The sequence below is a fragment of the Sphingopyxis panaciterrae genome (genome assembly GCF_011762125.1).
Classification (GTDB): Bacteria; Pseudomonadota; Alphaproteobacteria; order Sphingomonadales; family Sphingomonadaceae; genus Sphingopyxis; species Sphingopyxis panaciterrae.
Genome location: NZ_JAASQN010000005.1, coordinates 1 through 112,318 on the forward strand (window position 1 = coordinate 1; position 112,318 = coordinate 112,318).

A 112,318-nucleotide genomic window follows, 5' to 3' on the forward strand; every position below is an offset into this window, starting at 1 on the left:
GCGCAGCGAGCAAGAGGAAGAGCGCCGCCTTCGGCGGCTACCCACCCCCAGCCCCTCCCTAAAAGGGAGGGGAGAAGAACGTCCGCAATCGGCCGAAACCCGCCATTCGCATCGCCGCCTTGCGGAATCCGGCGCCATCCGGCTATCTCGGCACGTCCGCGGCATATTCGGTGAACTCGCAAGCTCAGAAACCGGATATGCCCGCAAGGCGCCGCGGCCGCCTTCCCACCGATTTGACGGGCCGGGCAGAGAAGCGCATTGTGGCGGCGAGAGGATCGATGACAGAGACCGCCCACCAGCACGCCGACCAGGTGTTCGACACGGTGCGCTCGCCGCGGCGCGCGGCGGTGTCGCCGGTGGCCGCGTCATGGTGCCGGTCGGCGCTGCACCACCGGCTCGACCCCGCGTCCGAAGGCAAGCGCGAACTGCTCGACGCGCGCGCGATCGCCGACAAGCGCGAAGCACATGAACCGCTGCTCGCGGTCGCCATTCCCGTCCTCGACCAGATGTTCCGCGCCGTCGGCCGTTCGGGCTGCGGCGTCATATTGAGCGACGCCAGCGGCGCGATCCTCGACCACCGGGTCGGCGACGGCGATCGCGACGCCTTTGCCGAGGCGGGGCTGGTGACCGGCGGCCGGTGGAGCGAGGCCGAGGAAGGCACCAACGGCATCGGGACCTGTCTGTTCGAGGACAAGCCGGTGATCATCCACCGCGACCAGCATTTCGCCAGCCGCAACATCGACATCAGCTGCATGGACGCGCCGGTGCACGACCCGCACGGCCGGCTGATCGCCGCGCTCGACGTATCGAGCTGCCGCGACGATCATGGCCCCGCGATGGCGGAGGCGGTCGCGGCGCTGGTCCGCGACGCGGCACGGCGGATCGAGCGCGATTATTTCTGCCGCCATTTCGAGGGCGCGCGCATCATTTTTCTCGGCGACGCGCCCGCGGGCTGGGAACTGCTCGCCGCCGACCGCGACGACCTGGTGATCGGCGCCAGCCGCGCGGCGCGCCAGCGGCTCGGCGTCACCGACGCGATGCTCGAACGGCCGCGCCCCGTCGCACAGCTGATGGGCGGTGATGCTGCCCCGTCGTTCGAGCAGGCCGACCGCACGATCCTGCGCCAGGCGCTCGCGCAGGCGGGGGGCAATGCAAGCGAGGCGGCCCGCCTGCTCGGCATCGGCCGCGCGACCCTCTATCGCCGCATGGCGCGCGCGGGACTGCGCGGCTGACGCGTGATTCCGCCTTGCACAAATAAGCGGTGTGCTCCCGCGAAGGCGGGAGCCCATCACTGGTCGGCGCAAACTTGAACCGTCCGGTGATGGGTCCCCGCCTTCGCGGAGACACATGCCTCTTTTGCGGTAGGCCATCCATTGACGTGGCTTCGATCCCCCGACCTGTACCATAAGCGAGACAGGTCGCTCTCACCCGTCGTCGTCGCCGCTTTCCCCCACGCCCGCCGGATGAAATGCTCGCCCGCGACAACGCCGGCCGGATTCGGCGCTGCATTTCGGGAAGAGGAACAGAATATGGACGCCATCGTTCAGGACCGCGCCGCCGCGCTGCAGGCGCCATTTAAAGAGCGCTACGACAATTTCATCGACGGCAAATGGGCTCCGCCGCGGTCGGGCCGCTATTTCGACAATGTCTCGCCGATCAACGGCAAGGTGGTGGGCCAGATCGCGCGCTCGGACGCCGCCGATATCGAGGCGGCGCTCGATGCGGCGCACGCGGCAAAGGACGCCTGGGGCCGCACCTCGGTCGCCGAACGCGCGCTGATCCTCAGCCGCATCGCCGACCGGATGGAAAGCAATCTGGAAAAGCTCGCGACCGCCGAGACGTGGGACAATGGCAAGCCGATCCGCGAGACGATGGCCGCCGACCTGCCGCTGGCGATCGATCACTTCCGCTATTTCGCCGGCGCGATCCGCGCCCAGGAAGGCTCGCTGGGCGAGATCGACGACGATACCGTCGCCTATCATTTCCACGAGCCGCTGGGCGTCGTCGGCCAGATCATCCCGTGGAATTTCCCGCTGCTGATGGCGTGCTGGAAGCTCGCCCCGGCGCTCGCGGCGGGCAATTGCGTCGTGCTGAAGCCCGCCGAACAGACCCCGGCATCGATCCTCGTCTGGGCCGAACTGGTCGCCGACCTGTTGCCGCCGGGCGTGCTCAACATCGTCAACGGCTTCGGGCTGGAGGCGGGCAAGCCGCTCGCCTCGTCGAACCGCATCGCCAAGATCGCCTTCACCGGCGAAACGACGACGGGGCGGCTGATCATGCAATATGCCAGCGAAAATCTGATTCCCGTGACGCTCGAACTCGGCGGCAAATCGCCCAACATCTTCTTCGAGGATGTCCTGCGCGAGGATGATGATTATTTCGACAAGGCGATCGAGGGTTTCGTGATGTTCGCGCTCAACCAGGGCGAGGTCTGCACCTGCCCCAGCCGCGCGCTGATCCACGAGAAGATCTACGACCGCTTCATGGAGCGCGCGCTGAAGCGCGTCGCGGCGATCGTCCAGGGCAACCCGCTCGATCCCGCGACGATGATCGGGGCGCAGGCGTCGTCCGAACAGCGCGAGAAGATCCTTTCCTATTTCGACATCGGCCGCCAGGAAGGCGCCGAAGTGCTGATCGGCGGCGGCGCGGCCGACCTTGGGGGCGAATTTGCGGGCGGCTATTATATCCAGCCGACCGTGCTCAAGGGCCACAACAAGATGCGCATCTTCCAGGAAGAGATTTTCGGACCCGTCGTTTCGGTCACCACCTTCAAGGATGATGCCGAGGCGCTCGAACTCGCCAACGACACGCTGTACGGCCTCGGCGCCGGGGTATGGAGCCGCGACGCCAACACCTGCTACCGCTTCGGCCGCGCGATCAAGGCGGGGCGCGTGTGGACCAACTGCTATCACGCCTATCCCGCGCATGCGGCGTTCGGCGGCTACAAGCAGTCGGGCATCGGGCGCGAAAATCACAAGATGATGCTCGACCATTATCAGCAGACGAAGAATATGTTGGTGAGCTACAGCCCGAAAAAGCTCGGCTTTTTCTGATTTCCCCGGCCCGCGCGTCATCGGCGCGCGGGCCGCTTGCCGGAGGCGCCGCATGACCGCCCGCGTTATCGCCACCGAACCCGCCCTCGCCCTGATCGCCGAGCTGCAGGCCGAATATGGCGCGATCCTGTTCCACCAGTCGGGCGGCTGCTGCGACGGATCGTCGCCGATGTGCTATCCGGCGGGCGATTTCCGCATCGGCGCGGGCGATATCCACCTCGGCGATGTCGGCGGCGCGCCCGTCTATATCGGCCGCGCGCAGGGCGATGCCTGGGCCCACACCCAACTGATCCTCGACGTCGTCCCCGGCCGCGGCGGGATGTTCAGTCTCGATAACGGCCGCGAGCAAAGGTTTCTGACCCGCGGGCGCGTGTTCGACGAGAGCGAACGGCGGAAATTGGGGTTGGGATGATAATGGTCGGAAGCTGCCGTTCCCATTCATCGTCACCCCGGACTTGATCCGGGGTCCCGCTTGACCCCAGGAGTTGCCGGCGCCCCCAAAAAAGCGGGATCCCGGGTCAAGCCCGGGATGACGAGGTGGGCGGCGCAAGTCCGCTTCACAACCCATAGCCGCTATTCGTTCCGGGCTGCTACAACCCCGGCAGCGTCTGGCTCGCAAAGCCCCAACCCTTGAGCTCGGCGCTGCCCGCGCGTTCGAGTAGCGCCTCGGCGTCGCCGATCGTCCACGCCCCGGCGCTTCCGATATCGGCGAGCGCGTCCCAGCCGACCGGTGCCGCGACCGGCGCCTTTTCGCGCGCTCGCGCCGAATAGGGCATGATCGCGGTGCTGCCGCGCTGGTTGCGCAGGTAATCGATGAAGATCTTGCCCTTGCGTTTTGCCTTGCTCATCGTCGCGACATAGCGGTCGGGCTCGGCGAGGCTCAGCGCTTCGGCGAAGCGTTTCGAGAAATCCTTGTGCGCGTCCCAGCTGTGCCCCGGATCGAGCGGCACGACGACATGCACCCCCTTGCCGCCCGACAGCATCGCGAAGCTGACCAGCCCGATGTCGGCGAGCTGGCGGCGGATGTCCACCGCAGCCTTCTTCACCGCAGCGAAATCGAGCCCCTTGTCGGGGTCGAGGTCGAAAACCATGCGGTCGGGCTTTTCGAGCGTGTCGACAAGGCTGCCCCAGCCATGGAACTCGATCGTCCCCATCTGGACGCAGGCAAGCAGGCCATCGGCGTCGTCGACATAAAGATAATCCTCATGCCCGCCGTCCTTCTCGCGGATCGGGATATGGTGGACATGCTCCCCGAACGACCCCGAATCATGTTTCTGGAAGAAGCATTTCTTCGCGCGGCCTTGCGGGCAGCGGACAAGGCTGATCGGGCGGCGCGCGGCGTGCGCAAGCATCAGGGGGGCGATCGCGGCATAATAATCGGCAAGGTCGCCCTTGGTCGCCTTTGCCTCGGGAAAGATGACGCGGTCGCGGCTGCTGATCGTCACATCGCTCGCCGGTTCGGGCGCCGGCTGTTTCTTTTCGGGAGTCACCTCTTTCGCCTCCTTGTCGCTGCGCAGGCCGAGGAAGCTTGCGTGGCGGACCGCGCCGCCGCCCGTAAATTCGGCAAAGGCGATTTCGGCGACGAGATCGGGCCGCAGCCAGCGCACCTTGCGCGCGGCCGCCTGGTCGACTTCGAGCGGCGCGGTCTGACGCGCGCGCGCGGCAAATTTCTTCGCAAGGCCGGCCATGGCGCCGGTGTCGAAGCCGGTACCGACATTGCCTTTATAGACGAGCCTGCCGCCCTCATGCTGCGCGAGGAGCAGCGACGAGAAAGGACGCGCTTTCGTTGATGAAGGCTTCCAGCCGACGATCACGAACTCCTGCCGCCGGGTGCATTTGACCTTCACCCAGTTTTTCGAGCGGCGGCCTGCATAGGGGGCATCGGCGCGCTTCGAAATGATACCCTCCTGCCCCGCCTCGCACATCGCCCCATAGAGCGCTTCCCCCGCGCCGATGACATGGTCGGCGACCGCAACCGGCGGCTTGGCATCGCGAAGCAAGGCTTCGAGCCGTTCCTTGCGTTCAAGATTGCCGAGTTTCGTCAGCGAATGGCCGTCGGCTTCGAGCAAATCGAAGGCAAAGAAGCGCAGCTCGGTTTTCTCGTCCTGCGCGCCATGGCCGCGCTTGAGCACCGCTTGAAGCGAGGAGAAATCGGGGTTGCCGTCGCTGCCATAGGCAATGATTTCGCCATCGATCACGCACGGCGGCAGGTCGAGTGCCGCGATATGACGGACCAGTGGCGCAAACTTGGCGGTCCAGTCGAGTCCGTTCCGCGTATAAACCCGAACCTTGGATCCCGCCGCCGCGATTTCGGCGCGGTAGCCGTCATATTTGATCTCGTGCAACCAGCCGTTACCGCCGGGCACTGCATCGACGAGCGTCGCGAGCTGGAGCGGCCGGAATTTCGGCGGCTTACCGCCCGCTTTGGGCTTGGCCATTTTTTTGTTATGCGCTGCGGCGGCCGCCATCTTCTTCGCAAAGGCGGGGCCTTTCGCGCCCTCGAGCGATTGCTCGCCGCCCTCGTCGCCCGCGATTTCGGCCATCGACCGCCCGGTGAGGACGCTGGTGAGTTGCCGCCCGACCAGGTCGTCGCCGCCGCCTGCATAAGCGTCGTTCACTTTGCGCAACAGCCAGTTCTCGCGCTTTTCGCCCGGGCGCGGCGTCATGCGGACAAGCAGCCATTCGCCCTTCATCCGCTCGCCTTCCAGTGTGAAATGGAGATGGCCCTTATCGATATCCTGCGCGCTTTTCCCTTCGATCGGCGCCCAGGTGCCGCGGTCCCACAGCATCACGGTGCCGCCGCCATATTCGCCCTTCGGAATCGCCCCTTCGAAATCGGCATAGCTCATCGGATGGTCTTCGGTACGCACCGCGAGGCGCTTGTCGGCGGGGTCGGCGCTTGGCCCCCTGGTGACCGCCCAGCTTTTGAGCACGCCGTCGACTTCGAGCCGGAAATCATAGTGAAGCCGCGTCGCGTCGTGCTTCTGGACGATGAACCGGTTGCCCTTTCCTTTGGCAACCTTCCCCGCCGGTTCGGGTGTCAGCCTGAAATCGCGCTTGGCATTATATTGCGCGAGGGGATCGGACCGGGCCATCAGGCACGCTTCCGCGCCGGCACCTTCTTGGCCGGCGCCCTCTTGGCAGGTGCCTTCTTATCCTCCCCGGCGGGCGCTTTCTTCTTGCCTTCGACCGAGGCTTTGAGCGCCGCCATCAGATCGATGACATTCGAACCGCGGCCGACGTCGGCGGGCTCCTCGACATCCTCGAGGATTTTCTTGCCCTTCGCTTTCGCCTTTTTCGCGATCACGCGCTTCAGCGCGTCGACATAATGATTGTGATAGTCCGACGCGTCGAACTTGCCCGACTTCTTGCCGATCAACGTCTCGGCGAGATCGAGCAGGTCGGCGTCGGGCTTGCCGCCCCCGACGTCGCGGAAATAATTCGCGGCCTTGTTCACCTCGTCGGCGTAACGCAGCACTTCGAGCACCAGCCCGCGCCCGCACGGGCGCAGTGCGACAAGCTGTTCCTGCCCGCGCAGCGACAACTGGCCGAGCCCGACCTTCTTCGTCCGCTTCAGCGCCTCGCGCAGCACGATATAGGCCTCTTCGGCGAGTTCGTCGGCGGGGACGACATAATAGGGCTTGGTGTAATAGAGGACGTCGATCTCGTCGGTGCCGACGAACTGGACGAGTTCGAGCGTGCGCTTGCTCTCGAGCTTCACCGCCTCGATCTCATCCTCTTCGAGCAGGACATAATTGCCCTTCGACATCTCATAGCCCTTGACGATGTCGTCGGTGTCGATCGCGCCGATGCCAGGGACCATCTTTTCATATTTGACCGGCTTGCCGCTCGGTTCGTGGATCTGGCGAAAGCTCACCGCGGCGCCCGATTTGGTCGCCGGATAGATTTCGACCGGGATCGACACCAGCGCCAGCCGGATCTGTCCCTTCCAATAGGCGCGTGTTGCCATGGTTCACCTCGCATATGCGGCCGATGTTTCCGCGAGAGTCCCAATGCGCGACGGGGCGTCGCGTTCCATATTGACAAAACAGGTCAACCCGTCTGTATTGTAACGACTTCGCCGCCCTGTGTGCCCGGCAAAAGCCGGGTCCAGAGGGGCGGCGGAATCTCGCATCGGTCCCGGCTTTCGCCGGGGAACACAGGTTTGGGAATGTCGAAGATGATCAGGACATGGGTCGGGGCGATATGGATGGCCTGTTCGGCGGTCACCATGGGATCGGCAAAAGCGGCCGATACGGCTGACGCACAGATCGTCGAGTTTCGCCAGTACAAGCTGGTCGAAGGACAGCGCGATGCCTTCGTCGCGCTGTTCGATGCGCAATTCGTCGACAGTCAGGAGGCGCTGGGGATGCGGTTGGTCGGCCAGTTTCGCGATCGGGACCACACCGATCGCTTCACCTGGATACGCGCCTTTCGCGACATGCCTGCGCGCGAGCGCGGGCTGAAGGATTTCTATTACGGCCCGGTGTGGCAGGCGCACCGCAATGCCGCCAACCCGATGCTGGTCGACAACGACAATGTACTGCTGCTGCGCCCGGCGGCACCCGGCCTCGCCTTCGGCGCGGCGCCTTCCCGCGCTCCGGCGGCGGCGGCGGGCGGCGCGGTGCAGGCGGTGATCGAATATCTGTGGAAGCTGCCCGACGAGGGCTTTGCGGCCTTCTTCGCAGGCCGGATGCAGCCCGTGCTCGCAGCCGCCGGAGTCGAGGTCACGGGCGCCTATGTGCCGCTCGGCGAGCCGAATAATTTCCCGGCCCTGCCTATCCGTGACGATCGCAAATTGCTGATCTGGTTCGTTCGCGGCGCGAGCCATGACGCCATCGACGCGGCACTCGCCCGCGCTCGCGGCTCCGCGCGGTGGCAAAGCGAGGTCGCGGCGACGCTGCAAGACGCCGAGGAGCGCGCGCCGCAGATACTGCGCCTCGACCCGACGCCGCGGTCGGCACTGCGCTGAAAGACCGAACCGATAGAGAGCAGATTGCGGGCGGCCTCGCCGCTTGCTATGGGCGCGAACGATGAGCAACGCAGCCCCCGCCCCCGAAACGATCCGTACGCCCAAGACCCGCGTCGCCTGCGACGGCACGGGCGACGGGCTGGCCAACGCCGCGCTCGGCCATCCCCGCGTGTGGCTCGAGATCGACACCGACGAAGGCTTCGCCGACTGCGGCTATTGCGACCGGCGCTTCATTCTCGTCGGCGGCATCGCCGACAAGGGCTAAGCTTCGGCGGCATCGCCGCCAGGGTTTAACTGCGGCGGCTGAGCCTTCCATGTAGGGTAAACCCGTTTTTGGTATGCGCCGGCCGAACTCACGCGACCTCGCCCGGCTTCCCTCATAAACATCTCGTGGCTTGGCGATGCCAAGACCGGCGAGAATGCGGGCCGCGCCATAACGTGATGTCTCGCCCCGGGGCCTGCGGACGCATCGCGATTCACTGATCAAATCGGCCAAACCCCGCCCCCCATTTTTTTTGGTGGGGATGCCTGCCCGCGTCGGTGTCTTAGGGCCGCAAGGAGAAAAGCCTTTCTCCGCATCTGATCTTATGGAGAAAAATCGTGGCATTCCGAAATCGTCCTTTGGTGTTGGCCGTCGGAGCACTGGCCTATGTGGCGGCGCTGGTACCGGTGAGCGCCCCCGCCGCCGCCCAAAGCTGGGAGAGCGTCCGCACCTGCCGCGGCCTCGAAGGACGAAGCCGCACCAATTGCGAGCGGGACCGCGAGCGGGACAGGGATCGCGACCGCGATCGCGATCGTGGCCGGTGGGAAAAGGAGCAGCATGGCCGTAACGATCGCGATCGCCGCGAATGGGAACGCAAGAAGCGGAAGGATGCCAAGAAGGACGGGGTCGTGGCCGGCGCCGTCGGTGCGGTGGTGGTCGGCGGCATCGTCGCGGCCATCGCAACCAGCGGAAACAAAAAGAAAAAAGAGCGCGAGCGCCGCGAATATTGCGAGGATCGCTATGGCACCTATGACGTGAAAACCGATCGTTATCTGGCTTCAAATGGCCGTTGGTATCCGTGCGAGTGACGAAAGCGGCGCATTTCAGGTAAACGCGCCCTTTACCAAGCTCCTGCATCATCGCTGAAGCCCTGTCTGGCATAGCCTGTGCCAGACAGGAGCAGAATCGTGGGGATTCAAGGGACCAGAAACTGTCGGGGCGCGCTCTGCGCCCTGACCATCGGCATGGCGACGGCGAGCACCTCATGGTGTGGGCCCGCGCGGGCGGCCGACACCAATGTCACCGCCAATGCCGCGATCGTCCGGCCGAACACGCTGATCAAGACCGATGACCTCGATTTCGGAACGCTGGTAAGCGGCACGGCCGCCGGCAGCGTGACGGTCAATCCGGTGACGGGCGCGCGCTCGACGAGCGGCGGCGTGACGTCGGTCGGCAACGATGCGCAGCGCGCCACCTTCCAGGGCAGCGGCGGCATCCTGCTGATCACCGTGTCGGGCAGCAATTCGGTGACGCTGTCGCGCGCCGGCGGCGGCGCCCCGACGATGACCGCGAGCCTCGTCCGCGCCGCCAGCACCGGCGGCGGCGGCATCGCGCTGCTCGGCACGACGTTGCTGCCCAGCGGGGTCCAGACCTATTATATCGGCGGCACGCTGACGGTGCCCGCCAACCAGCCCGCGGGCGATTACAGCGGGACCTTCACGCTCACCGTAAACTATCTCTGACCGGACGTTTGCGGACGGGCGTCCGCCCCCCTATATCTACAGCATGACAAGCCCCACCGACCCCCGCCGCTTTCTCTATCGTGCCGACGCGCTCGACCCCGATCTCGCGCAAAAGCTGGCGCGCGAAGCGCTGGCAAAGGCCGACGACGGCGAGCTGTATCTGCAATATCGCGCCAGCGAGAGCTTCGGATTCGACGACGGGCGGCTGAAGACCGCCGATTATTCGACCGACGCGGGTTTCGGCCTGCGCGCCGTATCGGGCGAGATGACGGGTTTCGCGCATGCGAGCGACGTCAGCGCCGGGGCGATCCGCCGCGCCGCCGAAACGCTCGCGCTGCTCGACCCCGCGAACCAGCCGCACGCCGCGCCGCCCCCGCGCACCAACCGCCATCTATATGACGAGGCGAACCCGCTCGACCTCATCCCCTTCGCGAAGAAGGTCGAACTGTGCCAGCAGGTCGACGCCGCCGCGCGCGCGCGCGATCCGCGCGTCGTGCAGGTGTCGGTCGCGCTCGCGGGCAGCTGGTCGGTGGTCGAGATCGTCCGCGCCGACGGCTTCCTCGCGACCGACATCCGCCCGCTCGTCCGCCTGAACGTCTCGATCGTCGTCGAGGAGAATGGGCGGCGCGAGAGCGGCTATTTCGGCCTCGGCGGCCGGTACATGTACGATCATCTGTTCGAGGAAGCGCAGTGGAACCGCGCGATCGACGAGGCGCTGAACCAGGCGCTCGTCAACCTGCGCGCCGTCGACGCGCCGGCCGGCGAATTCACCGTGCTGCTCGGCCCCGGCTGGCCGGGCGTGCTGCTGCACGAAGCCGTCGGCCACGGGCTCGAGGGCGATTTCAACCGCAAGGGCACCAGCGCCTTTTCGGGAAGAATTGGAGAACGCGTCGCGGCACCCGGCGTCACGGTGGTCGACGACGGCGCGATGGACAGCCCGGTCGGCGGCGGCCGCCGCGGCTCGCTGAGCATCGACGACGAAGGCACCCCGACCGGCGAGACGGTGCTGATCGAGGACGGCATCCTCAAGGGCTATATGCAGGACCGGCTCAACGCGCGGCTGATGGGGACAGAGCCGACCGGCAACGGGCGCCGCGAAAGCTTCGCGCACGCCCCGATGCCGCGGATGACCAACACCTTCATGAAGGGCGGGAGCGACGACCCCGCCGAATTGCTGAGCCGGGTCAAGAACGGCATCTTCGCCAAAAGCTTCGGCGGCGGGCAGGTCGACATCGTGTCGGGCAAGTTCGTCTTCAGCTGCACCGAGGCGTATAAGATCGAGAATGGCAAGATCGGCACACCGATCAAGGGCGCGACGCTGATCGGCGACGGGCCGAGCGTGCTGACCAAGGTCGAGGGCATCGGGAACGACATGGCGATCGACGAAGGCATCGGCATCTGCGGCAAGGGCGGCCAGAGCGTCCCCGCGGGCGTCGGCCAGCCGACGCTGCTGGTCAGCGGGCTGACGGTGGGCGGAACGGCATAAAGCTCCTTCCCCCTCGATGGGGAGGGATATGGAGCCTTATCGCGTAGCGATTAGGCGAAGTTGGATAGGGTGATGGCGCGTCATCCCGCCATGGCATCTCCACGGATTACTCTCTCCCCTTTAGGGGAGAGATACGCAGGCTTGCCAGCTTGCTGGCTAGCCGGAGTTGAGAGGGGTTTGGCCACGTCCCCCTCTCCCAACCCTCTCCCCTAAAGGGGAGAGGGCTATATGTCTGCTCTGCACCCCAAAACCGCCGTTCCGACAAATTACGAATTTGGCCACGCGACCCAGTCAACAAGCTGGCAAGTCTAGCCGCCTCCCCCATCAAGGGGGAGGTTGAGCGCCCTGTGATCCGCCTCACTTGGCGTCCGTCCCTTGCGCGCCTATAGTCATGCAAACAGGATAAGAATCGGGTCGCATCATCCGCGGGGCCATGCCCTGCAACAGGGGGATCATCATGCGTTCGAATCTGCGTTTCATTTCCGTGGCCGCCGTCGCCGCGATGCTTGCCGCCGTTCCCGGCTTGGCCCAAAAATCGGCGCAAAAATCGACCGGGCCCAAGGAACGATATGAAATGGACGTCGCGACGACGTCGGGCCTCGCCGCGATGGGCGGCGGAAAGGGCGGCATCGGCGGCGCGATGGGGATGATGTTCGGCGGCGACCCGTCGAGCAAGGTCGCCTATATGCTCGACCTCCGCCTCGGTTCGAACGACGCGGCCACCGCGCCGCCGCCGAAGGGCGACCATTTCTTTCTGCCGCAGGCGAAGGTCGGCAAATCGCTGCCGCTGATCGCGCCCGAACGCGGGACGCCCGATACGCCCGGCACATTCGAGCGGCCGAAGGGCCGCTTGCTCCTCTATTGGGGCTGCGGTGCCAAGGCGGGCCCGGGCCAGCCGGTGATCATCGATTTCGCCAAGGTCGCCGCCGGACAGATGCCGCCAGGCCTGATGTCGAGCGCGGTGCCGGTCATCCGCGAGGTGTCGGCCGCGAACAGCCGCTCCTATACGCATTGGCCGAACGGCAAGGGCGGCAAGCCGCCTTCGTCGGGGTCCTCGCTGCTCGGCGCGCACCGGATCGCGAGCAACTATGGCTCCGACATCAATTTCACCCTCGCGCAGGATTATATGCCGGGCCTGCAGGCGTCGACGACGGTCCAGCCCGACGGGTCAGTGATGGTCCGCTGGGGCGCGCTCCAGCCCGCCACAGGTTATGCGGCGTGGGCCTTCGGCGGCATGGACCGCGCGGGCGCTGGGCAATCTGGGGCAGGCGACGTCGTGTGGTGGACAAGCAGCGCGACGAAGGAATTCGGCGGCGGCCTGTGGGACTGGCTGCCGCCCTCGACCGTCGCGGGCCTGATCACCAGGAAGATCGTGATGCCGCCGTCGCAGACGAGCTGTCAGATCCCCGCCGAGGTCAAGAAGGCGTCGGGCGAGATGATGGTCGGCAATCTCAACGCCTTCGGGCCCGAGGCCAATTTCTCCTACCCGCCCAAGCCCGCGGGCAATGCGGTGTGGAATATCGACTGGACCGCAAAAGTGCGTTTCCGCTCGCACACGATGCTGCTGATCGGCGCCGATTTCGGCGGGATGGGCGGGATGAGCGGCGGCAGTGACGACGCCGCGCCGGCCGAAAAGCCGAAGAAGAAGAAATGCAAGGGCCCGCTCGGCATCCCGCTTCCCGATGGGGCGTGCTGATCCTGCCGGGGAGGCGGTGACAGGTTGCGGCTGTTAGCGGACCTTTAAGAACATCGTCACCCCGGACTTGATCCGGGGTCCCGCTTGATCATGAAAACAGCGGATGGCCCAAAGAAAGCGGGATCCCGGGTCAAGCCCGGGATGACGAAAAAAGGCCAGGAAGCAGCCGGTAGCTACCGTTCCTTCGTGGACCCCGGCGAAAGCCGGGGTCCATGGCGGCATCACGCAACGCAAGCTTTGGGGCGCTCTGGGCCCCGGCTTTCGGCGGGGTACACAGCCGACAGGCCCAACGCCAGCTCCCCACCCCAACGTCGTCGTTCATTTTATCGTCGCCAGCGCCAGTCAGCCGCCGTTAACGCGGCGGAGCGTAAGAAAATCGCGGGGAGCTGCGTTACGAAGCACAGGAGTCGAAGCATGCGTCCGCTGATTTTCACTATCCTTGCCGCCGCCGCCGTGGCGGCCGCGCCCGGCGTTGCCGCCGCGAAGGACAAGCTCGCGCCCGAGGCGCGGCTCGAGAAATTGCTCGACGGCCGCGTCGCGGGGGCGCCGCAGGACTGCATTCCGCTCGCCTCGGCGAGCAGCAGCCAGATCATCGACAAGACCGCGATCGTCTATCGCGTCGGCAGCACCCTGTGGGTCAACCGGCCCAAGGGCGGTGCCGAATCGCTCGATGACGACGATATCCTCGTCACCAAACTGACCGGCAGCCAGCTGTGCAGCATCGACACCATCGAACTGCGCGACCGCACCAGCCATATGTACAGCGGCTTCGTGTCGCTCGGCGAATTCGTGCCGTACCGCCGCGCCAAGGCGAATTAGGCTCTTTCGTCATTGCGAGGGCCAAAGGCCCGTGGCAATCCAGAGCGGTGCTGAGCCGCTCTGGATTGCTTCGCTACGCTCGCAATGACGGATAAATTGAAATGACTCCTCCCCCTCCCCCCGCCGACTGGGCACAGCAGTTGCTCGCCTTCTGGTTCGATGCGCACGGCTTCGACGACTGGTACGGGGGCGGGCCGGATTTCGATGCCGAGGTGCGCGCGCTCGCGGCCGGCTGGCACGACGCGCTGCGCTCAGAGCCCGCGAGCAGTTTCCTCACCGATCGCGACACCGCGCTCGCCGCGGCAATCCTGTTCGACCAGGTGCCGCGCAACATCTATCGCGACCACGCCGATGCGTTCGCGACCGACGATCTGGCGCGCGCCGTCGCCCGCGCGATGGTCGAGCGCGGCTGGGACCGCGATGTCGCAGAGGACCGGCGCCAATTCGTCTATCTGCCCTTCGAACATAGCGAGGATATCGCCGACCAGCGCGAATCGCTGCGCCTGATGGCTCAACTCGCCGATCCGCGCTCGCTCGAATATGCGCAAAAGCATTTCGACATCATCGACCGCTTCGGTCGCTTCCCGCATCGCAACGCCGCGCTCGGCCGCGCCAGCCGCCCCGACGAGGAAGCCGCGATAGAAGAGGGCAAAAATTGGTGATAGGAGCAGGATGCAACCCTGCGGAGCCCCGACCATGGCCGAATTCACCGATGCGCTGACCGACAAGCATATCGCCTTCATCGAGAAGCAGCCGATCTTCTTTACCGCGACCGCTGCCGCCGACGGCCGCATCAACCTGTCGCCAAAGGGCTATGCCGACACGTTTCGCGTGCTGTCGCGCGGCGAGGTCGCCTATCTCGACTTCGGCGGATCGGGGAACGAGACGCATGCGCACCTCGCCGCTGGCCAGAAAGACCAGGGCCGGATTACGCTGATGTTCTGCGCCTTCGATCGCAGCGCCTTGATCCTGCGCATCTATGGCCGCGGGCGCGCGGTGCTGCCGCAGGATGCCGGGTGGGACGCGGCGGCGGCGCACTTCACCCTGCTGCCCGGCACGCGCCAGATTTTCATGATCGATGTCGAAAGCGTGCAGACGAGCTGCGGCTGGGGGGTGCCGATGATGGAACTCAGCCATGAACGCGACACGCTGCAAAAATATCACCGCCAGGCCGACCCGGTGCTGTGGGTCGAAAAATTCCGGGAACGCACGACAAGCATCGACGGCCTGCCGACGCGCCCAACCGACCGTTTCGTCACCGGCGACCCCGTCTGATGGCGCTCGTCGAGCTGATCCGCCTGCCGAGCGGCGCCGAGGCCGAGCTACTGCGCGGGCGGCTCGAAAGCGCCGGGGTGCATGCGGTCTGCTTCGACGCGGGGATGAATATCGCCGAAAGCGTCGGGCTGCTCATTCCCGTGCGCGTGATGGTGCTGGACGAGGATCTGGGCGAGGCAAAGGCCTTGCTGGCCGAATTCGGGGCGGACTAGCGGCGCAACCGAATCCGCTCCTCATTCGTCCTGATCAGGACAAACCCAAGGAAAGCCGCTCTCTCCCGCCCATGATCAAGGTCGCCAGTTACAATATGCGCAAGGGCATCGGGCTCGATCGCCGCCGCGACCCGGGGCGGGTGCTGTCGGTGCTCGGCGAGCTCGACGCCGATATCGTCGCGCTGCAGGAGGCCGACCGCCGGTTCGGCACCCGCGCCAGCGCGATCCCGCCGCACATGCTCGAAGACCATAGCGATTATGTGCCCGTTGCCCTCACCGACCGCCCGCACAGCATCGGCTGGCACGGCAATGCCCTGCTCGTCCGCAAGGGCGCCGAGGTCGAGGAAAGCCACGCGCTCCATTTGCCGACGCTCGAGCCCCGCGGCGCCGTCGCCGCGACGATCCGCATCGGCGACACGCGGTTGCGGGTGGTCGGCATGCACCTCGACATTTCGGGGCTGCGCCGCCGCCAGCAGGCGCGCGCGATCCTCCATCACATCGCCGATGGCGAGGAATTGCCGACGATCCTGATGGGCGACTGCAACGAATGGCGCGCGTCGGGCGGTTGCCTGGCCGATTTCGGCCAGCAGCATCGCCTTGTCGATACCGGCCACAGCTTTCATAGCCGCCGCCCGGTGGCGAAGCTCGACCGCATCTTCGCCTCGCCCGACCTCGAGGCCGTCGAGGCGGGGGTCCACCGCAGCGCCCTGGCGGCGCGCGCGTCGGACCATCTGCCGATCTGGGCGCGGTTCATGAAGGCGGACGGGTAGCCGCGCGGGGTCGACCGTAGAACATGCCTATAGCGGCATTGGGGTGGAGAGGGGCCATAGGCACTACCCACTTTCGTCATCCCGGGCTTGACCCGGGATCCCACTTTTTTGAAGCCATCTGTTGTTTTCGAGAGCAAGCGGGACCCCGGATCAAGTCCGGGGTGACGGTGAATGGGGTGGCTGCAACTGGCCGCAAGCCGCCATCACCCGCCTCGCCGCACAGCCACCACCTGCACAAAAAATAGGCATAGCGCTGCTCAGCCTGCCCATTCGACGACCGTTTCGAATGCGGCTACGCCCGAAAACTTCCGAAAATGTCAATAATTGCCGTGCCCGCGCAATTTGGCACGCCTGTTGCACCGCAACATTTGCAGCACAGCAAAAGGGGGCATCATGAAGCTGATCCTGGCTATCATCAAACCGTTCAAGCTCGACGAGGTGCGCGAAGCGCTCACCGGGCTCGGCATCGCCGGCATGACCGTGACCGAGGTCAAGGGGTTCGGGCGGCAAAAGGGGCAAACCGAAATCTACCGCGGCGCCGAATATGCCACCAACATGGTCCCGAAGGTGAAGATCGAGCTCGTCTGCGACGACGCGCTCGCGCCGCGGGTCGTCGAAACGCTCCAGCAAAGCGCCGGCACCGGCTCGATCGGCGACGGCAAGATTTTCGTCCTCGACGTGGGTCAGGCGGTGCGCATCCGCACCGGCGAGACCGGCGAGGCCGCGCTCTAATGACGAAGGGGGATAATATGACGTTCGCAAACAAATTTGCGGCGGGTGCCGGGGCCGCGGGCCTCGCGCTGTTCGCTGCGCTGCCCGCCTGGGCGCAGGATGCCGCCGCGGCGGCGCCCGCACCGGTCGTCGATAAGGGCGACACCGCGTGGATGATGGTGTCGACCGTGTTGGTGCTGGCGATGATCCTGCCCGGCCTCGCGCTGTTCTACGGCGGTCTTACCCGCGCCAAGAACATGTTGTCGACGATGACGCAGGTCGGCGCGCTGGCCTGCCTCGCGATGATCATCTGGGTCGTCTACGGCTATGGCCTCGCCTTCGGGCCCGAGGGCAATGCCTTCATCTCCTGGGGCAAGTTCTTCCTGGCGGGCGTGACCCCCGACAGCCTCGCCGACACCTTCAGCGACGACTTCAAGCTGCCCGAATATGTGTTCATCAGCTTCCAGATGACCTTTGCCGCAATCACCCTCGCGCTGGTCATCGGCGCGACGGTCGAGCGGATGAAATTCTCGGCCGCGCTGATCTTCGGCGCCATCTGGCTGACGATCGTCTATTTCCCGATCGCGCACATGGTGTGGGCGGCCGGCGGCTTCCTGTTCGAGGGCGGCATGTTCGGCACGTCGTTGCCGGCGGCACTCGACTTCGCGGGCGGCACCGTCGTGCACATCAATGCGGGTGTCTCGGCGCTTGTCGCGTCGCTGATGCTCGGCAAGCGCCTCGGCTATCAGAAGGAAATCATGGCACCGCATTCGCTGACCCTGACGATGGTCGGCACCGGCCTGCTCTGGGTGGGCTGGTTCGGCTTCAACGCCGGCTCGGCGCTCGAGGCCAATGGTTCGGCGGCGCTCGCGATGATCAACACCTTCGTCGCCACCGCGTCGGCCGCGCTCGCCTGGATGCTGGCCGAGAAGGTCGCGGGCCACAAGCCGTCGGCGCTCGGCTTCTGCTCGGGTATCATCGCCGGCCTGGTCGCGGTGACCCCCGCGGCGGGCAATTCGGGGCCGTTCGGCGCCATCGTGCTCGGCGCCGTCGCCTCGGTGATCTGCTTCTATGCGGTGACCGTGCTCAAGCCCAAGCTTGGTTATGACGACGCGCTCGACGCCTTCGGCATCCACGGCATCGGCGGCATCGTCGGCGCGATCGGCACCGGCATCGTCTATGCGCCCGGCCTCGGCGGCCCCGGCGACGGCAGCGTCGGCATCGGCGCCCAGGTCGCAACGCAGGTCGTCGCGGTCCTCGTCGCCATCGTCTGGGCCACCATCGGCACCGTCATCGCGGTCACCATCGCCAAGGCGCTCACCGGCCTTCGGGTTTCGGAAGAGGTCGAACGCGAAGGGCTCGACCTCGGCGAGCATGGCGAGCGCGCCTATAATTATTGATCAACGAGACAGGATACCCGCCGCCGCTCTCTCCTCTTTCAACAGGGCGGCGGGATCCTACCGGGGTTCCTCCTGCGAACCACTGGCCGGGGCTTGTCCCCGGCCTCTTTTTGATTGTGGCCGGGACGGCCACGGGCCCGGGGCTTGTCCCCGGCCTCTTTTTGATTGTGGCCGGGACGGCCACGGGCCCGGAGCTTGTCCCCGGCCTCTTTTCGATTGTGGCCGGACCCATTCTCGCTCCCCTTTTTCCCCCGAATTTTGTGCAGATTTTTGTGCGCAAAAAATTGGCGGGGCGCAGGCGTTTTAGGCCTTTCCAACATGACATTAATGTGGCATTCATTGCGTCAACAGTTTCAGGAGGGGAGAGCCTGAAAGGCTGGGCCGGGACGCAAGTCCCGGCCCTCTTTTTTTGTCCGCGGCGCACGCAGGTTCATAATTCCCCGGAAATCCGCCACTCCTGCCGAAGGGGTAGCGACGCGGCGGACGTCACCCGGCCACGTCGAATCGCGCGCGGCGGGGCCGAATGCCGCAGCTAAAGCCGGGACCCGTGCGGGCCGCGCCGGCCGCGCCGGGCCCTGGCTCTCGCCGGGAAAAATTCACGCCAAGGCCGCCTTGACGAAGTCGGCCGCGCGCTCGCCGATCATGATGCTGGGCGCGTTGGTGTTGCCCGAAACGAGGCGCGGCATGATGCTGGCGTCGGCGACCCACAGCCCCTCGATTCCTTGCAGCTTCAGCGCCGGATCGACCACCGCATCGGCGTCGCTGCCCATGCGGCACGTGCCCACCGGATGATAGACGGTGTCGGCGCGGCGGCGGATCAGCGCGTCGAGCGCGGCATCGTCGTCGAGGTTCACCGGATGCCGGTCGGTCCCGGCATAATCGGACAGCGGCGGCGCCGCAGCGATGCGGTGCATCATCCGTACCCCGGCCCGCAGCGTCGCCAAGTCGCGTTCGTCGGTCAGGAAACCCGGATCGATCGCCGGCGCCGCGGCGGCATCCCCCGACACCAAGGTCACCGACCCGCGGCTTTCGGGGCGCAGCACGCAGGCGTGGCACGAAAAGCCGTGGCCCTTCACCTTGGTCCGCCCATGATCCTCGAGCATCGCGGGAACGAAATGATATTGGATGTCGGGGGCGGGCAGGCCGGGACGCGATTTCCAGAAGCCGCCCGCCTCGGCGAAGCAGGTGGTCATGATCCCGCTGCGCTTCGTCCGGTGCTCGAAAATCGCCTTCATCATCCGCCAGGTCGCGCCGGGGCTGTCGCCGAGCGGATCGGTCGAGCGCGTTTCCCAGCTCGACACATAGTCGATATGGTCCTGCAGATTGGCGCCGACGCCGGCGCGGTCGAGCACGACCGCGATGCCCTTGTCGCGAAGATGCGCACCCGGCCCGATCCCCGACAGCATCAGGATTTGGGGGCTGTTGAACGCCCCGGCCGACAGGATCACGCCACCGCGCGCGCCCAGCGTCTCGCGTTTCGACCCGCGCCGGATCACCACGCCCGTCGCGCGCCCGTTCTCAACAATGATCTTCTCGACCAGCGCGCCGGTGCGGACCGCGAAATTGCCATGTTCGCGCAACGGCTCGACATAGGCGCGCGCCGCCGACCAGCGTTCGCCGCCTTTCTGCGTCACCTGATAAAGGCCGAAGCCCTCCTGGCTCGCGCCGTTGAAATCGGCGGTGCGCGGCAGTTGCAGCGCCGCGGCGCTTTCGACGAAGCGGCGGCTCGTCACATTGGGCCAGCGTTGGTCCATGACATTCAATGGCCCGCCCGCGCCGTGAAATTCGTCGGCCCCGCGCTCATTGCCCTCGCTGCGCTTGAAGAAGGGCAGGACGTCGGCATAGCTCCAGCCGGTGGCGCCCAGCGCGGCCCACTGATCATAATCGAACCGGTGGCCGCGGATATAGATCATCGCATTGATCGCGCTCGACCCGCCGAGCCCGCGCCCGCGCGGCTGGTAACCGGTGCGGCCGCCCAGACCCGCCTGCGGCACCGTTTCATATTTATAGTTCGACGCCCCCCGGATGAAGGGCATGAAGCCCGGCGTCTTGATCAGCATATTGTCGTTGCGCCCGCCCGCCTCGATCAGACAGACGGTGCGCGAGCCGGCTTCGGCAAGCCGCCCCGCCGCCGCGCTGCCCGCGCTGCCGCCGCCGATGACGATGATATCGAACTGATCCATGCTTGCCGCTCTCCCTCGCGCCGCCTGCCGGCGGTCGTCCGGATGCTTACATGAATGTCATTAGGGCGGGTGGCAAGCTGCTAGATGCGGCGGCTTTCAAATGCAGTTGCCCGAATAACAGGCGGCCAACAGGAGAAATGAAGGGATCGCGCTGAGGAGCAGAAGCAGGCCGCCCGCGACAATCAGCATGCGATTTCCCGTTTGCCATCCCATCAGCGCTCCCGCGCCGACGAGCGGCACGCAAGACCAGGCGGCCAGCCACGCCACCGAACCCGCGAAGCCGGCGAAGATCATCATGCCGTCACCCCGCGACCCGAAGGCATCGAGGAGAACCGCCAGAATCAACGGTACGGCGCCTGCAGCGAATGCCAGCACATCCCAATATTGCCAGCGCGCCACGTTCACTCCGCCGCTTCTTCCACCGGCCGCGTCGCTGCCCAGCGTTCCTTGATCATCGCGCTCGTCGCGCGGCTGCCGTCGTGGCTCCAGCCGGGCTCGCGCCACATATAATCAAGCTTGTGCCGCCACGGCGCGGCCCGCACATCCTTCGCGATCCCCACCCATTCGTGCACCGCGGCCCAGAGGATATTGAAGCTGCCGAGCTGCTTGACGATGCCGTAGCGCACCGGCTCGTCATCGCGTTCGGGAACGAAGCTGCCGAACATCTTGTCCCAGATGATGAAGACCCCGGCATAATTGGCGTCGAGATAGCGCGGGTTGACGCCATGATGGACGCGGTGGTGCGACGGGGTGTTCATCACCGCCTCGAACCATTTCGGCAGCCGCCCGATCGCCTCGGTATGGATCCAGAATTGATAGATCAGGTTGAGCCCGGCGCAGAAGAACACCATCGCGGGCGGAAAGCCGATCAGGAACAGCGGCAGCCGGAACAGGAAGCCGAGGCTGATGAAACCGGTCCATGTCTGCCGCAGGGCCGTCGACAGATTATAATGCTGCGAACTGTGGTGGATGACATGGCTGGCCCAGAACCAGCGCACGCGGTGGGCGCTGCGGTGGAAGGCATAATAGGCCAGATCGTCGAGGAAGAAGCAGAAGATCCACGCCCACCACCAGCTTTTGAATTCGATGCCGATGTCGAACAGCCGATATTGGTGCAGCCACACCGCCATGCCGATGACGGCCGCACCGACGAGCGCGCTTGCGATCTGGCTGCCCGTTCCCAGCAGCAGCGAGATCAGGGTGTCGCGCGCCTCGTAGCGGCTTTTGTCGACGCGCCGCGCGAAGATCATTTCGGCAATCAGCAGCAGGATGAACGCCGGAATGGCATAGGTGACGGGATCGAGCAGTTCAACCATGGCGGAGGGTCCGCATGCGGCTCGCCCACATCCCCGCTTCCTTGCCCAATTGCAGCGTCACCGCGCCGAAGGTCCGCTCGGGTGTCGTCAGAGTCAGGAAATCCTTGTCGAGCCGGCCGATCACATGGCGGTCGACCGGCCGCGCTGCGAAATGATTGCCGTGCGCGCGGACCAGCATCATCCGTCCTTCGGCATTGCGGACGATCGCGGCAAAGCCCGCGCGGTCGCGGGCGACCTCGACGCCGCCAAATCCGGCTTCAGCCTCTTCGGCCAGCCGGATCGCGTGGCTTGCATCGGCGATGCGCGGGTCAGCCCCGAGCCCCATCCGCCCGACCAGCCAGGCAAGAAAAAAGACCGCGGCGAGCGATGCCCCCGTCTGGATCAGGTCATTTGCCGTCACTTGTCGCCCGCGAGCGCGTCGAGCATCGGCCGGAGGCCGGCAAGGTCGTACCCGGCCTTTGCCGCTGCCGCTACGATGCCGTCGACATCGTCGCCGGCGCGCGCGCGGGTCAGCGCCCAGAGATGCGTCGAACGCGTCCCCGAGCGGCAGTAAGCGAGGATCGGCCCCGTCGCATCGCCGAGCAATTTGTCGAGCGCGTCGATCTGCGCATGGCTGAAACCCGCATGGCCGATCGGGATCGCGGCATAGGCGAGCCCTTCAGCGGCGGCGGCGTGCGCGATGTCGCCGCCCTGCGGCGCCGCCGGCTCTTCGCCGTCGGGACGGTTGTTGACGACCATCGCGAAGCCCGCGGCCTTGGCCTCGGCCACATCCTCGATGCTGATTTGCGGGGCGACGCTATAGTCGGCGGACAGGGTTCGAAAATCGCTCATGCCAGCGATCTACTCCCGCCGCCCGCTTGCTGACAAGTGTGAAGCTGTATGGGGTGCCAGGATGGCGATGCGGCCGATGGCGGCGTATGGAAAAGGGCGGCGGCTTTGGGGGTGGGGAGCGGACGTTCCCAACATTTGTCATTATAAGGGGCTATGGCAGCAATCGGCCGCTTCCTGCCCTTTTTCTGTCATCCGCGGAGGAGACCCGTGGCTCTTCCGCCTTGACCCGGGATCCCGCTTCTTTGGGCATCCGGCCGTTCTTGAGGTCAAGCGGGACCCCGGATCAAGTCCGGGGGGACGAAAAAGGGGGAACGGCAGCTTCCGGCCGCACCATTCGCGACGATCAATATTGCCGGATCACGTTCAGGAACGCATCGCCCCACGCCTCGAGTTTCTTCGCGCCGACGCCGGCGATGCCCGACAGCGCGCCCCGCGTCGCCGGCCGTTCGCTCGCCATCGTGCGCAGCACCGCGTCGTGGAAGATCACATAGGGCGGCACCCCGGCCTCGGCCGCCAGTTCGCGCCGCATCGCGCGCAGCGCGTCGAACAGCGGGTCGCCGACGGGGTTCGGTGCGACATTGCCGCCACCGCGCGCCGCCCTTTGCGTCCGCTTCACCGGCGGTTCGGCCATCAGCACCGCGGTCTCGCCCTTCATCATCGCGCGCGCCGCGGGGCCGAGCATCAGCCCGCCATGTTCGGTGGTGCCGAGTGCCTCGCGCGCCATCAGCGAACGCACCAGTGGCTTGATCAGCCGCGCTTCATCGCTGGCGACGATGCCGAACACCGACAATTTATCATGCCCGCGGCTCGCGATCCGTTCGTCGCTCCTTCCCGTCAGCACCGCTTCGATATGCCCGGCGCCATAGCTTTGCCCGGTGCGATAGACCGCCGAGAGCAGTTTCTGCGCGAGCACCGTCGCGTCGACCTGCTTTCCGGGCTCGAGGCAATTGTCGCAATTGCCGCAGCGTTCGGGCGGGTCTTCGCCGAAGTGGCGGAGGAGCAAAGCGCGGCGGCATTCGACCGTCTCGACCAGCGCCGCGAGCGCGTTCAGCCGCGCCCGCTCGCCCGTCTGCCGTCCCGCGGGCAGTTCGGCGAGCCTCATCCGCGCGCGCGCGAAATCATCGGCGCCCCACAGCATCAGCGCCTCGGCCGGGTCGCCGTCGCGCCCCGCGCGCCCGGTTTCCTGATAATAGCTTTCGATCGATTTCGGCAGGCCGGCGTGGGCGACGAAACGCACATCGGGCTTGTCGATCCCCATGCCGAAGGCGACCGTCGCGGTGACGATGCCGTCCTCCGACGCGACGAAATCATGCTGCACCCGGGCCCGCCGTTCGGCGTCGAGCCCGGCGTGATAGGCAGCGACGCTGCGCCCCGTCGCCGCCGCAAGCTTTTCGGCCATCCGCTCGGTCCCGTCGCGGGTCGGGCAATAGACGATCCCCGGCCCCGGATTGGCGGCGATGAAGTCGATGAGCTGCTTTGCCGGGCTGATCCGCGGGGTCACCCGGTAACGGATGTTCGGCCGGTCGAACCCCGCGAGCACCAGCCCTTCCGCCGGAATGCCGAGCTGGAGCAGGATATCCTCGCGCGTATGCTTGTCGGCGGTGGCGGTCAGCGCGAGCCGCGGCACCGCGGGAAAGGCGTCGAGCAGCGGCCGCAGCAGGCGGTAGTCGGGCCGGAAATCATGCCCCCATTCGGACACGCAATGCGCCTCGTCGATCGCGAACAGCGCCGGGGTGCGCGCCTCCATCAGCGAGCGGAAGCCCTCGCCCGTCGCGCGCTCGGGCGCGATATAGAGCAGGTCGAGCTGGCCGTCGCGATACGCCTGCCGCGTGGCGGCGAAGTCGGCGTCGACGCTGGTCAGGCTGGCGGCGCGAATCCCCGCCGCGCGTGCACCGCGCAGCTGGTCATGCATCAGCGCGATCAGCGGCGAGACGACGACGACGCAACCGTCGAGCGCCACGGCGGGAAGCTGGTAGGTCAGCGATTTGCCGGCGCCGGTGGGCATCACCGCGAGCGTCCGTGCCCCCGCCATCACCCGGTCCACGACCTCGGCCTGACGGCCACGGAAATGGTCGAAACCGAAAGTGGATTTGAGAAGGGGGAGGAGCGCGTCGGCGGACATTGCGGGTGGCGATAGGAAGTTTAAGAGGAAGGGGGAAGCCCCGATTACATCCACCGTCGCCCCCGCGAGGGCGGAGGCGACGGAAGAATCAAGCCAAAGTCAGCATCGCCCGTTCGGCCATCCGCGAGGCGGTCTCGCGCTCGGCCATCACGACATGGTCGGCGCCGCGGCGGACGAGGTCGCTCACTTCCTCGTCCGAATGCGCCCGCGCGACGATCACCAGCTTCGGATTGATCGCCCGCGCGCGCCGCACGATCGCCCCCGCCTCGACGCCTTCGGGGATCGCGATCAGCAAGGTCGATGCCTCGTCGAGCCCCGCCTGGCGCAGGATGCTTTCCTTTGTCGCGTCGCCGACGATCACCGTCGCCCCCGCTTCGCGCGCCGCGGCGGCCATATCCTTCTGATCCTCGATCACCGTCAGCCCCTCGCCGCGTCCGCAGATCAGGCTGCCGATATGGCTGCCGACGCGGCCATAGCCGATCAGCACGACCCCGGCGTTGCACGGCCCCGGCGCATCGTCGCCGTCCGCCACCGCTTCGACATCGGGTTCTTCCGAACGGATGCGTTTGACCGCGAGCGAGAAGAGGATCGGATTGAACAGGATCGACAGCAAAGAGCCGGCGAGGATCAGGTCGCGCCCCGTTTCGGGCAGCACCTTGAGCCCGACGCCCAGTCCGGCGAGGATGAACGAGAATTCGCCGATCTGCGCCAGGCTGACCGACACCGTCAGCGCGGTCTGCGCATTGTGGCCGAAGGCGCGGACGAGCGCATAGGCGGCGACCGACTTGCCGACGACGATGATCGCGACGGTCGCGATCACCGGCCCCGGCTGCTCGATCAGCACCTTGGGGTCGAACAACATGCCGACCGAGACGAAAAACAGCACCGCAAAGGCGTCGCGCAGCGGCAGCGTCTCTTCGGCGGCGCGGCGCGACAGCTGCGTCTCGCCCAGGATCATCCCGGCAAAGAAGGCGCCGAGCGCGAACGACACGTCGAAAATCACCGCCGCGCCGAACGCCACCCCCAGCGCAATCGCCAGCACCGCGAGCCGGAACAGCTCGCGCGATCCCGAATGCGCGACCCAGTGGAGCACCCACGGCAGGATGCGCCGCGCGATCAGGAACATGAAGGCGACGAAGCCGACGACCTTGACCAGCACGATCCCCGCCGACTGGAGCAGCCCGGCGCCGTTCGCGCCAATGCCGGCTTCATCGCCGCGGTCGCCGAACATCGCGGGCAGCAGCACGAGCGCGAGCACCATGACGAGGTCCTCGACGATCAGCCAGCCGACCGCGATCCGGCCCTTTTCGGTCTCGACCATGTCGCGCGCCTGCAGCGCGCGGAGCAGCACGACGGTCGACGCGACCGACAGCGCCAGCCCGAACACCGCGCTGCCCGCGATCGACCAGCCGAGCCACAGGCCGAGCATGATGCCGAGCGCCGACGCGACGCCGATCTGCATGACCGCCCCCGGCACCGCGATCTTGCGCACCGAGAGCAGGTCTTTCAGCGAAAAATGCAGCCCGACCCCGAACATCAGCAGGATCACCCCGATCTCGGCGAGCTGCATCGCCAGCCCGGTGTCGGCGACGAACCCCGGGGTGAACGGCCCGACGAGCACCCCCGCGAGCAGATAGCCCGCGATCGGCGAGATGCGGAGCCGGTGCGCCAGCGCGCCCATCAGGAAAGCAACGCCCAGACCGGCAACGATGGTTCCGATCAGGCTGGTGTCATGCGGCATGAACCCTGCGTAAAGGGCGCGGGCGCGAGGGGTCAACCCAAGGCAAGTAATTTAGTTGCGATTGATGGTGCGCTGCGCGCCGGTGCAACCGTCTGCGCGTCCGCCCGTCGATCGGATGCCCTTGGAAAGGCGGCCGATGCCCCAACCTTTTCTCTTCGCTGGGTGAAGATGCGGAGCCCGCGGGGGAATGACGGCTATGGGGTGGGGAGCGGACGCTGCTTTCTACAGCTTCGTCATCCCGGGCCTGACCCGGGATCCCGCTTTTTGAGGGCATCCGGCGGTGTTCGAGGTCAAGCGGGACCCCGGATCAAGTCCGGGGGGACGAGGAAGGATAACGTCCGCAGGGGACTCTACCCTAAACCGTCCCTTCTTCCTTCTCCGCCTGCTGCCTTGCCCACATGTCGGCATAAAGCCCGCGAATCGCCAGCAGCTGATCGTGCGTCCCCGTTTCCGCCACCATGCCCTTGTCGAGCACGATGATCCGGTCCGCCCCCGTCACCGTCGACAGACGGTGCGCGATCACCAGCGTCGTGCGCCGCGCCGCGATGCGTTCGAGCGTGTCCTGGATCGCCGCCTCGGTGCGGCTGTCGAGCGCGCTGGTCGCTTCGTCGAGGATCAGCACCGGCGGGTTCTTGAGGAGGGTGCGCGCGATCGCGACGCGCTGTTTCTCGCCCCCCGACAGTTTGAGCCCGCGCTCGCCGACCTCGGTGTCATAGCCCTGCGGCAGCAGCGCGATGAAGCCGTCGATCGCCGCGCCCTCGGCCGCCGCGGCGACACCCTCGGCGCTCGCCCCCTCGCGGCCATAGGCGATATTGTAACCGATGCTGTCGTTGAACAGCACCGTATCCTGCGGCACGATGCCGATCTCGGCGCGCAGGCTTTGCTGCGTCACCCTGGCAATATCCTGCTCGTCGATCGTGATCCGGCCGCCCTGGGGATCGTAGAAGCGGAAGAGCAGCCTTGCGATCGTCGACTTGCCCGCGCCCGACGGGCCGACGATCGCCAGCGTCTCGCCGGCGCCGACCGCGAAGCTGACCCCGTTCAGGATCGTGCGGTCGGGTTCGTAACCGAAGACGACATTGTCGAACGCCACCGCGCCGCCGTTCACGACGAGCGGCCATGCGTCCTCGACGTCGCGCACCTCGGGCGGGGTATCGATCAGGCGGAACATCGCCTCCATGTCGATCAGCCCCTGGCGGATGACGCGATAGACCATGCCGAGCATGTCCAGCGGGCGGAACAGCTGGGCGAGCAAGGTGTTCACCAGCACGACGTCGCCGACCTTGTACTCGCCGGTCGACCAGCCCCAGACGGTGTACGCCATCGCCCCCGCCATCGCGGCGTTGGTGATGAAGCTCTGCCCGACGTTGAGCCACGCGAGGCTGTTCTCGCTCTTCACCGCGGCGCGCGCATATTGGTCGGCGACGTCGCGATAGCGCGCCGCCTCGCGTTCCTCGGCGCCGAAATATTTGACCGTCTCGTAATTGAGCAGGCTGTCGACGCTGCGCCCGACGGTCAGCGTGTCGAGGTCGTTCATCCGCACCCTCAGCGCATTTCGCCAGTCGGTCACCCGCCTCGTGAAGATGATGTAGAGGACGACCATCAATGCAGTCGCACTGGCGAGCCCGAAGCTGAACTTGCTCCAGAAGATCACCAGCACCGCAACCAGTTCGATCACCGTCGGCGCGATGTTGAAGAGCAGGAAATAAAGCATCGTGTCGATGCTCTTGGTGCCGCGCTCGATCACCTTGGTGACCTCACCCGTCCGCCGCGCGAGGTGGAAGCGCAGGCTCAGCGCGTGCAGATGGGTGAAGGTCGCGATCGCGAGCTCGCGCGTCGCATCCTGCCCGACCCGCTCGAACACCACATTGCGCAGATTGTCGAACAAGACCCCGGCAAAGCGCGCGCCGGCATAAGCGAGGACAAGCCCGATCGCGAGCGCGACGCCTTCTTCCATCCCCGGCGCCATCCGGTCGATCGCGGCGCCGTATAGGAAGCCCATCGACAGCTGCACGCCCTTTGACGCGAGCACGATGAGCGCGGCGAGGACGATGCGGACCTTATGTTCGGTATGCCCCGCCGGCCACAAATAGGGCAGGAAACGCTTCAGCGTCGCAAGGACGGGCGGTTCGCGGCTGGCGTCGGCGCTGGTGGAGGTATCGGGCGGCATGCGCGCCCCATGTAGGGAGGCGGATAGCTTACGCCAAGGAAGCTTTGTTACGCGAAGGTGGTGCCTGTTTTTGTTTCACGCGAAGACGCGAAGACGCGAAGAAGATTTTTATCGCGGCGAAGCCGCTTTGATTGCTGACGCACCGGTTTCGCAATGCGGTTGGTATAGCGCCTGACGGCGCGGCACTATCTTCGCGTCTTCGCGTCTTCGCGTGAAATATTTCAGCGCCGCCTCCGCAGGATCAGCGCGTATCGCGATACCCCGCGCGGCGCATCAGGCGGTCGATCAGCCGCCGTTCGCCGGGCGTCGGCCCGGGAAGTGCCGGGGTTTCGAAAGGTTCGCGGCGGCTAGACACGGGACGCCGCGGCGGAGCAATGGGCGGAATGCGCATGACCTAAGGCCTTTTTGCGCGGCATCGCCCCCTGGCACCGCGGGTGGTTGGTCCCCGCAGGCAGACTGTAGCGGCCATGCTTTCGGCAAAGCGAAAAAGCCTGGTTACTGCTTTCTTTCCGGTACCGTGAACGTCCCCGTCACGCGGCCGCCGGTGCCGCCCTGTACGGGGTTGCCGTCGGGGCCTCTGGCGGCGCCGCGGCCATCGACCGTCGCGCGCCCCGAATTGAGGTCGATCACCAGCCGTCCGCCGCGCAGGTGATTGCCGCGCTGGTTCAGTTCGACATTGCCGACCATCGTGATCAGCCGCCGGTCGAGATCGTAGATCGCGACATTGCCCGACGCGCGTTCGTCGCCCTTGACCACCGTCACCCCGCCGGTCGCGTCGAGCCGGTTGACGTCGGTGCCGCCCTGCCGTGTGTAAGCGACGGTCATGCGCGGCGCGGTCACCGTCAGCCCGGCCTGCGTCACCCGGACATTGCCCGCGAGCACGACGCGATCGGACCGGTCCTGCACCTCGATGCTGCCCGCCGCGAAATCGACCGGCGCGCTGCTGTTGTGGTTGGCGAGCGCCTGCGCCTGCGCGGCGTCGCCCGATCCCGTCGACACGAGCGCGAGCCCGGTCAGCGCGAACGACGCGCCCGCAAGTGCCATGCTCTTCATGGTCCAGAGGCGGTTCATTTGAGCACTCCCTGATTGATCCTGAGCCGCGCATTGCCCGACAGGCGGACGATCCGCTGGTCGAGATCGGCGGTCAATTGATTGGCCGAAAACGGCCCGATATTCAACGCGCCGTTGACCCCGCCGCGCCCGACGAGGCTGCGGCTCTTGAGGTCGATCGCGACATTGCTCGCATCGATGCGATAGCCGCCGGCGCTGCGCACCTTCACCGTTCCGGGGACGTCGACCTTTTCGGTGTCCATATTATAGGCGCCGTTCGCCGCGGCGATCGTCGCCGGGCCGTCGGCCAGCTTGATCGCACCCGACAGCTCGTTCATCTTGACGATCGGTTCGGCGCTCGACTGCTGCACCGCGCTGCCGGCGAGCAGGGCAAAGGGCTGCCCCTTGGCATCCTGGCCGCGATATTCGGCGCGCGTCACCTTCATCCGCTCCTTCGCCATCTCGACCTTGTCCTTGGCGAGCAGGAAGCTGATTTCGGTGCGCTGGGTGAAGGGCGAGAAGATCAGGATCGCCGCGACGACGCCGATGACCAGCGGCAGGCCATAGCGCAGGATGCGCACGACCTTGTCGTGGCTCGACCCCTTGGCCGCCCACATCCGGCGCATCGTGCGATCAAGGTCGGCGCGTTCGGACATGCATCAGGACCTTTGGCGAATCGCGGTCATCATGTGTGCGCGAAGATATCGACCTCGGGCCAGCCGGCGAGGTCGAGCGCGGCGCGCGTCGGGAGGAAGTCGAAACAGGCCTGCGCGAGTTCGGTGCGGCCTTCGCGCGCCAGCCGGACGTCGAGCACCTCCTTCATCGCGTGGAGGAAGCGCACGTCGCTCGCCGCATAATCGCGCTGCGCCTCGCTGAGTTCGGCCGCGCCCCAGTCGCTCGACTGCTGCTGCTTCGACACGTCCTGGCCGAGCAGTTCGCGCACCAGTTCCTTGAGCCCGTGACGGTCGGTATAGGTGCGGATCAGCTTCGAGGCGATCTTGGTGCAATAGACGGGCGCGGTCACGACGCCGAGCGCCTGTTGCAGCGCCGCGATGTCGAAGCGCGCGAAATGGAACAGCTTCAGCCGATCGGGATCGGTCAATATCGCTTTCAGCACCGGCGCGTCATAAGCGCTGCCGGGGCCGAAGCGCACGAGATGCTCGTCGCCCGACCCGTCGCTGATCTGGACGAGGCAGAGCCGGTCGCGCAGCGGGTTGAGACCCATGGTTTCGGTATCGATCGCGACCGCCCCGGGACCAAGTGCCCCCGCGGGCAAATCTTCTTCGTGGAAATAGACGCTCATTCGCCCGCCTTAGGCCAAGCGGCGGCGGCGCTCAATGGCTGGTTTGGGGTCCGCTGCACCACCCGGGCGCGGGGGACGGCAAAGTGTGGAAAATCCTGCAACAGGGGCTTGAATTTTCTGTTCGCAGCGGCCCCGTAAATAGGTTATATATTGCGTTCTTGGCGGCACGGGGCGAGTCTGTGCCCGTGGTGAACTGCGTCCCCGTCCGGCGCAAGAGCCGTCTGAATGGGTGATGGACGAACCGAAAGCGACTATTAGACTATGAGTTTCAACAAGGATCGCCGCGGCCCGCGGGGGCGCGGCAAGCGCGATGATTTCGGCAATTTCGACAGCTTCGAACCTGCACCCTATGGCGGCGACAGCTACGGCGGCGGCAATCGCGGCGGCGGCTTCGGCGACCGCGGCGGCTTCGGCGGCGGTGACCGGGGCGGTGGCTTCGGCGGCGGCGATCGCGGCGGTTTCGGCGGCGGTGATCGGGGCGGCGGTGGCGGCTTCGGCGGCGGACGCGGCGGCGGCATGCCGGCGCAGGTCGTCGGCGAAGGCAATGGCACGGTGAAATTCTTCAACGCAGCCAAGGGCTTCGGCTTCGTCGCCCGCGACGATGGCGGCGAAGACGTGTTCGTGCACATCAGCGCGGTCGAACAGGCGGGGCTCCAGGGTCTCGCTTCGGGTCAGCCGATGGCGTTCACGCTCGTCGAACGCAACGGCAAGGTATCGGCCATCGATCTGAAGATCGAAGGCGAACCGATGCCGGTCGAGGAATTCGCTCCGCGTCGCGATGATCGCGGCGGCGACCGTCCGGCTCCGGGCGGTGCGCGCGGCCGGCGCCAGCTGACCGGCGAACGCACCTCGGGCACGGTGAAGTTCTTCAACACCACCAAGGGCTTCGGCTTCATTGCGCGCGATGACGGACAGGCCGACGCCTTCGTCCACATCAGCGCGGTCCAGCGCGCCGGCATGGCGGGCCTCGAAGAAGGCGATCGCGTCGCTTTCGACATCGAGGTCGACGACCGCGGCAAGTTCGCCGCGGTGAACATCCAGCCGCATCAGGACTGATCCGGCGCGGAAAAGCAAAACGGAAAGGGCGGCCCGCGGGGCCGCCCTTTTTGTTTGGGCCGGTGGCGGAATGGCGGGTAGCGGCCGGAAGCGGCCCTATAAATCATCGTCACCCCGGACTTGATCCGGGGTCCCGCTGGACGTCGAAAACTGCTGGTGCCTCAAAAAAGCGGGATCCCGGGTCAAGCCCGGGATGACGAAAAAAGGTAGGAAGCGGCCGGTTGCTGCCGTTTGCATTTTCTATCGGTGTCATCCCCGCGAAAGCGGGGACCCAGGGCTGCGCAATACCGCTCTGGGTCCCCGCTTTCGCGGGGATGACAAAGATTGGGTGTGCATGACGAACTTTGAACGTCCGCTCTCCACCCCAATGCCGAAGCATCACACCCACGCGACCTGGGGGCGGACCGCCGCCTCAATATCCCAGCGTCGCCTCGAGGAACCAGATGCGCTGCTGCGTTTCGTCGGCCCAGCCGTCGACCAGCCCGCTCGTCGCGATATCGCCTGCGGCCTCGGCCGCGGCCTTCGCCTCCTTGATCTGCGCGAGCAGCGTCTTGTTGTCGGCGGCGAGCGTGCGCACCATGGCATCGGCCTTGATGCCCGCCGCATCATCGTCCTTGATCGACTGACGGCGCGCAATATCGCCGACCGAGCGCAGCGTCGCGGCGCCGTTCTTGCGCACCCGCTCGGCGATCAGGTCGGTGGTCGCCAATATCTGCGTCGCCTGTTCATCGAACAACAGGTGCAGTTCGCGAAAATGCGGGCCCTGAACGTGCCAGTGATAATTTTTGGTCTTGAGATAGAGCGCAAAGCTGTCGGCAAGCAGCGCGTTCAGCGCATCGGCGACGGCGGGCTGGTTGTTCTGAAGGTCGGACATGGGAGAATCCTTTCTGTTGTCCCGGTGATATAGCTTGCGGGACCGCGGATTACCCATGAGGGCTCTGGATCGCTATTATCGAGAAAATCGATCAGAGCGGAAAATTCAGGCCGCGCCGCCAATCAGGCCGAACGCCCCCATCGCGGTGCGCAGCCCCCAGAAGGCGAGAATAGCAGCGCTGACCCAGCAAATGATCCGCGCCGCGCGCCGTTTGCGCAGCGCCGGACCGAAGGCGAGGAAGGGCAGCATCGCGATCGTCCAGCCGATCAGGCCGCCCGCCGCCGCCCACAGTCCCGCGCCGCTCGTCGCGGCGAGCGCACCGATCAGGAAATGGCTGCGGTCGCCGAATTGCGCGGCCAGCATGCGCCCCGCGAGGATGGCGGGCGGCGCGTGCTCGATGCTTTCGCCGGGCGCGGCCCGGTCGCGCCACAGGAGCGCGACGACCGCCGAGGCCATGGCAAAGGCGACGAACAGCGCCGCGACGCCCTGTCCGATCATCCGGTTGGCGATCGAACCCGCGACCGCCGCGACGAGCGCGTTGGCGATAAACGCGCCGAACGCGATGACGGTTACCGTGCGGCGGTCGGGCCGCACGCTCAGCAGATGCGAAAGAAAAGACCCCGTTCGTCCGTCGGCATTGGCGAGCGCCACCGCGACGAGGGCCAGCATGATGGCGTCCATGGTCTAGGAGCTTCTCACATTCGCAACGTCATGGCGATGTCATTGGCCGTCAATGTCCCAACCGCATCGCGACCGAGGCCAGCCATGCTTCCTGCGCCGCGGCGGGCAGGGGGCCCTGCGGCGCGCTTGCGGCGTCGCTCATCGCATCGAGATAGGTCAGGATCGCGGCGCGATATCCGCCCGCCGCGACGGTCGATTCGAGCCGGCTCGCCAGCGTTTCGACCGCGACGAAGCCGTGATCGCGCGCCAGGCAACGGATATCGTCGATGCCCTGGACGATCTGCGCCAGCGCGCAATGCGGCAGCGCCTCGGCCAAAGCGCCGATCTGGCCGGTGATCCGGCCCTGAATGTCGTGAAAAGGATCGCCGTGCGTTCGCATGCTACACCCCCTATGGTCCAAGGGTGACGATGCGCTTATTTGGTTAACAGGTGGTTTAGGGTCCCGCCGGGCGATGCCGTCCTCTTTGCGAATTCGGGATGGGATTGGCGGGTATCGGCCGTTAGCTGCGTTCCCTCTTTCGTCACCCCGGACTTGATCCGGGGTCCCGCTTGAAGTCAAAGACGGATTATGCGGTCAAAAAGCGGGATCCCGGATCAAGTCCGGGATGACGAAGGTGCGTTAAGCAGCGTCCGCTCCCCACCCCAAAAGCCGACGGTCTGCACCACATTTGCGATCGATAGGATTATCGAATGTCAGGCCCAGCCTAACGGTGGAAGCGCGGCCCGTCCTGCCCCTGCTTGCTACGATACATGTCGCGATCGGCCGCTGCCAATATATCGGCTTCGGCCATGCCGATCTGCAGCATCGCGACCCCGAAGCACGCCGACAGCGCGATTTCATGCGTGTCGTAAAGCGCCGGACCGGCGCTCAGCACCTCGCCGAGTCGCGCGACCTGGGCGCGCGCACCGGCTTCGGTCGACTGGTCGAGGATCAGCCCGAACTCGTCGCCGCCGATCCGCGCCGCGACATCGGTCGACCGAATCGACGTGGCGAGCCGCGTCGCGACCTCCATCAGCGCGAAATCGCCGGCGGCGTGGCCGAAACTGTCGTTGATATATTTGAGCTGGTTGACGTCGACGAAGACCACCGCGGCGCATTCGGCGTGGCGTTCGAAGCGCGCGAGTCGCTGGTGGATCGCGGTCAGGAAATAGCGGCGGTTGAACAGCGGGGTCAGCGTGTCGCGTTCGGATACGCGTTCGAGTTCGGCAACGGCGATCTTCAACACCCGGTTTTCGCGGCGCAGCGCGTCGCGTTCCCGGCGCACTTCGCGCAGTTCGTCCTCGATGGAGACGATCGGAACGACGCCGAACTGGTCGACCGCGATCCGTGCCCCCCCTACGCTATCCATTCCTTGTCCCCGGTGCGAACCCACTGGCGGCCGACCCGATGCCGACGACCTGATGGGGCGGGTGTACTCCCGACATGATACCAATCAGTAAACAGCCGCGCCGCACGCCGTTGCCCGCACGCAATGCAGTCGCTAGGGGGAATGCGGCAGCGGTGAATCGCGCCGAGAGGAGGGTCGGGTAATGGGCGAAAATGCGCCGCGGATAGGGGTCATCATGGGCAGCCAGTCGGACTGGGCCACGATGACGCATGCGGTCCAGATCCTCGAGCTGTTCGATATCGCGCATGACGTGCAGATCGTTTCGGCGCACCGCACCCCCGACCGCCTGATTGCCTATGCGAAGGACGCCGCGGCGCGCGGGCTGAAGGCGATCATCGCGGGCGCCGGCGGCGCGGCGCACCTGCCCGGCATGGTCGCCGCGATGACGCGCGTGCCGGTGCTCGGCGTTCCCGTCCAGTCGGCGGCGCTGAACGGCGTCGACAGCCTTTATTCGATCGTCCAGATGCCCGGCGGCGTCCCGGTCGCGACCTTCGCGATCGGCAAGGCGGGGGCGACCAACGCCGCCCTGTTCGCCGCCGCGCTGCTCGCGAACGACGACCCCGCGCTTGCCGAAACGCTCGACGCGTGGCGCGCCGAACAAAGTGCCGGCATCGCCCCGACCCCGGTTCGCGAGGGCTGACGTTGCTGGCACCGGGTTCGACCATCGGCATATTGGGCGGCGGCCAGCTCGGGCGCATGCTCGCCGTTTCGGCGGCGCAGCTCGGCTATCGCGTCCATATCTATGCCCCCGACGCCGAAAGCGTCGCCGCCCATTGCGCCGCGCATCATGTCCAGGCGGCGTGGGACGACGAACCGCGCCTCGCCGCTTTTGCCGCGCATTGCGACGTCGTCACCTATGAATTCGAAAATGTGCCCGTCGACACGGTGCGTTTCCTGTCGGGGCATGTCGCGGTCCGCCCCGGCGCCCCGGTGCTCGAAATCGCGCAGGACCGGCTGGCCGAGAAGAATTTCGTCGCCGGGCTCGGCGGGCGACCCGCCCCCTTCGCCGCGGTCCCCGACCGCGCCGCGCTCGACACCGCGCTCGAACGCATCGGCGCGCCGGCGATCCTCAAGACCGTCCGCATGGGCTATGACGGCAAGGGCCAGGCGCGGCTTGCCACGGCCGCCAATGCCGATGCCGCATGGGAGGCGATCGGCCGCCACGCCGCGGTGCTCGAAGGCTTTGTCACCTTCGCGCATGAATTTTCGGTGCTGATGGTGCGCGGGATCGATGGCGAGACGCGCTTCTGGGACAGCCCGGTCAATGTTCACGAGCATGGCATCCTGGCGACGTCGAGCCTGCCGCCGCCGGGGCAAATCCTGGACCAGCAGAACGAAGCGCGCGCGCTGCTGGCGAAGATCGCCGAAGAACTCGACTATGTCGGGGTGCTGACCGGCGAGTTTTTCGCCACCGCTGACGGCTCGATCTTCAACGAAATGGCGCCGCGCGTCCACAACAGCGGCCACTGGACGATCGAAGGCGCGGTGACGAGCCAGTTCGAAAATCATATTCGCGCCGTCGCCGGCCTGCCGCTCGGCGACACCGCGACCGTCGCGCTGCCGGTCGTCATGCGCAACCTGATCGGCCACGACATCGACGGGGTGCCGGACCTGCTTGCCGACGGCGCGGCGCATGTGCATCACTATGGCAAGGCCGAGGTGCGCCCCGGCCGCAAGCTCGGCCATGTCAGTTGGGTCGGAGCCGAACCCGCATGAACCACCCCGAAATCACCCTGATTCTCGCGCGCGCGGCGAATGGCGTCATCGGCGCCGGCGGCAAGATGCCCTGGCACCTGCCCGCCGACCTGCGCCGGTTCAAGCAGCTCACCATGGGACGCCCGATGATCATGGGGCGCAAGACGTTCGACAGCCTGCCTGCGGTGCTCGAAGGCCGCCGCCACATCGTGCTGACCCGCGACCCCGGCTGGCAGGACGAGAATGCCGAGGTCGCGCACAGCGTCGACGAGGCGCTGCGCCTTGCCAACGCGCCGCAGGCGATGGTGATCGGCGGCGCCGAAATCTACGCCCTGTTCCTTGACCAGGCCGACCGCATCGAACTCACCGAGGTCGCGATCGAGCCCCGCGGCGACGCCGCGATCCCCTATCCCGACCCCGCCGCCTGGAAAGAGGTCGCGCGGGACAATCACCCCGCCGACGACGCCGGGCGCCCCGCCTACAGCTTCGTCACTTTCGTACGGAACAGATGATGCGCCGCTGGCTGCTTGGCATATTGATCGTCGCGCTGCTCGCCGCGCTCGCTTTCTTCACGCTCGCCCCCGGCATGCTCGAGCGCAGCATGAACAAGGTCGACGGCAAGCCGCTGCCGACGATCAGCGCGCATGCCAAGGCGCTGCACCAGACGCTGACGATCGTCGACCTGCACAGCGACAGCTTGCTGTGGAGCCGCGATTTCCTCGATCGTGCCGGGCGCGGCCATATGGACCTGCCGCGGCTCGAGGACGGCCACGTCGCGCTGCAGGTGCTGGCGAGCACGACCAAGTCGCCCAAGGGGCAGAATTACGACGCCAACGGTGGCGACACCGACAATATCACCGCGCTGGTGATCGCGCAGCTCCAGCCGGTGCGGACATGGAATTCGCTGCTCGAACGCTCGCTGTGGCACGCCGAAAAGCTGCACCGCGCGGTCGCGGCATCGAACGGCCAGCTCCGCGCCGTCGCCGCATCCGCCGATATCGACGCGCTGCTCGCCGCGCGGGCGGGCAAGGCGGTGCCCGTGGGTGCGATGCTGAGCATCGAGGGGCTGCACGGCATCGGGGACGATGTCGGAAAGCTCGACAAGCTCTACGCCGCCGGGTTCCGGATGGCGGGGCTGACCCATTTCTTCGACAACGACCTCGCGGGGTCGATGCACGGGCTGAAGAAAGGCGGGCTCACACCGCTCGGGCGGCAGGTCGTGCAGGCGATGGAAGCGAAGGGGATGATCGTCGACCTCGCGCATTGCAGCAAGGCGTGCGTCGCCGACATTTTGCAGATCGCGCGCCGCCCGGTCGTCTCCAGCCACGGCGGCGTGCAGGCGACGTGCCGGGTCAACCGCAACCTCGACGACGCACAGATTCGCGGGCTGGCGGCGACCGGCGGGCTGATCGGCATCGGCTATTGGGACGCCGCGGTCTGCGATACCTCGCCCGCGAGCATCGCCAGGGCGATGAAGCATGTGAAGGACCTTGTCGGTATCGGCCATGTCGCGCTCGGCAGCGATTATGACGGCGCCACCACCGTCCGTTTCGACACGTCGCAGCTGGTGCAGGTGACGCAGGCGCTGATCGACGCGGGCTTCAGCGACGACGAGATTCGCGCCGCGATGGGCGGCAATGCGATTCGCGTGCTGAAGGCGGGGCTGGTCCCGCAGACGCCGCCGCCGGGCGCGCTGTCGGACCCGGAGGACGTGCCGCATTCGGCGTTATCGGAACCCGGCAAGACGCCATGATCCGCCTCGACGGCCATCAACGCATCGCCGGCCCACTGCGCCACGGGGTGATCGCGCTCGGCAATTTCGACGGCTTCCACGCCGGGCACCAGGCGGTCGTCGGCCGCGCGGTGCGCCATGCGCAGGACGAGGGCCGCCCCGCGATCGTCGCGACCTTTGACCCGCATCCGGTGCGCTTCTTCAAGCCCGACGTCCCGCCATTCCGCCTCACCACGCTCGACCAGCGGCAGGAGCTGTTTGCCGCCGCGGGCGCCGACGCGATGCTCGTGCTGCCGTTCGACGCCGCGCTCGCGGGGACGAGCGCCGAGGATTTCATCACCGCCCTGCTGCTCGATCGCTACGGCGCCGCCGGGGTCGTCACCGGCGCCGACTTCGTCTTTGGCAAGGGCCGCGGCGGCAATGTCGTGACGCTTGCCGACCATGCCCGCCGCCTCGGATTCTTCACCGAAATGGTCGCGCCCGTCGACGACGCCGACGAAGTGATTTCGTCGAGCCGCATCCGCGACGCGCTTCACGCGGGCGACTGCGCCACCGCCGCGCGCCTGCTCACGCGCCCGTTCACCGTGCGCGGGATCGTCCAGCACGGCGACAAGAACGGGCGGCTGCTGGGGTTCCCGACCGCGAACATCGACATGGGCAATTATCTGCGCCCGCGCTACGGCATCTATGCGGTGACCGGCCGTCTCCCCGACGGGCGCATTCTGAAGGGCGCCGCGAATCTGGGTATCCGGCCGAGTTTCGACCCGCCGAAGGAATTGCTCGAACCGCATTTTTTCGACTTTGCCGAAGACCTTTACGGGCAGGAAATCGACGTCGCTTTCCATGCCTTCATCCGGCCCGAGGCGAAGTTCGACGGGATGGAGGCGCTGATGGCGCAGATCGCGGCCGATTGCGACGAGGCGCGCAAATTGTTGGCGGACATATAATTTCCTCGTCATGCCGGACTTGATCCGGCATCCATGGACCCCGGATCGGGTCCGGGGTGACGGAGGGGAATGATGGCCGATAGCGACGACTGGGCCGCAGCGCTCGAAGGCCCGCCCAAAAAGCCGATGCGGCGCGGTACGAAGATCTTCCTCTGGGTCTTCGCCGCCGTCGTCGCCTGGTTCACGCTCAGCAATGCCAGCTGGCTTGCCCCCGACCCCGCAGGCAAGCCGAAGCTGATCGCGCACCGCGGCGTCCATCATCTCTACGACAAGCGCGCCGCCGCCGGCCGCGACACCTGCACCGCGCGCTACATCGCGCCGCCGCGCGACGCGACATTCGAAAATACCCCCGAATCGATGCGCCGCGCGGTCGGGCTCGGCGCGAACATGGTCGAGGTCGACGTCGCGCCGACGAAGGACGGGCGCATGGTGCTGTTTCACGACTGGACCCTCGATTGCCGCACCGACGGCAAGGGCGACACCCGCGACCTGACGCTGGCCGAACTGAAGGCGCTCGACATCGGCTATGGCTATACCGCCGACGGCGGCCGGACCTTTCCCTTGCGCGGCAAGGGCGTCGGGCTGATGCCGACGGTCGAGGACGGGCTCGCGGCGCTGCCCGTCCACCCGATCCTGTTCAACTTCAAGTCGAAGGACCCGGCCGAGGCCGACCGGCTGTTCAGGATCCTGAACGCGGCGGGCCGCGACAGCGCGAAGATCGGCGACGCTTTCTATGGCGCCGAACGGCCGGTGCAGCGGATGCGCGAACTGCTGCCCCGCAACTGGTCGTTCGACCTGCGGCGCGAGGCGCTGGCCTGTTCGAAGGATTATGTGACCTGGGGCTGGACCGGCATCGTCCCCGCCAGCTGCCGGAACGGCGTGCTCGCGATCCCGATCAACTATCAATGGGCTTATTGGGGCTGGCCCGACCGGCTGATCCAGCGGATGGACAGCGTCGGCGCCAGGATCATCGTCTTCGGCCCCTATGAAAGCGGCAAGGCGAACGAGGGGCTGACCACCCCGCAGCAACTCGCCAGGGTCCCCGCCAGCTTCAACGGCTATATCTGGGTCGAGGACATCCGCGAAATCGGTCCGGCGCTGCGCCCGCGGCAGAAATAGGCCGACGGCAGCTCAATAATTTCGTCGTCACCCCGGACTTGATCCGGGGTCCCGCTTCGCGACGTTGCCGAGCGGGACCCCGGATCAAGTCCGGGGTGACGATGTGGTGTAATCCTGCTCCCAATTTCTTTGCGCCCACGCAAAACTGCGCTAAGCGCCCGCACCATGACCGACAGCACGCCCACCGCCGAGCAGCGCGATTACCGCGACACCGTCTTCCTGCCCAAGACCGACTTCCCGATGAAGGCCGGCCTGCCGCAGAAGGAGCCGCTGATTCTGGCGAAATGGCTCGAAGGCAATCTGGAAGGGCAGATTCGCGAGGCACGCAAGGATCGCGAGCAGTTCATCCTCCACGACGGCCCGCCTTACGCGAATGGCGACATGCACATCGGCCACGCGCTCAACCATATATTGAAGGACATGGTCGTCCGCACCCAGACGCTGAAGGGCAAGGATTCGCCCTATGTGCCCGGCTGGGACTGCCACGGCCTGCCGATCGAGTGGAAGGTCGAGGAACAGTATCGCAAGAAAAAGCTCAACAAGGACGAGGTGCCGGTCGAGGAGTTCCGCGCCGAATGCCGCGCCTATGCGCAGCATTGGGTCGACACCCAGCGCGAGCAACTGAAGCGCCTGGGCATCGGCGGCGACTGGGACCATCCGTATCTGACGATGGATTTCGACGCCGAAGCGACGATCGTCCGCGAGCTGATGAAATTCGCCGAATCGAACCAGCTCTATCGCGGCGCCAAGCCGGTGATGTGGTCGCCGGTCGAAAAGACCGCGCTCGCCGAGGCCGAGATCGAATATGAGGATATCGTCTCGACCCAGATCGACGTGGCGTTCGAGATCACCGATTCTCCGATTGAAGAACTTAAGGGTGCTTACGCGGTCATCTGGACGACCACGCCATGGACGATCCCTGTCAACCAAGCTTTAGCCTACGGGCCAGACATCACTTATGGACTCTTCGATTTTTCGCCAGTCATTCGGAGTGTAGTTCGCGAAGATATCCGTCAGAACGAAGCGTGGAAATTTCTGGAGGGCAAGAAATTTCTAGTGGCTGTTGACTCTGGTCTTCTAAGTGGGCTGTCGGCTCGTTTAGATCAGAACTGGAAAGAGCATGGCGCTCATTTCCATCTCGCTCCCAAAAGGGCGTTCAAAGGCTCCGACCTAGCCGGCACCATCGCCCGCCACCCGATGCACGCGCTCGGCGGCTTCTACGCCCGCCCGCGGCCCTTCCTGCCCGGCGATTTCGTCACCACCGACAGCGGCACCGGGCTTGTCCATATGTCGCCCGACCATGGCGAGGACGACTTCGACCTCTGCAAGGCGAACGGCATCGACCCCGTGTTCGCGGTCGAGGGCGACGGCAAGTACCGTGCCGACTGGGCCTGGCTCGGCGGGCAGGGCAGCGTGATCAACCCGAAGTTCAACGCTCCCGACGGTCCGATCTGCGCCGACCTGCGCGAAACCGGTGCGCTGCTCGCCGCCAGCGCCGACTATACGCACAGCTATCCGCATAGCTGGCGCTCGAAGGCGAAGGTTATCTATCGCTGCACCCCGCAATGGTTCGTGCCGATGGACAAGGTCATCGACCGCGATACCCCGCGCTGCGCCGACGAAGCGGAGATCCGCGCCGCGCAAGGCGACGGCGAAACTTTGCGCCAGCTCGCCATGCAGGCGATCGCCGACACGCGCTTCGTCCCCGCCAAGGGCCGCAACCGCATCGGGTCGATGGTCGAGGGCCGCCCCGACTGGGTGCTCAGCCGCCAGCGCGCGTGGGGCGTGCCGATCACCCTGTTCGTCCACCGCAAGAGCGGCCAATATCTGATCGACCCCGCGGTCAATGATCGCATCGTCGCGGCGGTGAAGGAAGCCGGCGTCGATGCGTGGAGCGACGCGCGGGCGCAGGAATATCTCGGCGATCAATATGACGCCGCCGATTACGAACGGATCACCGACATTCTCGACGTCTGGTTCGATTCGGGCTGCACCCACGCCTTCGTGCTCGAAAGCGGCAAATGGCCGGCGCTGATCCGCCGCGACGGATCGACGCACAGCGCCGACCTCTATCTGGAAGGGTCCGACCAGCATCGCGGCTGGTTCCAGTCGTCCTTGCTCGAAAGCTGCGGCACCCGCGGCCGCGCGCCGTACAAGGCGGTGCTGACCCACGGCTTCACGATGGACAGCAAGGGCATGAAAATGTCCAAGTCGCTGGGCAACACGATCAGCCCCATCGACCTGATGCGCGACTATGGCGCCGATATCCTGCGCCTGTGGGCGCTGTCGGTCGATTTCACCGAGGATCATCGCATCGGCAAGGAAATCCTCGCCGGGGTCGCCGACCAGTATCGCAAGCTGCGCAATACGTTCCGCTATCTGCTCGGCGCGCTCGACGGATTCAGCGAGGAGGAGCGCGTCACCGACGTCGCGGCGATGCCCGAGCTGGAGCGCTATATGCTCTCGCTGCTCGCCGACCTCGATGCGAAGCTGGCCCGCGCGGTCGATGACTTCGACTTCAACAGCTACACGCGCCTGCTCGCCGATTTCTGCAACGAGGATCTGTCGGCCTTCTATTTCGACATCCGCAAGGACCGCCTCTACTGCGACGTCAACCTCGCCACCGGATATCAGACCGCCGAGCGCGCCGCCTATCGCACCGTGCTCGACATCTTGTTCCACGCGCTCGTCCGCTACGCCGCGCCGGTGCTGGTGTTCACCAGCGAGGAAGTGTGGGGGACGCGTTATCCCGAAGCGACGTCGGTGCATTTGCTGGAGTGGCCAGCGCTTCCCGAATTTACCCATCTTCGTCATCCCCGCGAAAGCGGGGACCCAGAGCATGCGTCGGCTGACCCCACCCTGGGTTCCCGCGTTCGCGGGAATGACAATGTGGATATGAGCTGGGAAAGTTTTCGCGAGCTACGCCAGCGTGTTACCGAAGCCATCGAGCCACTGCGGCGCGAGAAAATCATCGGCTCCAGTTTGCAGGCCGAAGTCGCCCTGCCCGAAGGCGACTTCAATGAACAGTTGCTTGCGGAGCTCTTCATCGTTTCGGCCGTGCGCCAGGCCGATGAATTGCAAGTGAGTCCCACCGAAAACCACAAATGCGGCCGCTGCTGGCGCCATCTGCCCGAGGTGGCCGAGGACGGCGCCTTGTGCAATCGCTGCGACACGGTATTGGATGCAGCATGAGTAGCACCCGTTCGCCGTATTTGCGCTTCGGCCTGTTGATCGCGGCCTTCGCCTTCATCCTCGATCAGGTCACCAAATGGGTGGTGATCGTGCCGCTGTCGCTCGAGGCGAAGCGCGGCATCGAAATCCTGCCCTTCTTCAACCTGACCTGGGCGGAGAATTGCGGCATTTCGCTGTCGATGTTCTCGAAATGCAACGACACGACGCGCTGGACGCTGGTCGCGGTCACCGCGCTTGTCGCCGGCGCCGTGGCCCTCTGGATGACGCGCGAAAAGGCGAAAGGCGACGTCATCGCGCTCGCGATGATCCTCGGCGGCGCGCTCGGCAATATCGTCGACCGCGTCCGCCACGGCTATGTCGTCGACTTCGCCGACCTGCATTTCGGCGATTTCCGCCCCTTCCTCATCTTCAACGTCGCCGATGCCTGCATCACGCTGGGGGTGCTTTTGCTGGTTGCGCGCGCGCTGCTCTTGCGCGAAAAGGCCCCCGAGGCTGGCTCTTCGCACAACGAAGGCGCCGCCGCCGAATAGAGCGTGATGATATGATATTGCCCCACCGTGATTGCCCCCGGAAGTTCGCCGGCAAGAAGCGTCTCGCAGGCCGGGCTGGTAGCCCGGTCCAGAGACGCGCCGCCGCCCGGCGGGCTTCCGGGGGCAACCCCTACGGGGCGGGCCGATTTTGGCCGATCGCTTCGTTACTCGTCGGGCACGATGTCCCGCATCGCGCCGCTCCTCACGCCTCGCACTCGGCCAAAATCGGCTCCGTCACGGCGGGGCAATATCATATCATCACGCTCGTACGGGGCGTATAGGAGAGATTTTCAAGTGAACCGGACCACCGCCATCCTCGCCGCCGCCCTGGCTGCATCGACCCTTTCGGCCTGCGGATCGAGCAGCCTGTTCAGCCGCGACCGTCCCGACGAATTCGCGGTGTCGCGCCAGGCGCCGCTCGTCGTGCCGCCCGATTTCGCGCTGACCCCGCCCGCGCCCGGCTCGGCCCGCCCCGGCGGCGAATCGACCGCAGAGCAGACGCTGCGCGCGCTGTTCGGCGGCCCCGCCCAGCGCAGCGCGACCGAAGCCGCGGTGATCGGCAGCGCCGACAGCCAGCGCAGCGACCCCGGCATCCGCAGCGAAGTCGGCAGCCCCGACACGCAGGTCGTCGACAAGGGTCTCGTCACCCGCGACATCCTGGCCGCGCCCGAAGGCGACGGCCGCGAGGCGCAGGCGGCGATCCCCGACGCCTCGGCGCCGCCCCCGCCGCCGCCCGCGCAATAACGGCCGGCCCGGCCCCCATCGTCCGGGCCGCTTGCTTTCCGGCTCAGCCGATGACGGCGGGGCCGGTAGCTGCCGCGAGTCCATAGGCGCTTATACTTCCGTGATTTGGTCCGCGATGGACCATTCTGCGGTCCAACATCTTGTCGACATCCAGATCGCGCTATACATGTATAGCGGAAGGAGTCCGGCATGCTCGCCATTCGTCTCGATAAGGAACTTGAAGAACGCCTGGCCGAAGCAGCGAAGCGCGCCGGCCGCACGAAAACGTCCTTCGCGCGAAAAGCGATCGAAGAATATATCGAAGATATCGAGGATATCGCCGCCGCCGAGGAAGCGATGCGTCGACATGACCCAGCCAAAACCATTTCCCTGGCTGAATTAAGGAAAGAACTTGGCTTGGACGATTGACTTCGACGACGGCGCGCGGCGCGCCTTCCGTAAGATTGCTCGTGAACAGGCCGACCGCATTACCCGCTATCTGGGGGAACTTACAGCCCTTGATGATCCCCGCCAACGCGGCAAAGCATTGACGGGAGGTCTAAAAGGGCTGTGGCGATATAGGGTAGGCGACTATCGTATCGTGGTACGCATCTATGATGAGCAATTGCTTGTCTTGGTTCTCACACTCGCTCACCGCTGTGAGGTGTATCGGTGAACGATCCTCCGCCTCAGCTTTTGGAAGCCATTAGAGTCTGTCCTGAAGGGATTGATCGCATGCCCGTTAAGCGTGCAAGCTAAGCCCGCGCGCCCGCTTCCTCGACCCCCGCGCTGTTGTGGCGCAGCGCCTTCAGCACGGTGTCGACGATCTGCGGCGCGTTGAGCCCCGCCGCGTCATATTGCGCGTGCGGTGCGTCCTGATCCTGGAAGACATCGGGCAGCCGCATCGTGCGCAGCTTCAGCCCCGCGTCGATCAGCCCTTCGTCGCTGGCGAGCGTCAGCACATGCGCGCCGAGGCCGCCGATGCTGCCTTCCTCGATCGTCACGCAGACCTCGTGGCTCGCCAGCGTCTTGCGGATCAGCTCCTCGTCGAGCGGTTTCGCGAAGCGCAGGTCGATCACGCTCGTCGACAGCCCGCGTGCTTCCAGCGTGTCGGCCGCCTTCAGCGCCTCGGCGAGCCGCGTGCCCAGCGACAGGATCGCGACCGTCTTGCCGCTGCGCACGACGCGCCCCTTGCCGATCGCCAGCTTCTCCGGAACCGCGGGCAGCGCCACGCCGGTGCCGCCGCCGCGCGGATAGCGAAAGGCGATCGGGCCGTCGTCATATTCGGCGGCGGTATAGGTCATATGGACCAGTTCGGCCTCGTCGGCGGCGGCCATCACGACAAAATTGGGCAAGGTTGCCAGATAAGTGACATCGAACGAGCCGGCATGGGTCGACCCGTCGGCGCCGACGAGCCCGGCGCGGTCGATCGCGAAGCGCACCGGCAGATTCTGGATCGCGACATCGTGCACGACCTGGTCATAGGCGCGCTGGAGGAAGGTCGAATAGATCGCCGCGAACGGCCGCATACCTTGCGCCGCCAAACCGGCGGCAAAGGTCACCGCATGCTGTTCGGCGATCCCGACGTCAAAGGTGCGTCCGGGATGCGACCTGGCGAATTTGTCGACCCCGGTGCCCGACGGCATCGCCGCGGTGATCGCGACGATGCGCTTGTCGGTATCGGCGAGCTTGGCCAGCGTCTCGCCGAACACATTCTGGTATTGCGGCGGTCCCGGGGGCGCCTTCGCCTGCACGCCGGTGATCACGTCGAATTTCTGGACGCCGTGATATTTGTCGGCGGCGGCTTCGGCGGGGGCATAGCCCTTGCCCTTCATCGTCACCGCATGGATCAGCACCGGGCCATGGTCGCTGTCGCGGACATTTTCGAGGATCGGGATCAGATGTTCGAGATTATGCCCGTCGATCGGCCCGACATAATAAAAGCCAAGCTCCTCGAACAGCGTCCCGCCCATCGCCATGCCGCGGGCGAATTCGTCGGTCTTCTTCGCCGCCTTGTGCAGCGGTTCGGGCAATTTGCGCGCGAAACGCCGCGCAATCTCGCGCAGTTCGAGGAAGGGCCGCGACGACACCAGCTTCGCCAGATAGGCCGACAGGCCGCCCACGGGGGGAGCGATCGACATGTCGTTGTCGTTCAGGATGACGATCAGCCGGTTGCCGGCCTGTTTTGCATTGTTCATCGCCTCATAGGCCATGCCCGCCGACATCGACCCGTCGCCGATCACCGCGATCGCGCGCCCGGGCTCTTGCCTAAGCTTGTTGGCGATCGCGAAACCCAAAGCGGCGCTGATCGAGGTCGACGAATGCGCGGCACCGAACGGATCATATTCGCTTTCCTCGCGCTTGGTGAAGCCGCTGAGCCCGCCGCCGGTGCGCAAGGTGCGGATGCGGTCGCGGCGCCCGGTGACGATCTTGTGCGGATAGCATTGGTGGCCGACATCCCACACCAGCTTGTCGCGCGGGGTGTCGAACACATAATGGATCGCGGTCGTCAGTTCGACGACGCCCAGCCCGCTGCCGAGATGCCCGCCCGTCGTGCCGACCGCCGAAATCATCTCGGCGCGCAATTCGTCGGCGAATTGGCGGAGATCTTCGGGCTTCAGCTTGCGGAGGTCGGCGGGGACATCCACCGTGTCGAGCAGCGGCGTATGCGGACGATCGGTCATGCCGCCGTCATAAGGCCAAGCCCCGAAGCTGTCGAACGAAAAGGGGGCGGCTCAGCGCACGGGGCGCGGCGGGTTCCTGATATCCTCGACCAGCCGCCAGCAGCCGCCCGCAGGCTCGAAGATCAACGATCCGCTCGTCCCCGTCCGCTCGATCAGCGTTCCCGGCCCGTCGCCCTCGCCGGGTTCGAAGCGTCCCTCGGTCCAGTCGGCGCGCTGGCGTCCGCCGGGCGCGGCGGCAAAATCGACCTGCACATAAGCGAGCAGCGCCGGATCGCCGCCGCCGGGCGCCTCGAACGCACGGATCGATGGGCCGGTGACATAGCTGTAATCGATCATCGCGATCGGAAAATCGTCGCGGCCCAGATAGGCCTTGGCGGGCACGTCGCGCGTCTTCCCCGCCTCGGTGACGCGGACATTCGCGGCACTATGCCGCTCACGCACCGCACCGCTGTTGGCAAAGGGCCACACAAAGGCGGCGAAATCATGCTCGGCGCACGCGCGCCCGGCTTCCTCCAGGTGAAAGCGGTCGCTTTCGCCCGGCGCCGTGCCGGCGGCCGATGCCGTCGAAGCCAGCAGGACCATCGCCGCGGCGAACGCCCCGACGGCGCGGCGGTCAATCTTGTTCGTCAATCTTCTTCTCCTCGTCGGGCGCCGCGTTTTTCGCTGCCCCGACCTGCGCATAGAGTCCGCGCACCATCAAATCTGTGAACACGAGCATAACCCCGATCATTCCGAGGAACAGCACGACCGCAACGACCGGAAAGGGCCCGATCGCGGTCACCGAATCGCGCCTCATCACCGCCGCGAGCAGCACCGCGGCGACCATCAACGCATAGCCGGCAAAGCGCGGCGCGCGTGTCACGGCCTTGCCTTCGCGCCGTCATAGGGCGTGGAACCAAAGGCGGCGCGGCGGCATATCGGATGGGCGGGGCAGGATCGATGCATGGAAACCACGTTGAAACGAAAAACGCCCAGCCGCAAGACGAAGCCTTTGCATCGACGCGACAATCACTTACACGCATGTCCAGAGGGGCAGGATCACAGGATAATTAAACCCATGCCAACGAGCTTGTCCCGCCTTGCCTGCCGTTTTTATTTTTGGGTCTTGTGCGCCGCCGGTGCCTTCGCCGCCGCCCCGGCGCAGGCGGAAGATGCCGCGCTGCCCTATGACCTGGCCGGCGATGCCGACGCGATGCTTGCTTCCGGCGAAGACAAGCCCGCGCGCTATGCGCAGGACAGCAACGATATCGACGAGAATATCCTGCTTCCCGCGGCGCGGCCGCAGGACGACGATCCCGAACGCAAATGGTCGCGCGATTATATCGCCCTGGGCGTGGGCGTGATCAACAGCCCGAGCTATAATGGTTCGGACGAGCGCCGGTTCCTGCCCGGATTTTACCTCCGCGGCCGCCTCAGCGGCTATTCCTTTTCGACCCGCGGCACCAACTTCCAGGTCGACCTGATCCGCCAGCGGCGCGGGCAAAAGACCGATTTCAAGTTCGGCCCGATCATCAACCTGCGCAGCGACCGCACCGGCAACGTCAAGGACGCGCAGGTCGAAGCGCTCGGCGACCGGAAGCTCGCGGTCGAACTCGGCATCTCGGCGGGGGTCACCCACACCGGGGTGATCACCAGCGATTATGACCAGATCGGCTTCCGCGTCGTCGGGCTCAAGGATATTTCGGGCAAGCATGGCAGCTGGATCGTCTCGCCGACGGTCGACTATGGCGGTCCGGTCTCGAAACGCGCCTATCTGGGCGTGTCGGCGTCGGTGAACGTCTATGGCAAGGGTTTCGGCCATTATTATTACGACATCGACCCGCTCGGCAGCGCGGCGAGCGGGCTTCCCGTCTATACCGGCGCGGGGCAAAAGGCGACCGCGGGCAAATATACCATCGGCGTCGCGGGCGCCTATGCCTTGTCGGGCGACCTTCGCAAGGGCTTCGTGCTCGTCGGCGGCGCGCAATATGGCCGCATCATGGGCCGTTACGCCGATTCGCCGATCGTCAAGGACGTCGGCGACGCCGACCAGTGGCTGTTCGGCGGCGGCATCGCCTACCAGTTCTGACGCCGCGGCGGGTACGCCGGCGGGAAAGTCAGGCTGCGGTCGATTGCAGCCACCCCATTCACCGTCACCCCGGACTTGATCCGGGGTCCCGCTTGACTTCGAAAACTGCTGGCGCCCCCTCCTCAACCCAGCCCCGCCAGCCGCGCCCGCGCCTTCATCGCCGCGACGAACAGCCGCACCGCGGGCAGCGCCGCGCGCGACGGTTCGAACAGCAGATGGACCGGCAGCGGCGGCGGCTGTTCGTCGGGCAACAGCGCGATCAGCCGTCCGGCGTCGAGCGCCTCGGCAAGCTGGTAACTGAGCAGGTTCGCGATCCCCAGCCCCGCCTCGGCCGCCGCGAGCGCGGCGTCGACCGTGTTGAGCACCAGCCGCGGCCGCGGTTCGAGCCGCCAGCGCCCGCTCGCAAATTGCCACTCGTTCACCGTGCGCGGTCCCATCGTCCCGATCAGGTCATGCACCGCGAGGTCGCCGAGCCGCGCGGGGGCGCCGCGGCGCGCAAGATAGGCCGGGCTCGCCGCCAGCATCTGGGTGACCCAACCGATGCGCACCGCTTTCAGGCTCGAATCCGCAAGCGGCCCGATGCGTACCGCGACGTCGATCCCTTCCTCAACGATCCGCACATTGCGGTCGATCAGCATCATCCGCACGCCCAGCTCGCGATGCTGCGCCAGCAGTTCGCGCACCACCGGCAGCACGTGCAGCCGCCCGAACATCACCGGCGCGGTCAGGTAAAGCTGCCCGCGCGGGTCGGCCTGCGCGCCGCGCACCGCGCGCTCGGCGCCCGCCAGATCGGCGAGGATGCGCTGCGCCTCGACCAGGAACGCCGCGCCCGCGTCGGTCAGCGCGACCGCGCGCGTCGAACGATGGAACAGGCCGGTCCCCAGCCTTGCCTCGAGCGCCGCGATCCCGCGCGTCACCGCGGGCGGCGAACTGCCAAGCTTGCGCGCCGCGGCGGCGAACCCGCCCTCGGCGGCGACCGCGACGAACATTTCGAGGGTGAGCAGCCGATCCATGATTATTCCACATGAAGGAATTATGTGGTGTTATTTTCACCGATTATCGCGAACGGCGCAATGCTCCATATCGTCGGCAGCGAACGAAGAACTCCCCTCCTCCTTCTTCGTTCGCCCTTCCTTTTCGAAAGGCCGGTCGCGATGGCGCGCAATTACATCCATACGATCTTCACCGACGCGGTACGCGCGATGCAGGAACGCCAGGGATCGCGCACCGCCTATGCGCGCATGGAGGCCGGCGCCGACGGCACCCCCGACCCGGTCGGGACACGCGAGGCCGCCTTTATCGCGGCGCGCGACAGTTTCTACATGGCCAGCGTCACCGCCGACGGCTGGCCCTATATGCAGCATCGCGGCGGCCCCGCCGGTTTCCTGCGTCCCCTTGGCGGCAATCGCATCGGCTTCGCCGATTATCGCGGCAACCGCCAATATATCAGCGCCGCCAACCTGGGCGGCGACGACCGCGTGGCGCTGTTCCTGATGGATTATCCGAACAAGGAGCGGCTGAAGCTGCTCGGCCATGCGCAGATCGTCGAACTCGCCGACGACCCGGCGCTCGTCACCTCGCTGATGCCCGCGGGCTATCGCGCCACGCCCGAGCGCGCTTTCCTGATCGACGTCGCCGGGTGGGAATGGAATTGCTCGCAGCACATCACCCCGCGCTTCACCGAAGACCAGATTTCGGCCGCGGTGCGCCCGATGGCAGCCGAACTCAACCAGTTGCGCGCCGAGGTCGCGGCGCTGCGTTCGGCGGCGGCGACAGGATGAAGCTATGGGGTGGAAGCAGGTGCCCTGCTCTCTCCCCTTCAGGGGAGAGATACGCAGGCTTGCCAGCTTGCTGGTTAGCCGCAGTTGAGAGGGGGCGGCGCAAACTGCCCCTCTCCAAGCTGCGCTAGCTCGTTCCGAGCAAGCTTCGCTATCCTCTCCCCTGAAGGGGAGAGGGCTTAGGTCGCGCACCCCAAACCACCCTCACCGATGTAACCGCCAACCCAAAAGGAACCATCATGATCCAGCTTTATGGCTCGCCCCTGTCGGGCAACACGCACAAGGTCCGCATGGCGCTCGCCTTCCTCGGCCTGCCGTGGGATGAGCGATTGACCGACGCCGCGGCGCGCCAGTCCGATGCGTTCGCGGCGCTCACCCCGATGCGCCAGATCCCGCTGTTCATCGACGGCGATGTCATCTTGCGCGACAGCCAGGCGATCCTCGCCTGCCTCGCGGCGCGCCATCGCCCGGGCGACTGGGACGGCCACACCCCCGAGGAACGCGGCGCCATCCACGTCTGGCTGTCGCACGCCGCCAACGAGATCGCGAACGGCCCCGCGACGCTGCGCCTCGCGCGCAAGTTCGACGCCGTCATCGTGGAGGATCATGCCCAGGCGGTCACCGCGCGCATCCTGCCCGTCGTCGAGGCCCGCATCGAAGACCACGACTGGCTTGCCGGCGGCCGGATGACGATCGCCGACCTTGCCGCGAGTCCCTATCTTGCGCTTATGGGCGATGCGGGTATCGACGTCGCGGCGTGGCCGGCGATCCACGCCTGGACGCGCCGGATCGCCGCGCTGCCCGGCTTCCCCGCGATGCCGGGCTGGCCGGCAGCGCCGACCACGACCGAAGGAGCCGCCTGATGCCCTATGTGAATATCAAGATCACCCGTGAAGGCGCGAGCGCCGATCAGAAGCGCGAACTGATCGCCGGGGTCACCGGATTGCTGCAACGGGTGCTCGGCAAGAATCCGGCCACCACGGTGGTCACGATCGACGAGGTCGATTTCGAAAATTGGGGGATCGGCGGGCTCCCCGTGCTCGACTATCGTGCCGCGCAAGCCGCCAAGGAGCCGCCCCGATGACCGCGAACAACGCCGCCCCCGCTTTCGCCGCGATCATGCTGCTCACCGGCGTCGGCATCCCGATCCTGGCCGCGCTCAATGGCGGCCTCGGCACCCGGCTCGGCAGCCCGATGGCGGCGTCGATGATCCTCTTCGGCCTCGCCTTCCTCATCGCCACGGCGGGCGCGCTGATGACCAACGCGATCGGCCAGATCCGCTTCACCGCGGAGATCCCCGCCCAATTTTATTTCGGCGGGCTGTTCGTCGCCTTTTACGTCATCGCGGTGACCTTCATCGCGCCGCGTTTCGGGGTCGGCAACGCGATCTTCTTCGTGCTCGTCGGCCAGCTGATCAGCGCCGCGACGATCGATCATTTCGGGCTGTTCGGCGCAATGCGTTCGGCGATCGACGCCAGGCGCATTGCGGGAATCGCACTGATGGTCGCGGGCGTCTGGCTGGCGCGGCGCACAAGTTGACGGCAGCTATCGGCCGGAAGCTGCCATTACCCTTATCGTCACCCCGGACTTGATCCGGGGTCCCGCTTGAAGTCGAAAACTGCTCGTGCCTCAAAAAAAGCGGGATCCCGGGTCAAGCCCGGGATGACGTAGGTGAGTAGAGCTCATGGCAGCTCTCCACCCCAATGCCGCCATTCCGCAAACCGGCCGGTCCGCACCGGCGCACCTCGTCTCACATATGCGCGGTGACGGCCGGCGCATTCCACCAATTGTCACCCGCGCCGTCCATATATTGGACCGGCAGCGCCGCCATGTCGGCGGGCTCGAGGTCGTCGAGGCACGCGATCGACACCGAATAATAGGCGCCGCCGATCGCCTCGACATAGCCGTGGCCGAACGACGACACGCCGCACGTCTTGCAGAAGACATGATGCACGCTGTCCGACCCGAACTGATAGTCCGACAGCGCCGCGGGATCGCTCAGCAGGCGAAACGCCTCGGGCTTGATCTGCGCGCTCCAGCCCCGCTTCTTGGTACAGATCGAACAATTGCATTTGCCGGTCCCCGCCGCGAGGTCGATGTCGGCTTCGAACTTGACCGCGCCGCAGTGGCACGAACCATGATGGGTCTTGGTCATCTGATCTTCCTTCCGTTTGCCGGACGCCTGCGTTCGCGCCCTTCACCCGGAAGCTGTGCGCCACCCCCCCTGACAGATGCTGTCAGGAGGGTGCATCGGCATAGCCGCTCTGCCGCCAGAAATCGGCCATCAGCACCGCGCGGCGACGGCCGAATCCGGTGTCGCCGATCCGTGCCGACGTCACCCGGTCGATGCGGAAACTGCGAAAATCCTGCCGCAGCAGGCACCAGGCGGCGATGACCTGTTTTTCCTCGAAATAGGCGAGCACCGCCGGCCAGATCGCGCGCTCGGTCGTGGCGCCCCCCTCGTCGGCATATTCGATATGCAGCGTCTTTTCGGCGCGCATCGCCTCGCGCACGATGGCCAGCAGGGGGGCGTTGATTTCGCGCCACGGGCTGCTCACCGGCCACAGCCCCGCCTCGTCGATCCGCTGCTTGAGCTCGCCGGGGCTCGCCGCCGCGATCTTGGCGAGCGCCAGCCCGGCGGCGCGCGACAGGCCGCCGTCCTGCCGCCCCTCGACCCAGCGCGCGCCGAGCACCAGCGCTTCCAGCTCGTCGGCGGTGAACATCAAAGGCGGCAGGAAGAAACCGGGGCGCAGCACATAACCGACCCCCGCCTCGCCATCGATCGGCGCGCCGAGCGCGATCAGCGCCTGGATATCGCGATAGAGGGTGCGCACCGACACCCCCTGCTCTTCGGCCAGCGCCTCTGCCGTGACCGGCCGCCGCCGCCGGCGCAGCCCGTCGATGATCGCGAACAATCGCCCCGTCTTGTCCACTCGCAAAATCCTTTAGCGCCGCCGATAGGTCCAGCTATGCGCCTTCGACCCGTCGATCCTTGCAATCGTCGCGGTCAGCGTGTCGCCGGAGCGGGCATAGGCAATGCGCTGCGGATAATCATGCGCGGCATTTTCGAACGTCGCGCGCGCCGCTTCATGCCCGACCAGCGGGAAGGTCACCGGCGCCCCGCCGCCCGGCTGCGCGATATAGGCGGGGGCGCCGTCGACCACCGCGATCCGCAAAAATTCGAATTCGCGCAGCTCCGCGCCGCGTCCCGACCGGCTCGTCCCCAGCATCACCCCGCCGCGCGGGCGGGTCCAGTCTTCCTCGGTCCAGCGTCCGCCCGCGTCGCTCGTCCACTCGCCCGCCAGCCAGGCCAGATCGTCGACACTGGCGACCGGCGGCGCCGCGCCGAGCAGCAGCATCGCGATACCCGCCGCCCACAACCGCCGCGTCATCGCGCCGCTTCTTCGTCGGCCAGCCGCGCCTTATGATAGCGCGTGCGCCGGACGATCACCGCAATCCAGATAATCCAGCCGAGGATCAGCGCGATCCAGCCCCATGTTCCGGTAGGCAGCGGCCCGAGCATCGACGGCCCGCCGCTCTGCGGCCAGACGAACAGCGCAAACGCGATCAGGACAAGGACGAAGCCCGCGAGCCGCGACCAGCGCGCGACGCCGCGCAGTTCGCGACGATAGGCGACATATTGCTGCCGGTCGCTGAGGTCGGGCGGGGCCATGCGGCAGTTTCGCACAAAATCCCGGCGTGTCCAATCCCGCGCGACATGAATGGCACGCTCGGCCGGCTGCGTGCATCTGGCACTTCCCCCGTCATCCCGGCGAAGGCCGCGATGACGGAATAGGAAACGCCCGCTCCCTACCCCAACACGGGCTTTGCCTCCGGTATGGCGTCGACAAAAGGGAGGAGACCGCATGGCCCGCCTCCCTTTTCCATGTCGCCGGTCTCAAAAGCCCACCGTCACCCCGGCGCGCGCGGCGGTCTTGCCGCGGCGGTTGAAGCCCGACGCGACGCCGGCGTTCAGCGCGACGTGCGGGCTCACCAGCACACCCATCTGGATCGACCCCGCATGCGCGCCATCATAAGTGGCGACGTTCGCGGTCAGGTTGAAATTCATGTCGGGCAGGAAGGCATTGCCCGACAGCGCCGAGGCCACCGCGGTCGAACTCGAGATGCGATCGTCGAGGATCGCGATCCGCGAATCGAGCTGGTCGAGCCGGGTCGATACCGCATCGATCCGCTGCGACAGCGCATTGTCGGCCGAAATCCGCTGCGCCATCTCGTTCGCCAGCCCCAGCGTCAGGTCGGCGGTCGCCGTTTCCTGCACCGCCAGCCGCTGCGAAAGCTGCAGGTTGGCCTGCTGGCGCGCTGCCGTCTCGGCGGAAATCGCGGCGCCGAGTTCGACCCCCATCGTCTGGCGGGCCGCGGTCTCGGTATCGAGCTGCCCCTTGTTCACCGCGTCGGTCGCCGCACTGCCCGCGGCGACATTGACGATGCGCCGTTCGGCCCCTGCCGCGCCGACCGAGACGGTGTTGGCCTGCGACGCGACCGAACCGCTGCCGAGCGCGACGCTGTTCGCACCCGTCGCCGACGATCCGCCGCCGATCGCGACATTGCCCGCGCCGGTCGCGGTCGCCGTATCGCCCAGCGCCACCGCCGACGCACCGTTCGCCGTGCTGAGGTTGCCCAGCGCCACCGCCCCGTTGCCAGTCGCGCTATTGTCGGCGCCGATCGCCACCGCGCCGATGCCGGTCGCCACGTTCGGATCGCCGATCGCGACTGCGCCATTGCCCGTCGCCTTGTTGTCGAGCCCGAACGCAATCGCGCCCTCGCCCTCGGCCACGGTCCCCGACCCGCCGGCCATCGCGCCATTGCCGGTCGCCTGTGCCGCCGCGCCGCCATTGTTGTTGCCGACGACATTGCCCGTCTGCCCGATCACCGCATCGACTCGTGCGAGCGCAAGGTTGGCGGTGTCGTTCGCCTGGTTGGCGGTGCTGAGCGCGGTGTTCGCGGTGGACTGAGCGGCATCGGCGGATGCCTGCGCATTGTTCGCAGCGGCTAATGCCATGATTGCATCGCCCTGCGCTGACGAAACCATGTCGAGCGCCGCGGCAGCATCGGCCCGTGCCGCGTTCGCCGTTGCCCCGACGCTATTTAGCTGATCGAGATTGACGGCATCGGTTGCCTGAGTCCCTGCCGCAAGGTTGGTGATCTGGCGGTTGCCGCCGAAGTCATTATTGCCGACCGAAACGCTGTCATCGCGCGTCGCAACCGAACCGAAGCCGAGGGCCACTGAACGGTTGCCATATGCACCGGCGCTACTGCCGAGCGCCAAGGCGCCAGTGGCGCCAGCATTGCTTCCGCCACCGAAGGCGGCTGTGTAGTCAGCACTCGCGGTGCTGCCACCACCGAGAGCAATACCTCCGACACCAGACGCGATGCTCCACGTTCCAAAAGCCATCGCACCATCACCGCTCGCGCTTGCGCCAAAGCCAAGCGCGGTCGCGCCCGCACCGGCCGCGATGCTTGCCGATCCAACAGCAATACCATAGAGGTTGGTAGCTGATGCCCCTTGTCCCAACGCAAGCGAGTTCATTCCGGTCGCCAAACTTCGCGCTCCGAGTGCCGTCGCAGCATCTCCGGTCGCCTCGCTATTGCTCCCGATCGCAGTTTGCCCAGAAGTGCCCGTCGCGACACGGCTTCCCGCATAGGCATCTGCGCCCAGAGCAGTAGTTCCAACCTCGCTCGCCGTGCTGCCAGATCCGATCGCCGTGGCATTGATTTCATCGGCGTAGGCAGCATATCCGATCGCCGTGGTAGCATCCCCGCTCGCATAGGCATTTTCGCCGACTGCGATTGCCCGCACGCCCACGGCCTGCGCAGCCGGTCCATTTCCACCAACGGCAAGATACGGATTGCCCGCACTCGCCAGCGCCGCATCGAGCTGCCCCTTGTTCACCGCATCACCCGCATCGACGCCGTCGCCGAGCCCCGTCACCCGGCTGCCGTTCATTTCGACGCCGTCGCTCACTTCAACCTTCGGCGTGAGCAAGCCGTTCTCGTCGAGCTGGGTGGTGATTTCCGCGACCACTTCATATTGCAGTCCATAGGGTGAGACCAGTCCGCTACCCGCCGCGCCGGTAAAGTCGGGATAAGGCGTGACGACGTTACCGCTGACCAACGTCGCCTGACCCGACAGTTTGCCGAACTGGATCCCCGATATTTCATCGACCAGGCCGAACTTGCCTCCCAGCCCGACCGAATTGCCATTGATGATATTGGCCGGGTCGATTGAGCGAAGCTGATAGGCATATTCGGATTCGGTGATGTCATTCACCGATCCGTCGATAAAACCGCCCTGATCAATGTCGATCGACCGGACCAGATTGTTGAAGTTGCTATATGACGAGAAATAAGCGGGGTCTCCACCGATGGGCGGAGGAAGCGTACCCGTCGGAACGAGTGATATATATTGCGCCGAATAACTCGACCGCAAATCCACGATCGCCCCTTCGGTGTTGAAATAGGCACTCGCATCGCGCGGCCCAAAGCCATCGAACGGAAAACTACCACCGTTTGCAGTGAGCCCTGGCCGGCCGTCGACCTGCAACTGGCCATCAAACTCGACATCGAAGTTCGATGTAATCAGATCGAGCGAAGGATTATATGCTGTCCGTGTCACCGGACCTGCCGTGACCGTGCGCGTGCCGTTCACTGTACACGGCGGCACCGTCTGCGGCGATTGATCGTCAAAATTGCAGTTGGTGTCGCTCAGCGGCGTCTGCCCGACCGGCAATGCGATCGACGTCTGCGCCACTGCCTCCCCCGAAAACCCCGCCACCAATGCAGCAGCGCAAAGCGAGCCGCGAAGCGCGGCGCGAATAGTTAGTTTCATAAGTATAATGCCCCCGAAATAAACGGCGACGAGTCGCCGATTCTTTGGCGTTCCTAAAAGTTCCAGTCACCGTCAACTATAAAATGATCCGGAACCAGAGGCATAGCTGTATTGCTGCTGCGCCCCCGCGCGCCGCTTCCCCGCTCGACAGCACGCCCCCCGCCGCCTATAACGCCGCCATCCCCGGGGAGCCTGCCGCGCGATCGCAGGTTGAGAGCGGAATAAACCGCGACCCGTTGAACCTGATCCGGCTAATACCGGCGGAGGGAGGGTCGGTGTTCCGCGCCAAGTTTCAAACGGCCGGAATCCCCATTCTCGCTCCGACAAAATGGAGCGACTGCACATGGCCGACATCGACGCGAAATTCGAAAACTCCGCCCCCATCGGCGTCACCACCGGCCCGATCCGCGGCAGCCGCAAGATCCATGTCGCGGCACAGACCGGCAGCGGCATTCGCGTCGCGATGCGCGAGATCGACCTCGACCCGCACAGCGGCGAGCCCCCCGTCCGCGTCTATGACACCAGCGGCCCCTACACCGACGCGAACGCCACCATCGACATCAACGCCGGCCTCCCCGAACTGCGCCGCGACTGGATCACCGGCCGCGGCGACGTCGAGCAGGTCGCGCAGCGCGAAGTCCGCCCCGAGGATAACGGCCAGCTCGGCCCCGACCGCTCGGGCGGCGTCCCCGCCTTCCCCAACGTCCGCAAGCAGGTCCTCCGCGCCAAGCCCGGCGCGAACGTCAGCCAGATGCACTATGCCCGCCGCGGCATCATCACCCCCGAGATGGAATATGTCGCCGAGCGCGAAAACCTCGGCCGCGCCCGCCTCGCCGAGTATAAGCGCGACGGCGAAAGCTTCGGCGCCAGCATCCCGGATTACGTCACCCCCGAATTCGTCCGCGACGAGGTGGCCCGCGGCCGCGCGATCATCCCCAGCAACATCAACCACCCCGAAAGCGAGCCGATGGCGATCGGCCGCAACTTCCTCGTCAAGATCAACGCCAATATCGGCAACAGCGCGGTCGCATCCGACGTCGCGAGCGAGGTCGACAAGATGGTCTGGTCGATCCGCTGGGGCGCCGACACCGTCATGGACCTGTCGACCGGCCGCAACATCCACGACACGCGCGAATGGATCATCCGCAATTCGCCCGTCCCGATCGGCACCGTCCCCATCTATCAGGCGCTCGAGAAAGTCGGCGGCATCGCCGAGGACCTGACCTGGGACATCTTTGCCGACACGCTGATCGAACAGGCCGAACAGGGCGTCGACTATTTCACCATCCACGCCGGGGTCCGCCTGCCCTACGTCCCGCTCGCGGCGAAGCGCATGACCGGCATCGTGTCGCGCGGCGGCAGCATCATGGCGAAATGGTGCCTCGCGCATCACAAGGAAAGCTTCCTCTACGAACGCTTCGACGAGATTACCGAGATCATGAAGGCCTATGACGTCGCCTACAGCCTCGGCGACGGCCTCCGCCCCGGCAGCATCTATGACGCGAACGACGAAGCGCAATTCGCCGAACTCTACACGCTCGGCGAGCTCACCAAGCGCGCCTGGGCGCAGGACGTACAGGTGATGATCGAGGGCCCGGGCCACGTCCCGATGCACAAGATCAAGGAGAATATGGACAAGCAGCTCGAAGCGTGCGGCGAGGCGCCCTTCTACACGCTCGGGCCGCTCACCACCGACATCGCGCCGGGCTACGACCATATCACCAGCGGCATCGGCGCCGCGCAGATCGGCTGGTACGGCACCGCGATGCTTTGCTACGTCACGCCCAAGGAGCATCTGGGCCTGCCCGACCGCGACGATGTGAAGGTCGGCGTCGTCACCTACAAGCTCGCCGCGCACGCCGCCGACCTTGCGAAGGGCCACCCCGCCGCGCAGGTCCGCGACGACGCGCTATCGAAAGCGCGCTTCGAATTCCGCTGGCGCGACCAGTTCAACCTGTCGCTCGACCCCGACACCGCCGAGCAGTACCACGACCAGACCCTCCCCGCCGAGGGCGCCAAGTCGGCGCATTTCTGCAGCATGTGCGGGCCGAAATTCTGCTCGATGAAGATCAGCCAGGAAGTCCGCGACTTCGCGAAACTGCAAAATCAGGACAGCGCAGGCTTCATCGCTGCCGAAGAGGCCGAGAAGGGCATGGCGGAGATGAGCGAGGTTTATGAGGAAACCGGGCGCGAGCTGTATATGGGGGCTGGTGGCCGGGAGCATGATTGAGAGATGAGCTGATATCGGAGGGCAGCAGTTCTTCAAGAGGGATTGAATATTGCTCCCCTCGACGGCACAAAGCCAAGATGAGGGGAGCAAGCTGTGGAACTAAAATCGGTAAAGATCGATAAGTTTAAGCGGATCGATAATATCGAGATTCCGTTATCCGACTTGAACATTCTCGTCGGTTCTAATGGTAGTGGAAAATCCTCGATCCTTCAGGCCCTCCATCTAGCGTCTTGCCTATTAAGGCAGGTAAATCGTATTCGATCAAATTCCACGGAAATGGTCCGCATCAGCGACCTCGATTATCTGCCCTCAGACGAATACTGGCGACTTGGCCATGGTGCAGATTGGGGGAATTTGGCGACAAGCCCATCATCTAAGGTCGAATTTTCTTTTCAAGACGCTGATCAAAATGAAGCGCTAGTCGAATGCCGTATGCGAGCGGCTCGCAATGCGGGCATTTCGGTGAGTGGCGAACTCCCCGAGCAGATTAGAGACCAGTTCCGAGGAATAGATACGTTCTTTAGTGGGTTTATTCCCGGCATTTCAGGCATTCCTAACGTCGAACAGAAGAACTCAAAAAGGGTTGTATTGAAGGCGTGCTCGTTCGGCGACTCGAATGTTTACCTTCGAAATGCATTGGACCTCCTTTCTCCAGAAGAAATATCAGATTGAAGATTGGCTAAAACCACTTCTGGGCGACGTAAAAATAAAAGTCTCATTTGATGAGACAACTGACTTCCAGATCAAATCGGATGTTGAAATTAACGGCCGAGACATTCCTCTTGAACTTCTTGGGACAGGATATCTTCAACTAATACAAATTTTTTGTTATATACTTCTTTTTAAACCAAAAATTCTTCTAATAGATGAACCAGACATTCACCTTCATCCGAACGTACAGGAGAAATTGGCAGTAAACCTGCTCCAGATCGCCCAAGCACAAAACCTCAAAATAGTGCTCACCTCCCACTCACCGTTTATCGTTCGAGGCGCGCCGGCAGGAGCAAATGTCATATGGCTGTCAGATGGGCAAAAAATAACTGAGAACCGTGAGGTCGTAGAGTTAGCATTGGGATGGGGAGCGTTTGGGAAAAAAGTAATTGTTGTCAGCGAAGATTCGAAAAATGATCTCTTGAAAAAGCTGATACGGCAATGGCCCGATATCGAAAAATCAGTCACCGTCTTACCCGGAAGAGGATACTCACACCTACTCACGAAAGAAGAAGCAGTTGAGTTAAAAAACTCTCTTGGAAGTAAATTCAAGATTTTGGTCCACCGTGACCGCGACTCTTTGACAGACGATGAAGTAAATACGCTTTCTCAAGCATATAACGAAGATGGAATTCGGCTTTGGTTTACAGAACAATCTGACATTGAAGCCGAATTTTGCGACTCATCGTTTTTGGCAGCCTTGACGGGACACCCGCTCAACGAATGCCAAAATTGGTTAGACGAAACACTGGCGCAAAATCAGGCCCCTATCGAACAGCAATTTGCTTCGCAGCGAGTAGCGCACAATCGAGAGTTGCACGGGGCAGGCGGCAGTCCAACAAATAATGACGTTTGGAACGCCTTCCAAGTGCGGCCGCTACGGGGAGCCAAAGGCAAGTATGTTTTTGGTCAACTTAAGAACAAGGTGCCAGAAAATGCCTTCTCGGAACAGACGGTCGCACAACTGACCACCTTTCCAGAGCGAGCAGCTACGCTAAGGGCAAATCTGGAGGATTTGTTAGCTTGAGGAATTACGGTGGAATTACGGTGACAGGTGCCACAACCCCTAATTGCCCGGGCGCCCCCAAATAGCCTCCGCAAATCCTATTTCGCACACCCCATCCCAAAAAACCCCTTTCCTAAAAAACCCCCGTCTGGTTCATCCTGTCGGATGAAGCACGACAAGACCTTCCCCGACCTCGCCGCCCTTCGCGCCCGCGCGCAGAACGCGAACAAAACGCGCAGCCCCGTTCGCATCACCAAGGCGCGCCGGCCGCCGCCCGACGACGACCGCACGCTCGCCGCGGCGCACGAATTCGTCCCCGCGTCGCCGCGCGAACGCCGCGACGGCTGGACGCCCGAAAAGCAGGTCGACTTCATCGATGCGCTCGGCGAATGCGGCTGCGTGACCGAGGCGTGCGAGCGTGTCGGCCTGTCGCCGTCGACCGCCTATCGCCTGCGCCGCCGCGTCGACGCCTACAGCTTTCGCGCCGCATGGGATGCCGCGCTCGACTATGCGATCCGCCGCCTGTCCGACGCCGCTTTCTCGCGCGCGCTGCACGGCGTCGCGCGCCCGGTGTGGTTCCAGGGCGAACAGGTCGGCGAGCGGCTTTATTATGACGAGCGGCTGACGATGTTCCTGCTGCGCTATCGCGACCCCGACACCTATGGCGCGTGGCGCGACCGCCGCGAACCGCGCCGCCGCCCCGATGCCCAGGCGATCACGCTCGGCCGCTGGACCGGCCATGTCGCCGAGGACGCCCATGATCGCGATAGCGGCACCATCGTCGACCGCGCGCGCGAGGAGGACGGCACCGAGTGGCTGACCGACGAAGAGGCGGCGCTGGCCGACGCCGCGGCGTCGGCGCCGCACTATGCGACGCAGGAGGAAACCGACGCGCGGCTGATCGCCGCCATCGCGGTGGTGCGGCGGCTCAGGACGCTCGGCATCGCGACCGGCGGGCTGACCGAGGCCGAATTCCATCGCCAGATCGGCCTGGAGGAAGCCCGCCGCGCCGCCGCCGGCACCACGCTGGTCTTCGATTTCGACGATGATCAAAAGGAGGATGACGCGGCGGAGGTGCAGGAGCCCCCGAAGGAGGGGGCATGAGAGGGGTATGTGGCGTGACCTTTGTGACCTTCCGGCCCGATGTGACCTTCCGGCCCGCCTCGACTGCCCGCCAGTCCCCACCCCCAGTCGCCCCCTCTCCTACACCATGCTACACTCCCGCCCATGCGCGCCCGCAACCCCCTCTACATCATGGCCAAGCCGCCGCCCGAGGTGCAGGCGGCGATCGCCGCGCTGCCGCGCAACGACCCGTCACGCGGGCCCGAGTTGCTCCACGTCACGCTCATCTCGCTCTACGACCTGCACCATGTGCCGCCCGACTGGCTGCCCGCGACCATCGCCGCGCTGGGCAGCTTCGCCGCACCGCCCTTTCCGCTCCGCTTCGACCGGATCGAGAATCGCAGGGCGGTGACGCTGCGCACCCGCGATCCTCTCTCCGAAGCGCGGGCGTTCCAGAAGGCGCTGGTCCATCATCTGCTCGCCGTGAAGGCGCCGATCATGGACGGCACCACCCCCGAACCGCACATCACGATCAACTATCCCGGCGACCGGCTCAACGCGCAACAGATGCCGCCGATCGGCTGGACGGTGGACGAGATCATCCTGATGGAAAGCATCGTCGGCAAGACCACCCATGTCGAACATGGCCGCTGGCGGCTTGGCGGCGGCGCGGGCTGATTGCCTTCGCCTGTTCGCTCAAGGGCGGGGGGCGGTCATTTCCGCGCCGACTAAACCGTCGCCCCCGCGAAGGCGGGGGGCCGCTGGCAACCTTGCGCTCGGCCGATTGCGGCCAGTTAAGGGTTGGACATGCCCCCGGCATGTCCAAGAATGGTCCGGGGGACCATTCGACCCTTCACTCCTTCGCGGGGGCGACGGTTATTTGGCTAGCGTCCGCAATCGGCCGCTTTCGCCCCGCCCTGCCCACCCGACCCTATTTCGCACGCCCCGCCCCCTATCCCCTTTCCTACATTCCGCCGCTCTGCTTCATCGATGCAACGGAGCCGGGCGACTGACCGGAAACACGGGCCGGAAACACGGAGAGGTGACAAGTTTGACAAGTCAAACGCTCCCCGCCCGCCATTGCCACGCCCGGCCCCGGCGCTTATCCTCGGCGCCGCGGCCGGGCAGCGCGGAGCGGCCGCGTCAAAGGATTGCCGCATGTCGCACCCCTCGAACATCGTCTATTGTTCCGGCCCGCACGACCGCCACGCGTTCGACGGCATTTCGGTCCGCCCGCGCACCGGCGATCTCGACCTTATCTGTCCGGTCTGCGCCGGTCATGGCCAGTGGAACAGCCAGATCGACCTGGTCAGCCAGCGCTCGATCCGCGTCCCCTGCCCCAAATGCGACGGGCGCGGCTGGATCGAGACCGGCGCCGACCTGGTGCCGTCGCACGACATCGCGCTGTCGCCCGACGGCAAGCCGATGTGGGTGGTGCGGCTCGACCCCTCCGACGACATCGAATGATCGCGCCCGATCCTGTTTCGCCCGCCGCCCGGGGCAGCAGGCCATTGACCGCGGCGCGCGAAAGCGGCAAAGGCGGCGGCGCGCGGGTGTAGCTCAATGGTAGAGCAGCAGCTTCCCAAGCTGAATACGGGGGTTCGATTCCCCTCACCCGCTCGGCTTTCGCAGCGATTTAACCACGTTAAATCGCGACCGGCGAAAGCCCGGCCAGCCCGCGGAGCGGGACTGACGGCGCGGCTTTGCCGCGCCGGCCCACCGCTTCCCCCTAGGCTCCTGACCCTAAACCGCCGCCACGCTCACCTTTTGTTCGATCATTTCGATCGCGCCATAGGCGGTGAGGAAGCTGATGTCGGCGGCGTCGCGGCCGACACCGATCACCGCGATATCGGCGGCGCTCGCCATGCCGGTGGCATCGACGAGGTGCCAGCCGCCGCCGGCACCGCCCAGGAAGACCTGGGCGACCGCGTGGAAATCCTGCGGCGCGACGCCGGGGGCATAGGCGCTGACGACGCGCGCCGGGATCGCCGCGGCGCGGGCGAGTGTCACCATCACATGGGCATAGTCGCGGCACACCCCGCGCCGCTCGACGAAGCTGTCCATCGCATTGGTGTCGGCATCGCTCGACCCCGCGACATAGGTGAAATGCGCCTCGATCCAGTCGCGCATCGTGCCGATCTTTGCGCCGCCGTCGCTGGCGCCGAATTCGTCGGCGACGAAGCTCAGGAATTTGTTCGAGGGGCAGTAACGCGATTCGTTGAGATATTGCACGGTTTCGGCGGGCAGCCGGTGCAGCGGCATCGGCGGCAGCGTGCGCCAGTCGACCGCGGGGCGGACGATCTCGACCGTCGCCGAATAATCGACGTCGAGCCGCTCTTCGCAGCTCAGCCAGATACGGTGGCCGACCGCATCCTGCGCGTCGATCCGCGCGAAATTGGCGCACGCGCCGACGTCGAGCGCGGCGCCGGTCACCTGCTGCCCGGGGAGCGCCGCGGCCTCGATCTGCAGCATCAGGTCGACGGGATCGGCGAGGCGATAGGAAAGCGACGCGGAAATTTCGAGTTTCATGTTGCGACAATGCTCCACAATCGGGCCGATGTCGCTAGAGGAACGCCAGAAACCCGAAGCCGGATGCAACCGCTTCGATACAGAGTGAAAAGACAGATGACCCCTGCGCGTACCATCCCCTTCATCGTCGCGACGATCTTCATGGACGCGGTCGGTTTCGGCATCATCATGCCGGTGCTGCCGCAACTGGTGATGGAGGTCGGCCATATCGACCTGCCGCATGCGATCGAGGTCGGCGCGTGGATCGGGCTCGTCATGGCGGTCGCGACCTTCATCGCCTCGCCGGTGCTCGGCAATCTGTCCGACCGTTTCGGGCGGCGGCGCGTGCTGCTGCTCGCGCTCGGCGGGCTCGCGGTCGACTATGCGCTGCTGACGATCGTCCAGACGTTGCCGTGGCTGTTCATCGCCCGCGCGCTGTCGGGCATTTTCGGCGGCAGCTACGCCGCGGCGCAGGCGGCGATCGCCGATATCACGCTGCCCGAGGACCGCGCGCGCAATTTCGGCTTCGTCGGCGCCGCCTTCGGCGTCGGCTTCGTCGCCGGGCCCGCGCTCGGCGGCTTCCTGGGCGAGATCAGCCCGCGCGCGCCGTTCGTCGCGGCGGCGGCGCTGGCCGCCGCCAACATGCTCTACGGCCTCTTCATCTTTCCCGAAACATTGGCGCCCGAACGCCGCCGCGCCTTCGACTGGCGCCGCGCCAACCCGCTCGGCGCCTTCCGGACGATGCGCGCGCTGCCGGGGATGGACGGCGTCGCGGTGGTGCTGGTGTTGTGGCAGATCGCCAGCCTCGTCTATCCGATGACGTGGAGCTTTTATTGCATCGCGCAGCTCGGCTGGACGCCGGGGATGATCGGCGCCAGCCTCGCCGCGGTCGGGGTGATGATCGCGCTCGGGCAGGTCTTCGTCGTCGGCCCCGCGGTCGCGCGCTTCGGCGAACGCGACGCGGCGACGCTCGGCATCCTCGTCGCGATCCTCGTCTATGTCGGCTATGCCTTTACCACCTCGACGATCGGCGCCTTCCTGCTGCTCGTCCCCATCGCGCTGCAGGCGCCGATCCAGCCGGCGCTGATGGCGATGATGTCGCGCCGCGCGACGGCGGAGACCCAGGGCGAGGTGCAGGGGATTTCGGCGATGGCGATGGGGCTGGGACAGCTTGTCGCGCCGCTGCTGCTCACCGGGACGATGGCCTATTTCACCGCCAATCAGGCGCCGGTCCATTTCCCGGGCGCCGCCTTCATCGTCGCGGCGCTCTTTGGCCTGTTCGCGATCCTGATGCTGCGCCGCCTGCCGCGGGCGGCGCCGGCGGGCGATCAGATGCCGCCGTCGGTGACCGCATAGCCCAGCGCCTCAAGCCCGGCGGTCAGCATGGCGACGCACGCTGCGACCGCATCGCCGTCGGTCGAACGGACGACGAAATTGGCGCCGGTGCGTCCGTCGCGGAAAAAGGGATAGCTGCCGATGGCGACGCCGGGATGATCCTTTTCGCCCAGACGCAGCAGGTCGGCGATCTCGCTTTCAGGGGCCCAGGCGCCGATCGTCTGCGCGACGAGCGGCGCGCCGCCTTCGAGCTCGCCGGTCAGCGCGTCGAGCATGCCCGCGGTGATGTGCGGCACCCCCGCCATCACGAACAGATTGCCGATCCGGATGCCGGGCGCCCCCGACATGCGGTTGGGGATCAGTTCGGCACCATCGGGAACCCGTGCCATGCGCAGCCGTGCCTCGGTCAGCTCGCTGCCGCGCGCGCTGTAATAACGCTCGAGAATCGCGCGCGCCGCGGGATGGATGACGACCCCGACGCCGAGCGCCTTGGCCACTGCATCGACGGTGATGTCGTCGTGCGTCGGGCCGATACCGCCGGTGGTGAAGACATAGTCATAGCGGGCGCGAATCGCGTTCAGCGCGTCGACGATCTCCGCCTCGACATCGGGGACGATGCGCACCTCGCGCAGGCGGATCCCCTGCACGTCGAGCCAGGTCGCGATCTGCGCGACATTCTTGTCCTGCGTGCGGCCCGAAAGGATTTCGTCGCCGATCACCAGCACGGCGGCGGTCCAGATGCGTTCGTCGCTCATCGCATTGCCTTAGCTGGCTATGGTGACAAAACAACCCCGCTGGCGGTCGGGAACCGTTCCTGATATGTTCACGCCCGAATCGAAACCAAGGGAGACGCGCGATGGCCGAAGAGCTGATTTTCTATACCAACCCGATGTCGCGCGGCCAGATCGTCCGCTGGATGCTCGAAGAGGTTGGCGCGCCCTATGCGACGCGCATTCTCGATTATGGCACGTCGATGAAGGACGCGGCCTATCTGGCGATCAATCCGATGGGCAAGGTTCCGGCGATCGTCCATGACGGCAAGGCGGTGACCGAATGCGCCGCGATCTGCGCCTATCTTGCCGATGCCTTCCCCGAAGCGAAGCTCGCGCCGGCTACGACCGACCGCGCCGATTATTACCGCTGGCTCTTCTTCACCGCGGGCCCGGTCGAACAGGCGATCACCGCGAAGCATTTCGGGGTCGAACCCGATATCGACCAGCAACGCATGGCGGGTTTCGGATCGCTGGCTGCGGCGCTCGATACGCTCGAAAGCGCGGTCGCGGGCAAGGCCCATGTCGCGGGCGATGGCTTCAGCGCCGCCGACGTCTATGTCGGCAGCCAGATCGACTGGGGGCTGCAATTCGGCACCATCGCGCCGCGCCCGGCATTCGAATCCTACATCGCGGCACTACGCGAGCGCCCCGCCTACAAGCGCGCGAAGGAAATCGACAATGGCCTGATCGCCGAAATGCAGGCGGCGAATCCGGCCTGAACTGCGCAAATGGGCGACGCGGTCCTTTGCCGACCTGGGAACCAATATCGGTTTGGAGCGGGAGTTGCCGATCCATATCCAACCCTCGTCATTCTCGCGAACGCGGGAATGACGAGGCGAGGGATGCCCGCTACCGGCCGGAAGCTGCCGTTCCCCATTTCGTCACCCCGGACTTGATCCGGGGTCCCGCTTGAAGTCGAAAACCGCCGGATGCCCTCAAAAAGCGGGATCCCGGGTCAAGGCGGAAGACCCACGGGTCTCCTCCGCGGATGACGAAGTGTTGGGCAGGAAGCGGCTGGTAGCGGACGCTAGCCAAATAACCGTCGCCCCCGCGAAGGAGTGAAGGGTCGAATGGTCCCCCGGACCATTCTTGGACATACCGGGGGCATGTCCAACCCTTAACTGGCCGCAATCGGCCGAGCGCAAGATTGCCAGCGGCTCCCGCCTTCGCGGGGGCGACGGTTATGGATGGTTAGCGAATGGTAGCTCCTCACCCCAAAGCAGACATCGCCTTCAAATAAGCCTTTCCTACATTATTCGGCTATGCCAGCCTTCATCCGGCTCTTTCATTTGGTGAACGAAAACGGTCGCCGCCCGGCTTGCAGGTGGAAACACGGCGGGGGCTTGCCAGGCGCGTACAGCCCGCCGCGAGGTCCAAATCGGGATGCGCGTGGGGCTGAACTTTCCTGAACTTTGGAATCGTTACGCGCGGAGGCCGGGGCGGGCCCCGGCGCGACGTAAAGCAATGGCAGTTTCCCACCCCCAAAACCGGCATGTTGCCGTTCGGTCCGCAATCGCCAGATCGCCAAAGAAAAAGCCCGGCGAATCGCTCCGCCGGGCTTTCCCATGTCGTTGTTCGTCCGTCCGCTTATTCGCGGCTGCCCAACAGGTTGAGCAGGAAGGTGAACATGTTGACGAAGTCGAGATAGAGGCTGAGCGCCCCCATGATCACCGACTTGCCGACGAAGTCGGTCCCGCGAACATAGAAATACATGCTCTTGATCTTCTGCGTATCATAGGCGGTGAGACCCGCGAAGACGAGCACGCCGATCACGCTGATCGCCAGGCTGAGCGCGTTCGACTGGAAGATGAAGGCATTGAGCAGCATGGCGACGATGATGCCGAACACGCCCATGATCAGGAAGGTGCCGAGGCCCGACAGATCCTTCTTGGTCGTATAGCCGTAGAGGCTAAGACCCAGGAAGGCCGCGGCGGTGGCAAAGAAGGTCTGCGCGATCGACGCATCGGTGAAAACGAAGAAGATCGACGCCATCGACAGCCCCATGACGACCGAAAAGGCCCAGAACAGACCCTGTGCCGCCGTCGTCGACAGCTTGTTGATGCCAAAGCTCAGCACCATCACGAACGCCAGCGGCGCCAGCATGATCAGCCATTTCGCGCCACCGGGGCCGAACAGCAGGGCGGGCGCGCCTTCCCAGCGCGAAAAGAGCAGCGCGACGATGCCGGTCAGCAGCACGCCCGAGCCCATATAGTTGTAAACCGACAGCATGTACGACCGCAGGCCGGCATCGACAGCCTGGTCCGTTGCGTTCGCGCCGGCACCAAAACCGGAAGCCGCCATATTGGGGTCGTTCCAATTCGCCATTGTCATTCTCCATCACCGGCCAGCCCATACCGGCCGTAGCGCGAATATCGGCATTTTCTTGCCCGCTTTCAAGCGAAACCGGACATAGTGCCCTCTTTGGGGTTTGCACCGTGTCCGCAAAGCCTATGTTGAATGCGCCATGTCCAGCCACCGCCTCTTCGTTGCGCTGCGGCCGCCGCGCGCCATTCGCGACCAGTTGCTCGCCGCGATGCACGGCATTTCGGCCGCGCGCTGGCAGAACGACGACCAGCTCCACCTGACCCTGCGCTTCATCGGCGAGGTCGACCGCCACCGCGCCGAAGATATCGCCGCGGCACTCGGCAACCTGCATGCGCCCGCCGTCGCCGCCCGCCTCGCCGGCGTCGGGCTGTTCGAACGGAAAGGGTGCCCGCACACGGTCTGGGCGGGAGTCGAGCCGCTCGCATCGCTCACAGCGCTGCATCACAAGGTCGATCAATTGCTCGCACGCGTCGGCGTCGAGCGCGAAACCCGCACCTTCCAGCCGCACATCACGCTGGCGCGCCTCAATCGCACCGCAGGGCCGCTGGCCCCTTTCCTCGCGCTCCACGGCGACCTCATGAGCCCGTGCTTCGTCTTTACGCACGTCCTGCTCTACGAAAGCGAAATGGGGCACGGCGGGTCGCGTTATCACCCCGTCGCGCGCTACCCGCTCGATTCGGCCGAGGCGGCGGCAGTCACCAGCGCCGCGGCGACCGCGCTGACGTCGTCCCACGTCGCGGCAAAGCCGCCGTCGTCGCCATAATAGGGGTCGGCGACGCTTTCGCCGGTCCGGCCCGGCACCAGGTCGAGCATCAGCCGCAGTTCGGCCGTCGCATCGCCGGGCGCGAGCGCGAGCGCGTCGCGCAGGTTCGTGTCGTCGGCGGCGAGGATCAGGTCGAACCGGCGGAAGTCACCGGGAACCAGCTGGCGCGCGCGCAGGCCGCCAATGTCCGCGCCGCGCCGCCGCGCTTCGGCCTGCGCGCGCCGGTCGGGCGGGTGGCCGACATGCCAGTCGCCGGTTCCCGCCGAATCGAGCGTGGCGTCGATGCCCGCCGCGGCGAACGCGGCGCGCGCGGCGCCTTCGGCCAGCGGCGAGCGGCAGATATTGCCGAGGCAGAGGAAGAGGATCGCGGGTTTCCGGGCTTCCCGATCGTTGCGCACATCATCCATATCATCATCCCCGATCAAAGTTGAACCGACTTTCAACTTGCGCCGCCGCCGCGCTCTGCTAGCCATGTCGCATAACAGATAATGGGCGAGGGAGAGGGTTGCCAGATGGCCGAGGACGCGAGCCGAGACGACGCAGCGCCTGAGCAGGCGCCGCCGCCCACCGCCAAGGCCAGCGGATATAGCTGGTATGTGCTGAGCGTGCTCGTCGTCGTCTATATCCTGAATTTCATCGACCGGCAGGTGATCAGCATCCTCGCGGTCGATATCAAGGCCGACCTCGGCCTGACCGACGCCGACATGGGCTTTCTGGGGGGCGCCGCCTTCGCGGTCTTCTATGCGCTGTTCGGCATCCCGCTCGGACGGCTCGCCGACAATTGGAGCCGGGTGAAATTGCTGTCGGTCGGCCTTGCCCTCTGGTCGACGATGACCGCCCTGTCGGGCTTCGCGCGCAACCAGGTCTCGCTATCCTTCGCCCGCATGGGCGTCGGGGTCGGCGAGGCCACCGCGAGCCCGACCGCCTATTCGCTGATCTCCGACTATTTCCCCAAGCGGCAGCGCGCCACCGCGCTCGCCATCTATTCGTCGGGCCTGTATCTCGGCGGCGGCGTCTCGTTGTTCATCGGCGCGGTGATCGTCAAGACGTGGAACGACAGCTACCCGGCCGGCGGGCCCCTGGGACTCGTCGGCTGGCAGGCGGCGTTCCTCGCGGTCGGCATTCCCGGGCTGCTCGTCGCGCTGTGGGTCGCGACGTTGCGCGAGCCGGTTCGCGGCGCGATGGACGGCGTGGCGAGCCCGAGTTCGCCGGCCCCCTTTCGCGAATTTGTCCGCGACCTGTCGACGATCGTGCCGCCCTTCACGCTGTTCGGCGCGGCACAGCGCGGCACGGCCGCCTTTGCGATCAACATCGGCTTTGCCGCCGCCATCGCTGCCTTCGCCTGGTGGATGATCCGCCTGACGGGCAACTTCCCGCAATGGACCGCCGTCGGCTTGGGCTATTATGCCGTATTCTCATGGGCCTGCACGCTCCGTTCGCGCGATCCCGCAACCTTCCGGCTGATCTGGGGAACCCCCGCGTTCATCTGCACCACGCTCGGCTACGGCCTCGTCAGCCTGGCGGCCTATGCGCTGGCCTTCTGGTCGGCACCCTATGCCGAAACGGTGCTGAAGCTGCCCAAGCAGGAACTGGCGTTCATATTGGGCGCGAACGGCGCGGTCGCCGGCTTTATCGGCGTCATCGCCGGCGGGCGGATCGCCGACGCGCTGCGCGCGCGCAATCCCGCCGGGCGAATCCTGACGATCATCTTCGGAGTCGTGGCGCCGATCATCCCGATCTGGATCGGCTATACGACCGAAAATAGCACGCTATTCTATGTCATGAACTTCCTGGCCGGCATGTTCGGCGCCGCGGCGCTCGGCGCGGCGGCAGCCACGACGCAGGATCTGGTCCTGCCGCGGATGCGCGGGACGGCGACGGCAGCGTTCTTCCTGGGAACGACGCTCGTCGGCCTGTCCTTCGGCCCCTATATGGTCGGGCAGATTTCCGATCTTGCCGGCACAATGATGGACGGCAAGCTGGTCGGCGATCTGCGCACCGGCATATTGTCGCTCATCGGTGTGGCGCCGATCGCGCTCGCGCTTCTGCTCTATGCCTATCGCGCGGTGCCGCAGGCCGAAGCAACGATCGTCGAGCGCGCCGGAGTATAAGCGCTATTGCCAGCGGCGGCGGGCGAGGGTCGCCGCCGCCGCGGGTGCAACGTCACCTCGTCGTTAGCGGGCCGCCGGTAGCCGGATCACGCCGCAGGCGATGCGATCGCCGCTGTTGCCGCTGGGGTCGGTCCGGTAATCGTCGGCCTTGGCGTGAATGACGAAGGCGGCGCCATCGGCATCGAGCAATCCGCCCTCACCCGCCAATCGCGTCCCGACGAGGGTCAGCGTCGCGCGCCCGATCGTATCGGGTTCGACGACCAGATTCGGCATGTCGCCATGATGCGCCCCCATCGGATTGTCGCGACCGTGCTGCGCCCCGGTGGGGTTCCAGTGCGGACCCGCGCTGGTATATTTGGGGCCTTCGCACAGGCCCACGGCGTGGACGTGCATGCCATAGGTGCCCGCCGCAAAGCCGCGCGCGACGAGTTCGAGGCGCAGCCCGCTGCCATCCTTGAAGATGTCGACGCGGCCGCGGTCGACCCCGCGCGCGTCGGTCAATTGCGCGACGGCGTCGGGCTCGGGCAGTTTGGCGGACGATCCGCCCTTGCCCATACCGGCGCAGCCGGCAAGCGCCAGTGCGATCAGGCCGGTGGCCAGCAGCTTGCCGGTGCGGCGCGAATCGATCCTCATAACTTCTGCTCCCCGTGGATTGGCCGGCGCGCGAGGGCCGCATCCGCGACCTTCCGAGCCCTTCACCCGATGAATGCCCTTATTCGGCGCGCGTTCCAATAGCGATGTGACGAAAACCATGCCGCGCGACTTCGTCGCGGCGATAGATATTGCGCAGGTCGACGAACAATTTATCGGCCATGCTGCTGCCGAGCCGCGCCAGATCGAGCGCGCGAAAGGCGTCCCATTCGGTGATGATCGCGACCGCATGCGCGCCTTCTGCGGCGGCATAGGCGCTTTGCTTCATCTCGACATCGGGCATCATCGGCGCCGCGATCTCCATCCCCTCGGGATCATAAGCGGTGACCCGCGCGCCGGCATCGAGCAAAGTCTGGACGATCGCAAGGCTGGGCGAATCGCGCATGTCGTCGGTGTTCGGCTTGAAGGTCAGGCCAAGCAACGCAACGGTCTTGCCGCGTGCATTGCCGCCCATGGCCTGGATGATCTTGCGGCCCATCGCCCGTTTGCGCAGGTCGTTCGCCTGCACCGTAGCCTCGACGAGGCGGAGCGGCACTTCATTGTCCTGCGCGGTCTTCAGCAGTGCCAGCGTGTCCTTCGGAAAGCAGCTGCCGCCATAGCCGGGACCGGCGTGGAGGAATTTGGCGCCGATGCGATTGTCGAGCCCGATCCCGCGCGCGACATCCTGCACCTCGGCGCCGACCGCTTCGCAGAGGTCGGCGATCTCGTTGATGAAGGTGATCTTGGTCGCGAGAAAGGCGTTAGCGGCATATTTGATCATCTCCGCCGTACGGCGGCGGGTGACGAGGATCGGCGCCTCGTTGAGGAAGAGCGGGCGATAGACTTCGCGCAGCACCGCCTCGCCCTGCGCATCCTCGGCGCCGATGACGATGCGGTCAGGGCGCTTGAAATCGCCGATCGCCGCGCCTTCGCGCAGGAATTCGGGGTTCGACGCGACGCTGTGCAGCCGTCCGGGCGCACCGTCACGCAGGATGCGTTCGACCTCGTCACCGGTACCGACGGGCACGGTCGACTTGGTCACGATCACGCAATCATGGTCGAGCGTCGCGGCCAGTTCCTCAGCGGCGCCGAAGACATAGCTGAGATCGGCATGACCGTCGCCGCGGCGCGACGGCGTGCCGACGGCGATGAACACCGCGTCGGCCCCGGCGACCGCGGGGGCGAGATCGGTGGTGAAGGACAGCCGGCCCGCGGCGACATTCGCCGCGACGAGCGAATCGAGCCCGGGTTCGTAGATCGGCATCCGGCCCGCATTCAGCGCCTCGATCTTGCTCGCGTCCTTGTCGACACAAACGACGTCGTGCCCGAAATCCGAAAAGCAGGCTCCGGATACCAGGCCGACATATCCGGTTCCGATCATGGCAATTTTCATGGGTCACCTTTGCTGTTGCGGGTCGGGTCCTTACGGGCATTAGCTTTGAAAAGCGATCATATCCTTTACAGCGCGGATACCGGGTGCCGGCATTGGCCGGCGGGGCGACGCCGTCGGTAACCGCCGCCCTGGTGCGTGATGAGGGGGAACGACCGGAAAGGGGTGGATACCAGATCTTCCCCCGGCCGCCATCGCGGCGGAGGCCGGGACGACATATTCGTAACGGTAGTTTCCTGTCCTTTTTCGTCATCCCGGGCTTGACCCGGGATCCCGCTTTTAAGGGCCCGGCAGTTTTCGACTTCAAGCGGGACCCCGGATCAAGTCCGGGGTGACGTGGTAAGAAAAGGTCCGCTTCCAACCCAGGCCGGACACCCCGACCCCGTATTTTACCCGCGCCCGAAAGGAAAAGGGCCGCGAATTGCTTCGCGGCCCTTTCCGTCAGACACGTTCCAGATCGATGATCAGAAAACGCGTCCATATTGTTCGTTGCCGACAAAACCCAGCTTGCCGACACCGCTGCGCTTGATCACCGCCATGACATTGTCGACGACGAAATAACGCGCGAAGGGATCGGGCTGAACCTGCAGTTCAGGCTCGACCGGCAACGCCTTGGTCTGCTCGAGATAGTTCGCGAGCTGCGCCAGGTCGACCGGTGCGCCGTTCCAAGTGATCGTTCCCGCGGGATCGATCATGACCTTGTTCTTTTCCGGATCGACATTGTTCTTGGTGTCGGTCGGAACCGGCAAGTCGATCTTCACCGCGTGGGTCTGGACCGGAAGGGTGATGATGAACATGATGAGGAGCACGAGCATGACGTCGATGAGCGGCGTCGTGTTCATTTCCATCATCGGTTCATTGTCGTCCCGATCGCCAACGGCCATGGACATAGGATTATTCCTTCATTCCTGTGTGGACCGGCGCCTTAGAGACGGCCCAGCGTACCCGAGCCGGCAGCCGGTTCGGAAATGAACCCGATCTTCTGGAAACCGGCATATTGCATCGTGTAGATCACGCCGCCGATGCACTGGTACGGCGTGTTGATGTCGCCGCGAATGTGCACTTCGGGGAAATTTTCCTCGGTGATATTCTGCGGACCGCCGATATCTTCGAGAAGCTGCTTCAGCTTGTCCTGTCCCTTTTCGAGCAGCTGGCGCGAATCGACCGGGGTCTGGCCCCAATAGACTTCGCACGCGGTGCTTTCGGGATTGGGTTCGCCATCGCCGTCGGTATCAGCCGAGCGGACCGAAAGAAGGACGTTTTCGGGCTTCGTCGTCGTCGGCTCGAAAACCACGCCGGGCAGCTTGAGGTTCACCGTCTTCAAAACCACGGGAACCGTGATGAGGAAGATGATGAGCAGCACGAGCATGATATCCACGAGCGGCGTCGTGTTGATGTCGGACATCGGGGCATCTTCGCCCTTTGCGCCTGAACTCATCGCCATAGGATTAGCATCCTGTCACTAAATTGTCTGTCATGGATCCGGGCGATCCGCCATCGGCGTGCCGCCCCGTCCAGCGGACCCCGCCCCCCACCGTTGCGGCGGATGGGCGGGGATCCAAATCATCGGCCCTGTCAGGCCTTCTTCGGCGCGGCGGCCGGAGCAGCCTTTGCCGGAGCGGCCAGAACCGCCGGCTTCACCTGGCCACCCGACATGATCGAACCGAGCACGTCGTTCGAGAAGGTCGAGAGGCGACGCGCGATCGACTTGTTGCGACTCTGCAGCCAGTTGAACGCGAGCACCGCGGGAACCGCCACGATCAGACCGATGGCGGTCATGATCAGTGCTTCACCGACCGGACCGGCAACGGTGTCGATCGAGGCCTGGCCCGATGCACCGATCTTCACGAGGGCGCGAAGAATACCGATAACGGTACCGAACAGGCCGACGAACGGCGCGGTCGAACCCACGGTCGCGAGGAAGGCGAGGCCGCCGTTGAGCTTCGAGTTGATGTGGTTCTGCGAACGCTCGAGCGTGCCGTGCATCCAGTCATGCGCTTCGACGGGGTCGGTCAGCTTGTTATGCTCTTCGTTGGCGCGCAGGCCGTCTTCGACGACCTGGCGATAGGCGCTGTTCTTTTCGAGCTTCGCGGCACCGTCGGCGAGCGTCGGGGCGCGCCAGAAATTGGCGTCGACCGCCTTGCCCTGGCCGATGACCTTATTCTGTTCGAACAGCTTGGTGAACAGGATGTAGAGCGTGCCGATGAACATGATCAGCAGGACGAGGAAGGTGACCTGCGACACGATGCCGCCTTCGCACAAAGCGGGGACGAGACCGTAGGGGTTCTGGCCCTCTTCCTTGACGCACATCGACGCCGGCATCAGGCTGAGGCCGACATCGTGAGCAGCTGCCGGCGCCGCAGCGGCGGCATTTGCGATCAGATTAAACATGCTGGTTATTCCCTCTCAAAGAATAAAATTTGGTCAAAACTATGTGGGGAGACCCCGCGCCTCAGCGCGGAATCTGCCACCGGATACGATTGCTGTAGCTCCCGCCCGTGGGGTTGCCCGCACGGTCCTTGCCGGGATTGAAACGGCCGCGACGCTGAATCAGCTTGCAGGTTTCGGCATCGAGGTCGGCATGGCCGCTCGACGACGTCACGTCGCAAGAAGTGATCCGGCCATCGGCACCATAGGTAACGCGGAAACCGGTCGTGCCTTCACGCTCTTCGCGCATGGCCCGTGCCGGATAGTCGTCGTTCGTCGCCCAGCGACCCGGATTGCCCTTCGGCGTACCGGCCTGGGAAAGGTCGGGAGCCGGCGGCGGGGCCGGCGGGGCCGGCGGCGTGTAGACCGGCGGCGGCGGCAGCCGCGGCGGCGTCGGCACCGACTGGACCGTGTTGGTCGTCACCGGCGGCGGAATCGGCGACGGCGGCGTCACCACCGGCGGCGGCGGCGGCAACTTGTTGTCCGGCGGCGGCGGCGGAGGCGGCTCCTCCGGCGGCGGCGGCTCTTCAACGTCCACCACGTCCAATTTTTCGGCAAGCTTCTTGACGATACTGATGTTCAAACCATTTACCAGGCCATAGCCCAGTACTGCCGTGAACAGACCAACCAAGACAATTGCCACTACCCTGTTTTTAGGGTCGACATTATCACCATAAGCCATTCAGGGACGACGCTCCTTGCTAGATCATCCTGACACCAATCCGCACCATCGGGTTCGGTTGCCAAATGCCCGGATGATTTCCGATGCGTTCCGCGAGACCCGATAGCGTGGCATCCGGCTGTTTATGTTCTTGCCGGACGCTTCGGGCCCGTCCTATCGCGGTGGCGGCAAGTTCGCAAACCCTTTATCAGCGGTTAATGTGCCCCGTCCCATGGTGGGGCTTCGAACATCGCTACCGGTGTCACAGATGATGGAAAGAGACTTGACCATGCGCGCGCTTTTGCCGACCGCCATTGCCGGGCTTATCATGATAAGCCACGGAATTCCGGACGTTTTGGCCATGCAAGCGCCTGCGGAGGCGGCCGCGGCAAGCCCCTACAGCTATGCCGATATCGCCGATCTCGCAACCGCCGCGCCGATGACCGTCCACGCCCGAATTCGCAGCGCGGCGGCGCTCAAGCCCGATCGGGCGCCGGGTCTCGCGGCGGGCCATGCCCGATTCTATGTCGAGGCCGACGTGGTCGGGCTGATTCGCGGCGCCGGGCCGCTCGCGGCGCGGATCACCTACCTCGTCGACTTGCCGCTGGCCGCGAACGGCAAGGCGCCGAAGCTCAAGAAGAAGCAGCCCGTCCTGCTCTTTGCCCGCCCCGTCGCGGGGACGGCAGCGGGTACCAACAATACCGGCAGCATCCGCCTTGTCGCCCCCGACGCCCAGCTTTTGTGGGATCCGGCGACCGAGGCGCAGTTGCGCGCCATCCTGACCGAACTCGTCAAGCCCGGGGCGCCGCCCGCAATCACCGGCATCGCCAACGGTTTCCATGTTCCGGGCACCCTGCCCGGCGAGGGCGAGACGCAGCTGTTCCTCGACACCAGGACCGGCGAGCCGGTGTCGCTGACCATCCTGACCGCCGCCGACGGATCGCGCCGCTGGGCCGCGGCGTTCGGCGAGATCGTCGACGGGTCGGCCGCGGTGCCGAAGCGGGGTACGCTCGCCTGGTATCGACTCGCCTGCGGCCTGCCCAGAAATCTCCCGCTGAACAAGCTCGCCGGTACCGCCCCCGATGAGCGCCGCAAGGCCGCGTCGGATTATGCCGTCGTGCTCGGCGCGCTGGGCGACTGCACGCGAACGCGGACCCCGCCGCCCGCCGGGGGATAAAGTTCAGCTTCGGTGCGCCCAGAGGCTGTTTCAGCTACGCTGAAACAGTTCGGCGCCGGCCCGCGCCCCCTCCCGGCCTCCCCGACGATAGTAACCTGGGGAGGCCGGGAGGGGGCGCGGGCCGGCGCCGATTCCACGTCAGTGGAACAGACTCTTCACGCACCGGACTTGTTTCCCTCCCAAAAGCGGATAGGGCGCTGGCACCCGGCGGGTGATGGCCCGCGCCTTTATACGGAGTGTCCGCATGTCGCCCCATCCCGCCCCCAATGCGCCCCGTCCGCCGCTGCGCGTCGCGCTCGCCGGCATCGGAGTCGTGGGCGGCGGCGTCGTCCGGCTGCTCGAGGCGAACCGCGACCTGATCGCGCGCCGCGCCGGACGCGCAATCGAAATCGTAGCCGTGTCGGCGCGCGACCGGCACAAGGATCGCGGCGTCGACCTGTCGCCCTATCGCTGGGAAGACGATATGGACGCGATCGTTGCCGCCGACGACGTCGATGTCGTCGTCGAGATGATCGGCGGCGCCGACGGATCGGCGCTGACGCTGGCGCGCCATACGCTCGGCGCAGGCAAGGCGCTGGTGACCGCGAACAAGGCGATGATCGCGCATCACGGGCTCGACCTCGCGAAGCTGGCCGAAGCGCAAGACACGCCGCTGAAATATGAAGCCGCCGTCGCGGGCGGCATTCCCGTGATCAAGGCGATCCGCGAAGGCGCATCGGCGAACGAAATCGCGCGCGTCTATGGCATCCTCAACGGCACCTGCAATTATATCCTGACGCAGATGGAGCGGAACGGCGCGAGCTTCGCCGACGCCCTCGCCGCCGCGCAGGCCGAAGGCTATGCCGAAGCCGACCCGACGTTCGACGTCGACGGCATCGACGCGGCGCACAAGCTGTCGATCCTCGCCGCGCTCTGTTTCGGAACCCGGCTCGACATCGGCGCGGTCACCGCCGACGGCATCCGGGGCCTGATCGCCGCCGACATCCGCGAAGCCGAGGCGCTGGGCCACCGCGTCCGCCTGATCGGCATGGCCGAACGCGACGGCGCCAAAGAAGGCGGGGGCCTTTATCAGCATGTCCAGCCGTGCCTCGTTCCCGCCGACCATCCGCTCGCCTACGTCCCCGGCGCCCTGAACGCCGTCGTCGCCGAGGGCAATTTCGTCGGCCGCCTGTTCTTCGAAGGCGCGGGCGCCGGCGCGGGACCGACGGCTTCGGCGATCGTCGCCGACATCATCGATATCGCGCGCGATGAATATGGCCCCGCCTTCGCGATGCCGGTCGACGCGCTGGATCAGGCGCCGGTCGCCGATGCCGGGGCGCGAATCGGCAAACATTATGTCCGCCTGATCGTCGAGGACCGGATCGGCGTGCTCGCCGAGATCGCGACCGCGATGCGCGATGCGGGCGTGTCGATCGAAAGCCTGATCCAGCGCGGCAGCGAGGACGGCGATGGCGTCGTCATCGTGCTGGTCACCCACGAAGGCCCCGCCAGCGCGATCCGCGACGCGCTCGCCATCCTCGCCGCGTCGGAGCATGTCGTCGGCGCGCCGATGCACATGCCGATCCTCGCGCTTTAGGGTTCCTCTTCGGGCGGCGCCGGCGTACCCGTTTCGGGGTCGGTCGCGCGCTTCACCCGTTCATATTGCTCGTTATATTCAGGCCCCGGCTTCATCCGGCCGCCGATCGAAATCCAGTTATGGGGTAGTTTGTCGAGGGTCATCGCCTGCGCCGCAGCATGCGGAACGCTGTCCTTCTTCGACTTGCCGATGCCTGCGATCGCGCGCAATTCGGGCGACAGGCGGTGGCGTTCGGTGTCGGTGCCGCAAACCGTGATCGAGCCGTCTTCGGCGGGTTTGCAGCGCCGGATCGGGTCGACCATCTCCTTGGCATTGGCGGCGGCGGTTTCGGCGTTGCGCGGTTTGGGCGGTGCCGGGGGCCCCTGGACCTGCGCGCCCGCCATCCCCGGCATCGTCATCGCCATGACGCACAACGCGGCAAAAGCCGCTCCGAATCGGGCGAAGCATCCTCGACAAGCGGTGCGACCGGCCATATGGGCCGCACCATGCCCGACAGGGGCGGCAAGGCAATAGCGAAAACGGAGAATATCGGATGACGAACAGCAGCAACCTCGACCGGGTGCTCGTGCTCGAAATGGTGCGCGTCACCGAAGCCGCCGCGATCGCGGCGGCGAAGCTGATTGGCCGCGGCGACGAGAAGGCGGCCGATGCCGCCGCCGTCGAAGCGATGCGTACCGCGTTCAACACGCTCTATATGGACGGCACCATCGTGATCGGCGAAGGCGAGCGCGACGAGGCCCCGATGCTGTATATCGGCGAAAAGGTCGGCAACGCGCCGGGCAAGGGCCCGAAGATCGATATCGCGGTCGATCCGCTCGAAGGCACGACGATCACCGCCAAGGCCGGCCCCAACGCGCTCGCGGTGCTGGCGATCGCCGAGGAAGGCTGCCTGCTCAACGCCCCCGACGTCTATATGGACAAGCTCGCGGTCGGCGCCGGCTATTCGCCGAACATCGTCAATTTCGACAACAGCATCCGCGAGAATGTCGAAGCGGTCGCGCGCGAGAAGGGCTGCAGCGCGAAAGAGATCATGGTGTGCGTGCTCGACCGCCCGCGCCACGAAGCAATGATCGCCGAGCTGCGCTCGCTCGGCTGCGGCGTCGCGCTGATCCCCGACGGCGACGTCGCGGGCGTGATTGCGACGACCAACCCCGAAACCAATATCGACATCTATATGGGATCGGGCGGCGCGCCCGAGGGCGTGCTCGCCGCGGCGGCGCTGCGCTGCGTCGGCGGCCAGTTCAAGGGCCGCCTGCTGTTTCGCAACGACGACGAGCGCAAGCGCGCCGCCAAATGGGGCGTCGAGGATCTCAACCGTGTCTACGACCTTGAAGACCTGGCCAAGGGCGACGTCATCTTCGCCGCGACCGGCGTCACCGACGGCTCGCTGCTGCGCGGGGTCAAGCATCGCCGCGACGGCGTCATGACGACCGAGACCGTCGTCATGCGCGCTTCGTCGGGCACCGTGCGCTGGGTGAAGGGCGAACATCGCGCAGGGTGAGGCGCCACGCGGGTCATGGGCGAGGTCGGGGTGTAATCCGCCGCGCCGGGATTAGCCGTGTCCCTTCCCGAATGACCTAAATCGATCGCGAAACCGTGGCCGTTGCGGATCGGCTGCGGCGGCATTACATAGCCCGTGTCGAAAAAGGCAGATCTGGTGTGGTCCAGCCCAGGTCCTTCCGAAAAAACGGAAGCTCTGTCCATGCTTCGCGCATGAGTCCCACGACGAATATCGGACGCCGCCCGGCGCCCGCTGTTCGTCCGTGTGGTTCCCGAATCGACGAACTGCTCCGGTCGAACACCGAACAGGAGTAGTTCATGCCTTTCCCTTATTCCCCGATCCACGATGTCGTGATCGCCGGCGCCGGCCCGGTCGGCCTGTTTCTCGCCTGCGAATTGCGCCTCGCGGGTATATCGGTCCTGGTGCTTAAAGAAGCCCAGGATCCGGGCTCTCCGCTCAAGCGCCTTCCGTTCGGCCTGCGCGGCCTTTCAGCGCCGACCATCGAAGCCTTCGCGCGCCGCGGGCTTCTGGGCGATATCGCGCAGCCGCGCCCTGCCAGCAATGGCCCGGGCGGCAACGCCGCCGCGCACTGGGCTGGGCAACCACGCCGCCCCGGCGGGCATTTCGCGGGCATTCAATTTTACAACGACCGCGTCGACACCGCGCAGTGGCCATATCGCACGCAGGGTATCGCCGACACCAGCATGGCGGTCACGATGGAGCATATCGAATCGATCCTCGCCGCACGTGCGGCCGCGCTGGGCGCCGATATCCGTCGCGGGATCGGCGTCGAAGGCTGCGATGCGTCGGACGACATCGTGACCGTCCGCGCCGGCGGCAAGACGTTTCACACGCGCTGGCTTGTCGGCTGCGACGGCGGACGCAGCGTCGTTCGCAAGGCTGGCGGCTTCGCGTTCACCGGCACCGGTCCCGAATTCACCGGCTATTCGGTGCAAGTCGAGATGGCCGACCCCGAACAGCTCGAACCCGGCCGCCATTACACGCCGTTTGGCATGTACACCTATGCCGCGCCGGGGACGATCGCGATGGTCGATTTCGACGCCGGCGCCTTCCACCGGACGCAGCCAATCACGCGCGGCCATGTGCAAACAGTGCTGCGCCGCATCTCGGGCACCGATGTCACCGTGACCGCGCTTACCCTCGCCACCACCTGGACCGACCGCGCCTGTCAGGCCGCGACATATCGCGCGGGGCGCTTGCTGCTCGCGGGTGACGCCGCGCACATCCATTCCCCCTTGGGCGGCCAGGGGCTCAATCTCGGGCTCGGCGACGCGATGAATCTCGGATGGAAGCTCGCCGCGACGATCCGCGGCGATGCGCCGGCGGACCTGCTCGACAGCTATGCCGCCGAAAGACATCCGGTGGGGGCGCAAATCCTCGACTGGTCGCGCGCTCAGGTCGCGCTCATGCGGCCGGACCGGGGTGCCCGCGCGCTCGAAGCGATCATCCGCGATCTCATCGACACGCGCGACGGAGCCACTTATTTTGCCGCTCGCGTCTGGGGCGTCTCGCTCCGCTATGATCTGGACAGCGATCACCCGCTCGTCGGGTGCAGCGCCCCCGATTTCGAACTGGCGGGCGGAACCGGGCTCACGGCGCTGCTCGCGGACGGCAAGGGGGTGTTGATCGACTTTGACCCCGGGGAACCCTTGCGTACGCTCGCCGGGCGCTGGACCGGCCGGATTCACTATGTCGCGGGGCGCACCGGGGATCGGCCGGGCTTCAGTGCGTTGCTGATACGCCCCGACGGCATCGTCGCCTGGGCCAGCGAAACCGCACCCGGCCGGGCGGAAGCAACCGAAGCCATGACCCGATGGTTCGGCAGGCCGGACGGAAAGGGTGAGCGTAGCTGAACCGGCCGGTATCGGAAGCTTGGCCTGAATGTGCGCATATAGGACGCGAATGACTGGTTCCGGTTGGTTGCAGCCGGAAGCGGACGCTAGCCAAATAACCGTCGCCCCCGCGAAGGCGGGGGCCGCTGGCAACCTTGCGCTCGGCCGATTGCGGCCCCCGCCTTCGCGGGGGCGACGGTTATGGATGGTTAGCGAATGGCAACTCCCCACCCCAAAACCGACGTCGCCGTTCCCGGCGAAGCTGGTCAAAAAATCCCCGCCGCCAGCCCTTCGGCGAGCGCTGCACCCAGATCATGCGCTTCGGCCAAGCGACCCGGTGCGATCGTCTTCGGCGCCAGAATCGCCTCGGGCGTCTGCGCCCCGGTGTTCACGATGATCGGATCGGCGACGCGTTTCAGCCGCCAGCCGGTCGCGATGCGGTCGAGCTGGCGCTGGGCGCTGTCGCCGTCCGATCCCGCACAGACGATCGTCGCATAGGGCCGGCCCTCGAGTTTCCCGAGGCACGGATAATAACAGCGATCGAACATCTCCTTCATCGCCCCCGATAGCGCGGCGAGATTTTCGGGGCCGACGAACAGGTAGCCGCCGGCCGCCAGCAACGCGCGCGGCGTGACGTCGTCCGCAGCGACCAGCTTCGCGGCCCCCGCTCCCGCGGCGGCGGCGCGCGCAAGCGCCTCGCTACCGCCCGTGCGGCTGTGCCAGACGATCATCAACCGGGGTTCGCTCTCCATCCGGCGATGCTTGCCAAGCTCGCACATGCGGCGCAAGCTCTGCGGCAAACAGGGGGGAGATCATCATGCACCGACTGACCACCGTGCTGCTCGCCAGCTGCCTGCCGTTCGCGGCGGTCGCGCAGGATGCCGCAAGCGAGGCGACGCGTGCCGCCCAGACCGCGATTGCAAAGCGGCTGCCGCTCGCCGACCCGCGCGACGAGGCGAATGTGATGCGCGGCAGGGTCGCCGAGATTCCCGGCGGGGTTATCATGGGCAAGGATGGCCGGACCGTGTGGGATCGCCGGCCTTATGCGTTCCTCGACGCGAAGCAGGCCCCCGACACCGTCAATCCGTCGCTGTGGCGGCAGGCGCGGCTCAACGCCGTCCATGGCCTGTTCGAGGTCGTGCCGGGCAAGATCTGGCAGCTGCGCGGCTATGACATATCGGTGATGACGATCATCCGCGGCAAGACCGGCTGGATCGTCGTCGACCCCTTGCTCTCCGAAGAAGCCGCCGCGGCCGGCTGGAAGCTGTTCGCCGATACGGTCGAGGTGAAATCGTCGAAGCTGCCGATCCGTGCGGTGATTTTCAGCCATAGCCACAGCGACCATTTCGGCGGCGTCGGCGGCATCGTGAACGCCGAGCAGGTCAAAAGGGACAAGAACCGCATCATCGCACCGCACGGCTTTTCGGAGGAAGCGACGTCCGAAAACGTCCTCGCCGGCGGCGCGATGGGGCGGCGTGCGCTCTATATGTTCGGTTCGATCCTGCCGCCGGGGCCGGCCGGGCAAGTCGACACCGGGCTGGGGCCGAAACTGTCGTCGGGCACGATCGGCTATATGGAGCCGACCGAGACGGTCGCCGCGACCGGCGGCACGCTGACGATCGACGGCCTCGCCTTCGATTTCCTCAACGCGGGCGGGACCGAGGCGCCGTCGGAATTCGTCTTCTATATCCCGGCGTACAAGGCGCTCCATACGACCGAGGTCGTCACGCATAATCTCCACAATATCCTGACCCTGCGCGGCGCACAGGTGCGCGATGCGCTGCGCTGGTCGAAGGTGATCGACGCGATGCTGCTCAAATGGGGCGGCCAGGCGGAGGTCGCGATGGCATCGCACCATTGGCCGACATGGGGGGCGGGCGAGGTGAGCGCATTGCTGGCGAACCAGCGCGACGCCTATCGCTATGTCCATGACCGCACCTTGTTCCTCGCCAATCGCGGCGCGACCTTGCACGAACTGGCCGACCAGACCGCCGAGGCGCCGGTGCAGGGAGCCGATTTCTCGACCCGCGGCTATTATGGCACACTCAATCACGACATGAAGGCGACGTACCAGCGCTATTTCGGCTGGTGGGACGGCAATCCGGCGAACTTCAACCCGCTGCCGCCCGAACAGTCGGCGCCCAAATATGTCGCGCTCGCCGGCGGCGCCGGCAAGCTGCTGGCGGCGGGCAAGGCGGCGATCGCGGCGGGCGACTATCGCTGGGCGGCCGAGCTTTTGAACAAGCTGGTCTTTGCCGAACCCGGCAATGGCGAAGCGCGCGCGGCGCTGGCCTCGGCCTATGACCAGCTTGGTTATCAGGCGGAATCAGGCGCGTGGCGCAACTATTATCTCGCCGGCGCGGCCAGCTTGCGCGGCACCGCGACCGACAATCTGTCGGGCAATGGCCAGAGCCGCAGCTTCGTCGGCGCGATCCCGACCGCGGTCTTCTTCGACGCGCTCGCGACGCGCTTCGATGCCGCGAAGGGAACGACAATCAAAGGCACATTCCAGTTCATCCTGCCCGACAGCAAGGAAGCGGTGGCGGTGGTCGTCGGCGGCGGGGTCGAATTCCCGCGCTACGGGGTGACCGACGCCAGGCCCGCTGCGACGATCACCATCGACCGGGCGACACTCGATGACGTCATGCTCGGCCAAGCGCAGTTTCCCGCGCTGCTGCAGTCGGGCGCGATCAGGATCGACGGCGACCGCGCGGCGTTCCTGTCGTGGTTCGCGCTCCATCCGCCCGCCGACCCGCGCTTCAATATTGTTGTCCCCTAGGGGTTCGAACGACTAACGAAGGATCATGACCGACAATCCCGCGCCGCCCACCGACCCCTTTGCTCCCGACGCGCTCAACGCCAGCGAGGGGCTCGATCCGATCGATCCGGCTTATGGCCACGTCCTGCGCATCACAACGGCGCTCAACATGGTGCCGCTCGCGATCTCCGCGAGCGTGTTCGACTATTTCGTCATGCCCAGGATCGGGGCGCCCTTCGGGCTGGTCACGACGCTCGCCTGGCTGCTCGCGGCCTTTGCGGTCGCGACTTTCCCCGCCCGCCGCGCGCAGCGCTGGGGCTTCAAGATCGGCGAGGGGCAGCTCCGCGTCGCGCGCGGCTGGCTGTTTCGCACCGACACCATCGTGCCCTTCGTCCGCGTCCAGCATATCGACGTCGGGCAGGGGCCGATCGAGCGCTGGTTCGGCCTGTCGCATCTGGTCGTCCACACGTCGGGCACGCACAACAGCATGGTGACCCTGCCCGGCCTGCACGCCGACCTGGCGGCCGCGATGCGCGAGACGATCCGCCGCCATATCCAGACCGATTTCGCATGAACGAAACCGCCGCCCTCGCCGCGCCCGACGCAGAGCCGCACTGGCAGCGGCTGCATCCCGCAACGCTCGCGCTCGCGATCGTCGCGCTGGGGCCGAAGTCGCTCAACTTCCTGCCGGCGGTCGCGGCGCTCGGCTTCACGGGCAACTGGGTCTATATCGTCCCCGCGATCCTTGCCTTCATCCTGCTTTCGCTGATCGCCGCATGGCTTCACTGGCTGCGCTTCCGCTTTGCGGTCGGCGCCGACGAAGTGGTGATCGAAAGCGGCGTCTTTTCGCGCCAGCACCGCACCATTCCGTTCGACCGCATCCAGGACGTCAGCATCGAACAGGGGCTCGCCTCGCGCGCGCTCGGCATCGCCAAGGTCGGATTCGAAACCGGCGCGGGCGGCAAGGAAAATGACGCCAACCTCGATGCGATCGCCGTCGATGCCGCGCAGGCGCTGCGCACGACGATCCGCGCGCACCGCAGCGAAACCGCCGCCGGCGCGGCACCGGCGGAAGACGCTGCCCCTGCTGCCGCCGCCGCAAGCGAGGACCGGCTGCTGTTCGCAATGGGGCCGCGCCAGTTGCTGACTGCGGGCTTGTTCAACTTCTCGCTCGCCGCACTCGCAGTGGTCGGCGCGGCCATGCAGCTGTTCGATAATCTGCTGCCCTTCGACTTCAACATCTTCAATCCCTTGGACTGGATCGACATCGCCGAGGATTACGGCCTCGACCAATGGGTCGTCGCGCACCGCTGGATCGCTGGGGTCGGCGCGCTGCTGTCGCTCCTCCTCATCGGATTCGCCAGCGGCATCGCGACGATGATCTTCGCCAACTGGGATTTCCGCCTGACCCGCGAACCGCGCGCGCTGCGCCGCACCCGCGGCCTGACGACGCGCACCGACGTCGCGGTTCCGGTGCGCCGCGTGCAGGCGGCAATCGTCACCACCGGCTGGCTGCGCCGCCGTTTCGGCTGGCACGAATTGCGCCTGCAAAGCCTGGCGAGCGACGGTGCGACCGAAAAGGACCATCAGGTCGTGCCCTTCGCGCGGCTGAATGCCATCGAGCCCGTGCTAGCCGAAGTGGCGATCGACCGGCCGGGCGACGATCAGCCATGGCAGCACAGCCACCGCATCGTCGCGCTCGGCGGACTCATCGGCGCTGCTTGCGCGACGATCGGCGGCACCATCGCGCTGTCGCTCGGGCAGCCGGCCGGCTGGCTGGGCCCGGTCGCGGGGGCGCTCATCGCTGCGACATCGCTGTTCGGCACCCGCTTTCATCGCTGGACCGATGTGGGCGAGATGGTCGCGATCCGCCGCGGCTGGTGGAAACCCAAGCTGACCTTGCTGCCGCACGCATCGGTGCAGAGCGTCGACCTCAAGAGTGATTTCATCCTGCGCCCGCTCGGCCTCGCGACGCTTGTCTTCGGTGTCCCCGGCGGCAGCGCACTGGCAAGCCACGAGATTCCGGCGATCCCGCTCGATACCGCAAAGGACTTGCGCCTCCGCATCCTCGCCGCACGCACGCGGCAAGGAGCCAAGGCATGAGCGACGCGGCCCTCGGCATCACCCGCTCGATCGCCGGCCAGCCGTGGCGCTGGCGCCGCGCGAGCGCCGACATGGCGTCGGAGAATCTCGCCCCCGACGATCTGGTCACCCAATTGCTGCTCGCGCGCGGGGTGGCGCGCGACGACCTCGACCGCCAGCGCAACCCGACCTTGCGCAGTTTCATGCCCGACCCCTCGCTGTTCCGCGACATGGACGCCGCCGCGGCGCGGCTCGCGGATGCGGTCGAAGCGCGCGAGGCGGTGACGATCTTCGGCGATTATGACGTCGATGGCGCGACCTCGGCCGCGCTGCTCGTCCGCCTGCTGCGCGCGCTGGGCCTGCCGGTCGGCGCCTATATCCCCGACCGGCTGATGGAAGGCTATGGCCCCTCGGGCGCCGCGCTGGTCAAGATCGGCGAGGCGGGATCGAAGCTGGTCGTCACGGTCGATTGCGGCGCGCAGGCGTTCGACGCGATCGCCGAGGCCAAGGCGGCCGGGGTCGAGGTGATCGTCGTCGATCATCATCAATGCGCGACCAGCCTTCCCGAAGCCTTCGCGCTGGTCAATCCGAACCGGCTCGACGAGGTGCCCGACGCCGCGATCCACGGCAATCTCGCCGCGGTCGGCGTCGCCTTCCTGCTCGGCGCCGCGCTGCTCCGCACACTCCGCGCCCGCAGCTATTTCGCGGGCCGCGACGAACCCGCACTGATCGACCTGCTCGACCTCGTCGCGCTGGGCACCGTCGCCGACGTCGCCCGCCTCACCGGCTTCAACCGCGCGCTGGTGACGCAGGGGCTGAAGGTGATGGCACGCCGCGGCAATATCGGCATGGCGGCGCTGATGGACGCGGCGCGGCTGACCAAGCCGCCGAGCGCGACCGATATGGGGTTCGCGCTGGGGCCGCGGATCAACGCCGGCGGCCGCGTCGGCAAATCCGACCTCGGCGTCCGTCTGCTGACGACGTCGGACCCGCAAGAGGCGGCCGACATCGCATTGGAACTCAACCGCCTGAACGAAGAGCGCCGCGCGATCGAGGCGGCGGTACTCGACGAAGCGATTGAGGCGAGCGGCCGGTGCGGCAATGCGCCGGTCGCGATCGTCGCCGGCGCCGGCTGGCATCCGGGGGTGATCGGCATCGTCGCCGGGCGGCTGAAGGAGCGGCTGCACCGCCCCGCGATCGTCATCGCACTTGATGACGACGGCATCGGCAAAGGTTCGGGCCGCTCGATTTCGGGGGTCGACCTGGGCGCTGCGATCCTTGCCGCGAAGGAGAGCGGCCTGCTTGTCGCCGGCGGCGGCCATGCGATGGCGGCGGGGCTGACCGTCGCCGCGGGCCAAGTCGATGCGCTGGGCGCCTTCCTCAATGACCGGCTTGCCGCCGATGTCGAGCGCGCGAGCGGCGACAAGGCGCTGCTGATCGACGCCGTCCTGGCGCCGCGCGGAATTTCGCCGCTGTGGTGCGAAGCGATCGAGAGTGCCGGCCCCTATGGCGCCGGCTGGCCCGCGCCGCGCGTCGCGACCGGGCCGGTGCGCATCGTCGAATCGGGAATCGTCGGCGCCGATCATGTCCGCCTGATCGTATCGGGCGAGGATGGCGCGCGCTTCAAGGCGATCGCCTTCCGCAGCGCCGAGACCGAACTCGGGCAGACGCTGCTCAACACGCGCGGGCGCAAATTGTGGCTCGCGGGGCGCGCCAAACGCGACGATTGGGGCAGCCGCCCGGCCGCCGAACTGCATCTGGAGGACGCCGCCTGGGCCGATTGACCGCGGCTTTTTCGGGTAGTGGGAGCCGGTCGATACGCCGCAGCGCAACATTTTTACGCGACGCGCCCACCAGCGCGCTTGACCGCACCGGCAGGCGAGTCTAAGGCGCCGCTTCACCGAACGACGGCCCCTTCGTCTAGCGGTCTAGGACGTCGCCCTTTCACGGCGAAAACACGGGTTCGAGTCCCGTAGGGGTCACCATCGGCAGTTATCTGCCGCATTCAGGGCCGCATTCGCGGCCCTCTTTTGTTCGAGCCCCGGCCCCACACCGCAATTCTTTTATGACTCTCTCGGCGGTGCGCTATGACACCCGAGACTCAGTGGTGCGTCCAGCAAAGAGAGTATCTTCGACAAAACGGCCGCGGCATCGGTTGACAAAAGCCGTCACCGGTAGAGTAAGGCGAACATCTTGCATTGAAATATCAAATATGACCATGGCAACAGCGTTTCCGGGTCGCATCAGGAGCCCGAGCTATATGTTGAAACGCTGGCCTGACGGCAGCCTTATTCTTGCAGCCGTGGCATGCGGTTTCTCCACCCCGGCGCTGGCGCATACGGTCGACGGCGACGGGACGCTCGATGCGGGCGGCCTTTTGCCGCAAGAGGCGGCCGCGGTGCCGGCCCCGACACCCGAAACCGGCCCGGTCCTTGTCGGGGATCAGAATAGTCCGTGCTGCGACGCGGCCGCGGGGTCGGCGGAGATCATCGTCTCCGACTGGAAATTGCAGCCCGCGGCCGACCCGGTCCTGCTCGCGGCACGGTTCGACCAGCCACCGCACGAAACCGCCGATTATTCGGTCACCGGGGCGCTCGAAACCCCTGACTCCCTCTCCATTCCGCCTTCGGCCGCGACCGAACGCGGCTGGGCCGATCATGTCCCGGGCGGCGATACCGGACGTACGGGCTTTTGGCGGCAGGCGGGCACGGTCAAAACCGAATCCTTGCTCCTGCTCGGCTATTTCAGCGTCGCAAGCGGGCAGAAGCTGTTCAAGGACACCGCGCCCTTTCATTTCAGCAATGAAGGCTGGTTCGGCAAGGACACGCACAATATCGGCGTCGACAAGCTTGCCCACGCGTTCAACACCTATCTGATGGCCGAATTCTTCCACGACCGCATCCACCGGCGCACCGGCGGGGCGGAAGGCGATGCGCTGACCGCAGGACTGATCGCGTCGGGCCTGATGATCTTCAACGAACTGTCCGACGGCATCGAACCTGACAGCGGCTGGTCGCCGCAGGATGCGCTGATGAATTTTGCCGGCGCGGGTTTCTCGATCCTGCGCAACACCGTCCCCGGCCTCAAGGAAAAGGTCGCGTTCAAGATGGAGATCGTGCCCAACGAGCATGTCTACAGCTTCAGCGGCAAGCCCCATTTCCAGCAGCAGCGCTATATGTTCTCGATCAAGGGCGCCGGATTCCGGCAGCTCGAGCGTAGCCCGCTGCGCTTTCTCGATCTCCAGCTCGGCTATTATGCCTCCGACTTCCTCCTCGAGGATCGCGCAAAGGGCATCGAGCCCAAGCGCCATCTGTTCGTCGGCGTCGGCCTCAATATCGGCGAACTGTTCTTCGGCAAATCGCGGTCGGGCGTCGGCAAGGCCGCCTATACCGTGCTCGATTATCTCCAGCTGCCCTATACCTCGATCCGGTACGACACGACCGGTCGCGTCGGCAATTGACGTACCTCATTGGCCATCGCCTGAACTGTCGCCTAAACCGCTGAGCGCGCTGCGGACCCCTGCGGGCCGCCAAGGCTGGCCGATGTGGCGTTCCAGCCGGTCGCGCAGCACCCACAGCCAGCCGATACGCCGCTCGGCAAGCCCCGGCAGGCTGAGCAGGTCGCCGCCCAGCCAGGGCAGAAACGGATTGCGGCGCGCATAGGACCAGATCTCTACGCGCTCGCCGGGCCGCATCGACACGCCGCGGGCATGGAAACCGACCGTATCCGCGACGACCAGCGTGTTCTCCGGCACCGCCATCGCTTCTGCCGCCGCCAGCTTCATCGCGGCCAGGTCGTCATCCCAAACACGCGGCGAACCGCGGGCCGAAAGCCGGTCGATGGCGCGCGGGTCGGCAAGGCTGCGGCGATACTCCCAATCCAGGCGCTCCGCCGTGAAGCGGTGCGAACCGCGAACATAGGTGAACGGCCCCTCGTCCGCGGCGACGGGGTTCAGGAACAGCCAGGCTTTGAGCGAGGCGTGAAAGCTGTCCGCGTGCAATACTTCCTGCGGGTCGCGCGCATCGCCGCCATCGTTGCTGACGATCGTCTGGATATAGTGCAGCGGCGTAGTGCGGAAGCTCGCGACATAATGGAACAGAGCGGTCAGATCCTTGCGGGCGAGCAGCGCCCGCAGCGCCGGGATCGCGCTCAGCATGGCGGGGTCGATGGCCAGCCTGCGCGTGATCGCATCGCCCTGCCGCATTTCGCGCGCCGGCCCCTCAAAGGCCAGGATAGCGGCGCGCAGGGCGGCGAACTCGGCGGGCGCGACCGCATCGCGGATGACGACGAAACCGTCGCGGTCGAACGCGTCGCGCCAGTCGTCGCGGACGCGGTGCGCGAGCCGCCGCCGGCGCCACGCACAGAGCAGCGCCGCGGCCCTGACCCGCGCGACGTGCAGGCCCAAGCGGTTCAACCGGCGCGAACCGACGATCGGATTGTCGAGGAAACTCTTGGCGGATGTCACCAGTTGCAGGAGATGAACCGGCGCCATGACCACCGCCCCGAGTCGCGCCCGCAAGCGCCGCGTCTGTTCACCGAAGAGGGTCATGGTCCGCCCCATTCCGCCAACGACTTTGGAATGCAACCGCTAATGAAGCGCTTTTAGGCCTATGCCTTCACCAGCGAGTCGATCGCCTGCAACCGCGCCAGCAGGGGCTCGATTTCCGCAAGCGGAAGCGCATTCGGTCCATCTGACAGCGCCTGGTCGGGATCGGGATGGGTCTCCATGAACACACCTGCGACCCCCGCTCCCACCGCGGCGCGGGCAAGCAAAGGCACAAATTCACGCTGCCCGCCCGACCGCTCGCCCAAGCCGCCGGGAAGCTGGACCGAATGCGTTGCATCGAACACCACCGGGCACCCGGTTCCGGCCATGATCGCAAGGCCGCGCATGTCCGAAACCAGATTATTGTAGCCGAACGACGTGCCGCGGTCGCACAGCAGAAAAGCGTCGGGATCGTGCCCCGCAGCCGTCGCCGCATTGCGCGCCTTGGCCACGACCTGTGCCATGTCGCCGGGCGCCATGAACTGGGCTTTCTTGATGTTTACGGGCTTGCCCGAGGCGGCGACCGCGGCGATAAAATCGGTCTGCCGGGCCAGGAAGGCGGGCGTTTGCAATATATCCACCGCCTGCGCCGCCGCCGCGACCTGGCCGGGTTCATGGACGTCGGTCAGGACCGGCAGGCCGGTTTCGGCGCGCACCTTTTCCAGAATGCGCAACCCTTCATCCATGCCGAGACCGCGAAAGGAGCAGTCCGAACTGCGGTTGGCCTTGTCAAACGAGGATTTGAAGACGAGCAGCAGGCCGAGCCGGCGGGCGATCCCGGCGAGCGTTTCCGCTACCGACAGGGCAAGCTCTTCGCTCTCGATCACGCACGGGCCGGCGATAATGAAAAGAGGCGTTTTGGGCCCGATTGCCCGTTCACAGAGGATCATCTAGTCGCTGCCTTGTCAGTATCGATTGAAGTTCTTGACCCGATCGACTTTCCGACAAGCTGCCGGTTACCTCGAAATTGGACCAAATCACCCCTTTTTCTCTAGGCTGCAAACGAAACGGCTGGCAATCCCTTAACGATTTAATTATCGCCGCTCCTGCTATGGCGGGATATGCCATTGATTAGATGTTGGGTTCCAGGGTCGCTATGAAATCGGAAATATTCAATACGCATTATTCCGCCTCGGCGCGCAAGACGATCGACATAGAGCTGCAGGCATTGGAAATGCTGAAGGCCGCGGTCGAGGATTCGGAACTGGGCCAGTCCATCGATGCCGCCATCCGCGCGATCGCCTCCACCCGTGGGCGGGTGGTTGTCACGGGGATGGGCAAGAGCGGACATATCGCGCGCAAGATCGCGGCGACGATGCGTTCGACCGGCACCTCGGCGCTTTACCTCCATCCTGGCGAGGCGAGCCACGGCGACCTGGGCGTCATTACCGAATCGGACATCGTCCTGGCGCTCACCTGGTCGGGCGAGACCAGCGAACTGAGCGACATATTTCATTATTGCAACCGCTACGGCGTGACGTTGATCGTTGCGACCTCGCAGCCCGAAAGCACCGCGGCGCACGCCGCCGACATCTGCCTGATGCTGCCGAGGGCGCGCGAAGCCTGTCCGCATGAACTAGCCCCGACCTCGTCTACCACGTTGCAGCTCGTGCTGGGTGACGCGCTGGCGGTGGCGCTCATCGAAGCCCGCGGCTTCACACCTTCGGATTTCCGGGTCTTCCATCCGGGCGGTAGCCTTGGTGCCCATCTCTCGACCGTCGCCGAAGTCATGGGCACGGGTGACGCCATTCCTCGTGTCGGCCGCGAAGCCTCGCTGACCAACGCGACGATCGAGATGAGCCGCAAGCGCTACGGCTGCACCGCCGTGGTCGATGAACAAAATATACTGGTCGGAGCCTTCACCGATGGCGACCTTCGGCGCTGCATTGCGGTTCACGACCTCACCGACAACATCGGTCTCCACATGTCGCCGCGCCCGGTGTCGGTTACCGGCGATACGCTCTTATCCGACGCGTTGCGGTATATGAACGAAAATGCGGTGTCGGTACTGTTCGTGGTGGACGGCGAGCGGTTGGTCGGCATCGTTCATATGCACGATATCGTCAGGGCCGGCGTGAACTGAAACGTCTTGGCTTCGTGACGTCCTTTTCGACTGACCCATCGGGAGCCCGGCCCGCGCCGCAGGATGCCCTGATCGTCGTTCCGGCCCGCTTCGGATCGTCGCGCCTGCCCGGCAAGCCCCTGTTGAAAATCGCCGGGCGCACCCTCCTCGAACGCGTGGTAGCCGTCGCGCAGGCGGCGGCGGCGCACGCGGGCGACTGCGACGTTCTGGTCGCGACCGACGACCCGCGGATCGCCGACCATGCCCGCGACCTGGGCGTCGAGGTGGCGCTTACCGCTGCGGATCTCGATTCGGGTTCGGCGCGCGCCTTCGCCGCTGCTGGCCTGCGCGAGCGCCCCCCAGCCATCGTCGTCAATCTGCAGGGGGATGCACCGTTCGTCTCGCCCCTCGTCGTGGCCCAACTGATCGAAACGCAGCGGCAAGGCGGGGCTGATGTCGTCACCCCGGTCTATCGACTCGATTGGGACCGGCTCGACCGTCTGCGTACCCACAAGCAGGTCGCGCCGTTCAGCGGCACGACCTGCGTGCGCGGCCCCGACGGCCGGGCGCTGTGGTTCTCCAAGACGATCCTGCCCGCGCTGCGGGAAGAAACGGCGCTGCGCCAGGCAGGCCCGCTATCCCCCGTCTGGCAGCATGTCGGGCTTTATTGCTACCGGATCGCCGCGCTCCAATGGTTCGCCGGCGCGGCACCGGGGCCCTATGAGGCGCTCGAAGGGCTGGAACAGTTGCGCTTCCTCGAAAACGGCTGGTCGATCGCGACCGTCGAGATCGATCCGCCCCGGCACGCGCTTTCGGGCATCGACACGCCCGCCGACCTCACGCTGGCCGAGGAGGCGATCGCGCGGCTAGGCGATCCCTTTCCAGCCTGATACCGCCCGTCCATGTTCGTCATCGTCCGCCACGGCAACACCTTCGCCGCCGGGGAACCTCCCCGCCGGATCGGTGCTCGCACCGACTTGCCGCTGACCGATGCCGGCGTCGCGCAAGCCGCTGCGCTGGGCCGACATTTCGCAGCCTCTGGCTGGCGCTTCGCCCGCATACTCGTCTCGCCCCTCGCGCGCACCCGCCAGACGGCGCAAGCGATCCTCGACCATCAGCAGGCGCCGCCCGTACCGGTCCCGTGCAACTGGCTACGCGAGATCGATCACGGCCCCGATGAGAACCGGACCGAGGCGGAGGTCCTGGCCCGCATCGGCAACGACGCCCTGACTGCCTGGGACAAACGCGCCGAGCCTCCGCAAGGCTGGATCGTGGAGGCGGAGATGCGCCGAGTCGCATGGCGCCATCTCTTCGCCACCGACGAAGGCCCTACGCTGATCGTCACCAGCAACGGCGCCGCACGCTTCGCGCTCCTCGCGGATCCGGTGCTCATCGCGGCACCGTGCACATGGTCCGACATGAAGTTGCCGACGGGCGGATATGGCGTGATCCGGCGCGGGGCGGACGGAGCGCTGGACGTCCCGGTCTGGGGCCACCGGCCATGAGCGTACCGCTTCCCTTGCTCCGCGCCCCGCCATTTCCTGACGGAGCCGTCGCCGTCACGGGGCCGGCAAACGAAAGCATCGTGACGGGCGATGTCGCCGCACTCTTCGCGCGGTTGCGCGAGGCACGCGTAGGCGGCCGGTTCTGGGCCGACCCCGCCGCGCTGTCACGCCCGCCGGCGCTGGTCGTGCGCCCGCATCCGGGCGAGAATCTCTCGGCCCATCTCGATGCAATGTCCCTGGCCGAGCGGCGCGGCGCGCTGTGGATCCATGCCGATGGCAGAACCCGCCGCCCGCACGACCGACTCGCCAGCTTAGAGGGCGGCGAATGGCGAGGCGACGTTGATCCCTGGTCTGCGCTGGCCGGAGCCGGCGCGCTGGCTGCGCACGGCGATGACGAATGGGTCGCGATCGCGCGCATCGTCGGCATTGCGGTGCGCCTGCTTTCACCCGGCCGCTTCGGCACGCCGGGCTGGAACGACACCGAACTGGATGCGCGCGCCGCCCAGCTATTGAACCAGTTCGCCTGGCGCGACCCGTTCACCGGCGAGGCTTCGACGATCGAGGCGACGATCGATCTGCTTGCCGAATGGCGCGAAATTATCACCGCGAACCGGCCGATCACCGTCGCTTGCGGCATGGCCTGGTGGAAGCGCGCGGAAATCCGCCGTTTCCTGTGGTCGCCGCAGCGGCCGCTGCATATCGTCGCGCGGCCGCGCCGGGCGCTGGCCGTCGCAAAGCGTAGCGGCGGCGCGGTGGCGATCTGGCCGTCGCGCGTATCCCCCGCTCTGCTCGCCGAAGCGCGGACACAGGATGTCCCGCTGGTGCGCGTCGAGGACGGCTTCGTCCGCTCGGTGGGCCTCGGCGTCGCGCTGGTGCCGCCTTCATCGGTGGTCGTCGACCGGTCGGGCATCCATTTCGACCCCATGCGGCCGAGCGACCTCGAACATATTCTCGCCAAAACATCCTTCTCTCCCCGCCTGCTCGCGCGGGCGCAAGCATTGCGGCAGGCGATCGTGGCGGCGGGGATCAGCAAATATGCGGCAGGCGAGAGTGCGCCGGCGCCCGATCGCAAGCCGGCCAGCCGGCTGGTGCTGGTGCCCGCACAGGTCGAGGACGACATGTCGGTGCTCTGCGGCGGTGGCGGCCTGACCTCGAACCTCGAACTGCTGCGCCGCGTTCGCGCGCTCGAACCCGATGCCGAAATCTGGTTCCGCCCCCACCCTGACGTCGATGCCGGCCACCGCAAGGGCGCCGTGCCCGATGCCGATGTCCTTGCCGTCGCCGACCGGATCGTGCGCGAACCGGCGATGGCGACGCTGCTGGGCGCGGTCGATGCGGTGCATGTGCTGACCTCGCTCACCGGATTCGAGGCGCTGCTGCGCGGCCGCGCGGTGACGTGTCACGGCACGCCTTTTTATGCCGGCTGGGGCCTCACCCGCGATCTCGGCGCGGTGCCGGCGCGGCGCGGGCGGGCTCTCGCGCTCGACGAGCTGGTCGCCGGGGTCCTGATCCTCTATCCGCGCTACCTTGATCCGGTGACCGGGCTGCCCTGCCCGCCCGAAGTGCTGATCCACCGCATGGCGACGACCAGCACGCATAATCGCCTTGGCTGGGTCGCACCGCTACGCCACTGGCAGGGGCGGCTGATGGCGGCGCTGCGTGGGATCGGACGACCATGACAGAAACAATCCTCGACATCTCGCGCCTGATCTCGCGCATCCGCTATTCGACGCCTTCGGGGGTCGACCGGGTGGAGATGGCCTATGCCCGCGGGTTGCTGGCCCTTCATGGCGAGCGGCTCGACTTTGCCGCGGTGCACCCTGCCGGACCCTATGGCCGGCTTTCGCGCCCGGCGGCGCTGGCCTATCTCGACGAGCTGGAACGCCGCTGGTCGTGCGAGGAGGATAGTCCGCGCCAGCGTTCGCTGCCTTCGGTCCTGCCCTTGCTCGCCACGCTGCTGCCCCGGCGCGGCGGCGGCGCGAAGGGCGCGGTCTATGTCCAGGCTTCGCCGCACCACCTGACCAATCCCGCGAAGGTGCGCCGGATATTGGAGCGGGAGCAGGCGCGATTTCTGTGCCTGGTGCACGATCTGATCCCCATCGAATTTCCCGAATATGCCCGCCCCTCGGGCGCGGCGCTGCACCGCCGGCGCATCGAAACAGTGGCCGCCCACGCCGATGCGGTGATCGTCAATTCGGCCGCCACCGGCCGCTCGCTGCAGCCGTGGCTCGACCGGGCCGGGCGGCGGGTGGCGGTGCACGTCGCGCTGCTCGGGACCGAGCGGCTTGCACCGGGAGAGCCGTCCGTCCAGAGCGACGACCGCCCCTATTTCGTGTGCCTGGGGACGATCGAGCCGCGCAAGAATCACCTCCTGCTGCTTCACCTGTGGCGGCATCTCGCCGAAACCCTGCCCGCGCACGCCGTCCCGCGCCTGATCATCATTGGGCGGCGCGGCTGGGAGAATGAACAGGTGATCGACATGCTGGAGCGCTGCCCGGCGCTCGAAGGCCATGTCGAGGAACTGGGCGGTTGCCCCGACGCCCGGCTGGCCGGGCTCCTCCGCGGCGCCCGCGCGCTGCTCATGCCCTCCTTCGCGGAAGGCTATGGGATGCCGGTTGCCGAAGCACTCTCGGTCGGCACACCGGTGCTGTGCAGCGACTTGCCGGCCTTGCGCGAGACAGGACAAGAGGCGCCCGATTATCTCGGGCCGCTGGATGGGCCGGGCTGGAAGGCGATGATTATGGACCATGCGGCGCGGGGGCCGGCCCACGCCGCCCAAATGCAACGCATGCCACGCTGGCAGGCACCGACATGGGACGACCATGTCGCGATCGTCGCCGGCGCCATCGCGCAATTGAAGGCCCGAATCTGAGTATCCGGACCGGAGCGGCAACCCCGAACCCGTCAGCGCCGCTTGAGCGAACGGATATGGGTGCCGAACACACGGTCCCAGAAGATCGCCGATATCGCGTAATTGGCGGTGTCGTCGATGTAATGATGGCGCATATGGTGGCGCTTGAGCGCCGCGCCGATACGTCCGGTCATCGGCCGCTGGTGGCAGGCATAATGGACCCCGTCATAGATCACATACCCCATGATCCAGCCCAGAAACGCCCAGGTCCCCGGCTGGCCAAGGCAGGCGACGCATCCGCTCCACACCAGCGCCGCCACCGGCACGCTCACCGAAAGCGGCATCATGTTGCGCATGCCATCACCCGGATTGTCATGGTGATTGCCGTGGATCAGAAAGACGAACCACTTCAACATGGGATGGCGCGGTTCCAGGTGAAACAGGAAGCGGTGCATGACATATTCGAACAATGTCCATCCAGCCAGACCAGCGGCCATCAGCCCCAATCCCACCGGCGGCGATACGGCGCCCCAGCCCGTCCAGGCAATGAACGGCAGCAGCACGGCCCAGCTCAACGCGAACGCCAGCGGGGACATCAACGTGAGTTTTTCCAGATGTTCGCTTTTGAACAGTCGGATGCGTTGCGGGCGAGACGGGAGAGATGCCATTGAAATTGTTGCTGGACAGGAGCTATCGTTGACTGTCAAGCCCTATTGAATCCATTTGAGATATACTTGCGGTGATCGGACTGTACTTTATGGAGGCGGCCGCATGAACTCACCGACCGGTTTACCACGCGCTTCCGCGCATATTCTCATTACCGGAGCGTCGGGCGGCCTCGGCGGGGCGCTGGCGCGGTACTATGCGCGGCCGGGTGTCCGGCTGTCGCTGTGGGGGCGTGACGAGGCGCGCCTGCTGCGCATCGCGGAAGTCTGCCGCGCCGCAGGTGCCGCGACCGCGATTCGCTCGCTCGACATCGCCGATATCAAAGCAGCGATCGCCGCGATCGCGGCCGATGATGCGGCCGACCCTTTCGACCTTGCCATATTGGCATCGGGCCGCGGCGACATTCGCGCAGTGGGCGACGCGGTCGAGGACGCGCCGCTCATCGCGACGCTGGGCGCGGTCAATTTCACCGCGCCCGCGGCAATGGCAGCAGCGCTGGCGGAGCGCATGGCGATACGGGGCGGCGGCGGCATCGTGCTGATCGGCTCGGCGGCCGCTTTCCACGCGCTCCCTTTCGCCGCCGCCTATTCGGGCACGAAGGCCGGACTGGCCCGGTTCGCCGACGCGCTGCGCCTCGGCGTCCGCGCGCACGGCGTGACGGTTACGCTGGTTTCGCCGGGGTTTATCGACACGCCCACCGGCCGCCAGACGCCCGGTCCCAAACCGTTGATCATGCAGCCTGAAGCTGTGGCGGCGCGAATCGCGGCGGCCGCAGCGCGAGGCAAGCCGCATCTGATCCTGCCCTGGCCGTTCGCGGTGCTGCGCCTCGCCGACCGCCTGCTGCCCCGGGTGCTGCGCGACCGCTTGCTGTTATCGCTCGCCCCGCCGGAGGCGCCATAGGACCACGACCGAGAGTCTGTTCCACTGACGTGGAAACGGCGTGCCGGCTGTCCTCAGCGGGCGACGGGCGCGCCCAGCACATCGTCAAGGATGGCGTGGTGCAGTTCGGCCGGGGTCAGATCGACGCGCCGGTTGGGGCCCGGCACCATCCCGCCCGACCCGTCGAAACGGATCATCACATAGGGCGTGTGGCGCGCGCCACCGGGCGCCGACGCGCCGGGGATGCTGGGGCGATGGTCGCCGAAGAAGACCAGCCGCGCGGGACGCCGCAATGCCGCGATGCCGTCCGCGAGAGCGGTCAGCATCGCGTCGCTGTTGCGCACGAGGCGCAGATATCGGTCGACACGCTCGCGCTTGCCCTCGGCCGCCCAGGGGCCGTGATTCTCGATCGTGACCGCATAGAGGAAACCCGGCTCGCGCGTGCGCGCAGCGAGGTCGAGCAGCAACCGGGCGACCGCGGCGTCGGTAACATAGCGCCCTTCGCCGGGCGCGGGCGAAAGGAAACGATCCTCACCGATCAGTTCGGCGAACCCGCCCGCCGACATGATCCGGTCGCGGCCGTAGAAACGCATGTCATGGGGATGCAGGAACAGGCTCCGCCATCCCGCACTGTCCAGCCGCGCGGGCAACGCGTGGCTCGCCTCGCCCGGTGCGGTGAGGAACGGATCGTAACGGCGAAAACCCAGCGCGGCCTCATCCCGTCCGAACAACACGCCATATTCGGTCCGCATGGTATAGGCGCCAAAGCCGCTGACATCGAGGTTGCCCCATTGCCACGCCCGGCCGCGTGCCGCGGCCAGCCCCGGTAACGAAAGGCCTGGATCGGCGAATAGCTCCACCGGATCGGCGAAGGATTCGCACTGGACGACGATAAGCAACTCGGCCGGATCCTGCGGCGCCTGCCGTGCGATAGGAGCCAAAGGCGGCGGATCGCCGCTTTCGCGCCAGCGCAGCCAGTAAAGCAGCAAGGTCGGCAGCAGCCCGTATCGCGCCACATCGGCATCGGCATCGGGGACGACGGCAAGGCTGCGCATGGCTCCACTTCGCATGCCGAGGAACAGCAGGGCGAGGCTGCCGAGGAGCAATAATGCGCCGGCAAGATGCGGTTCCGGCGCGGCGACGAACAATCGTCCGATCGCCGCCACCAGCGCCGCCGCCGCGAGCCCCATCGCCACCAGCTGCCACGTCCGGACCGCGGAAAGATAGAATTGCGGATGGCGAAAGATCGCGCCGAACAAGGCCAGGTCGGAGAAAAGCAGCGGTTCGCCCAGCATGGCGTATTTGGAATTCGACGCGACGAGCAGCACCGCCAGCACCGCGAAAACGAGCGCCGCCGCGACCGGTACGCTACCGCAAATTCCAAGGAAGAGGCCGAACAGCGCGGCGACCTGCACGATCAGCAGCGCCAGTCCGGCGCGGCTGCGCCAGCCGCGGCGCATGGGCCGGGGGCGGACGAGGCGATCCAGAAGGACGGCGCCAACGAACAATGCCACGAATATCAGTCCGTTTGCCGTCACTGTCCTGTCACGCTGCCGAAGCGCGACGCGCTCCCTCGTCCCTTTGCCCCGATCGGGGCAGGGATTGGGGCGGCCTCATAGCGGCAGCAACCAAGGCTGTCACCAATCGTATCCGTTATGGATGAAGTGGAACCGCAGTCTTGTCGCTCCCCGCACGCGACACTATAGGGCCGCCAGGACGGACCCGGCAAATCGATCGACACGAGGGGGGCACGGCACTTAATCATTCGGATGTCACCACGGAGCACGCGTTTCCCGATGCCAGAAACTCCTCCCGTCACTCCGGATTTTTCCGATGTCGTCGATCCCGCTCCTCCGTCGGCCGGTAAGCGTAACGTCCTCCTGCTGCAGGGGCTGATGGGTCGCCTGTTCCGGCGCCTCGGCCAAGGCCTGATCGACGCGGGTCACACCGTCCGCAAAATCAACTTCAACGGCGGCGACCGCCTGTTCTGGCGCCTTCCGGGCGGGATCGATTATCGCGGTTCGCTCGGCGACTGGCCGCGCTGGCTCGAACAGGTCCTTCGCGAACACGCCATCACCGACGTCGTCCTCTTCGGCGATTGCCGCGATCATCATGTTCCCGCAATGCGGCTGTGCCGCGAGCTTGGCGTCCCCGTCCATGTGTTCGAAGAGGGCTATATACGGCCCGATTGGGTCACGCTGGAACTGGGCGGCGTCAATGGCCATTCCTCGCTGCCGCGCGATCCGGTCTGGTATCGCGCGACGGCAGCCGCCCTTCCCCCGGTACCACCGCACGCGCAGGTCCCCTCCTCGTTCCGCCGCCGCGCGACCGAGGGACTGATCTACAATGCCGCCGACGTACTGACCCGCTGGTACTATCCGTTCTGGACCAATCACCGGCCCTGGCATCCGCTGGTCGAAGCGATGGGCTGGGGGCGTAAGCTGCGCCGCCGCCAGGAGCGTGAAACCTCGGCCGCGAAGCTTACGGCGCGGCTGGAAGCATCGGGCACGCCTTATTTCCTGTTTCCGCTGCAGCTTGATTCCGACGCGCAGATTCGCCTCCATTCGCCCTTCGCCGGCATTGCCGACGCCATGCGGCTGGTCATCGCCTCGTTTGCCGCCCATGCTCCCGCGAATCTGCGGCTGGTGGTCAAGGAGCATCCGCTCGACAATGGCGTGCGCGACTGGCGGCAGGAAACCGCCGACATGGCCAAGCTTTTCGGCGTCGCCGACCGCGTCGACTATCTGGCTTGGGGCGACATCGTCCCGGTGACCCGCCGCGCCCGCGGCCTCGTCACGATCAACAGCACCAGCGGCACGCTGGCGCTGGCCGAAGGGGTGCCCGTGGTGGCGCTCGGCCACGCGATCTACGATATCGCCGGCATAACCTGCCAGGACGGCCTCGATGCCTTCTGGCGCGATCCGGTCACCCCCGATCCCGCGACGTTCGCGGCGTTCCGGCGTGTGCTGGTCGAACGCTGCCTGATCCCCGGCGGCTTCTTCTCCGAAGAGGCACTCGACAAGGTAGTGCGGCATGCGATCGCGCGGCTGGAGGGCAAACCGATCGCGCCCGAATAAGCTTGGCCGGGGGCACGGCGCAATGGCCGCTCCGTCTCTCTCGACCCAGCAGCCTTCGACGCCTGTCTCTCGAATTCGGCCGACTATGCCATCATGGAACGTGAAGACCGGGTCGCTTGCGTCCAAGTCGCCATGGGCTGTCCGATGTTGGCAGCGGCATCGCTCAACGACAGGTGCTTGCCATGGTTTGGGTACAGAGTATTGCCCAATAAGAACAACACCTTCATTAAAGTGAAGAAGCTACTGCCCCGTTGAGGTAACCGCGGCAAGCACGGTTCTCGTCGATTCCTGCCAGCCCGTGCTCGGTCGCTTCACCGATATCCCGCCGACACGAATCTCTTCGCTCCACTTTCGAATGCATTGCGCAAGAATCTGGGGGGAGGCACTTGCTGGGAAGTAGCGAACGCCAAGCTTTTCATGCGCGCGAAAAATGGGCAGATCACGGGCCAATACCGGCTTGTCGTGCCCGAGCGCTTCGATCAACGGCAGGCCAAAGCCTTCGGCATGCGATCCAATGATGACGCCTTCACAGGCTTCGTAAATGCGTTCCAGTTCCGCATCTTCTACGTCATCCAGCCATATCAGCTTGCCGCCATGCTCCGGGTGCGTCCGAATGACATTACGTAAATCCTGGGTGTGCCAGCCTTGCCGGCCGACCAGAACCAAGCGGTGGTCCATGCCCTGTCGCCAAAGCTCATCAAACGCATTCAGAACATCGGCATGCCCTTTGCGCGGCTCGAGCGTGCCCACCATCAGCGAAAATGGAAAGGAAACATTCAGCCGCGGCGGGGCAGCCGAACTTCCCGGTGCCGGATCGCGCAACACCGATTCCTTGATGCTATACCCCATGGGCACGACGCAGGTACGATACCCATCGACGACGCCATAATGTTGATCCAGAACCCGTCGCAGATCCGCTTCGGTCTGGTCAGAAATACATAAGAATCCGTCACTTATCCCGGCGATAATTTCCAGCCAAGCCTTGTACCGGATTACGTTGTTGGGTGAGAACCATTCTGGTCGCTCGGCAGGCAGAAGATCGCAGACGAGGAACCAAAGCTGGCCGCCTTGGCGACGAAATTCGGCCAGCTGCCCACGGTACCGCCGGGTCGTATCAAGCGCAAAGTCCAAACCAAGGAAGACATCCCCGGGTCGCGCCGTCAGCAACGCGCCCGCATCGACGATCAGCCCGGGTTCCGGCCATGATATATTATGATAAGCCTTGCGCCGGTCAGCAGCGACAAACCGGATCTCCCAATCGGCGGGGGCCTGCCTGGTCAATGCCAACGCCAGGGCGCGGACGACACGCTGGATGCCTGTTCCCGCATCATGCTTGCTGATAACCGCCAGGTCGATGAACAGTCGGCGCGGCGTTTCCGTCACCGACCGCGCGGATTGCACCGTTCGAGATCGCTGGCGTTCAACGCGCCACTTACGTATTTTCCGGCTCGTTAAAGCCTGGTCGAGACGAACAGGCAAAAGGTCGAAAAACGGCTGCAGCTTTAACTTTTTGAGCACGCGATTACTGTTGCGATATCACGGCTGCGGTTGTTGCGGCGGGCAGCAAGGTGGAAGACACGACGTTCAGGAACTTCTGGATGTCGGCCAACGGTGCATTGGATACATAAATAACATCGCGATTCCGTATCGGAAACGTTTGCGCCACGAAGAAAGTGGACGGGTCGTTCATGTTGATGCGGTAAATAACCGGTACCTTACCGTCCTCCGTCATGCTCGCAGTAGCCCGCATTGCCGGATCAACCGCATCCGGGTCCTCCAGCCGGAAGATGAAAGCGCCCTTCACGTCGGCCCGGCCATCCTGCAAGCCCGCAATGCGCCCGAGCGCCTGGGCCAATGTCAGGCCCGTCGCTTCGAACGGGATTTCGTCATTCCTGCCTGTGGCCCCCAGCGCCGTGAAACTATAGGGCTGGAACAGGACGGTCACGACATCGTCGGGCTGAAGCCGCACGTTCTGCAACGGATTCTGGATTACCGTTGCCAAAGGCAAAGAGGCGACCGTTGATCCGCGCGTGATCTGAATCGTCGTCTTGCTGACAGGCTGCCGCGCACCACCGGCGGCGGCCAGAACATCCAGCACACGTTCCCCGCGCGAGGTCAGCGGGACGCGCGCGCTTCCGGCGACATCGCCGACGATCGTCACATTCGCAGCGGCGTTGCGCACCAAACGCACAATCGTTTGCGGGTGATGCGCCATCCCCACCAGCCGGGCATTGATGACGCTCGCGATTTGTTGCGGCGTTTTTCCATCCGCTTGGATTCGTCCGACGAAAGGCACCGAAATTTGCCCGTCGCTATCGACCATTTGCTCGGGTAGCGACGTGCCTCGTGCCGTCGCTGCGGAGGACATCACGCGGGCATCTCCACCGACGGCACCGAATAATGTCGCGGGCGGCGCTTCCCAGATCGCGATGTCCAGCACGTCTCCCTTGCCGATTACCGAGCCGATGGGGTTGCCCTGCCCCAGTTCTTCGGAGAACATGGTGAGATGACTGCTCGCCGAAACCCGTCTCGCGACCGCGTCGGTGACGTCGATGATACTGATATTCGCACCCGCGACCGCGCCTTGCGCTTCCGCTGCACGATTGATGCTGCGCGCAGAAGGGCCGCTGGAGGGCGCGATCGCGCAGGCGGAAAGTGTGAGGGAAAGGCAAATGGCGCCCGCCCAGCACTTGGAAGCAATGTGTTTTTTCATCAAAGACAACCAGTAAAGCTCGTGCGCACCGCATGTGCGGCGCCGAAAGATTGGAGCCTATGGAGCAAGCGGAGCCGCGGATCAAGAAATGCAAATGGACTAGCCGTAATCATGTATTACGCCCGGCACCTCTGCGCTCGATTATCAACTCTAGACGCGGATAAAGCGGATCGCTAGGGCCGGGCACTGCATATGGCTCCGCACCGCGAAGGCTTGCGTCAAGGTTGATGAATTATGGATATTGCTCGCGAAGAAGCGGGACCGGGCGTTGAATATGGGCATGATGCCCCGAACAGTTCAACAGACCGCAGCACGATGACCGCCCGGCTAAAGAATATCCTGAACCGGGTGCGTCCGCTATTTCTATTGACTGTTGTCATTCCGACCGCACTTGCGGTCCTATATTTTGGTATATTTGCGTCGGATGTTTATATCTCCGAATCGCGGTTCGTCGTCCGCAGCCCGGACAAGCCATCGACGTCGGGCTTGGGCATGCTCCTCAAAAGCACCGGATTTGCCAGTGCCGGCGACGAAATTTATGCTGCGCAGGATTTCGTGCTTTCGCGCGACGCATTGAAGGCGTTGAATCGAAAAGACGCCTTTGTTCGAGCCTATGCAAATTCTTCCGTGTCGGTTTTCGACCGGTTCGACCCATGGGGCATGGAAAATACGTTTGAAGACCTGTATAAATATTATGGCAAAAAGGTTGCGGTGGAGCAGGATACAACCTCGTCGATCGTGAAGCTGACCGTGCGAGCCTATAATCCTGAAGACGCTCGTCGCATCAATGAGCAGCTCCTGGAGATGGCCGAGGCTACGGTAAACAAGCTCAACGAACGCGGGCGCGCAGATCTTGTTCGCTTCGCCGATAGGGAAGTCGACGAAGCGAAGCGCAAGTCCCAGGGCGCGGCGCTGGCACTCTCGGCTTATCGCAATGAAGCGGGAGTGGTCGATCCGGAGAAGCAGGCGACCGTCCAGTTACAGATGATCTCGAAGCTTCAGGACGAGCTGATCGCCACGCAGATGCAATTGCGCCAACTGCGCGCACTGGCGCCAAAAAATCCACAGATCGAAGCTCTGGATGTACGCGCGAAGGGGCTTGCTCGTGAAATCGATGAGCAACTCGGTTTGGTAGCGGGCAGCAGCAAATCGCTTTCATCAAGGACGGCACAATATCAACGATTGTTTCTGGAAAGCCAATTTGCCGACAGGCAACTGGCGGGCGCTATGGCCTCGTTGCAGGATGCTCGCAACGAGGCGCGGCGGAAACAGGCCTATGTCGAGCGCATTGTCCAACCCAATGTTCCCGATGATCCGCTCGAACCGCGTCGGCTTCGGGGCATCTTTTCGACGTTGATCCTTGGGCTTGCTGCTTGGGGCATCATCAGCATGCTGCTCGCCGGCATGCTGGAGCACAAGGACTGACCGGCGTCGATGACCTCTCGTCTCAAACCGATTGGAAGCAGCGCAGCGATTCAAGGCAGGGTGGTCTACGCCCTTCTGATGCGCGAGATCCTGACCCGCTATGGTCGCCACAACATCGGCTTCCTGTGGCTGTTTGTCGAGCCCATGCTATTCACCACCGGCGTAACGATATTGTGGACGCTTGCAAAATCGGCGCACGGGTCGGCGCTGCCGATCGTCGCATTCGCCCTTACGGGCTATTCGACCGTGCTGCTTTGGCGCAACATGCCGGCGCGCTGCATCGGAGCGATCGAACCGAATCTCGCCCTGATGTATCATCGGAACGTCAAGGTGATCGACATCTTCTTGGCGCGCCTTTTGCTCGAAGGAGGAGGGGCGACGATTTCCTTCGTCACTCTCAGCCTGTTTTACATCTATATCGGCTGGCTCGACCCTCCCGAGGACGCCCTTACCGTGATTGCCGGCTGGCTGCTGATTGCGTGGTTTGGCGCATCGCTGGCCATGCTGCTGGGTGCGCTGGCAGAAAAGAACGAGATCGTCGAACGGCTTTGGCACCCCGCCTCCTATCTGCTCTTCCCCTTATCAGGCGCCGCCTTCATGGTTGACGCCCTCCCGGCGGTAGCGCAGAAATATGTTCTTTATATTCCGATGGTTAATGGCGTCGAGATGATCCGTGAAGGATATTTCGGCGAGCATGTCCGGACGCATTATGACATTCCATATCTCGTCATATGCTGTGTCGCTCTCTGCCTTTTAGCTTTGTCTCAGGTCGCCGCCGTCAACCGCGGGATAACACCCGAATGATCAACGTCGAACGCGTTCACAAGGCTTATCCCACGCGTGCTGGCGATCGCGTGGTGCTGGACGATATTTCTTTCACGCTCGGTCGAGGTGAGAAGCTGGGAGTTCTCGGCCGGAACGGCGCGGGGAAGTCGACCCTCATTCGGCTGGTCAGCGGAGCCGAAAACCCGACATCGGGCACGATAACCAGAACCATGTCGGTTTCATGGCCACTCGCCTTTGGTGGCGCATTTCAAAATGCCCTCACCGGATTCGACAATGTTCGGTTCATTAGCCGGATTTATAATCAAGACTATCGGGAGAACATGGAGTTCGTGACCGACTTCACAGAGCTCGGCCTTTACCTCCGCGAACCGGTGAGATCATATTCGCAGGGAATGCGGGCTCGCCTGGCCTTTGCCATCTCCATGATCATCGAGTTTGATTGCTATCTCATTGACGAAATCACTGCAGTAGGCGACGCGAAATTTCATGAAAAATGCGAAGCGGAGCTTTTTCAGAAGCGCGTTGATCGCTCGATGCTGATCATTTCACACGACACCGAATATGTCAGGAAGCATTGCGGAAAATTTGGTGTTCTTCATGAAGGCAAGATGACTTTTTTTTATAACTTCGACGAAGCCTTAGAGCATCACTCTTTCAATCTTCATTTGGAATCTCACTAGAAATATTCATTGCAAGCAGGATCTGTATATGAATAAACGTGCCTTGATCACCGGCGTAACCGGACAGGACGGCAGCTATCTATCTGAGCTTCTTCTTGAAAAGGGCTATCAAGTCCACGGGATGGTTCGAAGGTCCAGCACCGCCAACACTTTGCGTATCGATCATTTGCTCGAGGAAGAATATCATAATCGATTCTCGCTTCATTATGGCGATCTTTCGGACGCAAATTCCTTGCGCCGCCTCGTCGATCTGACGCAGCCCAATGAGATTTATAACCTCGCGGCGCAAAGCCACGTTCGCGTCAGCTTCGACCAGCCGGAATATACTTGCGATGCCACCGGTACAGGCGTGTTGCGGCTGCTGGAAGCCATTCGCGCATCGACCCAATATGCTCCGCGCACGGTCCGCTTCTATCAAGCCGGGTCGAGCGAGATGTTTGGCTCGGCCAAGCCGCCGCAGAGCGAAGAGACCCGCTTCGAACCGCGCAGCCCCTATGCATGCGCCAAGGTCTATGCCCATTATCAGACGGTGAACTATCGCGAGAGCTATGGCATGTTCGCGAGCAACGGCATCCTTTTCAACCACGAAAGCCCACGCCGCGGCGAAACCTTCGCGACGCGGAAAATCACGCTGGCCGCGGCACGGATCAAACTGGGCCTCCAGAAGAAGCTGTTCCTCGGCAACCTGGACGCCAAGCGCGACTGGGGATTCGCGGGAGATTATGTGGATGCGATGTGGCGCATGCTCCAGCATGATCACCCTGACGATTTCGTTGTCGCAACCAACAAGGCGATATCTATCCGTGAGTTCCTGGCTCTGACCTTTCAGCACCTCGATCTCAATTGGGAAGATTTCGTGGAGATTGACGAGCGCTTTTACCGGCCGGCGGAGGTCGATCATCTTTTGGGGGACTACAGCAAGACGCAGCGCGATCTGGGCTGGTCGCCGACGCATGATGTTTCGTCGCTCGCGAAGATGATGGTCGAAAGCGACTTGCATCTTGCCAAGCGCGAAAAATACCACCGGAACTTCGACGAACTTGAGGCGCAGATTGCCCAATAACCCCGGTCTTCTTGTTACCGGCGCATCAGGATTCGTCGGCCGGCACGTCATCGCCAAAGGGCACAACCGGTTCGACATCCTCGCCACAGGGCGCGGCCCTCGACCCGATTGGCTACCGGCCGATGTTTCCTGGTCGATGGTGGATTTGCTCGACCGGGCATCGGTAGCGACACTGCCGACGGACTTGCCCTTCGCATTGCATTTAGCAAGCGAAACGATCCCTTCGAAATTTTCGAGCTATGAACCTTTGCTCGATTCGGTCGAAATGACGCTGAACCTCTGCAGACATTTGCGTTCCGGCCGCCTCTTGTTCGCCAGTTCCTGTTTAGTATATGCCGCGAAGGCAAAGCCTCTTACGGAAACCGATGCGGTTGATCCCCGCGGCGGCTACGGCCTGACTAAGGCGCTCTGCGAGACGATTGTTTCCCGAACGACGGATGTTGAAGCGAGTATCGCACGACCATTCAATCATATCGGTGCGGACATGCGGCCCGATCTTGTCATCCCTTCGATCATCCGACGGGTGCGCGACGCGCGCCCTAATGCTGTAATAGAAATGGCAGGGTTGAATAGCATCCGTGACTTCCTTGACATCGATGATATCGTGGGAGCTTATTATGCTATACTTGAATGCCCGCAGATATCTTGCGAAGTCTTAAATGTGTCGAGTGGCCAATCAACAAGCATTGGAGATATCGTACGCTTGGTAGCTCAAATACTGGATAAGCCGATCAACGGGGTAACCTTCGCAGACCACGGCAATTCGACAGACGACACTTCCATAATTATCGGCGATGCTACAAGGTTACGACAGACGACAGGCTGGGTGCCTCGTGTGGGACTGACGGCGAGTTTGCAGAAGCTCATTGGTGATATTTAGGCCGAATAAGCTGTGTCCGAACCCCTGGCGGGATCATGGTCAGCACTTGCGCCCACCCTGCTTGACTGGCTGTTTGGTCCCGGCCTTTGATAGGGTCAAAACCAAAACATCCCCTTGAAATCGCTTGAATAGGTTGATGCAAAGGGCTTCCACCACA

The 112,318-nt window shown here is 65.4% G+C and carries 109 protein-coding genes, 2 tRNA genes, 1 pseudogene and 1 riboswitch; of the genes and pseudogenes, 67 read left to right on the forward strand and 45 right to left on the reverse strand.

Annotation, left to right across the window (positions count from 1 at the left end):
* Window positions 1–278: 278 nt before the first annotated feature.
* The 3 genes from FHR22_RS16310 (at window position 279) to FHR22_RS16320 (ending at window position 3,465) form a co-directional block, all read left to right on the forward strand.
* Window positions 279–1,232 carry a GAF domain-containing protein gene (locus FHR22_RS16310; protein WP_166944769.1) on the forward strand — a complete coding sequence of 318 codons (954 nt, stop codon included), beginning with the start codon at window positions 279–281 and terminating at the stop codon, window positions 1,230–1,232.
* A gap of 297 nt (window positions 1,233–1,529) precedes the next feature.
* Entirely contained in the window at window positions 1,530–3,053 is a 1,524-nt protein-coding gene (gene adh / locus FHR22_RS16315; protein WP_166944770.1) for an aldehyde dehydrogenase, read from the forward strand.
* Between the two features lie 52 nt (window positions 3,054–3,105).
* Window positions 3,106–3,465 carry a DUF779 domain-containing protein gene (locus FHR22_RS16320; RefSeq protein WP_166944771.1) on the forward strand — a complete coding sequence of 120 codons (360 nt, stop codon included), beginning with the start codon at window positions 3,106–3,108 and terminating at the stop codon, window positions 3,463–3,465.
* 178 nt (window positions 3,466–3,643) lie between these two features.
* On the opposite strand, the gene ligD is transcribed toward FHR22_RS16320, so the two are convergent.
* Complete coding sequence (gene ligD / locus FHR22_RS16325; RefSeq protein ID WP_166944772.1) at window positions 3,644–6,148, reverse strand: DNA ligase D; 2,505 nt, start codon at window positions 6,146–6,148, stop codon at window positions 3,644–3,646.
* Complete coding sequence (gene ku, locus FHR22_RS16330) at window positions 6,148–7,023, reverse strand: non-homologous end joining protein Ku (protein ID WP_166944773.1); 876 nt, start codon at window positions 7,021–7,023, stop codon at window positions 6,148–6,150. Before ku ends, ligD begins: the two co-directional genes overlap by 1 nt.
* 210 nt (window positions 7,024–7,233) lie before the next feature.
* Here ku and FHR22_RS16335 point away from each other — a divergent pair, with 210 nt between their 5' ends.
* The 13 genes from FHR22_RS16335 (at window position 7,234) to FHR22_RS16395 (ending at window position 18,119) form a co-directional block, all read left to right on the forward strand.
* A complete protein-coding gene (locus tag FHR22_RS16335) occupies window positions 7,234–8,025 on the forward strand; it encodes an NIPSNAP family protein (RefSeq protein ID WP_166944774.1) in 792 nt (263 codons plus the stop codon).
* Window positions 8,026–8,086: 61 nt separating this feature from the next.
* Window positions 8,087–8,290 carry a zinc-finger domain-containing protein gene (locus tag FHR22_RS16340; RefSeq protein ID WP_166944775.1) on the forward strand — a complete coding sequence of 68 codons (204 nt, stop codon included), beginning with the start codon at window positions 8,087–8,089 and terminating at the stop codon, window positions 8,288–8,290.
* 335 nt (window positions 8,291–8,625) lie between these two features.
* On the forward strand, window positions 8,626–9,096 hold the full coding sequence (locus tag FHR22_RS22145; RefSeq protein WP_208417759.1) for a hypothetical protein: 471 nt from the start codon (window positions 8,626–8,628) through the stop codon (window positions 9,094–9,096).
* A gap of 156 nt (window positions 9,097–9,252) precedes the next feature.
* Entirely contained in the window at window positions 9,253–9,750 is a 498-nt protein-coding gene (locus FHR22_RS16350) for a DUF4402 domain-containing protein (RefSeq protein WP_166944776.1), read from the forward strand.
* Between the two features lie 43 nt (window positions 9,751–9,793).
* Window positions 9,794–11,236 (forward strand): metalloprotease TldD, encoded by a 1,443-nt coding sequence (tldD, locus tag FHR22_RS16355; RefSeq protein ID WP_166944777.1) that lies wholly within the window; start codon window positions 9,794–9,796, stop codon window positions 11,234–11,236.
* 457 nt (window positions 11,237–11,693) lie between these two features.
* The gene (locus FHR22_RS16360; protein ID WP_166944778.1) at window positions 11,694–12,932 is read left to right on the forward strand and encodes a hypothetical protein; all 1,239 of its coding nucleotides are present in this window, start codon (window positions 11,694–11,696) and stop codon (window positions 12,930–12,932) included.
* A 414-nt stretch (window positions 12,933–13,346) separates the two neighbouring features.
* Window positions 13,347–13,751, forward strand: a complete 405-nt coding sequence (locus FHR22_RS16365; protein ID WP_166944779.1) for a hypothetical protein — start codon at window positions 13,347–13,349, stop codon at window positions 13,749–13,751.
* A gap of 101 nt (window positions 13,752–13,852) precedes the next feature.
* Window positions 13,853–14,413 carry a DUF924 family protein gene (locus tag FHR22_RS16370; RefSeq protein WP_166944780.1) on the forward strand — a complete coding sequence of 187 codons (561 nt, stop codon included), beginning with the start codon at window positions 13,853–13,855 and terminating at the stop codon, window positions 14,411–14,413.
* A 34-nt stretch (window positions 14,414–14,447) separates the two neighbouring features.
* A complete protein-coding gene (locus FHR22_RS16375) occupies window positions 14,448–15,026 on the forward strand; it encodes a pyridoxamine 5'-phosphate oxidase family protein (RefSeq protein ID WP_166944781.1) in 579 nt (192 codons plus the stop codon).
* Complete coding sequence (locus FHR22_RS16380; protein ID WP_166944782.1) at window positions 15,026–15,238, forward strand: putative signal transducing protein; 213 nt, start codon at window positions 15,026–15,028, stop codon at window positions 15,236–15,238. The genes FHR22_RS16375 and FHR22_RS16380 overlap by 1 nt, the downstream gene beginning before the upstream one ends.
* A 71-nt stretch (window positions 15,239–15,309) precedes the next feature.
* The gene (locus FHR22_RS16385; protein ID WP_166944783.1) at window positions 15,310–16,008 is read left to right on the forward strand and encodes an endonuclease/exonuclease/phosphatase family protein; all 699 of its coding nucleotides are present in this window, start codon (window positions 15,310–15,312) and stop codon (window positions 16,006–16,008) included.
* A 393-nt stretch (window positions 16,009–16,401) separates the two neighbouring features.
* Window positions 16,402–16,740, forward strand: coding sequence for a P-II family nitrogen regulator (locus FHR22_RS16390; RefSeq protein WP_003043080.1), 339 nt, complete (start codon window positions 16,402–16,404; stop codon window positions 16,738–16,740).
* A 17-nt stretch (window positions 16,741–16,757) separates the two neighbouring features.
* Window positions 16,758–18,119 (forward strand): ammonium transporter, encoded by a 1,362-nt coding sequence (locus tag FHR22_RS16395; protein WP_166944784.1) that lies wholly within the window; start codon window positions 16,758–16,760, stop codon window positions 18,117–18,119.
* Between the two features lie 596 nt (window positions 18,120–18,715).
* Here the strand turns inward: FHR22_RS16395 and FHR22_RS16400 are convergent.
* From FHR22_RS16400 to FHR22_RS16455, 12 genes are all read right to left on the reverse strand, one after another.
* A complete protein-coding gene (locus FHR22_RS16400; RefSeq protein WP_166944785.1) occupies window positions 18,716–20,302 on the reverse strand; it encodes a GMC family oxidoreductase in 1,587 nt (528 codons plus the stop codon).
* A gap of 96 nt (window positions 20,303–20,398) precedes the next feature.
* Window positions 20,399–20,707: a hypothetical protein gene (locus tag FHR22_RS16405; RefSeq protein WP_166944786.1), complete on the reverse strand. Its 309-nt coding sequence runs from the start codon at window positions 20,705–20,707 to the stop codon at window positions 20,399–20,401.
* Window positions 20,704–21,618 (reverse strand): sterol desaturase family protein, encoded by a 915-nt coding sequence (locus FHR22_RS16410; protein WP_166944787.1) that lies wholly within the window; start codon window positions 21,616–21,618, stop codon window positions 20,704–20,706. Before FHR22_RS16410 ends, FHR22_RS16405 begins: the two co-directional genes overlap by 4 nt.
* Complete coding sequence (locus FHR22_RS16415; RefSeq protein WP_166944788.1) at window positions 21,611–22,018, reverse strand: hypothetical protein; 408 nt, start codon at window positions 22,016–22,018, stop codon at window positions 21,611–21,613. The genes FHR22_RS16410 and FHR22_RS16415 overlap by 8 nt, the downstream gene beginning before the upstream one ends.
* The gene (locus tag FHR22_RS16420; RefSeq protein ID WP_166944789.1) at window positions 22,015–22,449 is read right to left on the reverse strand and encodes a TIGR01244 family sulfur transferase; all 435 of its coding nucleotides are present in this window, start codon (window positions 22,447–22,449) and stop codon (window positions 22,015–22,017) included. Before FHR22_RS16420 ends, FHR22_RS16415 begins: the two co-directional genes overlap by 4 nt.
* A gap of 343 nt (window positions 22,450–22,792) precedes the next feature.
* Window positions 22,793–24,571, reverse strand: coding sequence for a DNA helicase RecQ (gene recQ / locus FHR22_RS16425; RefSeq protein WP_166944790.1), 1,779 nt, complete (start codon window positions 24,569–24,571; stop codon window positions 22,793–22,795).
* 88 nt (window positions 24,572–24,659) lie between these two features.
* On the reverse strand, window positions 24,660–26,312 hold the full coding sequence (locus FHR22_RS16430; RefSeq protein WP_166944791.1) for a cation:proton antiporter domain-containing protein: 1,653 nt from the start codon (window positions 26,310–26,312) through the stop codon (window positions 24,660–24,662).
* 355 nt (window positions 26,313–26,667) lie between these two features.
* The gene (locus FHR22_RS16435; RefSeq protein ID WP_166944792.1) at window positions 26,668–28,482 is read right to left on the reverse strand and encodes an ABCB family ABC transporter ATP-binding protein/permease; all 1,815 of its coding nucleotides are present in this window, start codon (window positions 28,480–28,482) and stop codon (window positions 26,668–26,670) included.
* A gap of 241 nt (window positions 28,483–28,723) precedes the next feature.
* Complete coding sequence (locus FHR22_RS16440) at window positions 28,724–28,873, reverse strand: hypothetical protein (RefSeq protein ID WP_166944793.1); 150 nt, start codon at window positions 28,871–28,873, stop codon at window positions 28,724–28,726.
* A 104-nt stretch (window positions 28,874–28,977) separates the two neighbouring features.
* On the reverse strand, window positions 28,978–29,553 hold the full coding sequence (locus FHR22_RS16445) for an LptA/OstA family protein (protein ID WP_208417760.1): 576 nt from the start codon (window positions 29,551–29,553) through the stop codon (window positions 28,978–28,980).
* Entirely contained in the window at window positions 29,550–30,188 is a 639-nt protein-coding gene (lptC, locus tag FHR22_RS16450; RefSeq protein WP_166944794.1) for an LPS export ABC transporter periplasmic protein LptC, read from the reverse strand. Before lptC ends, FHR22_RS16445 begins: the two co-directional genes overlap by 4 nt.
* 29 nt (window positions 30,189–30,217) lie before the next feature.
* Entirely contained in the window at window positions 30,218–30,835 is a 618-nt protein-coding gene (locus tag FHR22_RS16455; protein ID WP_166944795.1) for a ribonuclease D, read from the reverse strand.
* A 261-nt stretch (window positions 30,836–31,096) separates the two neighbouring features.
* Here FHR22_RS16455 and FHR22_RS22575 point away from each other — a divergent pair, with 261 nt between their 5' ends.
* Window positions 31,097–31,891 (forward strand): cold-shock protein, encoded by a 795-nt coding sequence (locus FHR22_RS22575; RefSeq protein WP_166944796.1) that lies wholly within the window; start codon window positions 31,097–31,099, stop codon window positions 31,889–31,891.
* A gap of 412 nt (window positions 31,892–32,303) precedes the next feature.
* On the opposite strand, the gene FHR22_RS16465 is transcribed toward FHR22_RS22575, so the two are convergent.
* From FHR22_RS16465 to FHR22_RS16480, 4 genes are all read right to left on the reverse strand, one after another.
* On the reverse strand, window positions 32,304–32,765 hold the full coding sequence (locus FHR22_RS16465) for a Dps family protein (RefSeq protein ID WP_166944797.1): 462 nt from the start codon (window positions 32,763–32,765) through the stop codon (window positions 32,304–32,306).
* Window positions 32,766–32,870: 105 nt separating this feature from the next.
* Entirely contained in the window at window positions 32,871–33,434 is a 564-nt protein-coding gene (locus FHR22_RS16470; RefSeq protein WP_243853790.1) for a TMEM165/GDT1 family protein, read from the reverse strand.
* Window positions 33,435–33,495: 61 nt separating this feature from the next.
* Window positions 33,496–33,825, reverse strand: a complete 330-nt coding sequence (locus FHR22_RS16475; RefSeq protein ID WP_166944799.1) for a hypothetical protein — start codon at window positions 33,823–33,825, stop codon at window positions 33,496–33,498.
* 325 nt (window positions 33,826–34,150) lie between these two features.
* Complete coding sequence (locus tag FHR22_RS16480) at window positions 34,151–34,795, reverse strand: GGDEF domain-containing protein (RefSeq protein WP_166944800.1); 645 nt, start codon at window positions 34,793–34,795, stop codon at window positions 34,151–34,153.
* Window positions 34,796–34,976: 181 nt separating this feature from the next.
* On the opposite strand from FHR22_RS16480, the gene purE reads away from it, so the two are divergent.
* From purE to FHR22_RS16535, 12 genes and pseudogenes are all read left to right on the forward strand, one after another.
* Window positions 34,977–35,474 carry a 5-(carboxyamino)imidazole ribonucleotide mutase gene (gene purE, locus FHR22_RS16485; protein ID WP_166944801.1) on the forward strand — a complete coding sequence of 166 codons (498 nt, stop codon included), beginning with the start codon at window positions 34,977–34,979 and terminating at the stop codon, window positions 35,472–35,474.
* On the forward strand, window positions 35,471–36,550 hold the full coding sequence (locus tag FHR22_RS16490; RefSeq protein WP_166945067.1) for a 5-(carboxyamino)imidazole ribonucleotide synthase: 1,080 nt from the start codon (window positions 35,471–35,473) through the stop codon (window positions 36,548–36,550). Before purE ends, FHR22_RS16490 begins: the two co-directional genes overlap by 4 nt.
* A complete protein-coding gene (locus FHR22_RS16495; protein ID WP_166944802.1) occupies window positions 36,547–37,041 on the forward strand; it encodes a dihydrofolate reductase in 495 nt (164 codons plus the stop codon). The genes FHR22_RS16490 and FHR22_RS16495 overlap by 4 nt, the downstream gene beginning before the upstream one ends.
* Window positions 37,041–38,282 (forward strand): dipeptidase, encoded by a 1,242-nt coding sequence (locus tag FHR22_RS16500; RefSeq protein WP_166945068.1) that lies wholly within the window; start codon window positions 37,041–37,043, stop codon window positions 38,280–38,282. The genes FHR22_RS16495 and FHR22_RS16500 overlap by 1 nt, the downstream gene beginning before the upstream one ends.
* Window positions 38,279–39,208, forward strand: coding sequence for a bifunctional riboflavin kinase/FAD synthetase (locus tag FHR22_RS16505; RefSeq protein ID WP_166944803.1), 930 nt, complete (start codon window positions 38,279–38,281; stop codon window positions 39,206–39,208). Before FHR22_RS16500 ends, FHR22_RS16505 begins: the two co-directional genes overlap by 4 nt.
* Window positions 39,209–39,280: 72 nt before the next feature.
* Window positions 39,281–40,327 carry a glycerophosphodiester phosphodiesterase family protein gene (locus tag FHR22_RS16510; RefSeq protein ID WP_166944804.1) on the forward strand — a complete coding sequence of 349 codons (1,047 nt, stop codon included), beginning with the start codon at window positions 39,281–39,283 and terminating at the stop codon, window positions 40,325–40,327.
* A 165-nt stretch (window positions 40,328–40,492) separates the two neighbouring features.
* Window positions 40,493–43,519 (forward strand): isoleucine--tRNA ligase, encoded by a 3,027-nt coding sequence (gene ileS, locus FHR22_RS16515; RefSeq protein WP_166944805.1) that lies wholly within the window; start codon window positions 40,493–40,495, stop codon window positions 43,517–43,519.
* Window positions 43,516–44,049 carry a signal peptidase II gene (gene lspA / locus FHR22_RS16520; RefSeq protein WP_166944806.1) on the forward strand — a complete coding sequence of 178 codons (534 nt, stop codon included), beginning with the start codon at window positions 43,516–43,518 and terminating at the stop codon, window positions 44,047–44,049. Before ileS ends, lspA begins: the two co-directional genes overlap by 4 nt.
* A gap of 11 nt (window positions 44,050–44,060) precedes the next feature.
* Window positions 44,061–44,330 (forward strand): hypothetical protein, encoded by a 270-nt coding sequence (locus FHR22_RS22695; RefSeq protein ID WP_341786664.1) that lies wholly within the window; start codon window positions 44,061–44,063, stop codon window positions 44,328–44,330.
* 13 nt (window positions 44,331–44,343) lie between these two features.
* Entirely contained in the window at window positions 44,344–44,793 is a 450-nt protein-coding gene (locus FHR22_RS16525) for a DUF3035 domain-containing protein (protein ID WP_166944807.1), read from the forward strand.
* A gap of 186 nt (window positions 44,794–44,979) precedes the next feature.
* A pseudogene (gene relB / locus FHR22_RS16530) lies at window positions 44,980–45,201 on the forward strand (type II toxin-antitoxin system RelB family antitoxin); the annotation flags it as partial.
* Entirely contained in the window at window positions 45,185–45,448 is a 264-nt protein-coding gene (locus FHR22_RS16535) for a type II toxin-antitoxin system RelE family toxin (protein WP_166944809.1), read from the forward strand. The pseudogene relB and the gene FHR22_RS16535, both read left to right, overlap by 17 nt.
* 79 nt (window positions 45,449–45,527) lie before the next feature.
* Here the strand turns inward: FHR22_RS16535 and dxs are convergent, their stop codons facing one another.
* Genes dxs through FHR22_RS16550 form a run of 3 tightly spaced genes read right to left on the reverse strand, consistent with a single transcriptional unit; the run spans window position 45,528 to window position 48,318 of the window.
* The gene (dxs, locus tag FHR22_RS16540) at window positions 45,528–47,456 is read right to left on the reverse strand and encodes a 1-deoxy-D-xylulose-5-phosphate synthase (RefSeq protein WP_166944810.1); all 1,929 of its coding nucleotides are present in this window, start codon (window positions 47,454–47,456) and stop codon (window positions 45,528–45,530) included.
* Window positions 47,457–47,507: 51 nt separating this feature from the next.
* Window positions 47,508–48,086 (reverse strand): hypothetical protein, encoded by a 579-nt coding sequence (locus FHR22_RS16545; protein ID WP_166944811.1) that lies wholly within the window; start codon window positions 48,084–48,086, stop codon window positions 47,508–47,510.
* Complete coding sequence (locus tag FHR22_RS16550; protein WP_166944812.1) at window positions 48,070–48,318, reverse strand: hypothetical protein; 249 nt, start codon at window positions 48,316–48,318, stop codon at window positions 48,070–48,072. The genes FHR22_RS16545 and FHR22_RS16550 overlap by 17 nt, the downstream gene beginning before the upstream one ends.
* 195 nt (window positions 48,319–48,513) lie before the next feature.
* Between FHR22_RS16550 and FHR22_RS16555 the strand changes: the two genes are divergently transcribed.
* Complete coding sequence (locus FHR22_RS16555; RefSeq protein ID WP_166944813.1) at window positions 48,514–49,524, forward strand: MipA/OmpV family protein; 1,011 nt, start codon at window positions 48,514–48,516, stop codon at window positions 49,522–49,524.
* 122 nt (window positions 49,525–49,646) lie between these two features.
* On the opposite strand, the gene FHR22_RS16560 is transcribed toward FHR22_RS16555, so the two are convergent.
* Window positions 49,647–50,537, reverse strand: a complete 891-nt coding sequence (locus FHR22_RS16560) for a LysR substrate-binding domain-containing protein (protein ID WP_166944814.1) — start codon at window positions 50,535–50,537, stop codon at window positions 49,647–49,649.
* Window positions 50,538–50,564: 27 nt separating this feature from the next.
* On the opposite strand from FHR22_RS16560, the gene FHR22_RS16565 reads away from it, so the two are divergent.
* From FHR22_RS16565 to FHR22_RS16580, 4 genes are all read left to right on the forward strand, one after another.
* A complete protein-coding gene (locus FHR22_RS16565; RefSeq protein ID WP_341786665.1) occupies window positions 50,565–51,305 on the forward strand; it encodes a pyridoxamine 5'-phosphate oxidase family protein in 741 nt (246 codons plus the stop codon).
* 236 nt (window positions 51,306–51,541) lie between these two features.
* A complete protein-coding gene (locus FHR22_RS16570; protein ID WP_166944815.1) occupies window positions 51,542–52,165 on the forward strand; it encodes a glutathione S-transferase family protein in 624 nt (207 codons plus the stop codon).
* Entirely contained in the window at window positions 52,165–52,386 is a 222-nt protein-coding gene (locus tag FHR22_RS16575) for a tautomerase family protein (RefSeq protein ID WP_166944816.1), read from the forward strand. The genes FHR22_RS16570 and FHR22_RS16575 overlap by 1 nt, the downstream gene beginning before the upstream one ends.
* Window positions 52,383–52,841 carry a DMT family transporter gene (locus FHR22_RS16580; RefSeq protein WP_166944817.1) on the forward strand — a complete coding sequence of 153 codons (459 nt, stop codon included), beginning with the start codon at window positions 52,383–52,385 and terminating at the stop codon, window positions 52,839–52,841. The genes FHR22_RS16575 and FHR22_RS16580 overlap by 4 nt, the downstream gene beginning before the upstream one ends.
* A gap of 211 nt (window positions 52,842–53,052) precedes the next feature.
* Here FHR22_RS16580 and FHR22_RS16585 read toward each other — a convergent pair whose 3' ends face one another.
* The 5 genes from FHR22_RS16585 to FHR22_RS16605 all read right to left on the reverse strand — a co-directional run bounded on the left by FHR22_RS16585 (window position 53,053) and on the right by FHR22_RS16605 (window position 58,149).
* A complete protein-coding gene (locus FHR22_RS16585; RefSeq protein ID WP_166944818.1) occupies window positions 53,053–53,457 on the reverse strand; it encodes a GFA family protein in 405 nt (134 codons plus the stop codon).
* An 82-nt stretch (window positions 53,458–53,539) separates the two neighbouring features.
* A complete protein-coding gene (locus tag FHR22_RS16590) occupies window positions 53,540–54,235 on the reverse strand; it encodes an HTH domain-containing protein (RefSeq protein WP_166944819.1) in 696 nt (231 codons plus the stop codon).
* Window positions 54,236–54,247: 12 nt separating this feature from the next.
* Entirely contained in the window at window positions 54,248–54,694 is a 447-nt protein-coding gene (locus tag FHR22_RS16595) for a DUF6265 family protein (RefSeq protein WP_166944820.1), read from the reverse strand.
* The gene (locus FHR22_RS16600) at window positions 54,691–54,975 is read right to left on the reverse strand and encodes a DUF805 domain-containing protein (RefSeq protein ID WP_166944821.1); all 285 of its coding nucleotides are present in this window, start codon (window positions 54,973–54,975) and stop codon (window positions 54,691–54,693) included. Before FHR22_RS16600 ends, FHR22_RS16595 begins: the two co-directional genes overlap by 4 nt.
* A gap of 225 nt (window positions 54,976–55,200) precedes the next feature.
* Window positions 55,201–58,149, reverse strand: a complete 2,949-nt coding sequence (locus tag FHR22_RS16605; RefSeq protein ID WP_166944822.1) for a hypothetical protein — start codon at window positions 58,147–58,149, stop codon at window positions 55,201–55,203.
* Between the two features lie 174 nt (window positions 58,150–58,323).
* Window positions 58,324–58,435, forward strand: a riboswitch (TPP riboswitch).
* A 57-nt stretch (window positions 58,436–58,492) separates the two neighbouring features.
* On the opposite strand from FHR22_RS16605, the gene thiC reads away from it, so the two are divergent.
* The 7 genes from thiC to FHR22_RS16635 all read left to right on the forward strand — a co-directional run bounded on the left by thiC (window position 58,493) and on the right by FHR22_RS16635 (window position 64,778).
* Window positions 58,493–60,379, forward strand: coding sequence for a phosphomethylpyrimidine synthase ThiC (gene thiC / locus FHR22_RS16610; RefSeq protein ID WP_166944823.1), 1,887 nt, complete (start codon window positions 58,493–58,495; stop codon window positions 60,377–60,379).
* A gap of 93 nt (window positions 60,380–60,472) precedes the next feature.
* Window positions 60,473–61,051 (forward strand): AAA family ATPase, encoded by a 579-nt coding sequence (locus FHR22_RS22150; protein ID WP_208417763.1) that lies wholly within the window; start codon window positions 60,473–60,475, stop codon window positions 61,049–61,051.
* Entirely contained in the window at window positions 60,996–62,117 is a 1,122-nt protein-coding gene (locus FHR22_RS16615; RefSeq protein ID WP_208417764.1) for an ATP-dependent nuclease, read from the forward strand. The genes FHR22_RS22150 and FHR22_RS16615 overlap by 56 nt, the downstream gene beginning before the upstream one ends.
* 144 nt (window positions 62,118–62,261) lie before the next feature.
* Window positions 62,262–63,200 (forward strand): hypothetical protein, encoded by a 939-nt coding sequence (locus FHR22_RS22390; protein ID WP_243853791.1) that lies wholly within the window; start codon window positions 62,262–62,264, stop codon window positions 63,198–63,200.
* Window positions 63,201–63,323: 123 nt separating this feature from the next.
* On the forward strand, window positions 63,324–63,836 hold the full coding sequence (locus FHR22_RS16625; protein ID WP_166944824.1) for a 2'-5' RNA ligase family protein: 513 nt from the start codon (window positions 63,324–63,326) through the stop codon (window positions 63,834–63,836).
* Between the two features lie 480 nt (window positions 63,837–64,316).
* A complete protein-coding gene (locus FHR22_RS16630) occupies window positions 64,317–64,625 on the forward strand; it encodes a hypothetical protein (RefSeq protein WP_166944825.1) in 309 nt (102 codons plus the stop codon).
* Between the two features lie 82 nt (window positions 64,626–64,707).
* Window positions 64,708–64,778 (forward strand) — tRNA-Gly (locus FHR22_RS16635).
* 123 nt (window positions 64,779–64,901) lie between these two features.
* On the opposite strand, the gene FHR22_RS16640 is transcribed toward FHR22_RS16635, so the two are convergent.
* On the reverse strand, window positions 64,902–65,687 hold the full coding sequence (locus tag FHR22_RS16640; RefSeq protein ID WP_166944826.1) for a transglutaminase-like domain-containing protein: 786 nt from the start codon (window positions 65,685–65,687) through the stop codon (window positions 64,902–64,904).
* Between the two features lie 96 nt (window positions 65,688–65,783).
* Here FHR22_RS16640 and FHR22_RS16645 point away from each other — a divergent pair, with 96 nt between their 5' ends.
* Window positions 65,784–67,022, forward strand: coding sequence for an MFS transporter (locus FHR22_RS16645; protein ID WP_166944827.1), 1,239 nt, complete (start codon window positions 65,784–65,786; stop codon window positions 67,020–67,022).
* On the opposite strand, the gene FHR22_RS16650 is transcribed toward FHR22_RS16645, so the two are convergent.
* On the reverse strand, window positions 66,995–67,756 hold the full coding sequence (locus FHR22_RS16650) for a competence/damage-inducible protein A (protein WP_166944828.1): 762 nt from the start codon (window positions 67,754–67,756) through the stop codon (window positions 66,995–66,997). The genes FHR22_RS16645 and FHR22_RS16650 overlap by 28 nt on opposite strands.
* Window positions 67,757–67,857: 101 nt before the next feature.
* Here FHR22_RS16650 and FHR22_RS16655 point away from each other — a divergent pair, with 101 nt between their 5' ends.
* On the forward strand, window positions 67,858–68,493 hold the full coding sequence (locus tag FHR22_RS16655) for a glutathione S-transferase family protein (protein WP_166944829.1): 636 nt from the start codon (window positions 67,858–67,860) through the stop codon (window positions 68,491–68,493).
* 868 nt (window positions 68,494–69,361) lie between these two features.
* On the opposite strand, the gene FHR22_RS16660 is transcribed toward FHR22_RS16655, so the two are convergent.
* Window positions 69,362–70,099, reverse strand: coding sequence for a Bax inhibitor-1/YccA family protein (locus tag FHR22_RS16660; RefSeq protein ID WP_166944830.1), 738 nt, complete (start codon window positions 70,097–70,099; stop codon window positions 69,362–69,364).
* Window positions 70,100–70,238: 139 nt separating this feature from the next.
* Between FHR22_RS16660 and thpR the strand changes: the two genes are divergently transcribed.
* Complete coding sequence (thpR, locus tag FHR22_RS16665; RefSeq protein WP_166944831.1) at window positions 70,239–70,862, forward strand: RNA 2',3'-cyclic phosphodiesterase; 624 nt, start codon at window positions 70,239–70,241, stop codon at window positions 70,860–70,862.
* Here the strand turns inward: thpR and FHR22_RS16670 are convergent.
* The gene (locus FHR22_RS16670) at window positions 70,763–71,269 is read right to left on the reverse strand and encodes a low molecular weight protein-tyrosine-phosphatase (RefSeq protein ID WP_166944832.1); all 507 of its coding nucleotides are present in this window, start codon (window positions 71,267–71,269) and stop codon (window positions 70,763–70,765) included. The genes thpR and FHR22_RS16670 overlap by 100 nt on opposite strands.
* A gap of 105 nt (window positions 71,270–71,374) precedes the next feature.
* Between FHR22_RS16670 and FHR22_RS16675 the strand changes: the two genes are divergently transcribed.
* Complete coding sequence (locus FHR22_RS16675; RefSeq protein WP_166944833.1) at window positions 71,375–72,973, forward strand: spinster family MFS transporter; 1,599 nt, start codon at window positions 71,375–71,377, stop codon at window positions 72,971–72,973.
* Between the two features lie 63 nt (window positions 72,974–73,036).
* Here FHR22_RS16675 and FHR22_RS16680 read toward each other — a convergent pair whose 3' ends face one another.
* From FHR22_RS16680 to FHR22_RS16705, 6 genes are all read right to left on the reverse strand, one after another.
* The gene (locus FHR22_RS16680) at window positions 73,037–73,606 is read right to left on the reverse strand and encodes a superoxide dismutase family protein (protein ID WP_166944834.1); all 570 of its coding nucleotides are present in this window, start codon (window positions 73,604–73,606) and stop codon (window positions 73,037–73,039) included.
* A 79-nt stretch (window positions 73,607–73,685) separates the two neighbouring features.
* Window positions 73,686–74,996 (reverse strand): UDP-glucose dehydrogenase family protein, encoded by a 1,311-nt coding sequence (locus FHR22_RS16685; RefSeq protein WP_166944835.1) that lies wholly within the window; start codon window positions 74,994–74,996, stop codon window positions 73,686–73,688.
* A gap of 461 nt (window positions 74,997–75,457) precedes the next feature.
* Window positions 75,458–75,883, reverse strand: a complete 426-nt coding sequence (locus tag FHR22_RS16690; RefSeq protein ID WP_166944836.1) for an ExbD/TolR family protein — start codon at window positions 75,881–75,883, stop codon at window positions 75,458–75,460.
* Window positions 75,884–75,918: 35 nt separating this feature from the next.
* Window positions 75,919–76,437, reverse strand: coding sequence for an ExbD/TolR family protein (locus FHR22_RS16695; protein WP_208417765.1), 519 nt, complete (start codon window positions 76,435–76,437; stop codon window positions 75,919–75,921).
* 131 nt (window positions 76,438–76,568) lie between these two features.
* The gene (locus tag FHR22_RS16700; protein WP_208417766.1) at window positions 76,569–77,384 is read right to left on the reverse strand and encodes a MotA/TolQ/ExbB proton channel family protein; all 816 of its coding nucleotides are present in this window, start codon (window positions 77,382–77,384) and stop codon (window positions 76,569–76,571) included.
* Between the two features lie 61 nt (window positions 77,385–77,445).
* Window positions 77,446–78,102: an energy transducer TonB gene (locus FHR22_RS16705; protein WP_166944837.1), complete on the reverse strand. Its 657-nt coding sequence runs from the start codon at window positions 78,100–78,102 to the stop codon at window positions 77,446–77,448.
* Between the two features lie 340 nt (window positions 78,103–78,442).
* Between FHR22_RS16705 and FHR22_RS16710 the strand changes: the two genes are divergently transcribed.
* Both FHR22_RS16710 and FHR22_RS16715 read left to right on the forward strand, forming a co-directional pair.
* Window positions 78,443–79,258, forward strand: coding sequence for a hypothetical protein (locus FHR22_RS16710; protein WP_243853792.1), 816 nt, complete (start codon window positions 78,443–78,445; stop codon window positions 79,256–79,258).
* A 244-nt stretch (window positions 79,259–79,502) separates the two neighbouring features.
* Complete coding sequence (locus FHR22_RS16715) at window positions 79,503–80,834, forward strand: homoserine dehydrogenase (RefSeq protein WP_166944838.1); 1,332 nt, start codon at window positions 79,503–79,505, stop codon at window positions 80,832–80,834.
* On the opposite strand, the gene FHR22_RS16720 is transcribed toward FHR22_RS16715, so the two are convergent.
* Window positions 80,831–81,226 carry a hypothetical protein gene (locus FHR22_RS16720; protein WP_243853793.1) on the reverse strand — a complete coding sequence of 132 codons (396 nt, stop codon included), beginning with the start codon at window positions 81,224–81,226 and terminating at the stop codon, window positions 80,831–80,833. The genes FHR22_RS16715 and FHR22_RS16720 overlap by 4 nt on opposite strands.
* A gap of 140 nt (window positions 81,227–81,366) precedes the next feature.
* Here FHR22_RS16720 and glpX point away from each other — a divergent pair, with 140 nt between their 5' ends.
* Together glpX and FHR22_RS16730 are read left to right on the forward strand one after the other, a co-directional pair.
* Entirely contained in the window at window positions 81,367–82,335 is a 969-nt protein-coding gene (gene glpX, locus FHR22_RS16725) for a class II fructose-bisphosphatase (protein ID WP_166944840.1), read from the forward strand.
* 317 nt (window positions 82,336–82,652) lie between these two features.
* A complete protein-coding gene (locus FHR22_RS16730; protein ID WP_166944841.1) occupies window positions 82,653–84,209 on the forward strand; it encodes an FAD-dependent monooxygenase in 1,557 nt (518 codons plus the stop codon).
* A 245-nt stretch (window positions 84,210–84,454) separates the two neighbouring features.
* Here FHR22_RS16730 and FHR22_RS16735 read toward each other — a convergent pair whose 3' ends face one another.
* The gene (locus FHR22_RS16735; protein ID WP_166944842.1) at window positions 84,455–84,940 is read right to left on the reverse strand and encodes a flavodoxin family protein; all 486 of its coding nucleotides are present in this window, start codon (window positions 84,938–84,940) and stop codon (window positions 84,455–84,457) included.
* Window positions 84,941–85,005: 65 nt separating this feature from the next.
* On the opposite strand from FHR22_RS16735, the gene FHR22_RS16740 reads away from it, so the two are divergent.
* From FHR22_RS16740 to FHR22_RS16760, 6 genes are all read left to right on the forward strand, one after another.
* Complete coding sequence (locus tag FHR22_RS16740; RefSeq protein ID WP_166944843.1) at window positions 85,006–86,967, forward strand: alkyl/aryl-sulfatase; 1,962 nt, start codon at window positions 85,006–85,008, stop codon at window positions 86,965–86,967.
* A gap of 25 nt (window positions 86,968–86,992) precedes the next feature.
* On the forward strand, window positions 86,993–87,520 hold the full coding sequence (locus tag FHR22_RS22395) for a PH domain-containing protein (RefSeq protein WP_243853794.1): 528 nt from the start codon (window positions 86,993–86,995) through the stop codon (window positions 87,518–87,520).
* Window positions 87,517–89,049, forward strand: a complete 1,533-nt coding sequence (locus FHR22_RS16745; RefSeq protein ID WP_243853795.1) for a PH domain-containing protein — start codon at window positions 87,517–87,519, stop codon at window positions 89,047–89,049. The genes FHR22_RS22395 and FHR22_RS16745 overlap by 4 nt, the downstream gene beginning before the upstream one ends.
* A complete protein-coding gene (gene recJ / locus FHR22_RS16750; protein WP_166944844.1) occupies window positions 89,046–90,812 on the forward strand; it encodes a single-stranded-DNA-specific exonuclease RecJ in 1,767 nt (588 codons plus the stop codon). The genes FHR22_RS16745 and recJ overlap by 4 nt, the downstream gene beginning before the upstream one ends.
* A 125-nt stretch (window positions 90,813–90,937) precedes the next feature.
* Window positions 90,938–91,013 (forward strand) — tRNA-Glu (locus FHR22_RS16755).
* Between the two features lie 275 nt (window positions 91,014–91,288).
* Complete coding sequence (locus FHR22_RS16760; RefSeq protein ID WP_166944845.1) at window positions 91,289–92,488, forward strand: DUF2279 domain-containing protein; 1,200 nt, start codon at window positions 91,289–91,291, stop codon at window positions 92,486–92,488.
* A gap of 6 nt (window positions 92,489–92,494) precedes the next feature.
* On the opposite strand, the gene FHR22_RS16765 is transcribed toward FHR22_RS16760, so the two are convergent.
* A complete protein-coding gene (locus FHR22_RS16765) occupies window positions 92,495–93,520 on the reverse strand; it encodes a phytanoyl-CoA dioxygenase family protein (RefSeq protein ID WP_166945074.1) in 1,026 nt (341 codons plus the stop codon).
* A 116-nt stretch (window positions 93,521–93,636) separates the two neighbouring features.
* Window positions 93,637–94,464: a 3-deoxy-8-phosphooctulonate synthase gene (kdsA, locus tag FHR22_RS16770; protein WP_166944846.1), complete on the reverse strand. Its 828-nt coding sequence runs from the start codon at window positions 94,462–94,464 to the stop codon at window positions 93,637–93,639.
* A 206-nt stretch (window positions 94,465–94,670) separates the two neighbouring features.
* Here kdsA and FHR22_RS16775 point away from each other — a divergent pair, with 206 nt between their 5' ends.
* From FHR22_RS16775 to FHR22_RS16795, 5 genes are all read left to right on the forward strand, one after another.
* Window positions 94,671–95,657 (forward strand): KpsF/GutQ family sugar-phosphate isomerase, encoded by a 987-nt coding sequence (locus FHR22_RS16775; RefSeq protein ID WP_166944847.1) that lies wholly within the window; start codon window positions 94,671–94,673, stop codon window positions 95,655–95,657.
* 14 nt (window positions 95,658–95,671) lie between these two features.
* On the forward strand, window positions 95,672–96,526 hold the full coding sequence (locus FHR22_RS16780) for a 3-deoxy-manno-octulosonate cytidylyltransferase (RefSeq protein ID WP_341786666.1): 855 nt from the start codon (window positions 95,672–95,674) through the stop codon (window positions 96,524–96,526).
* A 12-nt stretch (window positions 96,527–96,538) separates the two neighbouring features.
* On the forward strand, window positions 96,539–97,141 hold the full coding sequence (locus FHR22_RS16785) for a histidine phosphatase family protein (protein WP_166944848.1): 603 nt from the start codon (window positions 96,539–96,541) through the stop codon (window positions 97,139–97,141).
* A gap of 80 nt (window positions 97,142–97,221) precedes the next feature.
* Window positions 97,222–98,820, forward strand: coding sequence for a capsular polysaccharide export protein, LipB/KpsS family (locus FHR22_RS16790; RefSeq protein WP_341786667.1), 1,599 nt, complete (start codon window positions 97,222–97,224; stop codon window positions 98,818–98,820).
* The gene (locus tag FHR22_RS16795) at window positions 98,817–100,013 is read left to right on the forward strand and encodes a glycosyltransferase family 4 protein (protein ID WP_166944850.1); all 1,197 of its coding nucleotides are present in this window, start codon (window positions 98,817–98,819) and stop codon (window positions 100,011–100,013) included. Before FHR22_RS16790 ends, FHR22_RS16795 begins: the two co-directional genes overlap by 4 nt.
* A gap of 32 nt (window positions 100,014–100,045) precedes the next feature.
* Here FHR22_RS16795 and FHR22_RS16800 read toward each other — a convergent pair whose 3' ends face one another.
* Entirely contained in the window at window positions 100,046–100,588 is a 543-nt protein-coding gene (locus tag FHR22_RS16800) for a sterol desaturase family protein (RefSeq protein ID WP_243853806.1), read from the reverse strand.
* A 175-nt stretch (window positions 100,589–100,763) separates the two neighbouring features.
* Here FHR22_RS16800 and FHR22_RS16805 point away from each other — a divergent pair, with 175 nt between their 5' ends.
* Window positions 100,764–101,558, forward strand: a complete 795-nt coding sequence (locus tag FHR22_RS16805) for an SDR family NAD(P)-dependent oxidoreductase (protein WP_166944852.1) — start codon at window positions 100,764–100,766, stop codon at window positions 101,556–101,558.
* Between the two features lie 53 nt (window positions 101,559–101,611).
* On the opposite strand, the gene FHR22_RS16810 is transcribed toward FHR22_RS16805, so the two are convergent.
* A complete protein-coding gene (locus FHR22_RS16810) occupies window positions 101,612–103,051 on the reverse strand; it encodes an LTA synthase family protein (protein WP_341786668.1) in 1,440 nt (479 codons plus the stop codon).
* Between the two features lie 381 nt (window positions 103,052–103,432).
* Between FHR22_RS16810 and FHR22_RS16815 the strand changes: the two genes are divergently transcribed.
* Window positions 103,433–104,614 (forward strand): capsule biosynthesis protein, encoded by a 1,182-nt coding sequence (locus FHR22_RS16815; RefSeq protein WP_243853808.1) that lies wholly within the window; start codon window positions 103,433–103,435, stop codon window positions 104,612–104,614.
* Window positions 104,615–104,854: 240 nt separating this feature from the next.
* Here the strand turns inward: FHR22_RS16815 and FHR22_RS16820 are convergent, their stop codons facing one another.
* Both FHR22_RS16820 and FHR22_RS16825 read right to left on the reverse strand, forming a co-directional pair.
* Window positions 104,855–106,132 (reverse strand): glycosyltransferase family 4 protein, encoded by a 1,278-nt coding sequence (locus FHR22_RS16820; protein WP_341786669.1) that lies wholly within the window; start codon window positions 106,130–106,132, stop codon window positions 104,855–104,857.
* Window positions 106,133–106,136: 4 nt separating this feature from the next.
* Window positions 106,137–107,327 (reverse strand): polysaccharide biosynthesis/export family protein, encoded by a 1,191-nt coding sequence (locus FHR22_RS16825; RefSeq protein WP_166944854.1) that lies wholly within the window; start codon window positions 107,325–107,327, stop codon window positions 106,137–106,139.
* A 234-nt stretch (window positions 107,328–107,561) separates the two neighbouring features.
* Between FHR22_RS16825 and FHR22_RS16830 the strand changes: the two genes are divergently transcribed.
* From FHR22_RS16830 to FHR22_RS16850, 5 genes are read left to right on the forward strand one after another with little or no spacing between them, the layout of a single operon-like run.
* On the forward strand, window positions 107,562–108,752 hold the full coding sequence (locus FHR22_RS16830; RefSeq protein WP_341786670.1) for a KpsE/RkpR family capsule polysaccharide export protein: 1,191 nt from the start codon (window positions 107,562–107,564) through the stop codon (window positions 108,750–108,752).
* 9 nt (window positions 108,753–108,761) lie between these two features.
* Window positions 108,762–109,556: an ABC transporter permease gene (locus tag FHR22_RS16835; protein ID WP_166944855.1), complete on the forward strand. Its 795-nt coding sequence runs from the start codon at window positions 108,762–108,764 to the stop codon at window positions 109,554–109,556.
* The gene (locus FHR22_RS16840) at window positions 109,553–110,218 is read left to right on the forward strand and encodes an ABC transporter ATP-binding protein (protein WP_166944856.1); all 666 of its coding nucleotides are present in this window, start codon (window positions 109,553–109,555) and stop codon (window positions 110,216–110,218) included. The genes FHR22_RS16835 and FHR22_RS16840 overlap by 4 nt, the downstream gene beginning before the upstream one ends.
* 28 nt (window positions 110,219–110,246) lie before the next feature.
* On the forward strand, window positions 110,247–111,281 hold the full coding sequence (gene gmd, locus FHR22_RS16845) for a GDP-mannose 4,6-dehydratase (protein WP_208417768.1): 1,035 nt from the start codon (window positions 110,247–110,249) through the stop codon (window positions 111,279–111,281).
* Window positions 111,271–112,161 (forward strand): NAD-dependent epimerase/dehydratase family protein, encoded by an 891-nt coding sequence (locus FHR22_RS16850; RefSeq protein WP_166944857.1) that lies wholly within the window; start codon window positions 111,271–111,273, stop codon window positions 112,159–112,161. Before gmd ends, FHR22_RS16850 begins: the two co-directional genes overlap by 11 nt.
* Window positions 112,162–112,318 lie beyond the last annotated feature (157 nt).

What these genes read in the sequence shown, in the direction of transcription:
- FHR22_RS16310 (WP_166944769.1), top strand. Translation starts at nt 279, where the DNA reads ATGACAGAGACCGCCCACCAGCACGCCGACCAGGTGTTCGACACGGTG.
- adh (WP_166944770.1), top strand. Translation starts at nt 1,530, where the DNA reads ATGGACGCCATCGTTCAGGACCGCGCCGCCGCGCTGCAGGCGCCATTT.
- FHR22_RS16320 (WP_166944771.1), top strand. Translation starts at nt 3,106, where the DNA reads ATGACCGCCCGCGTTATCGCCACCGAACCCGCCCTCGCCCTGATCGCC.
- ligD (WP_166944772.1), bottom strand. Translation starts at nt 6,148, where the DNA reads ATGGCCCGGTCCGATCCCCTCGCGCAATATAATGCCAAGCGCGATTTC.
- ku (WP_166944773.1), bottom strand. Translation starts at nt 7,023, where the DNA reads ATGGCAACACGCGCCTATTGGAAGGGACAGATCCGGCTGGCGCTGGTG.
- FHR22_RS16335 (WP_166944774.1), top strand. Translation starts at nt 7,234, where the DNA reads ATGATCAGGACATGGGTCGGGGCGATATGGATGGCCTGTTCGGCGGTC.
- FHR22_RS16340 (WP_166944775.1), top strand. Translation starts at nt 8,087, where the DNA reads ATGAGCAACGCAGCCCCCGCCCCCGAAACGATCCGTACGCCCAAGACC.
- FHR22_RS16350 (WP_166944776.1), top strand. Translation starts at nt 9,253, where the DNA reads ATGGCGACGGCGAGCACCTCATGGTGTGGGCCCGCGCGGGCGGCCGAC.
- tldD (WP_166944777.1), top strand. Translation starts at nt 9,794, where the DNA reads ATGACAAGCCCCACCGACCCCCGCCGCTTTCTCTATCGTGCCGACGCG.
- FHR22_RS16360 (WP_166944778.1), top strand. Translation starts at nt 11,694, where the DNA reads ATGCGTTCGAATCTGCGTTTCATTTCCGTGGCCGCCGTCGCCGCGATG.
- FHR22_RS16365 (WP_166944779.1), top strand. Translation starts at nt 13,347, where the DNA reads ATGCGTCCGCTGATTTTCACTATCCTTGCCGCCGCCGCCGTGGCGGCC.
- FHR22_RS16370 (WP_166944780.1), top strand. Translation starts at nt 13,853, where the DNA reads ATGACTCCTCCCCCTCCCCCCGCCGACTGGGCACAGCAGTTGCTCGCC.
- FHR22_RS16375 (WP_166944781.1), top strand. Translation starts at nt 14,448, where the DNA reads ATGGCCGAATTCACCGATGCGCTGACCGACAAGCATATCGCCTTCATC.
- FHR22_RS16380 (WP_166944782.1), top strand. Translation starts at nt 15,026, where the DNA reads ATGGCGCTCGTCGAGCTGATCCGCCTGCCGAGCGGCGCCGAGGCCGAG.
- FHR22_RS16385 (WP_166944783.1), top strand. Translation starts at nt 15,310, where the DNA reads ATGATCAAGGTCGCCAGTTACAATATGCGCAAGGGCATCGGGCTCGAT.
- FHR22_RS16390 (WP_003043080.1), top strand. Translation starts at nt 16,402, where the DNA reads ATGAAGCTGATCCTGGCTATCATCAAACCGTTCAAGCTCGACGAGGTG.
- FHR22_RS16395 (WP_166944784.1), top strand. Translation starts at nt 16,758, where the DNA reads ATGACGTTCGCAAACAAATTTGCGGCGGGTGCCGGGGCCGCGGGCCTC.
- FHR22_RS16400 (WP_166944785.1), bottom strand. Translation starts at nt 20,302, where the DNA reads ATGGATCAGTTCGATATCATCGTCATCGGCGGCGGCAGCGCGGGCAGC.
- FHR22_RS16410 (WP_166944787.1), bottom strand. Translation starts at nt 21,618, where the DNA reads ATGGTTGAACTGCTCGATCCCGTCACCTATGCCATTCCGGCGTTCATC.
- FHR22_RS16420 (WP_166944789.1), bottom strand. Translation starts at nt 22,449, where the DNA reads ATGAGCGATTTTCGAACCCTGTCCGCCGACTATAGCGTCGCCCCGCAA.
- recQ (WP_166944790.1), bottom strand. Translation starts at nt 24,571, where the DNA reads ATGTCCGCCGACGCGCTCCTCCCCCTTCTCAAATCCACTTTCGGTTTC.
- FHR22_RS16430 (WP_166944791.1), bottom strand. Translation starts at nt 26,312, where the DNA reads ATGCCGCATGACACCAGCCTGATCGGAACCATCGTTGCCGGTCTGGGC.
- FHR22_RS16435 (WP_166944792.1), bottom strand. Translation starts at nt 28,482, where the DNA reads ATGCCGCCCGATACCTCCACCAGCGCCGACGCCAGCCGCGAACCGCCC.
- FHR22_RS16440 (WP_166944793.1), bottom strand. Translation starts at nt 28,873, where the DNA reads ATGCGCATTCCGCCCATTGCTCCGCCGCGGCGTCCCGTGTCTAGCCGC.
- FHR22_RS16445 (WP_208417760.1), bottom strand. Translation starts at nt 29,553, where the DNA reads ATGAACCGCCTCTGGACCATGAAGAGCATGGCACTTGCGGGCGCGTCG.
- lptC (WP_166944794.1), bottom strand. Translation starts at nt 30,188, where the DNA reads ATGTCCGAACGCGCCGACCTTGATCGCACGATGCGCCGGATGTGGGCG.
- FHR22_RS16455 (WP_166944795.1), bottom strand. Translation starts at nt 30,835, where the DNA reads ATGAGCGTCTATTTCCACGAAGAAGATTTGCCCGCGGGGGCACTTGGT.
- FHR22_RS22575 (WP_166944796.1), top strand. Translation starts at nt 31,097, where the DNA reads ATGAGTTTCAACAAGGATCGCCGCGGCCCGCGGGGGCGCGGCAAGCGC.
- FHR22_RS16465 (WP_166944797.1), bottom strand. Translation starts at nt 32,765, where the DNA reads ATGTCCGACCTTCAGAACAACCAGCCCGCCGTCGCCGATGCGCTGAAC.
- FHR22_RS16470 (WP_243853790.1), bottom strand. Translation starts at nt 33,434, where the DNA reads ATGCTGGCCCTCGTCGCGGTGGCGCTCGCCAATGCCGACGGACGAACG.
- FHR22_RS16475 (WP_166944799.1), bottom strand. Translation starts at nt 33,825, where the DNA reads ATGCGAACGCACGGCGATCCTTTTCACGACATTCAGGGCCGGATCACC.
- FHR22_RS16480 (WP_166944800.1), bottom strand. Translation starts at nt 34,795, where the DNA reads ATGGATAGCGTAGGGGGGGCACGGATCGCGGTCGACCAGTTCGGCGTC.
- purE (WP_166944801.1), top strand. Translation starts at nt 34,977, where the DNA reads ATGGGCGAAAATGCGCCGCGGATAGGGGTCATCATGGGCAGCCAGTCG.
- FHR22_RS16495 (WP_166944802.1), top strand. Translation starts at nt 36,547, where the DNA reads ATGAACCACCCCGAAATCACCCTGATTCTCGCGCGCGCGGCGAATGGC.
- FHR22_RS16500 (WP_166945068.1), top strand. Translation starts at nt 37,041, where the DNA reads ATGCGCCGCTGGCTGCTTGGCATATTGATCGTCGCGCTGCTCGCCGCG.
- FHR22_RS16505 (WP_166944803.1), top strand. Translation starts at nt 38,279, where the DNA reads ATGATCCGCCTCGACGGCCATCAACGCATCGCCGGCCCACTGCGCCAC.
- FHR22_RS16510 (WP_166944804.1), top strand. Translation starts at nt 39,281, where the DNA reads ATGGCCGATAGCGACGACTGGGCCGCAGCGCTCGAAGGCCCGCCCAAA.
- ileS (WP_166944805.1), top strand. Translation starts at nt 40,493, where the DNA reads ATGACCGACAGCACGCCCACCGCCGAGCAGCGCGATTACCGCGACACC.
- lspA (WP_166944806.1), top strand. Translation starts at nt 43,516, where the DNA reads ATGAGTAGCACCCGTTCGCCGTATTTGCGCTTCGGCCTGTTGATCGCG.
- FHR22_RS22695 (WP_341786664.1), top strand. Translation starts at nt 44,061, where the DNA reads ATGATATTGCCCCACCGTGATTGCCCCCGGAAGTTCGCCGGCAAGAAG.
- dxs (WP_166944810.1), bottom strand. Translation starts at nt 47,456, where the DNA reads ATGACCGATCGTCCGCATACGCCGCTGCTCGACACGGTGGATGTCCCC.
- FHR22_RS16555 (WP_166944813.1), top strand. Translation starts at nt 48,514, where the DNA reads ATGCCAACGAGCTTGTCCCGCCTTGCCTGCCGTTTTTATTTTTGGGTC.
- FHR22_RS16560 (WP_166944814.1), bottom strand. Translation starts at nt 50,537, where the DNA reads ATGGATCGGCTGCTCACCCTCGAAATGTTCGTCGCGGTCGCCGCCGAG.
- FHR22_RS16570 (WP_166944815.1), top strand. Translation starts at nt 51,542, where the DNA reads ATGATCCAGCTTTATGGCTCGCCCCTGTCGGGCAACACGCACAAGGTC.
- FHR22_RS16575 (WP_166944816.1), top strand. Translation starts at nt 52,165, where the DNA reads ATGCCCTATGTGAATATCAAGATCACCCGTGAAGGCGCGAGCGCCGAT.
- FHR22_RS16580 (WP_166944817.1), top strand. Translation starts at nt 52,383, where the DNA reads ATGACCGCGAACAACGCCGCCCCCGCTTTCGCCGCGATCATGCTGCTC.
- FHR22_RS16585 (WP_166944818.1), bottom strand. Translation starts at nt 53,457, where the DNA reads ATGACCAAGACCCATCATGGTTCGTGCCACTGCGGCGCGGTCAAGTTC.
- FHR22_RS16595 (WP_166944820.1), bottom strand. Translation starts at nt 54,694, where the DNA reads ATGACGCGGCGGTTGTGGGCGGCGGGTATCGCGATGCTGCTGCTCGGC.
- FHR22_RS16600 (WP_166944821.1), bottom strand. Translation starts at nt 54,975, where the DNA reads ATGGCCCCGCCCGACCTCAGCGACCGGCAGCAATATGTCGCCTATCGT.
- FHR22_RS16605 (WP_166944822.1), bottom strand. Translation starts at nt 58,149, where the DNA reads ATGAAACTAACTATTCGCGCCGCGCTTCGCGGCTCGCTTTGCGCTGCT.
- thiC (WP_166944823.1), top strand. Translation starts at nt 58,493, where the DNA reads ATGGCCGACATCGACGCGAAATTCGAAAACTCCGCCCCCATCGGCGTC.
- FHR22_RS16615 (WP_208417764.1), top strand. Translation starts at nt 60,996, where the DNA reads ATGTTTACCTTCGAAATGCATTGGACCTCCTTTCTCCAGAAGAAATAT.
- FHR22_RS22390 (WP_243853791.1), top strand. Translation starts at nt 62,262, where the DNA reads ATGAAGCACGACAAGACCTTCCCCGACCTCGCCGCCCTTCGCGCCCGC.
- FHR22_RS16625 (WP_166944824.1), top strand. Translation starts at nt 63,324, where the DNA reads ATGCGCGCCCGCAACCCCCTCTACATCATGGCCAAGCCGCCGCCCGAG.
- FHR22_RS16630 (WP_166944825.1), top strand. Translation starts at nt 64,317, where the DNA reads ATGTCGCACCCCTCGAACATCGTCTATTGTTCCGGCCCGCACGACCGC.
- FHR22_RS16640 (WP_166944826.1), bottom strand. Translation starts at nt 65,687, where the DNA reads ATGAAACTCGAAATTTCCGCGTCGCTTTCCTATCGCCTCGCCGATCCC.
- FHR22_RS16645 (WP_166944827.1), top strand. Translation starts at nt 65,784, where the DNA reads ATGACCCCTGCGCGTACCATCCCCTTCATCGTCGCGACGATCTTCATG.
- FHR22_RS16650 (WP_166944828.1), bottom strand. Translation starts at nt 67,756, where the DNA reads ATGAGCGACGAACGCATCTGGACCGCCGCCGTGCTGGTGATCGGCGAC.
- FHR22_RS16655 (WP_166944829.1), top strand. Translation starts at nt 67,858, where the DNA reads ATGGCCGAAGAGCTGATTTTCTATACCAACCCGATGTCGCGCGGCCAG.
- FHR22_RS16660 (WP_166944830.1), bottom strand. Translation starts at nt 70,099, where the DNA reads ATGGCGAATTGGAACGACCCCAATATGGCGGCTTCCGGTTTTGGTGCC.
- thpR (WP_166944831.1), top strand. Translation starts at nt 70,239, where the DNA reads ATGTCCAGCCACCGCCTCTTCGTTGCGCTGCGGCCGCCGCGCGCCATT.
- FHR22_RS16670 (WP_166944832.1), bottom strand. Translation starts at nt 71,269, where the DNA reads ATGGATGATGTGCGCAACGATCGGGAAGCCCGGAAACCCGCGATCCTC.
- FHR22_RS16675 (WP_166944833.1), top strand. Translation starts at nt 71,375, where the DNA reads ATGGCCGAGGACGCGAGCCGAGACGACGCAGCGCCTGAGCAGGCGCCG.
- FHR22_RS16680 (WP_166944834.1), bottom strand. Translation starts at nt 73,606, where the DNA reads ATGAGGATCGATTCGCGCCGCACCGGCAAGCTGCTGGCCACCGGCCTG.
- FHR22_RS16685 (WP_166944835.1), bottom strand. Translation starts at nt 74,996, where the DNA reads ATGAAAATTGCCATGATCGGAACCGGATATGTCGGCCTGGTATCCGGA.
- FHR22_RS16690 (WP_166944836.1), bottom strand. Translation starts at nt 75,883, where the DNA reads ATGTCCATGGCCGTTGGCGATCGGGACGACAATGAACCGATGATGGAA.
- FHR22_RS16695 (WP_208417765.1), bottom strand. Translation starts at nt 76,437, where the DNA reads ATGGCGATGAGTTCAGGCGCAAAGGGCGAAGATGCCCCGATGTCCGAC.
- FHR22_RS16700 (WP_208417766.1), bottom strand. Translation starts at nt 77,384, where the DNA reads ATGTTTAATCTGATCGCAAATGCCGCCGCTGCGGCGCCGGCAGCTGCT.
- FHR22_RS16705 (WP_166944837.1), bottom strand. Translation starts at nt 78,102, where the DNA reads ATGGCTTATGGTGATAATGTCGACCCTAAAAACAGGGTAGTGGCAATT.
- FHR22_RS16710 (WP_243853792.1), top strand. Translation starts at nt 78,443, where the DNA reads ATGCAAGCGCCTGCGGAGGCGGCCGCGGCAAGCCCCTACAGCTATGCC.
- FHR22_RS16715 (WP_166944838.1), top strand. Translation starts at nt 79,503, where the DNA reads ATGTCGCCCCATCCCGCCCCCAATGCGCCCCGTCCGCCGCTGCGCGTC.
- FHR22_RS16720 (WP_243853793.1), bottom strand. Translation starts at nt 81,226, where the DNA reads ATGCCGGGGATGGCGGGCGCGCAGGTCCAGGGGCCCCCGGCACCGCCC.
- glpX (WP_166944840.1), top strand. Translation starts at nt 81,367, where the DNA reads ATGACGAACAGCAGCAACCTCGACCGGGTGCTCGTGCTCGAAATGGTG.
- FHR22_RS16730 (WP_166944841.1), top strand. Translation starts at nt 82,653, where the DNA reads ATGCCTTTCCCTTATTCCCCGATCCACGATGTCGTGATCGCCGGCGCC.
- FHR22_RS16735 (WP_166944842.1), bottom strand. Translation starts at nt 84,940, where the DNA reads ATGGAGAGCGAACCCCGGTTGATGATCGTCTGGCACAGCCGCACGGGC.
- FHR22_RS16740 (WP_166944843.1), top strand. Translation starts at nt 85,006, where the DNA reads ATGCACCGACTGACCACCGTGCTGCTCGCCAGCTGCCTGCCGTTCGCG.
- FHR22_RS22395 (WP_243853794.1), top strand. Translation starts at nt 86,993, where the DNA reads ATGACCGACAATCCCGCGCCGCCCACCGACCCCTTTGCTCCCGACGCG.
- FHR22_RS16745 (WP_243853795.1), top strand. Translation starts at nt 87,517, where the DNA reads ATGAACGAAACCGCCGCCCTCGCCGCGCCCGACGCAGAGCCGCACTGG.
- recJ (WP_166944844.1), top strand. Translation starts at nt 89,046, where the DNA reads ATGAGCGACGCGGCCCTCGGCATCACCCGCTCGATCGCCGGCCAGCCG.
- FHR22_RS16760 (WP_166944845.1), top strand. Translation starts at nt 91,289, where the DNA reads ATGTTGAAACGCTGGCCTGACGGCAGCCTTATTCTTGCAGCCGTGGCA.
- FHR22_RS16765 (WP_166945074.1), bottom strand. Translation starts at nt 93,520, where the DNA reads ATGGCGCCGGTTCATCTCCTGCAACTGGTGACATCCGCCAAGAGTTTC.
- kdsA (WP_166944846.1), bottom strand. Translation starts at nt 94,464, where the DNA reads ATGATCCTCTGTGAACGGGCAATCGGGCCCAAAACGCCTCTTTTCATT.
- FHR22_RS16775 (WP_166944847.1), top strand. Translation starts at nt 94,671, where the DNA reads ATGAAATCGGAAATATTCAATACGCATTATTCCGCCTCGGCGCGCAAG.
- FHR22_RS16785 (WP_166944848.1), top strand. Translation starts at nt 96,539, where the DNA reads ATGTTCGTCATCGTCCGCCACGGCAACACCTTCGCCGCCGGGGAACCT.
- FHR22_RS16795 (WP_166944850.1), top strand. Translation starts at nt 98,817, where the DNA reads ATGACAGAAACAATCCTCGACATCTCGCGCCTGATCTCGCGCATCCGC.
- FHR22_RS16800 (WP_243853806.1), bottom strand. Translation starts at nt 100,588, where the DNA reads ATGTCCCCGCTGGCGTTCGCGTTGAGCTGGGCCGTGCTGCTGCCGTTC.
- FHR22_RS16805 (WP_166944852.1), top strand. Translation starts at nt 100,764, where the DNA reads ATGAACTCACCGACCGGTTTACCACGCGCTTCCGCGCATATTCTCATT.
- FHR22_RS16815 (WP_243853808.1), top strand. Translation starts at nt 103,433, where the DNA reads ATGGGTCGCCTGTTCCGGCGCCTCGGCCAAGGCCTGATCGACGCGGGT.
- FHR22_RS16825 (WP_166944854.1), bottom strand. Translation starts at nt 107,327, where the DNA reads ATGAAAAAACACATTGCTTCCAAGTGCTGGGCGGGCGCCATTTGCCTT.
- FHR22_RS16830 (WP_341786670.1), top strand. Translation starts at nt 107,562, where the DNA reads ATGGATATTGCTCGCGAAGAAGCGGGACCGGGCGTTGAATATGGGCAT.
- FHR22_RS16835 (WP_166944855.1), top strand. Translation starts at nt 108,762, where the DNA reads ATGACCTCTCGTCTCAAACCGATTGGAAGCAGCGCAGCGATTCAAGGC.
- FHR22_RS16840 (WP_166944856.1), top strand. Translation starts at nt 109,553, where the DNA reads ATGATCAACGTCGAACGCGTTCACAAGGCTTATCCCACGCGTGCTGGC.
- gmd (WP_208417768.1), top strand. Translation starts at nt 110,247, where the DNA reads ATGAATAAACGTGCCTTGATCACCGGCGTAACCGGACAGGACGGCAGC.